Below are 115,343 nucleotides of genomic sequence, written 5' to 3'. Positions count from 1 at the left end.
CAATTGATATTTAATATTATTTAAATTTTATTATCCTTAAAAAACTCTTATCTCACCCATTAAATATCAATAACACTCAATTGGGCTTTTCATTCTAACAATAGCCCAAATTCATTATGACTATTAGCAATGATTGGTTAATCATTATCGAATCTATCTAAATATTAAATATCGATATAATTATTTATATTTCATATTAATACGAGATAAAACATAAGAGAAATATCTTTTAGTGTGTATATATTATATTTATTACTCGTAATTAGACTAAACTTAATCATGGTGCATTTACTCGTATTGAGTGTTAAATGCGCAGTTCTAGTTCAACTAGGAGGTAGCTCATGAAACGTTTATCCTTACTTGTAACTATGATTATTGTACTCATTTCTGGTTTATCTTTTGCTAATGCTGCCACAAACTATATAGGTGGCGGTACGATTACATTTGTTGGTTATATCGTTGAACCACAATGTAAAGTTCAAGTGTCCAATACCGAACGAGTTAACTTTGAGTGCTATCGTAATGGTAAAAATCTCACGAAAACAAGCTCGTTAAAAGAGGCAAAAAAACTTAGCTTAAGTTATGTAAAAGTAAAATATAGCCAATACAAAAATAAGCCAATGTTAAATATTACTTATAATTAAAATCATATTATCAATGTGAAAATGCGAAAGGGTTAGCCAAACTTTGGCTAACCCTTTCGGTTTTATTATAAGTATATCGGCTCCCAGCAGCTAATTCGCTTGTCACCTAACTACCTTTAAACTATTCAAAGTTATATGAAATCTATACCAATAAAATAAAAAATTAATTTTTATTTAGCATAAATGTCACTTTAGATCGAACAACCCCCGGAGCGATAGGCTCATTACCGTATGGGACAATCCGAGCAGATAGATTAACATCGACTGAAGATGTTGGTCCCCCTGACGCTGGAATCGGTAATGACTGCCAATTATTCACGCTCGAAATAACACCGCCGGTTGCAGGAAGATTCAACAGTGGTATTTTACTCTGAGCTGAATTCAAAATTTCAATAGCAACGCCCTTTGCTGTTGAGCCCATATTAGGGTCAAGTAATAATACATCAGTTACATTTTTACTTATATTTTCCATTCCAGGGGCAAGACCATATTGAATCCCCGTAGAGCCTGAGTCACATTTTACCGTAACAGAAAAATTAACTAGAGATGAAGGTAATGCATTTTGAGAATGTGTTCCTAATGATACGTTTGCATCATTCCTTTCTACATTACATGAGTTAATTGCAGTGGTACTCACGCCACGTAGCCCAACCCTGAAAAATGATCCAATGGTATGAGGCTCTCCATTTCCACCATTCGAAACCATAGTATTATTAACACCAGGGCCTCTAAAAAATATAAATCCTTTAAGCTGCTGAGGTATTACTGGATTAAAATTACTTGCGGTCACAGCTATACCAGAACGGATTTGACTATTCGTAAAACCAGAAAAATGTTTTCCTTTTATTATAATAAAGTTGGAATTCGTTGGGTCAACCTCATATGCCATTCTTTTTGTCCAATTCGGCTCATTACCAAATGCATTCCCCACATTAATACCGTTTCCTAAAAAGAATTCATAATCCACACCGGAAACAGGAGTTCGAGGAGAAACCGCACCCACGACCCAAATTGCCCAATAGGTAATTCCATTTACTATTTGAGCAGAAGCCAGATGTGCATTATCTGCTCTAAATAAATAATAACCTTCAAAAATTTGGTTAGCATCAGCAGCATTACAACGAAATAATACCGTTTCTGGATTCAGTCCGTTAGAGATAGACAGTTGTGTCCCAGACATATAAGAAAGACTTAATGGCGTTCCTTTTGGTTGAAATTGTAATCCATAGATAGCGATTGGATCAATAGGCCCAAGGTAAGTGACAGGGGCACGGTTAATTCCAGTACCAACAACAGAACATAGTGCATTAGCTAAGAATGATGAAAACATCAAACTTAGAAATATAGCTAGTTTGATTTTATGATTAATCAAAATTAATTCCTCAGTAAAAATAACACGTGGATTCTGAGATCGTATTGTTGTTAGTAAAATTATAATTAAACTTACAACGTTGATTATTTTCATCACCCCATTTAACAAAAACAGTACCGGCTTCAAGCTGTGATATAAAATGAACTAATCCACCTTGACCAACCAAGCCAATCTTATTATTACTTTCATCATAAATATCCGCACCAAATGGAACTGACTTTTTATCTTGTAGCATAATACGGTAGGTAATATTATTTCCTTTCTCTGTTTTAAATTTCACTAATACTGCAGAGCCAGCATAAGGAGCGACCTTAACCATATTATTAGCAATTTCAATATCTGAATTCATATTTTCAGAATCTAGATAAAGAGTATTATATTGATAAGGCATAAGTGAAGGAACAACTGCCTGACCATTTTTATTAAGAATAATATTATTCCAAGATGAAACTGAAGCACCCTCTACTTTATCGGCTTCAATAATCGCAAACGTGTCACTTAAGTAACGAGAAGGAATAATACCTCCTTCATAAATAACCAAAGCGCCATTTGCTCCAGCTGAAAGTGATTTAAAATCTCTCCCTTGAGAATAACCCCCATTAACAGAAGCCGATGAAAAATCTTTTTGAATATTTCCTGAGAAGCTACTTCTTGATTGCCCAATGTCACTGGCGGTTACGTTCCAAGATATAGAATTATCTTCCCCAAAAGAGCTACTGATACTGGTATTATTTGCCCATCGATTATCATTGTCAGAACGCGTAATGGAACTACTCATTACAGTATTTTGCTCTGGATACCATAATGAGAATGGAACTGACACATTAAACATATAATTATTGTCGCCATTTTGCTCACCATTACGGTACATTTTTATATAAGTAAAGCTATATCCAATACCTTTAAAACTATTCATATAACCCGATTGCAATTGCTTGGTATCAGGTAAATTATCGCGCCAAGTTTGTAATGACCCACTCGCATAAATCGTACCATAATCAGCTAAATTTTGATTGATGGTTAAAGTATATTGAGAACGCCTTGGATTAATTGAATCCCCGTTAAATAAATAATTATCACGGTAAGAACTTGCCTCATATAAATTTAAATAATTTTGCGACTCATAACGATATCCAGCTAGTGCAATATTAGTTCCTGTGGCATTAATGTCTTTATTCCACGTTACCCTTGCTCGAGTACCACTATAGGTTTTATCATTATTAAGCTCAGCTTTAGAACTTGCCATATCAAAACTAAATGCACCAATATCAGTATTTACCGCAAAACCTAATAACCCTGACTGATATTTATTTGAATATTGCAATCCCACAAAAGGTGTTACGATATTACTCAATCCATATTGCAATGTGGATTGAACAAAAAAATCTGAAGAGACATTATCTCCCCGAACTTTACCGCTCACAATACTGTAATCAATTTGTCCCGGTCGTAATAAACCAGGTATCGTTGCAAATGGTACAATAAATGAAGAAACACTACCGCTTGCTTCAGTGACCTCAACCGTTAAATCACCACCATACCCTGTTGCATAAAGATCATTAATAACAAATTCACCCGGTGAAACGTTAGTTTCATAAATAACAAAACCATTTTGTATCACCCGCACCCGCGCATTACTGTTTGCAACACCACGTACAGTTGGTGCAAACCCTTGCATAGATTGGGGACGCATACGATTATCAGTCGCTAACTCTGCACCAGTATAAGAAAAACTGTCGAAAAGATTCCCATTCGTAAACGATTGACCAAGTGTTAATTCACTTTCAATTTGAGGAATCGCTCTTTGAACATAAGTTCGAATGCTTTCATGCTCAAATTTATTATCTTGATTATATTGTAAGTTAGATTGATGACGAAAACGAAATAGCCCAAGATTAAGTCCAGCAGATATATTTCCATAAGCTGAATGAGTATTTTCACCATGACTACGACTACTATATCCATTAAGATAGTAATTCATAAAAAATGCTGGAATGCCTTCATTCAGAGCATTAATTGGTACCGATCCCCTAGCATAATGCTCTACCATTATTTGAGGAATTAAAATATCCAATCTTAATATATCTTGCTTTAAACTAATATCTACATCTTTTGATAAAGTATATAGATTTTCACATTCCCCACCAGATGTAATTAAACTCAAATACTCAGGTTTAATATTAAAACTAGCCACATCATCTTTTGTTAAACAAGGAACGACCTTTCCTTTATCATTTTTATAAAATTTTACTTCTCTATTGTAGATAAATTCATTATTTAAATACAAGTCTACAAACCAGTTACCTGGTGTAACTTGATCTTCACTTAAATTATCTATTGATATATCTTTAGCATTGCCGAGTAAAAAGCCTTCATTATAAGAGTATTTTTTTCATTTTGATTTTCTTCAACAGCGAATGATACTCTAGAATATGCTAACGATAAAGAAATGAGTATAAAAACCAATTTTATTTTCATAGTAATACCATTTATTATAGATTTGATTCAAATGAATCTAAACCACCATAATCATTAATTATTGAGTAGTTGATTTTCTTGGCATTAATAAAATCATTTGGTATTGCAGTACCATTATCTCGCATCAAGTAAATCTCAGAGAATGGTGCAACCATATTTTCTACTAAGTCTAACTTTTTATTGCCTAATGAAAGTTCTACATTCTGGAAAGTAATATACTAGGGAGAGTTATTTTTAACTAAAACCTCATTCCCCTTATTTGTTCTCTTTATTGAGAAAGACAATTTTTCATTTATTTGAGATGGCATTTTAATACCAATTGGTCTATACAATAATTTTATTCTTGAACGAATTGCAATTTGCATAGTGTTTTTATCCAAAGATACGGAGTCTTCACTCTCTGGTGGTATTTCCAATACATTTAAATAAAAAATAGATTCTTTATCTTTAGGTAAATTACTACCCAAATAGGTTATTCTTAAATTCTGACCAGAATCTGGAGACATTTTAAATATAGGAGGAGTGATAGAAAATGGTGTTTTAATATTTTCAGGAAGCTCACTTGGGTCACCATTATCTAACCAAACCTGAACTAATGCTGGCCATTTATTTTCATTAACCAACTGCACTGTTTTACTTTTTGAACTCTCATTGTAGATAACACGAGTTCCATTAATAATAACGCTGGCATAAAGTGACGTTGATATCATAAACAATGATGTAAATAGAACTATTTTATTGATTATAGGTATCCGAGTTATCATAGTGACCTAACCTTGTATTTATAGCAGTATTTGAATATTTTTATCGAATCTGTCAGAGGAATTGCTCCCTCTGACAGTCTTACTTATTATGGATACGTCAAGGTATAGTTAACTTGTGCAGTCACAAGACCCGGAGCGGTAACTGCATCTTTTGCATAATAGAATGCTTGATATGCTAATGTCGCAGCACCACCAACAATCGGTTGTCTACCGACTGGTGCACCATTAACCTTAGCCAAGTTACCTGCTTGGTCAGCCAAACCGATTTGTACGTTAGCTGGGGCAGTTGTTGGATTAAGATTACCAGTAACAGCATCTCCACTTGTTAAACTTTCGAAGTTTGCTGCCACATCTACGCCGCTAGCGGTACAGTTAGCTAACTCAATGACAAATGAGGTATTTCCTGCTGTAGCACCAGCACTAGCAAGTGCTGTCGTTGATACTGTTGGCAGAGTAACGGTGAAATCACCGTTCGTACCAGTTATCACATCACACGTTGTTGCAGTAATTTCACCATTAAACGTAATTGTCCCATCTGCTGCCAATACGGAAGCTGAAACTGAAGACGCCATTAATAAAACTAAAAGAGATTTTTTCATATTTGACCTTTGTAAGATAAAACAATTCCTATCCTTTATTATTAAAATAAGGATGATTAACTACATAAAAGAAGATTAAGTCCCTTTAATACTACTATCCTGAATTAGATAACTACTGTATTTGCAACAAATATACTTTTATCGTAGATGGTCTTATCATAATCCGATAATAAGACTACGATGCTCACATTAAATGCATTCGCAAATTTAGCTAATGATTCAACATCAATTCTATTTACTCCCCGTTCATATCGAGAGATTTGTTGCTGACTGATTCCTGTTACTTTTCCTAAAGCATCACCGCTCCAACCATTTTGTAGTCTGAGTGATTTAATTCTTTGACCTATTGACAATGAGTATTTATATCTTTCATTTTCCATATTGGGTACCTCTGAACTTATTATTCATACTTTGAATCAGAATAGTTCATGTTCAATATATTACGCACCTAGTATTTAAAAACAAATAAGCCCACTCATTCGCGAGTAGGAAAAACATTTAATTATATTGAGCGCACAATCAATAAGAATAAAAAAACAATTTCAATAAAAACATAATGTTATTAATGGCAAGTAAGATAGAATTAACCGCTAAATATGTAAATCATATAGTGATAAAGAAGATTATAAAACTGACTTAGATTGAAAAATCGACATTAACACCAAAAAAATCATTTTATACTTTAATATATATTATTTAATCTACATTTTTAGACTACCACTATTGAAATAAATATATCGAGTGATATTTTATAAAAACAATTCAGTCAAAAAATAACAATCATTTTTCGTCAAACAATATAAATAAAAAAATTAAATTAAACCTATAAGGTGTAAAAACAATAAATATACAAACAAAAATATACAAATATTGTTTTGATATACAATGATTCATCTGAAAACTTATTTAACACCGATAATAAAAAATCTATTTTGGATGATTATTTTGTGACGCCTTAAAGGTCAATTATCATTTAACCATTAAAAATAAAAGTTTAAAAAACAACATTTAACCTTAATTATTACTTTAATATTTACAATAATAATTACATTCGTTCTAAGTTTAAGCTTTCATTTATCTAAAAATAAAATTATTAATATTAAATCAATAATTAAATTGTCACTTTTAATTTTAAATTAATATAGTCTTTTGGGTTGTTTTTCTTTTAAATCAATTTAATAAATAGAAGAGTCAACATTATCAGTTTAAATTTACTTTACTCTTTATTGTGAATATAACTCAACAAATGCAGCTTATCCTATCCGCGGTGTCAGTAAATATCAGCATCTTACTTCATCAGTTGTGCTACAGGAGCCGTCTGATAATTGCTCGTCAGTGATCATTCAACTCTGTGCCATCAGCGTAAATTTGTTCCAGCCCAGCAGGGCTATTTTCTAATCCGAGTAAGTTTGTTTTCTCTAAAATGGTTTTTATAACATAGGAACTAAAATATCGGCGTAGCTAACCTACTGACTGAGAACACAAAAGGAATAACTAATAGAAGAATATCGATATGGGAAAGGAGAGCAAAAAAGCGAGGTGTATTTATCTGAAGCCTAGTTTTGAATTATCTCAAGAATCTGGCTATGTAGCATAAAAAAATCCGTAATCGTAGTAGATTACGGATCTTACACAGCGACCAAATTAGTCAATAACGCTTAACTGTTCAGAAGTGCTGTGCTTAGTTTTATTTCATAAGCGTATTCAATTAACGTGCGCTCGTTGCACACTCTTGAACAAATCCAATCATCGTTTGTTGGAATTCAGGCGCTGCACTTGCTGATTTTTGTAATTCACCATCTAAACGTTTGAATTCTGCTAAACCATATTTTTCAATTGTTTTATCATATGCACAACCACAAATTGCACTGACTGCTTTAGTGGTTTCTGCATCTGAATCGCCAGATGCCTTGGTACAAGTATTCACGAAGTTAGTTTTATATTCAGCAATTTCAGACTTTTCATCCGAACATGCAGACACTAATGCCATAACACCAGCCATACCTAATACTAATGCGATTTTTTTCATTTTAGACCTACTATCCCTTTCTAATATTTCAATCGATGGACTTCTTAATATTGATTAATCTTTCAATCATAGCCGCTTTAAGATGAAAAATCCTCAATCATTTCCTGACATTATTATTTAGAACTTCACAATACCTTATATTTTTTAGGTCGATGTTTTATTTTTTTCATCTCTAAGAAATATAATTTCATTGATAATCCAAAGACGATAAAAAACCGGAGTTTTATTCCGGTTTTTGATTGATGCTGATATTCAATGGCTAACTAAACTCATTACCAGTAACCAAGGAATTTCCACCAAATACTCCCTAAGCTGATCCAGATAATTAAGTTCACGACACTCATCACAAAGCCCGCTTTCCACCATTCACCCAATGTGGCATATCCGGACCCAAAGATAATAGGCGCGGTTCCTGTCCCATAGTGAGTTAATGACATCATTAAGGAAGAAGAGAATGCTAGGGTAAGTCCCAGCAGCATTGGCGGAGCACCAAGAGCCAAGCCAGCGGCAAAGAATGCGGCAAACATTGCGGTAATATGCGCGGTTGTACTAGCAAAGAAATAGTGGGAATAAACGTATATTAATACCAGAATTAAGGTTCCCCAGACCCAACTAATACCCATGCTGTCGATGGAGCTACCGACGGTGAGTGACATCCACTTGATTAAACCTAATTTACCCAAGAAGCTCGCCATCATCACCAGCGCCGAGAACCAAACAACCGTATCCCATGCGCCTTTATTCTTCAGAATATCATCCCAGTTAACCACTCCCGTTGCGAGCAACACACTTAAACCGATAAACGCAGCAGTAGTCGCATTTACACTAAAAGACGGTCCAAATAACATTTCAGGAACCCCTGCCCACATCACCAGCAAGAGTGCAAACACACCAAGGGTAATTTTTTCCGGCAACGAAATCGGGCCTAATTGTTGTAAGCGCTCCTTCGCGAAATTAGGTGCATCAGGTGTAGACGTGATTTCAGGTTTATACATAAAATAGATTACTAAAGGCATCAGGATCAGAGACACTATTGCCGGAACAAACGCGGCAACCGCCCACATTCCCCAGCTCAGTTCATTTCCTTTACCCGCCTCACTCACAATTAAACTAACAATCAATGGGTTTGGCGCCGTCGCAGTAATAAACATCGCAGACGTGATTGGGTTAATATTGTAGTTAACCAAAGAAAGGTAGCGTCCAATTTTTCCTGCGGTTCCATCTTCGGCTTTAGAGCCGAAGCTATCCGCGATTGAGCGCATAATCGGGTGAATAATTCCGCCACCTCGAGCCGTATTACTTGGCGTAACAGGCGCTAAAATAGTTTCGGCAATCGCCAAAGAGTAAGCAATCCCCAACGTTTTTTTACCAAACAGGGAAATAACGTAATAACCGATACGCGCACCTAATCCCGTTTTATTTAAACTCATTGATACCATAATGGATATACCAATCAACCAGATAAGGTCATTGGAAAAACCACTTAATGCATCAGCAATAGCCCCTTTTGTTGATTCTGGGTTAGTGACCCCAGTAACCGCTACCAAGGAAATCGCGACAATTGATACCCCACCAATTGGTAGAGCTTTACCTATGATTGCAGCTATGGTTCCGACAAATAATGCTAATAAATGCCAAGCATTTGGATTAACACCTTCAGGAACAGGAATAATGAACCAAATAATTAATGCTATGGCGACTGCGATTAATGTGGGTATCGGTTTTAACGGGGTCAGTTTATTCATAAGGGTATCCATACAAGTTTTAAGATGGAATGACAGAGAAAATGCAATAATATATTTTTATCTTTAGCTCGATGTTAGCAAATTATCATTATAAAAACTTGATCGTTATCATTTCGTTACTTATTTTTGCTGTATAATCAGTAAATTATGTAACATTTTATGATTTTAAATTACAATTGCTCATCGACTTGCGCATAATAAAAAAAGCAAGCCACACTAAAAACCAGTCATTATTTCACCTAACCACGCCACTTTCTCATCCATCAGATAAAAGCGAATAAATATTAATACTATTTTTAAAATCTCTATCAATATACAAAATTTCCGCTAAAAATTATATTTACTTATCTAAAACTGAATGCTGAATCGAATTAATAACAATTAGTTGAATATAGCAAGAATGCCCCTTGTAACTGGAGACTATTTAGTTTATTTGAAGCGCTATTATATTACTGGTATGTTTACTTACGAAACACATTTGCTCACCAAACGGGCAATTGTAAAGCAATGGTTAAAAAAACATTGCAGTTAGGTGAATTAGTTTCTGAGGATGATAATGGTGAAAATAATAATCAGCCATATATTAATATCACTATTTCCTATTTTAACCCTTGTCCATTAAGTTAATCTAAAATATGTATGGCAGTTTATCGAAATAAGACTATCACTCTAAAGGAAATTAAAATGACACTTAATGACACTCATTATAAAAACCCTCAGCAACCCTGTATTGTTCTCTGTACAACCAACACCCATGATAGCGCAATTAAAATTACCCAACATCTGTTAAATAATCGCCTTGCTGCCTGTGTTTCGTTATTACCCCAAGTAACATCCGTTTATCTATGGAAAGGAGCGGTGACTGAAGATAATGAAATTTTACTGCTAATCAAAAGTACCATCGCCAACCAACAAGCCCTATTTGACGCCATCAGAGAGATCCATCCTTATGAAACACCAGAATTAATTTGCTTAGATCCTAGCCAAGTAGAGGATAATTATTTGCAATGGTTAGTAAACTCGGTTCGTTAACAGGAAAAATTTACACATTAAATAAGCTTTATTTCAATATAACATAAAGTGAAAATCACGAATTTTCGATTGTTTGGTCGAGTTTGTTACGTTAATGTCTAGTGGTATATAGATATTCTCGCTTAATATTTATTTTCCTCCATAATTTGGAGGATTTTTTTATACAAATATCCATATCCATATTAAATAATGAAATACCTAATTTATAGGTAAAATACCAATAACATGTATCAATTTTAATTAAATATAAAGAATAATAAGGCATTAGATATTATTTCACATACATATCTTGCTTAATCAGAGTTAAATATTATATTTAAATACATAATGTAAATTAATATAAAATTTAATGGTGTATTCATGACTAAATTCAAACAGATTACCCAAGACCTTCTCTTGAATATAGACGAGCTTGCTAAAAATATTCCTGATGTTATCAATCAATTTTCAAGGCTACAGATAGCAAGTACAAATGATGGAGCATTAGATAAAAAAACCAAGGAATTGATTGCAATAGGGATTGCTGTTGCAAATCGCTGTGATGGTTGTATAGGTTTTCATACAAAAACATTGGTCGATTTAGGTGTTACAAAGCAAGAGCTAACCGAAGCTCTTGGTGTCGCTATTTTGATGGGGGGAGGCCCCTCTGTAATGTATGCCACTGAAACATTACGTGCCTATAATGAGTTTATAGATAAATAATTTCATTAAATCTATTCTTAACCAAGAGAGGGATATCCCCCCTCTTGCTCTTTAGACTTCACAAAGTTGTTATCATTTAATCTATTGATGGCTTGCTTGATAATACGGTGCTTTACTTGCAGGTAACGGTGTTCGCCCTCGAATTTTATCTGCCATTTTTTCGGCGATCATAATCGTGGTTGCATTTAAGTTCCCTGTAATAATCTGCGGCATCACCGAGGCATCAATGACTCGAAGATTTTCAACTCCATGCACACGCCCTGCGCCATCAACTACCGCCATTTCATCCAATCCCATCTTACAAGTACCACAAGGATGAAAAGCAGTTTCAGCATGTTCCCGCACGAACGTATCGATCTGCTCATCCGTTATGACCTGATTACCGGGGCTAATTTCTTCGCCGCGATAGGGCGCTAATGCAGGTTGCGCCATAATTTCTCGCGTGATCCGAATGGCTGCTCGAAATTCTTCCCAATCCTGCTCACAGGACATGTAATTAAAAACAATGCTGGGATGCTGACGAGGATCGAGAGATTTGATTCGTACACGTCCACGGCTCGGTGAGCGCATTGACCCAACATGTGCTTGGAAACCATGTTGGTTAACCGCATTGCTACCATTGTAATTAATTGCCACTGGTAAGAAATGAAATTGAATATTGGGCCACGCAAATTTTTCACTGCTACGAATAAAGCCACCGGCTTCAAATTGGTTACTTGAGCCAATTCCCGTTCCCTTAAAAAGCCATTCAGCCCCTATTTTAGGTTGGTTAAACCATTTTAATGCTGGATACAGTGAAACAGGCTGCTTGCACTCATATTGTAAATACATTTCTAAATGATCTTGAAGGTTTTCACCCACCCCTTCCAAGATATGTACTGGTGAAATATTAAACTCTTTTAGGATGGCTTCAGGACCGATACCTGAGCGTTGCAAAATCTGTGGAGAAGCAATCGCGCCAGCGCAAAGCAGTACCTCTTTACGTGCGGTGGCACCGGTAGGTTGTTGACTCTTTCCACGATAATATTTTACGCCCACCGCTTTTTTACCATCAAATTCGATAATATCGGTAGTAGCATGGGTCACAATGGTTAAATTACGCCGAGAACGTGCTTGATCTAAGTAACCTCGGGCGGTACTGGCTCGGCGTCCATGAGGGGTAACCGTGCGGTCCATTGGACCAAATCCCTCTTGCTGATAACCATTCAAATCATCAGTTCGGGGATATCCCGCTTGAACACCCGCCTCCACCATCGCGTGGAAAAGTACGTTATTTTTGGGTTTAGGCGTCGTCACGCTTACTGGGCCTTGGTCACCATGATAAGCATTGCCCCCAATATCTCGAGTTTCCGCCTTACGAAAATAAGGCAGACAATGACGGTAGTGCCAATCCTCTAAACCGGGCGCTTTTGCCCATTCATCAAAGTCCATGGCATTTCCACGGATATAACACATACCATTAATTAATGAAGAACCACCTAGCCCTTTACCTCGCCCACATTCCATGCGACGGTTATTCATATAGGGTTCAGGATCAGTTTCGTATGCCCAATTATAGCGACGCCCTTGTAACGGGTAAGCCAATGCCGCTGGCATTTGTGTGCGAAAATCGAACCGGTGATCCGGTCCTCCTGCTTCAAGGAGCAGCACAGTAACATCAGAATCTTCTGTCAGGCGGGTAGCTAGAACGTTACCGGCTGAACCAGCACCGATAATAATGTAGTCATAGACCATTGTTATCTCCTCTGTTTCAGTCAAAGTTAAAAGATGATTAGAAAACGGACGTAAATTCTCCTAGTTCAATTTGAATGGATTTTATTTGTGTATAATTTTGCAACGTGACCAACCCATTTTCACGGCCTACACCAGAGTGTTTATAGCCGCCAACAGGCATTTGTGCTGGAGATTCCCCCCACGTATTGACCCAACAAATTCCAGCTTCTAACTGATGAATAACACGATGGGCGCGGGTTAAATCTTGAGTCACGATTCCCGCTGCTAACCCATAGACACTGTGGTTAGCGCGCTCGATTACCTCATCTTCACTGTGGTAGCTTAAAATACTCATAACAGGCCCAAAAATTTCTTCTTGAGTAATTTGCATTTCATCAAGACAGTCCGTAAATACGGTCGGTGCCACATACGCCCCGTGAGCAAATTCACCGTCCATCAAACGTTCACCACCGCACAGTAACCTCGCGCCTTGAGCCTTGCCGATTTCGATGTAACGCAACACATTTTCCATATGAGAGAAACTCACTAATGGACCAAAGTTCGTCTGCATATCGAGTGGAGAACCGACTTTAATGCGAGCAACACGCTCAGCAATTTTGGTTTCGAATATGGCCTTTAATGCCTCTGGTACAAATACACGTGTCCCATTCGTGCATACCTGCCCGGAACTATAAAAGTTTGCCATCATGGCGATATCGGCGGCTTTGTCTAAGTCAGCATCGTCAAAAATAATTAACGGGGATTTGCCGCCTAGCTCCATGGTGACTTCTTTTAAGCTAGAGGTTGAAGCATTCGCCATCACTTTTTTTCCTGTCGCGATACCCCCAGTAAAAGAGATTTTAGCAATATCAGGATGCTCCGTGAGCCATTGCCCGACTTCACTACCTAGCCCAGTGACCACATTAAATACTCCAGCAGGCAGCCCAGCTTCAGTATAAATTTCCGCCAGCTTCAATGCGGTTAATGAGGTCATTTCACTCGGTTTAAACACCATGGCATTTCCCGCAGCCAATGCAGGGGCAGATTTCCATAAGGCAATTTGGATAGGATAGTTCCATGCACCAATACCGGCAACGACACCGAGAGGCTCACGGCGGGTATACACGAATGAAGTATCACGTAGTGGAATTTGTTGCCCTTCTAAGGCAGGGATCAGCCCCGCATAATATTCCAAAACATCCGCCCCTGTGACAATATCCACAAAGCAGGTTTCAGATAACGGTTTGCCTGTATCGAGGGTTTCTAAATGGGCTAATTCGTCATTGCGTTCACGCAGAATATCCACGGCACGACGTAAAATGCGGGAGCGCTCTACTGCCGTCATGGATGCCCAAATTTTTTGTCCCTGTTTTGCACTTTCCACCGCCCAGTCAATGTCTTCTCTGGAAGCCGATTGCAGATGAGCAATCAACTCTCCATTAGCTGGGTTTATCGCTTCAAACTGCCCACACTCTGGCTGTGAACTGTCCACGTAGCCCCCATGGATATAGAGCTTGTGAATGGGTGGATTCTGCATAATTTCTCCTATGAATTGCTATTAGGTGGCTTTGTCCCCTGCTCGATTAAGTTGCATATCGATATACTCGTTGGTAATGCTCAACGCTTCTTCAACCGGAAAAACCTCTCGACTCAATGCACTGCGTAACCATAAGCCATCAATCAATGCGGCCAAACCTTTGGCAGCACGTCGGGCATCTGATTTATTCAATACACGCCCAAACTCATAGCTGAGATTGGAATATAAGCGGCGATCATTGACATGTTGTAAACGATTCAAATTAGGCTGATGCATACTGCTAGCCCAGAAGGCTAACCATGTTTTCATCGCAGCGTCACTGATTTGTATCGGATCAAAATTACCTTCAACAATCGCTTGAATACGGCGTTTTGGATCCTCACCCGTCAGCATTCTTAGGCGCATAGCGATACCAAATCCCAACTGGTATTGGATATGACGCATAGTCGCTTCCAATAAACCATTTTTGTCACGAAAGTAATGGCTGATGATTCCAGTAGAAACACCGGCTTTGCGTGCGATTAACACAAAACTGGCTTCCTGCATTCCTACTTCGTTAATGACCGCTAAAGTGGCTTGGATTAACTGCTGTTTACGTATCGATTGTATTCCAATTTTTGGCATGGCATGGGGACCTAAAAAAACCACTGAACCCATTTATTAAACGTTTTTTTAATTGAATGTTCAATCAATATTAACTATTGTTTATAACAATAAATTCACAAACACATCGAGGAGATACCCGTGAAATTTTAAATCTTCGCTAATAATTCAATACGTTAGAGAAGAAATAAACTTTAAATTTTCATATGGATAAAATTGTGGAACTGCCAATGACAAATTCAAAAAGTCCCAAGAATGAGCAGAAAGACAAACTTAATTCTGTTGTTTTTTTTACCTCCGCCGCGCTAATTTTAGCGTTTTCTTTTTTTACCATCCTAATGACTGATACCGCGAATCAGTGGATTGTGACTGCGCTAGGATGGGTCTCTAAAACCTTTGGTTGGTACTATTTATTAGCCGCCACTTTATACATCGTATTCGTGATTTTTATCGCCACGTCACGCTTTGGAAATATCAAGCTAGGGCCTGAGCAATCCAAACCAGAATTCAGCATGCTCAGTTGGTCTGCCATGTTATTCGCCGCAGGGATTGGTATTGATTTAATGTTTTTCTCCGTTGCGGAACCCGTAACTCAATATATGCTACCGCCAACTGGTGAAGGTGAAACCCTTGAAGCGGCTCGTCAGTCGATGGTGTGGACACTGTTTCACTATGGACTAACGGGCTGGTCAATGTATGCCTTGATGGGCATTGCACTGGGCTATTTTAGTTATCGTTATAATCTGCCACTCACCATTCGCTCAGCGTTGTATCCCATTTTTGGTAATCGGATTAATGGACCCATTGGTCATACCGTGGATATTGCCGCCGTATTAGGCACCATTTTTGGTATCGCCACGACGTTGGGAATTGGTGTGGTGCAACTCAATTATGGGTTAAAAGTTCTGTTCGACTTTCCTCAAGGACTCACGGTTCAGGGAGGCTTGATTTTCCTCTCGGTAGTGATGGCTGTGATTTCAGCTACCTCTGGCGTGAATAAAGGCATCCGTATTTTGTCTGAATTGAATGTATTACTGGCGCTAGGATTGATTTTATTTATCTTATTTGTCGGCGATACCGAATTCCTGCTTAATGCCTTAGTGCTGAATGTTGGGGATTATATTAATCGTTTTATGGGGATGACCCTGAACAGCTTTGCATTTGATCGCCCCACAGATTGGATGAATAGCTGGACACTGTTTTTCTGGGCGTGGTGGGTGGCATGGTCACCGTTTGTTGGGTTATTTTTGGCACGAATATCCCGAGGTCGCACCATTCGCCAGTTTGTGATTGGTACACTGATTATTCCTTTCGTATTCACTTTGCTGTGGCTGTCTATTTTCGGAAACAGCGCGTTATATGAAATTATTCACGGCAATGAAGCATTAGCGCAAACTGTATTAGAAGCGCCTGAAAAAGGATTTTATTCCCTATTAGCGTTATATCCCGGTTTTGGATTCACAGCTTCGGTCGCCACAATTACTGGGCTACTTTTCTATGTCACTTCAGCGGATTCAGGCTCGCTGGTGCTGGGGAATTTCACCTCAAAACTGAGCGATATAAACAGTGATTCACCTAATTGGCTGCGGGTTTTCTGGTCGGTTGCCATCGGTTTATTGACTCTAGGAATGTTAATGACTGATGGGGTTTCTGCCCTGCAAAATACCACAGTGATTATGGGGCTACCCTTTAGCTTTGTGATTTTCTTTGTGATGGCGGGGTTATATAAGTCACTGAGATTTGAGGATTTCCGTCGTGTTAGTGCGATTAATACCAACGCACCAGCTCCGCTGTATGGTAATGAGCCGATTAAATGGAAACAGCGCTTAGGTCGGGTGATGAATTTCCCCGGAACAACCTATACGCGGCGAATGTTGGATTTAGTGTGTATTCCTGCCATGCAAGATGTTGCCAAAGAGTTAGAGCTACGCGGTGCACAGGTGGAATTTACTATTCATCCACTTCCTGAAGACGAGCGACTTAATCATTTAGAGTTAGTGGTCGATCTGGCTGAGGAGCAGAGTTTTATCTATCAAATTTGGCCACGTCGTTACACTGTTCCAAGCTTCACTTACCGTGCGCGCTCGGGTAAATCTCATTATTACCGACTTGAAACCTATCTATGGGAAGGCACCCAAGCCAATGACTTAATGGATTACACCAAAGAGCAGGTGATCAGCGATATTCTCGACCAGTATGAAAAGCATTTGAATTTTATTCATTTAAGTCGTGAAGCACCGGGAGCGACTCTGACGTTCCCTGAAGGCGCATAATTTAATTCGTACAAAAAAATCAGGCGCTCAATGAGCGCCCTGATATCGACTAATTTCAATATTACTTATTCATTTTTGAGCTGTTGCTCTAGCATGGAGCGAATTTCTTTTGGGTCATTCATCCACGATAAATGCCCCGGGCACCCTGCTGCTGTAGGGTTAATATCACAAGGACGGATTTGATTAAAAATCGATTTTTGCTCTTCATCCCGCTGTTCTAATAAATATTGATAACTTTGATCTTTCTGTGCAATTTTCAATTTGGGGTCAAATTTAAATTTTTGTTCTTCTTGCAGTGTGTCGATGCCTTGGTAGTTTTCATTATATAGGCGATCAGCGGGTGACTTTTCTTTAAATGACAAGTCCGTGGTACAACCGAAAGAAGAAAAACCAAGAAAAAATACAAAAATAACCTTTTTAAACATATGGATACCTATCACGAAATATAATGCTGCATTATATTCCCCTAGAACCCATCGGCACATAATATCTATTTTTAATTTTATGTTACTTTATTTTTCAATTGGTTACATTTAACTAATTATAAAATCAATTGATTGAATTGCTACAGTCACCATAGTGACTATTTATACAAAATCATGTTCACTATTTAAATAACAAAATTCGTCAAAATAAACGTCATTGTGGCTATCTAATTTCAACAAAATAACCATGGAAATAGTTTGATGAACAACTCCCTTATTTCCTCCTATAAAAACACAGCGAAAAACAGGCAATTTTCTCAATTTCGAGCTAAACCTATATAAGCGATGTTTATTTTAGAGGGAATGTGATGGAGACGGCGAACAGTCAGATTATCTATAAAGTGAATCACTCCATTTCTGTGGATGATTTTCTAAATTTGATCAACCAATCTCCGCTGGATACGCTGGTTCCTTCGGATAATTTGGCACTGCTAGATTCGATGTTAAATAATGCAGATTTGTTGATTAGTGCATGGGTGGATGAGCAATTAGTGGGATTTGCCCGTGGGATCACGGATTTTAGTTTTTGCTGCTATATCTCTGAAATTGCGGTAGATACTGAGTATCTTCACCAAGGTGTTGGCAAGCATTTATTGCGCCTGACCGCTGAAGAACTCCCCCCAGAGTGCCAGATTATTTTTCGCTCCACCCCCGACTCACAAAACACCTACCCCAAGCTAGGCTTTACTCCCATCCCCCATATTTGGCATATTTCCGCCAAGCAGTTTATCGAAAAAGTAAAAAGCTAGTTTTTAAAGTGTTCAACTTCATTGTGTCACTTCATTATTGCGTCACTTCATTTATTTTTTGTTTTTTAATTTTTCTTTTAACCTTACCCAAGCATAGCTCTAAATAATTCGCGTTGTGGCAAGGCGGCGAATACGCTAATTCCAAGGAACGCAAAGTTAAAACTTAGATAATTTTGAATTTTTCTTTTTGGCCTTACCCAACCATAGCTCTAAATAATTCGAATCACGGCTAGGCGGCAAGCGAAGATATCCCGATGAGCATACATAAGTATGTGATTCGGGTAGCTGAGAGCAGCCAACAACGCTGTGGTTCGAAGTATGACGAGCTACGATTTCAACTTAGAGCGCAACCGCTTAATAGCCTGGCTGTGTAATTGACTAACCCTCGACTCCCCCACCTCCAAAACCGCCCCAATCTCTTTCAAGTTCAGTTCTTCTTGGTAATACAGCGTCAATACCAGCATTTCGCGTTCTGGTAGTTGCTCTATCGCTGCCATGATCTGGTCACGTAAACTCGATTCCATCAATAAACTCAGTGGGTTGCCCCCATCGCCTTCATCCATTGACGGCTCACAGCTTTCCCCATGGACCTCATGCCATTCATCGTAGGAAAACAGTTGGCTGTTATTGGTATCGAGGAGCACTTGACGGTATTCCGACAACTCAATATCTAATGACTGTGCAATCTCTGGCTCGCTAGCGCTACGCCCAAGCTTTTGCTCAAGTTCACCAATGGCTTTGGTCATTTCACGAGCTTGACGGCGCACGCTACGGGGAACCCAGTCGCGACTGCGTAATTCGTCCAGCATGGAGCCGCGAATACGCTGTACGGCATAAGTCGCAAAAGAGGCACCTAATGAAGCATCGAAACGTTCTAATGCATGAAGTAAACCGATGCCACCCGCTTGGATTAGGTCATCGATATCTACACTGGCAGGAAGTCGGACTTGCAGTTTCAGGGCTTCATGGCGTATTAGAGGGTAATAACGCTCCCATAGGCTATTTTTATTAATGACACCTTCGGCAGTATATAAATCACTCACAACCTGAATCACCCTTCAAGTTTTAACTAAAGGTAGTCATTATCTGTGTTACGCGTAATTTCAATCCGCAGAGTAAGACACTAAATTAGCCGTTATTCTCTTTATCCTAAATAAAATTAATGAATGCGTGCATTTTTTAATTTTTTGCCCTTGACCTTAACAATACCAAAGCACGCCCTAAATAATTCGTGTTGCAGCTAGGCGACGAAGGAGATTATCCCGATGAGCGTACATTGGTACGTGATTCGGGTGAGCGACTGAAGTCAACGACGTTGCAGCGCGAAGAATGACGGGCAAAAAAAAGACCAGCAAAGCTGGTCTTTCAATAAAAAGCTCAATCACGAATTAACGTAACAGGCTTAAAACACCCTGTGGAACCTGGTTAGCTTGCGCCAACACAGCAGTACCTGCTTGTTGCAGAATCTGGCCACGGCTCATGTTAGAAACTTCTGTCGCGAAGTCAGCATCTTGGATACGGCTACGTGCTGCACTCAGGTTGTTAACAGAGTTGTTCAGGTTGTTGATAGTAGATTGGAAACGGTTTTGAATCGCACCTAATTTAGAACGGCTTTCATCAACAGTGTTGATAGCTTTGTCTAAAGTTGCCAGAGCGTCGCCTTTAACATCTAAAGTTTTAACGTCTGTACCTGTAGATGTTGCATATGCAGTTGTCTGAGCACCTGCTTTCAATGCGATTTTGCCTGCGCCATTATCTTCTAAATCAGACTTATTAACGACTAATTGTTTATCCGCTGCATCAGTAATAACAACTTGAGTTGCTGAATCTGAGCCATCAACATTATAAGTTTTAGCTGATTTAATAGTTGTAGAGTCATATGCAGTACCAGAAACTAAAGTTGTAGGATCTGCAATAGCAGAACCATCAACAATTACACCTTTCTTAGCAGTAGTTTCAGTGAACAGTTTATCGCTAGAAACACCTAAAGTGTCGTTATCTGTTTTATCTAAGCTGAATTTGATAACTTCTTTATCGTTAGTACCCACTTGGATACTCATTTCAGTTTTTTCGCCGCTCAGAACTTTAACACCGTTAAACTGAGTTTGTTCTGAGATACGGTTGATTTCAGCTAAACGCTCAGTGACTTCGTTTTGGATTGAACTAATATCTGAATTAGAGTTAGAACCATTTTTTGCTTGAACAGTCAGCTCACGAATGCGTTGTAAGTTATCGTTGATTTCGTTCAACGCGCCTTCAGTTGTTTGCGCGATAGAAATACCGTCGTTTGCGTTACGTGAAGCTTGGCTTAAACCTTTGATGTTTGCTGTGAAACGGTTAGCAATTGCTTGACCCGCTGCATCATCTTTTGCGCTGTTGATACGTGAACCAGAAGATAAACGCTCAATTGCTGAACCTAATACGCCTTGTGAACGGTTTAAGTTGTTCTGAGTAGTCAGAGAAAGAATGTTAGTATTAATGACTTGTGCCATGATGTATTCCTATTTTTTTGTATGTTACACAGTGTTAATACTCTAAATAATTCGGGCTGTATCTAGGCGGCTAGCGAAGGTATCCCTAGGAGCATACTGAAGTATGTGACTAGGGTGACTGAGTGCAGCCAACTCCGATACAGCGTGAAGTATGACGAGTATTCTGTTAAATAATTTTTGTCAGCAAATACATTATCGGCGGCACCCAAAACCCCTTTAGCCATTTTTATGAAAATTTTTTATAAACATCAACGAAAGTGCATGGGAATCCGTTTTTTTACGGATTAAATTTTTATAAAATTCTTCACATTTGAATTATTTTGCAATCATTTTGATTCAATAAGCATAATTACCTGCTTTTTACGGTTTAACTCCCGCCATCATTATTTATCAGAATAGTCTAATATTTTTCCCCAATCCGCCGATAAGGAACTACATAAGGTTTTATTTTTAGGGTTTATATTCAGGAGAGATCATGGCAGGTATATCTACACTCGGCATCGGGGCTAATTTAGATTTAAACGTTCAAATGGATCAATTAGAGGCAATGGAAAGACGCCGTCTAGATCCATTAACCCAGCAAAAAGCCAGTTATGATGCGCAAATTAGTGCATTTGGTAAGATGCAATCTTCATTGGAAAAACTCAAAAAAGCGGCGGAAGATCTTAAAAAGTACGAAGATATTAGTACCACTAAAGTTAATGGTGAATATAAATCATTTGATGTCAAAACTGATGGTAAAGCCATTGCTGGCGTTCATGATGTTACCGTTACACAACTTGCTAAAGCACAAACGGTTGCGACCAAAGGCCACAGTGACAATAAAGAGTTACTCGGTAATAGTGCCAAAGAGCGCACTATAACGATAACTCAGCCTTCACAAAAAGAAGACAAAGATAAAATTGTCATCAAACTTGATGCTGGAAGTACCTCATTAATTGAGATTGCCGATGCGATCAATAAAACTGATAAAGGCGTTTCTGCCTCGGTTATTAAAGACAAAGATAACCAATACCATTTAGTAGTGACCTCTAAAAAAGCCGGAACCGATAGCCGTATAAGCATTAATGTTGAGGGTGATGATCAGCTAGCTAAAGTTTTAAATGTAGAATCAGTGATTGATGACAAGGGTAATGTCACCATCAAAGATAAAGATACCAGCGGTATGGAGCAAAAAGTCCCACCACAAAATGCTGAACTGATCATTGATGGTTTTGAATTAGAATCACAAACTAATGAAGCTAAAGATCTGTTTCCGGGTCTCACCTTATCCCTGAAAAAAGAGAGTGAAGAAGGAAAAGCAGACCATTTAATTATCTCTGAAGATATCGAACCCGCTAAGGTCAAAATCAAAGCGTGGGTTGATGCCTATAATGAATTCCAAAATCTCGCGAAAGAGTTAACCAAATATACACCAAATAAAAATGGAACTACTCCAGATAAAACTAATGGCCCATTAATTGGAGATTCAACCTTACGCGTAATACAAAGTACTTTACGTACCCATGTTCGCAGCCCACAAAATAGTGGTGAATTGAACCTATTAAACAAAATGGGTATCAAGCAAAAGCTTGATGGCACGTTAGAAATTGATAACAAGAAACTTGATGCCGCGCTAAAAGATAACCCATCCAGCGTCAAAACTTTCTTTGCTGGTGATGGAAAAGAAACGGGTTTTGCCACAGAAAACTTTAAATTTTTAAAAGAGACCTTAGATACGAAAGAAGGTACGTTGCATAACGCCACCGATGGTGTTCAACGTAAAAAGAAAAGCCTCGATAAACGTATTGAACAAACCAATAAACAAATTGAAAACACCATGGATATGCATCGTCGACAGTTCCAAAATCTCGACAAGATGATGAGTTCACTTAACAGCACCACTAATTCATTAGGCAGACTTTTAGGTTAAACATAATGTATCAACGTAAAGCCAACCAAGCCTATCAGCAGGTCAATTTGGAGAGTGAAATCACCAATGCGACCCCGTATCAACTGATCCAAATCCTGTTCAAAGGGGCATTAAGTGCCCTTAAGCGGGGAGAGATTTTTATGGAGCAGGGAAATGTGGCTGAAAAAGGTAAAGAAATCTCAAAAGCGATCGACATCATTGACACAGGCTTAAAACAATCGCTAAATTATGAGGCAGGTGGCGAGCTTGCTGAAAATTTAGCAAGTTTGTATGAATATATGACGATGCAGTTGCTTCGCGCCAATTTAGAAAACAACGTGGCTTATGTCCAAGAAGTTTATCAATTACTCTCCGATATCGCCTCTGCGTGGCAACAAATCGGTGCAAATGTGGATGAAAGATAACCAGGTGGACAATAAAAATCCTCTCTATTTACTTGAAGTATATCGCAATGTCTTAATTTTAAGTGAAAATTTAGTTGCCCTCGCTAAATCCGGGGAATGGGAGACGCTGATCTCCCGCGAAACAGACTATGTCCTTGCCGTTGAAAATCTCACTGCATTGACTCATGATTTCGAGCAGCACCAACCCATTACTGAAGACTTTATTCAGTTACTACACCAGATCATTGAAAATGAAAGAATAACAAAAGAATACTTACAAAATCATTTGAATTTTTTAAGTAAAGAAATGAAACATCTTGACCAACAAAAGGTATTAAATAATAGTTACGGCCAGTTCGATGAACCCGACACTCCACGGGTTATTAAGCCCCTTGAGTAGGATTTAAAGTGTCAGGAAATCTAACCTGACGCTTATCTGAGTATGATAAAAGAATGGGTTTAATACTTACTGTCAGTTAGCTCCCCGAATCACAGTTAATGCGTCTCGGGAAGCCTTCAAAGTAGATAGGATTAACCTGAGCTTACTGCTGTTTTAATCGCTGCTGCTTCTTCAATTTTTTCAGTAACATATTGCGTTTCAACGTCGATAAATGGTCGATAAAAACTTTACCATTCAAGTGGTCAATTTCATGTTGCATCACAATCGCTAAAAACTCATCGCTATCAACAATAAACTCATTGCCATCACGGTCAAATGCTTTGACTTTAACGCGTTGAAAACGGGGTACATCTGCATAAACATCAGGCACAGACAGACAGCCTTCTTGATAGCTTGTCTCCCCTTCACTCTCAATGATTTCCGGATTAATAAAAACCATTGGCTGATTACGCTCTTCAGAAATATCAATCACCATAATGGCTTTGGTTTCTGCGATCTGCGGCGCCGCCAGACCAATACCAGTGTCAGTGCTGTACATGGTTTCGATTAAATCATCGATTAATGTTTGTACTGCGGCGAAATCCGTGACTGGCGCGCATTTAATACGCAATCTTTCATCTGGAATTTCAATAATTTCTCTTACTGCCATCTCTAAAATCCTGTTAATTCAATTACTTTTATTCAAGCCTCTGTGAATTAGTATCGCTCTTTTTTTACACAGAAAAGATGCAAAAAATGGCAAAGTCGCTTGAATATGAAAAATTCACAGAAAAATAACATGATATTGTGAAAAATACATCAGAAATCATCAGAAAAATCACTGATGAGCGGGGTTTATGGAGGATTTATGAAATTAAATCCATCTAAATAGGATTGGCTATCTTAGATAGTGATTGTAAATACTCAACTTAATACAATTAGATTTATTGCAAAATATAAAACTAAAATTACCCTTAAATGTAGTATGAAAATAGATTTATTTTTCTTTATCGCTAGATAGAAATGTTACATTAAAATTACATTTGCTTTTATTATATTTATTGAACTTCAATACGTTTTTTATCATACACAAACACACAGAAACTGACTTTTTTAATAATTAGTCATAATTATTAACTTTGCTTTTTCTACCATTTCATTGAAGATGAGAATCTACTTAATTGTTATCTCATATCTCTAATTTTAATAAATGGGGTTCTTATGAAATTAAAACCGATTATTGCTGCCCTGATCGTCATGTCGACGACTACTGCATTTACCGCACACGCGAATTCTACGGCACCTGTTGAAAAATCAGCGATAAGTGCAAAGAAAAATAATGCTTATGAAGACATTATGATCAACAAAGTTTGGGTGACAACTGAAGCCGTAGATCAAGATAAAAAAGGGGTAGAAGCGACAAACAGTCAAGTCGCAAACTTCTTCGGGTTAGCTGAATATTACCCGGATGGTACATTTAAAATGCTAACCCTTGAAGGCGCACCTAAAATGCAAGGTGATTGGTCATTTAGTGAAGATGGTAAAAACCGTTCACTGACAGCAAAAAATGATAAGGGCGAAGTACTATTCACTCGTGTTGTTGAAAACGTGACTGTAACGCCAGAAGAATATACTTATCGCATCTACCCATCTCAGGATGATAAAACAAAGTATTTTGATATCGTGCATAAAGTGAAAAAATAATTCCCCCCTAGATGGATATTTATACCTGTTGGAATTTAAATATCCATCTAAAAATATAATCATAATTTAAATAAAAATCACACCATTGAAATAATAATAAAAATAGCCCACGCATAGAAATATTTATATTCCTCGAATCAATCCTATTGTATCAATAAGAATCAAACACGGTTTTTCCGAGTTGATTAAAACAAAAAACGGATTTTACCTAGCAAAATATTTTTTTTATTATTCGCTCTCCGCTTATAAATAGAGATTGATATTAATTATCTCTATATATTTTTTCACGTTATATGGAAATTTCGTTATGAAAAATAAAATATTATTATGTAATCTCAGCACAATCATCCTTACCTCTTTATTCTCTCAATCATTCGCTAGCAATGACTACAATATGAAAATCAATGCTCCTTATGATTATCCTGAACATAGGCATGAAGATAACAGTTATAATATTAAAATGGATGATAATGCTATATCATTAAATGATGACACTGTAAAAAAAAACACCCCAATCAATATAAGTACAATTCTTGATGATGCTATTACACTATTTATTGTTCAACCCCATTTACAAGAATTAGATAATAAAGAAGTTAATACCACATATACCGATAACACCCCTAACTTTCTTAATACTGATGATGAATCATGGGCTTTCATACACTCAATGCAAAGAATGATAGATGTAAATAAAGACCATACTAATAAAAATAAACAGTATATTGATAATATTAAAACCTCTGTAGAAGACTTAACTAATGACATTAACTCTAATAAGAGTAAACATGAGAAAAATGAAAATGATATTAATGAATTAATAGATTCCATATCAAAATTAACGCAAAACACTAAAGATAGTGAAAATAGAAGTCAAAGATATGCAGATAGAGAGATAGCTGATTACGAAGAATATACAAAAGAAGCCATTGAAATTTCGTATAGAAAAAATCATGATGAGATAGAAAAATTGAATACCGCTATCTTAGAGTTAAATACAGAAATAAAAAATACTGATGAATTAACTAGTCTATCAATCGATGAAGCAGAAAAAAATAGCAAAGCCCACGCTGATTTAATTTTGCGTAACCAACAAATGCTCAACATTGAGCGTTTTGATAAAATCGACAAGCAAAATAATCTCCATACTCGACAATTTAAGCAAATAAACACTAAATTCGACCATCTGGAAAGTAAAATCAATCAAACTGCTCGTGATGCGAATGCAGGTATTGCAGCTGTCGCAGCCATGACCAATATTCCATATACCTCAGGAACCCGTTTTAGTGCTGGTTTGGGTATGGGTAATTTTAAAAATGGAAAAGCCATTGCCGCCGGAGCACAATATCAGGTAAAACAAAATCTGAATCTGCGTAGTTCAATTTCATGGAATAACTCCGATAGCGCGGTTATTGGCGCTGGTGTCGCCTACGGCTGGTAATCTCTAGCTAACCGATATCTTTTTTTGCCATAGTCATTAGCATCGATGCAAGTCGGTGCTAATTTATTTAACGTTCAATTATCAATACCTCATATTCTTTATCTTTATTTTAAATAAATCTAATTTATGCAATTAATAGCACAATTAGTTCATTATATATGGATCCCTACCCTTTAATTATTCATCATATAATTGCAACCATTTCAGTGACTCTATACAATGCTCAGCTTTCCAAAATCTGTTGGCATAATTTTTTATTAAGTGATTACTGTGAAACTACTTTTTTCTCTTTCATTAACCACTGCGATTCTATCTGGTGTCTGGGCGTGGGTCGCCGACCTATTCGGTTTAATTAGCTGGGCGGGCTTCTTAGGCTGTACGGCATACTTTGCCTACCCAAAAGAAGGCGTCAAAGGATTATTGGTTACTTTATTTACTGCTCTTAGCGGTGTTGTATGGGGTTTAGCAATTATTCATAACGATAAACTCACCCATGACCTTCCTAATTTTGCTGGCTATTTGGTGACTACCATCGTTGCTTTTGTGATGTGTTTTCAAGCGCAGAAGTCTTGGCTGGCTTATATTCCGGGAACCTTTATTGGTGCCTGTGCGACCTTTGCCGCTCAAGGGAACTGGCAACTGACCATCCCGTCGCTGATTGTGGGTGTATTATTTGGTTATGCCATGAAGCAAAGTGGTCTTTGGTTAGTAAAAAGATTGGGATGACATTAGCCTCATTTTATATCACCAATTTTTCAAATAGATAACTCACTGCTTGCAGAAAGCCCTAAAAAATAGGGCTAAATATTTTTTATATTGTCTGGAACGATAAAATCAAAATGCACTATCCATAAACACAAATTTTGGTTCGGCTCGTATATATTGGTTAATCATAGGAACTAACCGTTGAAAATGCTCTGATGCACAATGTGTCTCTAATGCATCTCTATCCGGCCACTCTTCAATAAAGATAAAATGTCCCGGTTCCTTTTCATCCACATACAGGTCATATGAAATACACAGTGGCTCTTTTTTTGTGGCTTCCACTAACTCTTTATAAAAAGGGAGAACAATATCTATTGCTTCTGGTTTGATAAAATCTTCCGCGATTACTTTTAACATTGAATTTCCTTTTATATTTAATGTGTTAGCCATTTAATTTCATAAAGTAATTTTTATAACGTAATTCCTGAGCCTCTGCATGTTACAACGTTAACCTACCCTTGTCTTATCTAATTATGAAAATACACTCACTAAAAAATAGGAAAATCAAACATTCTAACTATAATAAGAAATTATTTTTATTTATAAGATATTGAAGCCCCTGCAACTTTATTTAACTCACAACGTGTTATTTTAATATTAGAATTTGATAAGTATGCCGTGTTCATCAGTTGAAACATTGATTTACCATAATCATTTCCAACTGATTCTAATATTGAAATTTCATCCGTAATTCCTTGATCATTACGTAAAGTTATTGTGAAAAATGCCCTTTTATTATCTACATCTTGATTACCTAATGTTATCGTAGCAATTCTTTTTTCCATATTAAGGTATGCAGTACAGTTATCTTTAAATGCTTTATTTATTTTAATTTCATTAGCCATTGAAAAATCTGAAGAAAACATACAAATCAATAAAATTAATTTAACTTTCATTATTAACTCTCTATTTAATAAAATTATTCATCAAATGTTTAACACAACCTGTTGAGTAAGAAAAAATAGTATGAACAGATAGATCAGGCAGGATAGCAATATAAACAAAACCATCATCATCAGAATTTAGATTACAAAGAAAAAAATCATTAGTTTTATATTTATATCCTGATGCAGTTTCTATCTCCACAGCCCAGTAATCAAAGTGGGATAGAAACCCCGTCTCATAGGGAAAAGAATGTCCTAGTTTAGTCGTGTTCATTTTTTTTAGATCACTGAAGTCGGCCGTGATATGCAACATAGTATGAGGATAGTCTGTAGTATGCGTAACAGTAACAAATTTAAGATCTTGTAAAGAGCAATTCATAACATAGAAGTACCCAGTATGATTAGATGAAAATGTTTTTTCTGTTATATTTCTCATTCTACCTCAGCTTTCTTTAAAAGATTAATTATAACAACCTCCTGAGTTCGAGAACCTTATATATAATTTGAAATTTTTAACTATATTAATAATAACTACACCATTATCCCAATATCGAATATTACAGGCTTGTTTTCTATGAGATATGGCTTTCCCAGTTGATATTCTAAAGTCAACATCCCAATAATCCGTATCACTCCATGCCATTATGCTATATATAAATTCACATCCAGAACCAGCCATTTCCAAATGCTCTAATTTATCAATTTTTTGAGTTATTTTCTCTCCTTTATCTCCGGAATAATAACTAACAACAATAGAGTTTATTGTTTCACCACTACTATTTAATATAAAAAATGAACCGTTCTTAAGTACACTTTCATATTCACTATTTTGACTGATATTTTTGAAAATATTATTTTCATTATCCATAACAACCTCACTATGATTAAAAACAATAAATAATTATTATTGTCTTTTATCTATCTAATCAAAGTTTAGTGAAAGGCGGTTATTCTTAAAAATAGCAAAGGATGATAATAATAAATTATCCGTGATAGTGGTTAGTAAATTAACACGTTGATATAGATTAAGAATCATAAAAAACGCAGGAGATACCTGCGTATAGAATCAATAATATTGAGATTAAAAATACCAATCATACCGGCATTGACATGATCTCTTGATAAGCCGCTACTAATTTATTTCTTACCTGAATTCCCATTTGTAGACTTAAACTGGCTTTCTGCATGTCGACCATCACATCATTCAATGATAAATCTGGCTTACCCATAGTGAAATCTTGCACATTTTGGGTTGATTTAGTACGGACTTCATTGATTTGATTAACGGAAGCGACTAAATGATCAGCAAAACCCACAGGCTCGATAACAGGCTTGGCATGGTTTGTCGCTTGAGTCGCAACCACATTTAATTGGGATACAACCCCTTCAATGGCTTGAATAGTCATCTTATTCTCGTGTATTGGTTGAGCAAAAATTTGCTGTCACTATTTTTAGTTTGCCTACCCTACCACACTGTTTTTTACTTGAAGCCGATAAATAACACCAAAATTATAGGCTGATTCCGTCATTAGATTCCCCAAAGGCATTAAATAATAGCAGCGTGAAAAAATGAGGTTACGAAGAGGGAAATCAGATTGTTTCACCAAACGTACATTCATCCGTTTAGTTTGCTTAGCAGGGAATATTTATGAGTACCGCATCTAAAGATACGGGGGAGGCCAAAAAAGGTTTTGCCTCTATGATCGAAAGTATCAAAGCCAACCCCAAAATACCGTTAATTATTGCCGGTGCTGCTGCGATAGCCATTATTGTCGCCCTACTTCTTTGGTTTCGCAGCCCTGACTATCGAGTCCTGCTGAGTAACCTTAGCGCAAAAGATGGTGGTGATATCGTGGGTCAGCTGACTCAGATGAACGTCCCTTATCAAATTGCAGATAATGGCAGCGCCATCCTCGTCCCTGCGGATAAGGTTCATGAATTACGCTTAAAACTGGCGCAATCGGGTTTACCTAAAGGGGGAAATACCGGATTTGAGTTGCTAGATAAGGAGCAATTCGGGATCAGCCAATTTAGCGAGCAAATTAACTACCAGCGTGCATTAGAAGGCGAATTATCGCGAACTATCGAATCACTCAGCCCTGTTCAAAGTGCTCGAGTGCATTTGGCCATTCCCAAACCAACACTGTTTGTTCGTGAGCAAAAACTTCCAACGGCCTCCGTTACTGTGGGGTTATTACCGGGAAGAGTTCTCGATGAAGGTCAAATTAGTGCCATCGTGCATATGGTATCGAGCAGCGTCACTGGCTTAACGGCAACAAACGTCATTATCGTTGACCAAACAGGTCGTTTACTGACTAACAATGATAATAGCCAGCAGTCGGCCAATAGCGCACAGATAAAAATGACCAAAGAGATGGAAACCCATCTTAAAGAACGTATTGAAGACATTCTTTCTCCACTGGTTGGGCGTGCAAATATCCATGCTCAGGTCACCGCTCAGATGGACTTTTCGAAAGTAGAACAAACCTCCGAAGAATATAAACCGAACCAAACACCGGATGCTGCCGCAATCCGCTCTCGCCAAAACAGCGAAAGCATGCAAAACAGCAATGGAGGTCCTGGGGGCGTACCGGGAGCATTATCCAACCAGCCAGTCAGTGCACCTAGCGCACCAATCGAGGCTGAAAATAAAGATAATACTGGGAAAAACAACCAAAACACGACAACAACGCGTAATGGTACCCTGAACTCACAACGGGATGAGACGACCAATTACGAAGTTGATCGCAAAATCAGTCATACCCAGCGTCAAATTGGTGTGGTAGACCGACTTTCTGTTGCTGTTATTGTTAACTACCAAGCTCAGGAGGGTGAGAAAGGCGTAGAAATGAAGCCATTACCACCTGAAATGATCAAGCAAATTGATGCATTAACCCGTGAAGCGATGGGCTATTCCACACAACGTGGCGACTCCCTCAATATCACTAACTCATTATTTACTAGCGATGCCCCAGCAATTGAAGAAACGTCATTACTGAACAGTCCTCAATTTGTTAGCCAAGCATTGGATTACGGCAAAATTATTCTTATCGCTATTATTGCGTGGTTCATGTGGCGCTTTGGTATCAAACCTCAATGGGTGAAATATCGTAAAGCGCAGCAAGCCCAAGCCGATGCTGAAACCTTTATCGCTACACAATCGACAACGCCGTTCGTCGTTGAAGAAGAAATTAATGAAGATATGGACGAAAAAACCCGTCGCCGTCTGACTCGTCAACGTGTAAGTGCTGAAATTCAAAGTCAGCGTATCCGTGAAATGGCAGAGAAAGATCCGCAAGTCGTGGCAATGGTTATCCGTCAGTGGTTAGGAAAATCCCAATGAGTTTAAGTGGAACAGAGAAAAGCGCCGTTATGTTAATGACTCTCGGCGAAGATCAGGCTGCGGAAGTGTTCAAGCACCTGAACCCAAAAGAAGTCCAGCAGCTGAGTATGGCCGTGTCCAACATGCGCCAAATCTCCAATAATGAGCTTGCTGAAGTGTTGACTGAGTTTGAAGAATCGGCAATTCAGTTTGCCGCTCTCAACATCAATACCAATGATTATCTGCGTTCTGTCTTGGTGAAAGCGCTTGGTGAAGAGCGAGCAGCCAGCCTATTAGAAGACATTTTCGAGAAGCAAGAGACAACCTCGGGCATCGAAAGCCTCAACTATATGGAACCACAAACTGTTGCCGATATTATCCGTGATGAGCATCCACAAATTATCGCCACCATTTTGGTTCACTTAAAACGCAACTTAGCTGCTGATGTCTTAGAACTGTTCGAAGAGCGTCAACGTAACGATATTATGCTACGTATTGCCACCTTTGGCGGTGTTCAGCCAGCCGCATTAGCGGAATTGACTGAAGTACTGAACAATCTTCTGGACGGTCAAAACCTCAAGCGCAGCAAAATGGGTGGCGTAAGAACCGCGGCAGAAATTATCAACTTGATGAAAAATCAGCAAGAAGAAAGCGTTATCGATGCAATGCGTGATTACGACGGTGAACTTGCACAGAAAATTATCGACGAAATGTTCCTGTTCGAAAATCTTATCGAGGTGGACAACCGCAGCATTCAACGCATCCTGCAAGACGTATCGACCGACTCGTTGGTTATTGCCCTCAAAGGCAGCAATCAAGCACTGCGCGACCATTTCCTCAACAACATGGCAGCCCGTGCAGCAGAAATCGTCCGCGACGATTTGGAATCCCGCGCACCAGTACGTATGTCACAAGTGGAAACCGAGCAGAAGGCCATTCTGATGGTTGTTCGCCGCTTAATCGAGAAAGGCGAAATCGCCATCGGTGGTGGAGACGACGTCTATGTCTAATTCGTCTAAAAAACATCTGCAATGGCAACCGTGGCAGCTACGGGAACTTAATCAGTGGGATTTAAATTCTTCAGCCATCCCATCATTAAGTGATGCCCCTGAGCCAACTGCCCCCAAAGTGCCTTGTTTAGAGCCTAAAGAGGTACTTGAGCAGATCAATTTGCTGGATAACATCAAAGAAGATGCCCAAAAAACCGGATTCCAGCAAGGTTTCGATAAAGGACAAAAAGACGGATATCAAGCCGGTTTTACGGAAGGGCTACGTGCAGGGGAGCAGCAAGGTCATGATCAAGCCCTTGCCCTGCAACAACCCGCTATTGAAACATGGCAGAAATTATTGTCTGAGTTTCATTATTCCCTCGATACTTTTGATACCGTGGTCACCACTAAATTACTGCAAATAGCCCTTTCTGCGGCGAAGCAAGTATTGGGGCAATCTACGGTATGTGATGGTACTGCACTGCTGGAAGAAATCAGTCGTTTACTTCAGCAGAAGCCGATTTTTGCCAGCCAACCTGAATTGCATGTTAACCCTAACCACGTGGCATTAATTGAGCAACATTTAGGTTCACTGCTGGATCTGAACGGCTGGCGTTTAGTCGCCGATCCGACGCTACATATCGGCGGATGTCGCGTCGTGGCAGAAGACGGGGAAATTGATATGACGGTGGCCACGCGTTGGCAAGAATTATGCCGTCTGTATGCACCGGAGAGCTTGTCATGACCGCCAGACTCGGTCGCTGGATGGCATCCCTTGATGACCTAGAGTCACGTATGAAAGGGGTTCCCATGGTACGCCGCTACGGGCGTCTGACCAAAATCACCGGATTAGTCATGGAAGCCGAAGGCATCAAAATGCCTTTAGGCGCCACATGCTATATCGAGCGCAACATTAATGGCGGCAGCGATGAGGTTGTCTGCGAAGTTGTCGGCTTTAACGGCGCTCGAATGTTACTGATGCCGCTATCAGACCTTGAAGGGATTTCGCCAGGCGCTCGCGTTTATGCTCAATCTACTGGGGATGATGGGCAAACCAGTCGCCTGCTACCTATCGGTAATGAATTACTGGGTCGCGTATTGGATGCTCAAGGAACCCCCCTCGATGGAAAGGGTCCCTTGGAAACCAAAGCTCGAGCACCATTGATTACCCCACCAATTAACCCATTAGAACGGACACCTATTCATAGTGTGCTTGATGTCGGTGTACGCGCCATAAACTCACTATTAACCGTTGGTCGCGGTCAACGCATGGGATTATTTGCAGGTTCAGGCGTCGGAAAAAGTGTCCTACTCGGTATGATGGCGCGCTTTACCCAAGCTGACATTATTGTGGTTGGGTTAATCGGTGAGCGTGGACGCGAAGTTAAAGATTTTATCGAGAATATCTTGGGTGCTGACGGCTTGAGACGCGCCGTCGTGGTCGCCGCACCCGCCGATGTTTCTCCCTTACTGCGGATGCAAGGTGCCTCTTACGCTACCCGTATCGCAGAATATTTTCGAGACCAAGGGAAAAGTGTCCTGCTGATTATGGATTCTCTCACTCGCTACAGTATGGCACAGCGTGAGATCGCGCTTGCCGTGGGTGAGCCACCAGCAACCAAAGGTTATCCACCTTCCGTTTTTGCGAAATTACCCGCGCTTGTTGAACGAGCAGGTAACGGAAAAAACGGAGGATCAATTACCGCATTTTATACCGTATTGACTGAAGGGGATGACCAGCAAGACCCCATCGCGGATTCTGCTCGTGCTATTTTGGATGGACACATTGTTCTGTCTCGATCTCTTGCTGAATCCGGTCACTACCCTGCGATTGATATTGAAGCCTCAATTAGCCGAGCAATGACTGACCTGATCGCTAAAGAACACTATCGCAAAATTCAACGATTTAAGCAGTTAACATCCAGTTACCAGCGTAACCGCGACCTAATCAATGTCGGCGCCTACGCCATGGGCAGCGATCCTATGTTGGATACTGCCATTCAGTATTACCCACGCATGTCGAAATTCTTACAACAAGATATTGATGAACGTTGTGATTATCAAACAGCTTGTGAGCAACTGGATCATGTTGTTCCAAATGAATAACGAGGGGTGCGATGTCCAATAGCCATGCATTAACGACATTATTGAGTTTAGCGGAAGACGCTTCTGAAGAGGCGGCTAAGGTCCTTGCTCAGGTGCGCCAAACACACACTCAAATGTCAGAGCAGTTAAATATGTTGGAAAACTATCAATCCGAATATCGGCAAAAGTTAAACCAAACACTGCACAGTGGTATGGACTCGGATAAATGGCAGAATTATCAACAATTTCTTGTCACCCTAGAACTCACTATTGAGCAGCAGCAACAACAGCTCAGTATGTGGAAACAACGTGTCGATGATGCTAACCGTCATTGGCAAGAAAAACAGCAACGCGTCAATGCGTTCGATACCTTAATTCAACGCGCCGAACATACTCAAAACCAACGTCAAAATCGCTTAGAACAAAAACAGATGGACGAATTTGCTCAACGCGCGACTTTACGGAGATCCCAATAAATGGACGTCAATGCCAATCTGTTGCCAGTTACCCCGACAAATAGCACCAAAACGGCCAATGAGCCGCAACGTGATAGTCAGATTGATGAAACTCAAGCACCCGCGGTGCCTTTTCAAGCGATTCTTGAGAACCAACAGCCACCAGCAAAGAGCACAGAAAATGACACGCCTCCGAAAACTGCGACTGATGAAGCTACGCTGAATCAACAAATCAGTGAACAGAAACAGGCTGAAATTACTGAACCGACGCCTGATAAGCCCGCTATTGGTAACGAAAAAGCAGAACATGCGCTGGCACAATTGAATTTTAGCCGTGATTTACGCGGTGATAGTGTCCAAACACCATTACAGCCTGAATTATTAACCGGTAAACTCACCGATGAAAAAGCGTTAGTCGACCAGCTAAAACAAATCACTAATGAGCGGATTCAAACCGCAGCCAATCCTCAAGCGGCACCAGAAAAACCCTCGACCACGCCATTTACTCAGTCATTGCAACAGATTAGTGATGTGGCACGAAATGCAGCCCCATTTGATGAAAAAGCGCTCGTAGGCTCCCAACTACAATTAGCAGGGGAAGAGCAAGACCCAACTCTGGGTCTAATGATGAAAAAAGAGGTCGGCGAACGTCGTGATCAATCGTTATTTGCGCTCGATCATCAGCGAGTGATCCCCACGAAAGATTTTGCTCAGGACTTTATGCCACTGAGTAAAAAATCGTTGAATACAGATTCCATTTCCCAGTGGGTCAATACCAATACAGAAAACAGCCAAAATTTGCAAAATAATGCCAAAGGCGCTTTTGCACTTCAAACTGAAACAGGGGCATTCACGACGTCGGCAAACTCTGCTACACCACATGTCGCAGGTATTATGCCAACTCAAGCCACTGCGCAAGCCGCGACCATTTCAGCACCGCTGGCCACACCAACAATGCATCTCCCAAGCCCATTAGGTAGCGAAGCCTGGCAGCAGCAACTTAGCCAGCACATGCTATTTTTCTCTCGCCAAGGGGTTTCCCAAGCACAAATTCGTTTACATCCCGAAGAGCTTGGTTCCTTGAATGTGCATTTGCGTATTGAGGATAACCAAGCCGTAATGCATTTTGTGTCTCCACATAGCCATGTACGGGCTGCAATGGAAAGCATGATGCCAATTCTACGTAACGCACTGCAAGAAAGTGGGATTCATTTAGCTCAAGGTTCTGTTGGGCAAGAGAATACCAGCAGTCAATCCGGTGCAGAACAACAATCCAATCAGCGAGATGGCCAGCCACATTCGACGCATCCATCCGTCGGAGTCGTGGGGATTAGTGAGGCAAATACAAGTACAAGCCACACCAAGTTACCGACTCGACAAGGTGGCATTAATACCTTTGCATAATGTCTTTCTGTAAGGCCTTTGCATAATAAATATGCGAATGGCGGTAATTTTAGTTCTAAAGCGTCGAGTTACCGCCTTTTTGCTTCGTTTTTCACTCCTTTAAATCATCCCAATCTAGGGATAATGCTAGAGATCATAAAGTATAAAACCCGTATGGGTTTGGCATCTAAAACAGGAATTCAGCCACATGTCGTCTTCACGCAATGAATCTAAACGTTCGAATAAAGGGTTAATTTTACTATTTGCCCTCATAGCCTTAGCCGGTGCGGGTTTTGGCGGTTATAGCTGGTGGACGACACAGCAACAGGCACAATCTGTAGATGGAGACGAAAAACGTCCAAATATGCCTCAACCTATTTTTATGGAATTAGAGCCATTTACCGTTAATCTTCCAGGATTAAATAATGCACCCGATCGCGTGCTCTACATCCACGTCACATTACGCCTTGCGAATGAAAAATCTCGCAAACAGCTTCACGAATATTTGCCAGAAGTTCGCAGTCGCCTCTTGTTATTGCTGTCCGAACAGCAATCTAAAAATATGGGCACCCACGAAGGTAAGCTGCAACTGATGAAGGATATTAAAGGGACATTAACCCCTACCCTGATCCCGGGGGATACCGATCAGGATATTTCTGACGTGTTATTTACTACTTTTATTCTGCGGTAATACCCATGAGCGATAATATTTTATCTCAGGCTGAAATTGATGCGCTGCTTAATGATGATGCGCCATCAACCGATCAGCCGATACCTGAAAACCAAGGCAAAGATAATGTTCGCCCATACAACCCGAATACCCAACGCCGGGTTTTTCGGGAACGTATGCAATCCTTGGAAATCATTAATGAGCGTTTTGCCCGTCAGTTCCGGATGGGGTTATTTAATATGTTACGCCGTAGTCCAGATATTACGGTTGGTGCAATTAAAGTTGAGCCTTATCATGAATTTGCACGTAACTTACCGGTTCCAACTAACCTCAATTTGATCCATATGCCACCTTTGCGTGGTACAGCGCTGTTCACTTTTGAACCCGCGCTGGTGTATATCGCCGTGGATAACCTGTTTGGGGGAGATGGACGCTTTCCTGTTCGCTCTGAAGGCAAAGAATTCACCAATACCGAACAACGTATTATCAATCGTATGCTGAAACTCGCACTTAACGCCTACCGCGATGCTTGGCGCCCAATTGCTGATGTTGAAGTGGAGTATGTGCGTTCCGAAATTCAGGTGAAGTTCACCAATATCACCACATCTCCCAACGATATCGTGGTAACTACCCCATTTTTGGTGGAAATCGGTAATACCGTCGGTGAATTCAGTATCTGTATTCCAATTGCCATGATTGAGCCGTTGCGTGAACGTTTAATCAACCCACCGACGGAGCAAGGACATCAAGAAAACGAAGCTTGGGTCACTAACTTAGTCACTCAAGTAAAACGTTCAGAATTAGAACTGGTTGCTAATCTGGTTGAGATCCCGCTGCGCATCTCTAGCTTGCTGCAACTACAAAAAGGGGATGTACTCCCTATTGATAAGCCAGACAGACTGATCGTCAATGTTGACGGTGTCCCGGTATTAACCAGTCAATACGGCACCCAAAACGGTCAATATGCACTGCGTGTAGAACATTTGATTAACCCTGTTTTAAACACTCTAGATGAGGAAAGTACCAATGAGTGAGGCGAAAAATTCTCTTGATGCATCAACCAACCACAACGATGAAGACTTGTGGGCTGAGGCGCTGGAACAACAAAAACAAGCGGAATCCGCCTCTGCTGGTATGCAGAATTTCGAAAATGTTGACGGACAGAATCCATTAAATCAATTTTCTGATGTTGACTTAATTATGGATATCCCTGTTCGCCTATCAGTGGAACTGGGACGCACCAAAATGACCATTAAAAAATTACTCAGCCTATCTCAGGGTTCCGTGGTTTCATTAGATGGCTTAGCGGGTGAACCCCTCGATATTCTGATCAACGGCTATTTAATTGCACAAGGTGAAGTCGTGGTCGTATCTGATAATTACGGTATTCGTATTACTGACATTATCACTCCATCTGAACGTATGCGCCGTTTGAGTCGCTAAAATGACCAATGTGACAGCGATAGAACCCCAAGTTCAACCCACAGTCATTGACACGGTGCCAACCCAAAAACCGTTTTTGGCAAGCACTGTGTCCCATGATAACGCTTCTGCTCCTGCCATCAATAACAATGATAGTTTGGCGCAAATTTCAGGGGCGCTAAGCGCCATTATTTTGCTGATCTTAGTCGGTGCGTGGCTGGTTAAAAAGTTTGGATTTGGGCGTAATACATTCACAAAGCAACAACTGGTGAATGTAAAAGGTCGCTGTACGATTGGGGGAAAAGAACGAATTGTTGTGGTTGAAGTAAACAACGAATACTTGGTTTTAGGGGTAACTGCACAGTCGGTGAACTTATTACACCAGTATCCCGCACCACAAGAAAACCCACTGAATTTTACCCAAGAACCGTTAACGTTTCAGTCGATATTCAAGAAAAAACAAGATGCCGCCAACCAAGCGGCCTTAGAAAAACAGTAACCGGAAGCGCCCATGTTACCTTTAAAATCCGTTGCCGCTATCAGCGCTCTGTTACTTGCTCTACCTCAATCAGCTTCAGCGGCACTGCCTGCGGTGATCAGCCATTCTCTGACTGATGGTGGGCAATCTTGGTCATTACCGGTCCAAACTTTACTGTTTTTGACCTTACTTGGCTTTATCCCCGCCATGCTCCTCATGATGACCAGCTTTACGCGGATTATCATCGTGCTCGGTTTGTTACGTAATGCCCTTGGAACCCCTTCAGCACCACCAAACCAAGTTCTATTGGGATTAGCGCTATTTCTCACTTTTTTCGTTATGTCTCCCGTTGCAGACCAAGTTTATCGTGAAGCTTATCAACCTTTTAGTGAAGATAAAATTAGCCTAGAAACGGCATTAGAAAAAGGCACCGCGCCACTGCGTACGTTTATGCTAGGGCAAACTCGGGAATCGGATCTTGCGCTCTTTGCACGTATCGCCAAAGTTGGTGAAATTCAAGAAGCCAAAGATGTACCAATGCGTATTTTAGTTCCTGCGTTTATTACTAGTGAACTGAAAACCGCGTTCCAAATTGGTTTTACTATCTTTATTCCGTTCTTGATCATTGACTTAGTGGTTGCCAGTGTTCTGATGGCGCTGGGAATGATGATGGTACCCCCAGCAACGGTTTCATTACCCTTCAAGTTAATGTTATTTGTCTTGGTTGATGGTTGGCAATTATTGCTGGGCTCTCTGTCTCAAAGCTTTTTTAATTAGGAACGATTATGACACCTGAATCGGTAATGGCGATGGGTACAGAAGCGATGAAAATCGCTTTAATGTTGGCAGCACCTTTATTACTGGCCGCACTGGCCGCGGGTTTGATTATTAGCCTGTTGCAAGCTGCAACCCAAGTCAATGAGATGACACTGTCCTTTATTCCTAAAATTTTATCCGTTATCTCCACGATTATTATTGCAGGTCCATGGATGCTTAACTTACTTACCGACTATATGCGCCAGTTATTCAGTAACCTGCCGTTTATTATTGGCTAGCAATGTTAACCATCACCAGTGAAACCTTAACGCTATGGCTGAGCCAAGGTTTTTATCCGTTTATACGCCTGTTAGCTTTATTCGGTACAGCGCCGTTTTTCAATGAAAAGCAATCTATCACCAAGGCTCGTATTGCCCTCGCCTTTTTTATCGTTCTGATTATTTCACCGCAGCTTCCCGTGGTGAATATCCCACTATTTTCAGCTATGGGTTTGTGGGTTATTGTGCAGCAAGTGGTGATTGGCACTGCGATGGGATTAACAATGCAGATGGCATTTGCTGCGGTGCGTCATGCTGGGGAAGTGATTGGTTTACAGATGGGATTATCATTCGCTACGTTCTTTGACCCGACCGGTGGCCCGAATATGCCCATTTTAGGGCGTATATTTAACTTGATTACCCTACTATTGTTTCTATCTTTCGATGGGCATTTGTGGCTAATTTACATTTTAACCAACTCATTTGAACTCATCCCTATTCAAACTACACCGCTCAACCGAGATGGCTTTTGGATATTTTTGCAATTCGCTAATACCATTTTTATTAATGGCTTAATGCTCGCTCTGCCATTTATTACACTGTTTTTGATTCTCAACCTTGCCCTCGGTATTCTTAACCGTATGACGCCGCAATTATCGGTTTTTGTGGTGGGATTCCCGCTCACACTCACCATCGGTATTAGCATGTTGGGACTGATTATTTCCATTCTTCCTCGCTATACCGAACGCTTGATCCATCAAGCGTTTGAGCAATTGTCGCTGATGTTTAATTTGTGGGTTTAAGTGGGTTCTATAATTTTTTCATTCTGAAGATGAAGGTCACAAAAAGGATCTTAATAATAATTTCGTAGCGCATTACATTCTCCAATACGTTATTTGCATATATTCTTTATCATCCGATAAATTCATAATTTAACCCGTTCTATTGTTCAGGTAGTCTCTACTCAAAGCTGCCTGTATGGCAGTATTCCTGACCCGTTCTATCGTTCATTTCTAAGCTATCTAATGACAGTGATCTATTCTGTTATTTCACAGGATAGTCCACTAAATGTAGTGCAAATTACTCGAAGCAATAAATATCAAAATATAATAGGTGAAGCTGATATTTTGACTACTTATACGACAATAAATAATCACATCATAAACAGCGATAATTTGGCGTTTTCTAAGCTATTTGTGTGGCTAATATCTATGATATTAAGACTTACAACGTAATAATTGGATTTTTAATCCCACATGCGGCGGCATACCTTGCAATGCTTTTGATACTGGCATTGTTCACATTACTTTCTAATCTTGTAATCGTTGATGGATTAACGCCAATAATTTCGGCCAGTTGACTCTTAGTCAAGCCTGCAGACTCCCGCCATTCTTTAAGCATAGCTTGTAATTTCTCGGTTCTAATTTCCGCCTCATAAGCAACTTGATATTCAGGGTCTTTCATCCATTCAATATGCAATTCTTTATGCGTTTTCATTATTTAATAACTCCTGCAAACGTTTTTTAGCTAAATCAAACTCAGACTTTGGGGTTTTCTGGGATTTTTTGATAAAAATCCTCAGCATAATAATTGTCCTGCCTTTATGGTATACCCATAAACCTCTAGCAATTTCACTTCCTACTGTTCTGAGCTCAAAAAGCCCGTTACCTAACGATTTTGTATCCGGTTCACGTAAGTAATTTGGGAATTGTTCAAGCTTTTGTATTATTCGGTCATACTTTACTTTTATTTTCAGGGGCAATGCATTGGCTTCTTTTTCAGCATCGAGATGATATTTTATTGTATACATGTTCCCTCTCAATAAATTGCATTATGATGCAAATTGCATTATTGTGCAATTTTGTTATTCCATTAAACGAAATTACTTTATATATGCTGCTTGTGTGGCAGTGAACATAAGACTTTTGACAGTTTTGAATTTCGACAGTTTCTAAGCAGCCTGTATGGCAGTGAACCCTGAGATATTTTCACCCCGAATTGATACTCGTTTCTAAGCTGCCTGTATGGCAGTGAACCCTTGTGAATTCAGCTTGAAATTTATATAGCGTTTCTAAGCTACCTGTATGGCAGTGAACCGTGAGCAACGGACTAACTGTTTTTCTATGAATTTCTAAGCTGCCTGTATGGCAGTGAACAATTAATGAAGGTGAAGTGATGGATAAATCAATTTCTAAGCTGCCTGTATGGCAGTGAACTTTGCTTACTGCACCATTTGGCTATTTGATGTTTTCTAAGCTGCCTGTATGGCAGTGAACACTTATTTTTTTGATATCGCTGAGGTTCAAGTTTTCTAAGCTGCCTGTATGGCAGTGAACGACCGGGCAGTGAGCAGCAAGAATATATTCAATTTCTAAGCTGCCTGATGGCAGTGAACAACTTCAATAATCGTATGTCGCGCCTTAAGTGTTTCTAAGCTGCCTGTATGGCAGTGAACATGGGATATAACGCGGGTCTAAATCACGATAATTTCTAAGCTGCCTGTATGGCAGTGAACAGGGCGACGGTGATTTTGCTCAAGTTTTTAGCTTTCTAAGCTGCCTGTATGGCAGTGAATCTCATCCCTTATGCATTAAAACTATCCGCTACTTTCTAAGCTGCCTGTATGGCAGTGAACATTCTTGCTGTGTGTATATTTGCTCAGATACATTTCTAAGCTGCCTGTATGGCAGTGAACCTTGCCAGTATGAAGCAACGCGATCAGATTAATTTCTAAGCTGCCTGTATGGCAGTGAACTAAACGTTGGATTTATGCCGGGGGTGTGAAATTTTCTAAGCTGCCTGTATGGCAGTGAACTGACTATGATCGCGATGATGAAATGTCGATGTTTTCTAAGCTGCCTGTATGGCAGTGAACGATCCAATCAAGCCATATCTGACCGATATTATTTTCTAAGCTGCCTGTATGGCAGTGAACTTTTCATAACTTATCCTTGTTTAAATCGTGGCTTTCTAAGCTGCCTGTATGGCAGTGAACTATAAAATATCAGACAAAAAATAAGTTACAACAATCAGTTAAGAGTATTTGTAATAAAATACCCTTAATTTTCACTGACTACTATAACTCATTGATTTTATACCTTGTTATTAAAGAGCGAAAAACAAAGGTCAAAAATGTGGGACTGTTGCAAATACTTGGCTGCCATTGTTTGATTGACTTAACCCATAACAATTAAATACGCCATCAATCACCTTATCTGCCCAAATACATTGAATGAATAGCGGGAATGGACGACTGCCTTGATGCTCACTTCTGCTATGTAAGCTTTCCACCCAAATAAATGGTAATCGACTTTGTTTTGTTGGCCGCAATTTTTCAAGATCAACTAAACATTGTTCTAATGATTGCCCCGATTTTTTTGCCCAAAGTGCCGCTTTTTTCTGCATATCCGATTCAATTCGAGCGGTTCCCTTAATTTGCTGACGAACATAGCTAACCGGCCGTGCATTTTCTGGAACCGCTTGTATCGACTTTACATGTACATAGTCTGACAGCCTTGAAAACCATTTAACCAAATCTAACTGCTGCAGGACTATCGAATCTTTACCTATCAAACGTACCTTTTTACCCAACCGAAAACCTGAACAACCATACTCAGGAAAGGCAATCGCGACAGAGCTACTCCCTTGTTCCTTTTTATTCTCCACCAATGCAATATGAATTTGCTGGTAAACCTTTTGCCAAAGAAAATCCAACGGTATGGTTGAATCAGGCAATAAAGTGACTTCTTGATAATAATTCATAGCTCACCTTATTTATCACTTTCACCAAATACACCACCTCGAACCAACACTGCCATGACATAATGTTCATCTTCAACTCGTGGTAAGCTTTCACCACGCGCCCATTTGTCAAAATGAGTATAAAAATCCTGATTCTCTTTTGGTGTGCGGTATGCAGTACCCAAATTAGTGACTGCGCCATATGGCTCAATCGCTATTGCACCGGCTCCATGATCAGATCCGTACGCAGGGTACCAAGTATCAATAGAGCGCAGTGCATTGCCTACTTTTTGAGAATGCATAGCCGCATACCCACCAACATGATACAGAATTTTACTTTTGTCCCCTTTGCCCTTATCCATCACCAACTCTTCACTTGGATACACTTCCTGTGCTTTAGCTAACTGGACATATGTTGTGATTTCAAGCAATAAAGCACCTTGAGGATTCGCCAGTGCTGCGGCAATTTTGTCACCTAATAGCGTCAATTTTTCGTCTTTTATATCAAACTGATGAATGCTGTACTGCGTTGCATCAAACACCCACTCGGCTTGCTGACCTTGGTTCAGTACTTTAACAACGACTTCAATTTGTTCAGCTCCCACTCTGTTACGCCATAAAAAACGCCCATTCGCAATATTTTGTGCATAACGATGACCTAATTCTCGGAAACCTTCTTTCTCAATATACGTTTTGGCAGCTTGGGCATAACTTTGCTTGAATAAGGCGTTATTACATGCCGATGGGATTTCAACCCCCCCCAATACTTTCAAGGTAAACTGGTGCATCAACGTATCTTGATTAATGCCTAATGCACACGCATCTACCTTTTGTAAGTTGGCTTTTTCCACCTCTGAATTTAACTTCAAGGGATCGTTTTTCACCGTACCTTTAAGGCGATTAGAAATCGTACCTCTTACGGATTTTTCTTGTAATGACAACGGGGTAAATTGGGTTTTATTATCCCAACAAGTTCCATAAAAATAGCCATCAGATGGAACCAGTTTTTTTTCGAATGCTAAAACAGATGCAACATCATTATTCTTCGCCATTACTTGCTCTCCGCAGATATAAAGTTTGATACCAGTTGTTGGCATAAATAAAGGTTTTGAGATTCAATAAATTCAAACCCCCATAAAATTTCATAAATACTATTGGCTCGGTTAGCTAATATAAATTCACCAAGAGTCACTACGCTTTCAGCAAATCGATGAGGCGTGTCTGGGTCTCTTTGGTTTTTAGCCTGCCCTAATGGGGAAATACCCTGATAACCCGTAGCAATAGGCACAATCCAACCGGATATTTTACGTTGAGCTCGCCACTCAAATTGGGCATTTTTTTCATTGCCATGCTCATTTGTCGGTATTTTTTCAATGCATTGATTGTCCACCACCACATAATCAAGTAAGGCATCCATCGCATCTTGCCCTTTATTCATGGCGACTTTCATTAAGTCTCGACGTTCGATCAAAGCATAACCGGGCATTACACTATTGAGTAAATTACGCCTGAATACTCCATCCGTATCTTTTTCTGGGATGATATACGTAGTCGGTTTACCTAAAGACAGAATATCTCCCCCCGCCAATTTCATGGTCATGACAAGATCATAAATAACTGCTAGAACAGGTGAGTTCTCAAGTAATGGTTCCACCTTTCCGTCATCATCAACTGCATATTTTATAAGCAACGAAGCCTCTAAATGGCAACGAGCCTCCTCAATAAATGCTGAGCGCGTACCATCACTGTTTAGCGGGTTTGCAGTACCGATAATTGAACTGACAAAATCATTAGGCCCACGGTATGTTTGTAAATCACACTCATGACTTATCACCGCAACAGAATCGAGAACAATATTGACTCCATATTCATGGAGCTTACGTTCTAGGGCATGCATAAAACCCAACCATGCCGTCATTGCAGGAAAACCAATGGTATAAGGGCTGGAAAGCGCATTTGCATTATGAATTTTCAGGTAAGGTAGCTTAATTATATAAATTGAACTCATCGTAAAAGCTCCTTATTATTTGCAATCTGCGCCTTAACAACTGCAAATTCATCATTTCCTAAAATGATAGCTTTTTTCCCCATAATTTTTTTGTAGTGCTGTATAAAATACTGAGCAACCGAGCCTACAATCAGTGATAGCCATTCATCTGAGCTATCCCGCTGCTGATTTGGAAATAACCAAATTTGTTGCTCTTTCAATAATCCTGTAGGCAACCTCGCATCCGCTTGCTCAAATGCCCGTCGAACTTCCCACATCGTCAGCATTATATAGTCCATATACTCTTGAATACGCTTATCTCTGTATTCGATAAACCGGCTATTGCGCAGCTCTTTTGGTAAAGAAATCAGCCCATGAAATGCGTCTAATGTTTCTTTCACTTGCCAAGGATTTAAAGTATCAGAGAAAAAATTACTGTTTGGTAAGCGCAATTTTCGTTGAATAATTCTTGGTGGTAATGATGATAATAAATACGCTTTGCCGGCATTTTGATTATTGAGAACTGAAATATTCTGAGGCTTAGTACCTCCATAGCCAATCGTCGTTATGTTATAAATTTCTTTATAACCAACCTTGCTATATTCCCCTTTTCGTTTTAAATCTCGCAATACTTTGGTTTGCTCAGAATAGCGGATGGCATCTATGCGCTGACGTAGTTCAAAAACTAACCCAGACGGAGTTAATGGAGACAGTAAGTGATATTCAATCTCTTCTAACCAAACAGGGAAATAGACCTGTTTTATTTTCGAACTTGTGATGACGGAATCATCCGTTGAAGCCATCTCTAAAAAACCATCTCTCAGCACTTGATAAGATTCATCACCTTGCGCTAATACAGATTTAGCTAGGTCGGTTTCATCTTGAATATGTGCTAGTAACGTTTTGTTATCTTGCAGTTTAAGCATCAAAAATTTGTATACATCCAATGCTGCAGCATTGCCTAATGCATCCGTTTCAACCGCGACATTCCCCGATCTCAGAAAGCCATCATTAGTGTGTTCTGTTTCCGCTAATATCGCCGTCACATAACCATTTTTATTCTTTCTCGAACTAGGATGGCTAAAGGTGCAAGGGTGAGTTGACAATGATATTTGACCTGCTCGTTTTGCTGCGTTGGGTAACCACCGTGCTAATGAAAATACGGCATCACACTCCTGTAGTAATTGCTGTAATTCACTTTCATTCATCAATGCTTTGACATTCTTTTTAAACCAACCTTCTTTACGCTCCACAAAAAAGGCATCTATTGCTGGATCTAACATGTTGAATGGTCCTTATGACTTAAATGCTTATTCCAAAATCTTAAAGGTGCTAATTCCCATTTGGTCATCGTAGTAATACGTGTCATTTTTACGCTTAATAACGCTAATTTCCCCGTATCGTTTAGAAAGTTGTCCTGCGGGATCATGTTCACTTTCTCGATTTTCCAGTGATTGTCGGTAATCTCGAACCAGCCATAACCTCTGTTTTATCTCCTCCGAGACTGATTGATGATGAATGCCAAGCTCCTTATCTATTTTCACCCAACCGCTATCTTCATCGTATTCACAGAAATTCAGTTTATTTTTGTCTGATAAAATCAGCGATAGCCGAATCGAAGGCAGGCTCTGTCTAAACTCGGCAAACTGTTGCGGAAGCGCCGTCATCCACCAAGTACCGCAGGTAAATCCCCAAAGTGTAATAGGTTTATTTTTTGCGATCGATGATATCCCTGTTGGTATTCGACTCCGTGTAATCAGCTTCGGCTGACTATCCGTCGAATATCCCATCAGCTGCTCTATTGCCGCATGCTCTAAACAGACTAAATTCGTTTTTTGTTGTCTTTTCCAATCGGGTATTTGCTGAATTCTAGGAATTGCATCAACGGATTTTAGAAGTTGCTGTTCATTCACAAGTTCACATAAATCATGAGAAGATAAATGAAGGTTTAGTTCTTTATTTTCATAGCCTGGTCGAGAAAACACATCCGCTATCTTGCGTTTATCATTTTCATCTTCGGTAAATCCGTTCCAGTTATATTGCAGCAAGGCCATATTTGGGCTTTCAATTTCACCTTCACGATGACGGCGAACGCGCCCTGCCATTTGAATTATTGACCGGTATGATGATGGCTCAATCACCGCCCAATCAAAATCATGGTCTCGCCCGACCTCTTCTACTGGCGTCGCCACCAAAATAAAAATCAGCTGTTTGGCTTTACCTTGTTGTTGGATATGACTCAAATGCTGTCGAATGACTGGGTTTTGAAACGCTTTTGGCTGTTCATCTACGTTTTCTTTGCGTTTTAACACGGCATCAAGATGTTTTTCTTGCTCATGGCGCAGTAATAAAACTTGTTGGCTGTGATAGGCCATAGTACGGATTTCAACGTCTTCAGCCCATTCACAGGATAAGAAATAGTGAGTTAAAGCGACACAAACGGGAATATTCGCGACACGCACCACACCAAATGAAACATTCAAATTGGTTTGCGCATCTTTGCAAGAATGAGCTTGATGTAAACCAAGAATAGCTTGCCGAATGTATTCGAAATATTGAGTTTGTGGGTCGCTACCTTGGCCTTTTCCTGTAGGCACAATAAAGGCTTTCCTACGGACAACTAATGACTGTAGTACTTTGATTCGTCTAGTAATAAATTTATCATGATACTGCTGGTAATGCTCAAGCGTTAATTCCTCATCCGCCGCATTAATCGTCGCTATTTGGCATGAACGGAAACATTTATCCTTTTTGGGGTCATATTCGCCTTCATCCACCCATACACAGCCTATCTGTAATGACTTTTGATGGCTAAGTGCGTGAATACGCCACCCCAGTTGGTAGGATTTAAAATAGAAAAGCGCTAAAGTTGGAGGAATAGTGGCAGATGAGATCATTACTTTACGACCTAATATTCCAGCAAGGTAGACCAGACGACCAATCGCAATGGAATCATCACCCGTAAAATCATCTATTTCATCAATCACTAAATCAGACGACATCAACCGTAAATACGGCAAAATATAACGTCCACCGCGAATGGTTTCCGTTGCACTCATGATGTGGTCAATTGTGCAGGCTAAAATAGGCGCATAGAGCAACGCTCTGTCTTTTGAGCGCGTTAATACTGTGGATAGCTCTTCTTCTGGCAAACTCCCTTGCCAACTCTCTTCTGACCAATTTAATTCGAGGTCTTCCTCACCAAACAGGCTCTCTTGTGACTCAGACCCGAGCTCCGCTAATTGAAGCTCTTTTTCCCTTTCCTTTTCGTGATCTTTTTCTTCTTGGTGCAGTGCTAAAACTGCTTTTGAACCTATCAAAACTGCGAGATTTTCTTCATCAATCCCCAAACGCTCACGATACTCATCCCCAGTTTGCAACGTCAATGTTCGAAGACCTAAAGCCAGAATAAATCGCAAACTTTGTTTATCTTCCGATAACGACTGCATAATTTTTGCGTTAGCCGTCGTTTTACCACAGCCTGTACTCGCAATATTAACAATAAAATAGCCTTCGGTTTTATCCTCTTGCTCATGTCGATACTGGTAAATGGTATTGACGACATCCTCTTGCCAACTGAATTTTCCCGTCACATTTTTGTTGTGTTTCAGCTCTGGAATATCATTCGCCATTGGCGGCTCTGATTCAAAAAATGGAAGGTATTCCGTCACATTGGCAGCAACATTTGCAACATTCACTAAGTGTTCATCTAGCTTTTGTTTATATTGCATCGCCCCATGCAGCCTTGCTGTATTCGCATACAGTGGTATATTTGATTCCCATGTCGGGTCGGCGTCTTTAGAAGAGTAATTGTGGTCCCCTAGCATCAAGCAAAGGCGCGCATGTTGAGCAACTAGCCGCCAGCAACCATTATCCATTGCTTCTTTAAAAAGAGGTAATTGATGTTTAAGATGTTCCGCCGCACAGCTGACCGCATGCAGCCATACCGGTGATTGACTTAATAAACCTTGAGGGAATTCAAAGCATTGATTAATCCTTTGATTATATTCACCTTCATCATAAAGGTTTTGATAGCCCCATTCCTTGTCTATTGTTTTAAGTAATTCAGGTAATGTATCTCGTGCTTTATCTGCCCATTCGTAGCGTTGTTGCCGATCCTCGATGAATGGCAGACGGTGGTGGGAAACAATTAACCAGACTAATAATGACGCCGCCTCTGGGAGTTCACTCAATGGCCTGCTGAGAGCATTATTCTCTTTTACCCACTTTTGTAACTGTTGCTCACTCCATGTGCCATTAACTAACGTTTCTATCCATCTTTCGTCATCTTTCGCTGTAGGACTGCTTTTAACTAATGCACTAAATAACAATGATGAAATCCATTCGTGACGAAGCGGATCCCCTTTAAATCTATTTTTTGATTTTGGGTTTAATTTTTCTTGGAACAGCAACGACGCTTTACCCCAATCATGCAGTAACGCAGCTAAACGAGTAAAGGCATTAATTAAGGGCAGATATTTCCAGTTATTTTCTACTTCACTTCCCAAAAGAGATTTTTCTGTTCGATTGACGGGGACATAACCTTGTTCGTTAAACTTGCTTTTTTTACCCACCACCCAAAGCAATTGGCTGCGAGAACGGGAACGTGTCCAATGGCAACTCACTGCGGTATTACGGCTGGCGCTTTTACGCAACATTTTTTGAACTGTTAATAACCCCTCTTGGGTTATTAAGGTTTGCCATGTGTTATCTCCAATCCTATTGGCAAAAGCATCTAAAACGCGTCGAGTTCTTTTTAATGCATTTTTTTCACACTGAGAAACAAATGTCACCATCATGACTTTGTTTTCTCCTGTGTGGCGATTTCCGGCTGAAGCGCTAACGCTTTCACCGTATCAAATATAAAATCTAATGCGTGGTGATCGACAAAAGACTGTAGGATTTGCTGGCGGAACTCTTGTTCCGTTGCATCTTCTTTTCCGCAAATAAATGCCCACGGAAGTACAATGGCATCCTAAATTAAATCTGCAATATCAAAAATTAATGCTCCCCGGCGGGTTTTACCATGCATTACAGCAAAGCCATGCGGGATCCCTAATACCCATAGACAACTTGCCGCTAGACCGTATGCCAAATAGTTACCATGATTTAAAAACGAGTTGGTCTTATCTAAAGATTGATGTTGGCGGGAAAATTTCTTGTGTTCTGTACTATTTGCCGCGTACTTATAAAGTACTTTCGTTAGCTGCGCTTCAGTTAACAATAATTCTTGCGCATTTTCTGCCGATTCAGTTCGGGAATTAAACGTTTTTAATGCAGATTGAATAACATCATGCTGATAAACAAAGCCCTCATTCTTCAATTCTCTAGAACCTTCCCACACTCCCTGTAAATATTGAATACGCGCCTTTTGAAGTTTTTTCGCAACAGATAATCTTTTGGTGTCATCAAACCAAAAACTAAGCCAACCTTGTAAATATTCAGTTGGACGATATTCGCTTTGAGGGGTAAACCACTCTACTTCAGTTGCCATATAGAGAGGCGTTCCCCCACCACCACAAAAACCGACTAATACCCCTGCTTGAGATAGCATTCGCATTGCAGCTTGAGTGACAGATGTCCCTGTACCTAGCAGTAAAACAGTGGTATTTGCTATAGGGATATTAAAATAGAGATTTTCATTTTTAGTCTCAGTGAAGTAGAGGACTCGGCCATCTTTTTGCATCACTCTGCAATGTTCTAAGTAATACATATTCGCACGTTTAGAATGCAGTATTGCTTTTAGATCCGATGGAGAAAAATCATCCATATCAACTTTCCTTTCCCTAACATAGTAATTTTTTTAATAAATTCACTCCATTTAAGTCTGTCTTCTATATCAATACAAGCTTTAAAACGCGAGAACATTCAATCTGCGAGAAGCTTCGCAAAACCTTGAAGAACAGGCAGCCTCGAGTTGCTACCACCTAAAAGATCATGGTTAATAGTTTAAGAAAAATAATCATAGTTGCCTTGTTGGCAACAGCAAAGAGCAGTGATATATTATTAACCGTTAGGAAATGCGAGGGGCATAATGCACGTAATCTCAAGGGAACCCTTTGTCCATGCATCGGAAAGAAATCCTAAGCATGCCAAAGCATTATTAGATGTTTATAAAACACTAAAACAAGGATCGTACTCATCACCTGATGAGCTAAAAAATATTTTCCCAAGCTTAGATAGAATGAAGTACCGCGAAAAGTGGTGGGTTATTGATGTCGGTGGTAATGCTTTAAGGATTTTATTTTTTGCTGATTTTAAAAAAAGTAAAATTTTCATAAAACATATATCTACACACGCTGAATATAATAAGCTAATGAATTATTATCGGAGAACATAAAATATGATTTTTAGTGAAGCCATTCAAACTGCTAATCATTTAATTCATCTCATTCCTATTCTCGGCAAAAATCACTCTCGCCGCGACTATGAAGATGCCATTAAATTAGTCGAGTATCTGGTGGAATATGATCCTGATAATCCGCTGGTCGAAATTTTATGTGAAAAAATTGATCACTATGAAGACAATGCCCCCGAATTTGCAGATTTTAATCGCAAATTAAAGCAGTGTGATGACGCTGTTGCGGTGTTACGTACATTGATGGATCAGTACAATCTAAATACCACTGATTTTGCTAATGAAATAGGCTCTCGCTCTTACGTTAGCCGCATTTTAAACGGTGAACGCAACTTATCTCTTGAGCATATGAAAAAGCTGGCAGAGCGATTTAAACTCCCCGTGACGATATTTATTAAATAAAAATTTAAGCGGCCTATACAGCAATGGGCGATTTAAAATATCAGGGATAAACAAGCCATAACAATCAAATAGGAAAGTAAAATCAACAACGCAGAAAATAGAAAAAATAAGCGAGAAACCCGCACCCTAGTTTACATACCACTGCTCATAAGGTGCGGTAAAAATCAATTAACGTCCGCCAAATAATGACATGCTGTTAAGATCTTTGAAAATATCTTGAGAAGCTTGGAACATGGCTTTCTCTTTATAATAATCCGTGGTGGTTCCCGTCCAGTTAGTCTCTAGCAGCTCACTTTTACGAGCTTCATTCTGGATAGTGCGGGTATTGGCTAGAAAATCTAATTTATCAATTTCCTGTAACTGCAAGCCTTGCTTGGCTTCAATATTGGAAATTTGATCCAACGCCGCTTTAATACCACGGTTAGCTTCATCCATTCCCGCTTGAGCAGCATCTAAATCTGATTGCGGTGCATCCTGTTGAGGAATAGATAACGCTTTAATTCCCACGTTTAGCGCTTTGAAAACATTGACCATACCTGCGCCATCAGTTTCAAATACCTGAGCTCCCGTAAAATAGGTGGTCATCTCACGGTCACTAGCAACATTTTGCATGATTGGCTTGTCACCACCTTTATACAAAACCTCACCATTCGTATCGATTTCAAAAGGGGCTTTGTCAGATTTAAACCCTGCAAAAATATAACGTCCGTTACCATCCGTGGTATTACCCAGCCCAACTAACTGCTCTTTCAAACCTGTTAATTGTTCCGCCAATGAAGTGCGGTCTTTATCACTCAACGCACCTTGGTTAGAAGCTTGGATAATCGTAGTATCAATTTGAGTGGTGACTTCCGTCATCTGACTCAAAATGCTCATTTGTAGTGTCATACCCGTTTTTGCAAAACCACGGCTTGTGACATATTGCTGGTTACGACTTTCAGATTGGTTAATTCGCACAGCTTGGGATGATGCTTGCGGGTCATCCGATGGCTTGTTAACACGCTTACCTGACGCTAATTGGCTGCCCGCATCCATCCATCGAGATTGCGCACCGTTCATATCTTGTAAGCGTTGATGGAAAATCATATTGGTACTTAAACGCATCGCTTAAATCCTTATTAAATTATTCTGAAACCCTGTGAGTTCAATGAATTAGAACGCACGCATCAACGCATTAAACAGATCGTCCACCGTTTTCAATACCTGTGCATTGGCATTAAAAAATTGCTGAATTTTTTGCATCTGAATGCTTTCTTCATTCATGTTAACACCAGAAATTTCTTGCTCTTGGCGATAGAAACTTTCTGTCATTTTATTCTGGGTTTCAGAATCAATTTGCGCCTGTTTAGTACGACTACCGACATCATTAATTAACGTGGCATAGAAATCGGAGAACGTAGAACCGCCATCCACTACTTTTTGATCTTGTAATTTAACCAATTCTTTGATGTTTTCGTTATCGCCTGGGCCACCATCTTTACTTCCAGCACCTGCAAATCCAGAGGCTTCCGTCACCAACGTTTCCATATTGTTGATTACGCCGTTCATCGGCTTCACCACAAAGGTATCACCCGCAGCGGGGGTATTTGTCGTCATCTTGAGCTCTAAGCCTTCGAATTTCAACGTGTCTGCGGTGGATGATGGATCAACAGTAATTTTCACCCCGTCAGGTAAACGGGTGACATTCCAGTTGGTTCCGTCATAACGCATTTCATAGTTATTACCGGTGACTTTAGAAACATCGCTGTAGCTTAAGTCAAAGTCCGTTTTGCCTGTGTTATGGGTGTTACTAACAACGGTACCTTTACCTAAAGCAAAAAAATCTTTTCCAGTATTCCCATTGGAATCAAAACCTTTGCTATGAATTTCATTAAATTTCGTTGCAAAAACTAAGGCCAATTTATTGATTTTTTGATAGGCAGGGTCGATAACTTCTTGGCGAGAGCGCAGTACACCGCTCAGCTCTCCGCCTTTAAACGCTTCATCAGGAATTTCACGGACTTGACCGTTTGATCCCACAAACCCAATGCTAAAGCGGCTGTCATCTTTAGAAGAAGGAACGGCTTCAAGGCGATTCGCTTTTTCACCTGTCACCAGCGGTAATCCGTTAGCAAACGTCACATTGTAGTTGCCGTTTTGCTCAATAACTTTCACGCCAATCACTGAGTTAACTTCATTGACAAGGCGGTCACGCACATCCAGCAAGTCATTAGGCTCTGAGCCACTCACTGAACGGATACGGGCGATTTGTTGGTTTAATCCAGCGATTTTATCCGCATAGATATTGATATCTTTCACCTTATTTTCGATTTGGTGATTAATATCGCGTTCCATTTCTTGTAATCGTCTATCTGCTTCTTTGAATTGAGATACCAGCGCATTCGATTGACCTAAGAAAACATCAATCAAGGTTTTGTCGCTAGCATCACTGCTTGCAGTATCCAGTGCAGTGAAGAAGCTTCCGATACTACTCGATAGGTCTTCAACATCATTAGTCAGCAAGTCATCGACTTTATTACAGTTTTTCACGTAAGCTTCGTAATCGCCACTACGAGCCCGTGATTGGCTGTATTGCGCATTGACAAATTCATCAAACTCACGGCGAACATGGCTGAAATAAGTGCCGTTACCAAAATAACCATTAGGTGTCATCGTACCGGGATTCTCCCCGAACACAGCACTTTGGCGGTGATAGTAACCTACACCAGCGTTAGCTAAGTTATTAGAAATAACACTTAACCCACCCTGCGCAGCATTCACACCACTTAGCGCGTTATTCATTACATTGTTCAGCATAAGCTTTTCCTATTCTTGGGACTGAGCGCTTTGATTGGCTGACTCAATTTCAGCGCTAGTCACTCAAAATTTTCACTTATTCAGTTATCGGAAAGTTGGCGTAAATATTTAGCGCAAACTTTGATTTATTAAGACTTTTTAGAAGATATCTTTTAAGTCGATGTTATAAGCCTGAATAGCTTTCACAGTGGCATTATTGACAGTTGAATCCGAGCCACGTATTTGACTAATCAAGGTAATTAATTTGTCAGAGTAACCAGGGTCAGTTGCATAACCTGCTTGGTGCAATCGACGAGCTGCAATTTCAGGGGTTGGCGCATGTTTAACCTCTTTATAACGAGGATTTTGAGTTAATAACCCGATATAGTCTGAAATAGCTTCTTCATAGGAGCCATAAACACGGAAATCATCGCGCATTTTGATACTTTCGCCATTGATGACCTCCGTGGTCATGATATTAGTGACCGGACCTTTCCAGCTCTTACCCGCTTTAATACCAAACAAGTTGTGACTGCTTTTGCCTTCCGCTGTTAAAATTTCACGTTTTCCCCAACCGCTTTCTAATGCGGCTTGAGCGAGGATTAAAAAGTGAGAAATGCCACTTTTTTCACTGGCATTCTTAGCGGGTTCCAATAAGCGATTAATAAAATTGCTGCTATTGAGTGATAACGATTTAATTTTCTGGAATGGTGCCGCCAGAGCATCACCCATTGGTGCAAAACGGCGCATCATCTGTTCCATGGCGAACGGCGGTAATGACTGAAGCTCCTGCTCATTCAATGGCATAAATGCACTTTGGGTCGGCAAATTAGAGGATTGGTCACGAGTCAATTGCTGATACATCATTTCGCCAAAACCGAGTCCTTTCTGTGAAAGGTCTTGGGCAATTTGCTGGTCATACATGCTGGTCATCAAGCGAGTTTGATCATTAGAAAGCATTCCGTCTTGCGGTAATGCTGAACGCATGCTTTTTAACATCATTTGCACAAAAGTCGCTTCGAGTTGCTGCGTCACTTGACGCAGCCCCTGTTCTGGCGATTTATTTAACTCACCTTTTAAGCCCGTTAACGACTGGACATCATACGCAGCTCCTTGTAATAACTGCATATCGCTCATTAGATGATCTCCAATTTCGCACGTAAGCAACCTGCACTTTCCATGGCTTGCAAAATGGACATTAAATCTGTTGGTGTTGCGCCTAGTGTATTGAGAGCTTGGATAACTTGGTTTAGCTGTACGCTCGCATTGACTTTTTGCAGTGCGCCACCTTGTTCTCGCATGCCCACATTGGTATTACGCGTGACAACGGTCTGTCCACCCGCAAATGGGGTATCCGGCTGATTCACTTGAGTTTGTCTTTCGACTGTTACCGCCAAACTGCCGTGAGCAACGGCACAACTTTCGAGTGTCACACTACGGTTAATCACCACAGAGCCGGTCCGTGAATTCAGGATCACTTTCGCTTCCGTCATTGGTGTACGAACATTGAGCTCTTGAACTCGCGAAAGAAAACGCACTTGCTCACTGTTATTTGCAGGCACTAAAAGTTGAACCGTCCGCGAATCTAGCGCTCTGGCCGTTCCCATTCCCCCCATCCGGTTAATTGCATCGGTAATATCTTGCGCTAAAGCAAAGCTGTCTTCATTCAGCTGTAAATTGATCGCGCCACTTTGTCCAAAACTGCTGGGTAACTCACGCTCAATCGTTGCTCCATCAGTAATTCGCCCACCATTGAGTTGGTTGACTTTAATGCTACTACCGCCAGCACTGGCTCCTGCACCACCAACCAAAACGTTACCCTGAGCCATGGCATAGATTTGCCCATCCACCCCTTTTAATGGGGTCATTAATAGCGTTCCGCCACGTAAACTTTTGGCGTTACCCATGGAAGAAACTACGATATCTACCGACTGCCCTGAACGACCAAACGGCGGCATTTTAGCGGTAACCATTACCGCCGCGACGTTTTTTAGCTGCATATTGGTGCCCGGAGGAACCGTGATCCCCATTTGGGAAAGCATATTGTTCAAGCTTTGAGTGGTGAATGGGGTTTGCATAGTTTGGTCCCCTGTACCATCCAGCCCTACCACTAGACCATAACCAATTAATGGGTTATCTCTTACCCCTTGGACAGTGGTGAGATCTTTAACGCGCTCACTATAAGCGGGAGCAACAAATAGGCTCCCTAACAGGCAACATAGTGAAAATAGAACGAACACTTTATTTTTCATGGATTCTTCTCGGCTACTTGATGGCGAATGTTCATTTAGTAAGGGGAAACATTTAAGAAAAAGCGTTGTAACCACCCCATTGTTTGGGATTCGTTGATGTAGCCATCACCAACATATTCAATACGCGCATCAGCCACTTGAGTTGAACTCACGTTATTGTCTGCACCAATAGTTCGTGGATTAACAACCCCAGAAAAACGAATAGATTCGGTTCCCTGATTAATCGCGATACGTTTTTCACCAACAACATGTAAATTGCCATTGGCTAATAATTGGTCAACCGTCACCGTGATAGTGCCTTTAAAAGTATTATTCGCGTTTGCGCCACCTTTACCGGTAAAGTCGCTGTTACCTTTCACATCAATCTCGGTATTGCTGCCGCCTAACCAACCCTGCATGAACCCAGGAAGGATCGCCGCGAGGAAACCTGTTTTTCCGCTACGATTTGCATTCGCTGATGAATTTTTGCTCGCGCTCACGTTCTCTTGCAGATTGATAGTCAAAATATCCCCAACGTTACGAGGTCGTCTATCTTCAAATAGCGGTTGGTAACCATAATAGGCAGGCTGTGCACTCTGAAAAATCGCGCCATTTGGCGCAGGTGCAGTCGGTGCAGTTGGCGTAGCCGTGGTTTGAGAATCCACGAGAGGACGAGGTTTAATATGGGCGCAACCGCTGATAATAACGATGGCGGCCAAGCATACCACTCTCGAAATCTGTAAAACCGTTTTACGCTGTTTAGGAACAATGCCGTTTTCAATCATCATGCGACTCTTTTGCTGCGAAATACCTTTTGTCATTACTAGGGGCAGTTCACTCGCTAATGACGCGAACTGCCATCCTCACTTACAGTTGGGTCAGACGCTGGAGCATTTGATCCGATGCCGAGACCGCTTTACTGTTAATTTCGTAAGCGCGTTGAGTTTGGATCATATTTACCAATTCTTCTGCCACGTTCACGTTTGAAGTCTCTAACATGCCTTGATACAGCAAACCCGCCCCGTTAGTCCCCGGAGCACTTTCATTTGGCGCCCCTGAGCTTGCGGTTTCCATGTACAGGTTTTCACCCATACTTTCTAAACCCGCATCATTGATAAACGTGGTTAAGGTAATTTGACCAATTTGCTGAGGCTGGTTATCACCGTATACCGTGACAGAAACGGTACCATCACGCGCAATACTTAGGCTGTTCGCATTTTCAGGGATCATAATCGCAGGAACGACTTGATAGCCACTTGACGTCACTAATTGACCATCTTGGTTGGCTGCAATGCACCATCACGAGTATAGGCATCAGTACCATCTGGCATCTGAACATGCAGAAAGCCTTGTCCCTTGATGGCGATATCGGTTGTGGTACCTGTTTTGTTTAAATTACCTTGGCTGTGGATACGCATTGTTGCTACTGGACGCGCACCCGTACCCATTTGTAAACCTGAAGGTAATGAAGTTTGATCTGAACTCATCGCACCCGGCTGGCGGATGTTTTGATAAAGTAAATCTTCAAAAACAGCACGTTGACGTTTAAAACCGTTAGTGCTGACGTTTGCCAAGTTGTTGGAAATGACGTCAAGGTTTGTTTGTTGGGCATCAAGCCCTGTTTTTGCAATCCATAAAGAACGGATCATAGTAATTCCTTACTAACAATTAGCTGACAGTGAGTAGTTGATTAGCACGCTGTGCATTTTCATCCGCGCTATGGATCACTTTCATTTGCATTTCAAAATGTCGAGCATTCGCAATCATTGACACCATGGCTTCAGCTGCATTGACATTACTGCCTTCAATAACACCTGACGTCACAATGGCTCGGCCACTTTGTTGCAAGCCATTACCGTTTGCCGCTTGTGCCTGCGCCGATAAATGGAATAATCCATCTTCACCACGAATCAGCTCATTCGGCTGTGCTTCAACGACTTTTAATCGACCAATCTGCCCTAGCATCGTCGGTGGGTCTGTGGCTAATAGCGCCGTGATCGTTCCATCAGCCCCAATAGTCAGATCGGCATTCGGTGGAACATCAATAGGACCACCATCACCTTGCAGAAGATTCCCACCAATCATTAATTCACCATCAGGGGATACTTGAATGTTCCCGTTACGGGTATACGCCTCTGAGCCATCTGCTAATGCGACCGCCAAAAAGTGTTTATCATTCAATGCCACGTCCGTGGCTTTTCCTGTGTAGTTCAGTGGTCCTTGGCTCATATCCGCACCGGGCGTTGAAGCCACTACCATCGTCCGAGTCTGCTCGCTATCCCCATGAATAGGCACTGCACGCATCGCAGAAAGTTGAGCTTTAAAACCCGCCGTGGAAACGTTGGCAATGTTATTAGAAACAATCCCTTGATTTTCAAGCGCATGACGCGCCCCGCCCATTGCGGTATAAATGACATGATCCATGGACAACCTCTACCCTTAACGTAAGTTAACCAATGTTTGTAGCATTTGGTCTTGAGTCTTGATGGTTTGTGCGTTGGATTGATAGTTACGCTGCATCACGATCATGCTAATCAGCTCTTGGCTCATATCCACGTTTGAGGACTCTAATGCACCGCTGGTTAATTTACCGAACTGACCCACACCCGGTACGCCATCCATCGGGTTACCCGACGCATTTGAAGATGCCCAGACGTTACCCCCTTGGGAAACTAAACCATTTGGGTTAGCAAATGCAGATAAGGCTATTTGACCAACAACACGTTTTTGTTGGTTAGAATAGTTAGCCACAACCAGACCGTTATCTTCGATCTTGAAGGTGGTGTATTCACCTGCGGGATAGCCATTAACATCGATGGCACTGACTGAAGATTCACTGACTTTTTGTTGACGGGTTTTACCAAGATCAACTTTCAACGTGCCGCCATCAGCGCCATTTAACCCATTGTAAGCAAAATCAAAAATAGCATTTTCAGCATCTTTCAACTTACCATTGCCATCAAACTCTAAATCACCTAATTTTTTAGCGTCTGTTTCACTGGCATCTTTAGCGTATGCCGTCCATTTATTATCATCATTCTTAACAAAATAGACTGAAATTTCATGAGTATTCCCTTGGCTATCATAGGAAGTCATCGTGGTACTAAAGTTATAGGTCGCAATATCGTCCGGTTTTGTTAAATCGAACGCTTTGTCTTTCTTTTTATCTTCTGAATTTAGGTTAATGGTTAACTTGGCTAGTTCAGATTTTTTTGCATCCATCATATCCGTTGGGATATTCATGCCCGCAGGTACGCCACCACTTTGAATTGACACATTGCCTTTAGCATCAACGCTAGCGGGATACCCCGTCACAACCATGCCTTGGTTATTCACTAAATTACCGCTTTTATCGCGCTGAAATTGCCCATCACGGCTATAAAAAACATCGCCATTTTGGTCTTCAACACGGAAAAAACCGTTGCCCGAAATCGCTACATCGGTCGCTCTATCAGTTCGGGTAATAGGACCATCTTTAAAGTTTTGGGTAACCGCAGCAACGTTAACCCCTAACCCAACACCTGAGCCGGCAAACATATCAGCGAACGATGTCGTTGCCCCTTTAAAACCATTGGTTGCGGAGTTGGCAATATTGTTACCAATTGAATCTAGCCCCGCTGATGCTGCATTTAAGCCGCTAACTGCTTGTGAAAAAGACATATTTTCTCCATAAATATTTGGGGAATAAAATTAAGATGCGGGATACACTTTGAAGATGCTGCTTAGTGGCACACTTTGCCCTATGCCGACATCCAATAACGGTGCATCTGAGCCGGGTGTTACACCATTGACACGGGTATAGCCGAGTTTGGTGACCTCAATTTCAGACCCCATCCTGACGGCTTTCACATCAAAGAAATATTTACCTTTCGGGTCAGCAACCAAATTGCCGTTGTTATCACGCCCATCCCATGCCATATCGTAAATATCGGGTTTAACTTCTGAGTCATAGCTAATGGTGCGGATAACTGTGCGGTTTTTGTCACGAATGGTAATTTCAACGGTATCGGCTAACTTCGGTAAGAAGAAACCAAATGGCGATGAAATATAATCGGTTTGTGGCTCTTCAGAGCCCTCATCACCTTCATTAGCCCCTAGATTACTGAGACCAAAATTCGATGGGCTGTTCGCGCTGATCACCTCATCTGGCAATGGATTTGCTGGTTTGGTCACGGTACTATTTTCACCGTTACTCTCTTTTTTCAGTGGCGCTAAAATGATTTCATTACGCGGGATCAGGACCCCTTTTCCAACTAATTGCGTCGCCTGTAATGATTGTCCAGAACCAATTTGCTGAGAAATGCCACTCACGCTATCGCTCAACTTATTCATGCTCTCGAGGGTGGCTATTTGCGCTAATTGCCCCGTCAAATCGGCATTATCCATCGGTTTTGTTGGGTCTTGGTTTTGCATTTGCGTCACAATCATGGTTAGAAATGTGTCACGCATATCATCACTTTGACTTTTCTTTGGTACATTACTTGCCGCAGCCGCTGGGCCTGCAACAGAGTTATCCAAAGAATCATTCATTGAGGCAGAAATCCCCATTTCGCGTCTCCGTTACTGACCTAGCGTTAAGGTTTTCTGTAGCAATGTTTTAGCGGTATTCATCACTTCTAAGTTAGCTTGATAGCTACGTGATGCCGATATGGTGTTGATCATCTCACCAACCGTGTCGACATTCGGCATCTGGACATAACCTTTTTCATCAGCAAGAGGATGTCCCGGTTTATACTCCATGCGCGGTGGAGAAGGATCTTCAATCAGTTCACTGACTCGCACGCCCCCCACTTGATGACGACCTTGCGGAGCCATTTGGAAAACGACCTGTTTTGCACGGTAAGGTTGTCCATCGGGACCCGCCACACTTTCCGCGTTCGCCATGTTACTGGCACTCACGTTCAGGCGTTGAGATTGCGCAGTTAATGCGGAAGCGGAGATATCAAAAATACTCAATAGAGCCATGACAATTACCCTTGCTGTAGAACGGCCAACATACTTTTGACTTGGCTATTAATAAATGTAAGATCGGCTTGATATTTCAACGTGTTGTCAGCAAATTGACTACGTTCTATATCCATATCAACGGTATTTCCGTCCATTGATGTTTGGTAAGGTACTCGGTATTTCAGATCCATTGCCGCAGGCTGCATATCATGCCCTTCAATGTGCCCTTTCGCCGTCACAGCCAGTGAAATTCCCTTACCTTTAACAACTCCTTTATCCATCGCTTGCTGCAATTGACGATTAAAATCAATGTCACGAGCTTGATAGCCTGGGGTATCCGAGTTGGCGATGTTAGATGCCAAAACGGTCTGTCTTGCTTCTCTTATGGACAAAGCCCGCTGTTGAAAAGCAAAAGTGGCATCTAATTTATCAATCATGGTTACCCTCAATGGATTTCAGTCAATTCCTAACTTTTTAATCAGTAAATTAGGAATTTTTTGGTTGCAGATTTCATCAATACAAAAATTCGATGCTCATATTAGCTGGCAGATAAAAAATCTAATGGCGAGATAAAGGCAAAATTATTGACCTATTTGCCTCATTCATTATTGAGGATGTCGGTAAACTTCAGCGGAATAAAAGTGAGATACTGAAAAGGAGATGGTGTAATGAGACGTGTTTATTTAGTTAAATATATTTTATATATCAGTCTATTAAATCTAATTCCTTTATCTGTTCAAGCTTCACTACCCCAAGATATTGATCAGTATTTTCGCCATATTCACGGTAAACAAAATACTGTCTCTATTGAAATAAAAACGCCGATAGATAAATGGCCAAAATGTGATAAGCCCCAAATTAGCCCACCAAGCGGGGGCAGAAATATGGGCAATGTCTCCTTACCCGTACAGTGCGACAAAAAAAAACAATATATTCAATTAGTCGTCAATGTGACCGGTCAATATTATGTGGCAACCCGTAATATCAATCGTGGTGAGACAATTGAATTTGTAGATATCGGCACAAAAAAAGGGTTAATCCATCAATTACCGTCTGGAGCAGCAACAGAAAAAATAGCATTACGTGGAACCATTGCTCTACGTAATATCACTGCGGGACAAACATTAACCAACTCAATGGTAAGACGTCCTTGGGCAATCAAATCAGGTCAAACCGTACATGTGTTCGCGACTGGAAATAATTTTTCGGTGAAATACGAAGGAAGAGCGATTAACAACGCTGTCATCGGCGAGAATATTCGAGTCCGGTTAATTAATGGGCAAGTTGTGAATGGTGAGGCTCAAGAAAATGGCAGTGTTCAGGTTGCATTGAATTAATTGAAAGCGAAATATAATCATTAACTTAGCGGATGATAATTTTCTGTTTTTCATGGGAATTGCAGGTATAATTTTTACAATTCGTCCGACATAGTAAAAAATAAAAAAAGTGGCATAGCGGCAACTTGAAATATAACGGAATATTAAAGGTTCATTAATATCTGCCGATAACTGACTATATGAAAAATATCGGGAACAGGAAAAAACACTATGGCTATTGAGCAAACATCTGCAATTTCTGCGCTGACTCAGGTTACGACTCGCGATCCACAAGATGCGACAGCCCCGATGCGCGATAAAAAAATTTCAGCTAATGAAGCAGTTAAAGAAAGTTCTTTCGCACCCAGCGAATTACAAAAGAAATTACTCCAGCCTCAAGCAACCGATATTGATACTGCAAAAGTCGAGAAGATCAAGCAAGCTATCAAAGACGGCACTTTAACGATGGATGCAGGTAAAATTGCTGATGGCATTTTGCGTGACGCCCATGAATGTATGCTTTCCATGAAATAAATTGAATTACTATGAACGACGAATTATTGCTATTACTAGAACAACAATTGGGTCATTTGCAATCACTGGAAATTGTGATGAAAAATGAAGAGTTATTATTAGGTTATCATCGCGTTCCACCGTCACCTTTTCAGGAAACGACTGAGCAAAAACGCTTTTTGGTCGCCGCTATTAGTCACGGCGAAAATCACCGTTTGCAGCTAGAAGAGCAAGCGCAGATTGCAGCGCCTTACGATGACAACCTTGTACTGAGTAATATTTGGGAATCGATTAAAGCCCTGACCACTTCATTAAAAGAGCTAAATTATCGTAATCACCAAATGCTACAACTGCATATTGAACTGAACTCACAGCGCCTTAATTTTGTGAAAAAACACAATAATCAATCCACATATGGTGCCGATGGTTTAGAGTCGAAACGCCCTGCATTAGGAAAGAAAATCTCGATTTAGATTTCTGACTCTCTCCCTGTTATCTATCTCTATCTGGTTAAATAATCAGAGTCTTTTGCTCGATTAGATTTAGTAATCTCAACGCTGCGCCGTTAGGTTTGATTTCATCACGTTCCCACTTAGACACACTTTCTTTTGTCATATTTAATATGAGCGCTAAAGATGATTGAGAAATATTATTCTCTTCGCGAATACGTTTAATATCCTCACCCGTCATTGGCTTAAGAGCACTAAATTTCTCCTTTAACTCTCTCGCCTTAATTCTTGCTTCAATACGTCGAGAGGCAATATCATCAGTCACTCCAATCTTTTCCAATCCTTGAGCAAATTCAAGTAACTCTTTCATCGTATTAGACATTTTTCACCTCAATTAAATAACCAGTTTTAAGCATATGTGCAATTTTTATTGGATCAGAGTTTAGTAATATTCGAGCAATATCTTTATAGGATTCAAGGTCATCATCCTCAATTTCTTTTCTTCCTTTTGAGGCTAATCGTGATTTGGACCAACCATCAGCAAAAAATAGATGAGAACCTTGTTTATAAAAAATAATCGTTCGTATTCCAGCTCTTTTCCCAAAGCCTTGAATAGCCAGACGCTTTTTAATCACACCGCCACCCAAATCCGCTTCATAACAGCCGGATAAAACCTGCTTAGCCGCTAACAATACGTCAATTTCATCCAGTTCTAGCTTTTTTAGCTTACTCTTAAAAATCTTAGTTTTATAAATTGCCATCCTTAGCCCACCAATTAAACCATAGTAATCCTTACTACAGTTGTCATCAATAAAAAACAGGCGAAAAACAAGATTTCATCAAGAAAACCCCATTAAATCGCCTGCTACCTGTCTGTATTAAACAATAAATTAATCGTTTGTTTATGACCCGCTAATCATCGACGTCATTCTAATCTTACGGTGATCCGTCATCTCTAAATTCGACATCACGACCAACTGTGGCAAGCTACGACGCAAGAAACGAGACAATATCAATCGTAAACTGTGATTCACCAATAATACCGTTGGTGCCCCCATGGCTTCTTGATGAGAAATCGCTTCTTCCGCTTGAGATTGAATAAATTGCGCAAGATTTGGTTCTAAACCGCCACCATTTTTAGCCGCTTGTAACAGAATTTGTTCTAACTTAGCATCGAGACCAATGACTTGGATTTCTTCTGCATTACCAAACCACTGTTGGGTAATTGCCCGTCCAAGCGCGATCCGTACCTGAGAAGTCAGATAGTCGGTATCTTTTTGTTCACCATTTTCCCCTGACATTTCAGCTAAGGTTTCAATAATGGTGCGCATATCGCGGATCACGACATCTTCCATCAATAAGTTTTGCAGAACGCGATGTAAAATTGTCAAAGATATAGTATCTGGGATCAGGTCATCCGCCAGTTTTGGCATCTCTTTTTTCACTCGGTCATACAACATTTGGGCTTCTTGACGCCCAAACAATGTACTTGAATATTGCAGTAAAATTTGATTGAAGTGTGTTGCTACTGCGGTACTGGCAGAAACAACCGTATAGCCTTGGATTTGTGCTTGTTCACGGAAATCATCATCAATCCAAACCGCAGGTAAACCGAACGCTGGCTCTTTCGTCACATCCCCTTGCAATGAACCAGCGGCATTTCCCGGATCAATCGCTAGGCTACGACCAGGTTGTGCTTCGCCGCGCCCGACCTCTGCGCCTTTAATAAGAATACGATACTCACATGGCGACAATTCTAAGTTATCGCAGATATGCACCACGGGTGGTAAGTACCCGACTTCTTGAGCAAATTTTTTCCGTAATCCACGTAAACGGCCTAATAATTCCCCTTGCTGGTCATTATCGACGAGTGGAATTAAGCGATAGCCCACTTCCATCGCTAATAAGTCCTCTAACTGAACATCCTCCCAAGTCGCTTCCACTACTTTATTGGCTTCTTGAAAGTGTTGTGCTTGACCGTCATCAGAAACTTTCTCTGGGCTTTGGGATTTACGAACGAGATACCAACCTAATGCAGCTAGCGCCGCAGTAAATAAGAGAAACACAAAATTTGGCATGCCAGGAATCAGACCAATCAGCCCTAAAACTCCCGCACTTAGCCACATAACTCTAGGATTATTAAATAGTTGAGTGACCATCTGCTCACCGACATCTTCATCGGTTGCAACACGGGTAACAATTACCCCTGCGGCGGTAGAGATAATCAATGCTGGGATCTGAGCGACAAGTCCATCACCAATAGTTAATAGGGTATATGTACTGGTGGCATCACCTAAGGTCATATTGTGTTGAGCAACACCAATGATTAAACCACCAATCACGTTGATGACCATGATCATAATACCGGCGACAGCATCACCACGGACAAACTTACTCGCACCATCCATCGAACCGTAAAAATCTGCTTCTTGAGTTACTTCTGAGCGGCGTTTTTTGGCTTCATCATCATTAATAATTCCTGCGTTTAAGTCCGCATCGATTGCCATTTGCTTACCAGGCATACCATCAAGAACAAAACGAGCGCCCACTTCAGCAATACGCCCCGCACCTTTGGTAATGACCATAAAGTTAATCAAGACGAGAATAATAAATACCACGATACCAATGGCAAAATTACCACCTACCAAGAAATGACCAAAAGCTTCAACTACCCGTCCTGCGGCATCAGGTCCGGTGTGACCATCTAATAAAATAATTCGAGTAGAGGCGATATTGAGCGATAAACGCAGTAATGTGGCAAATAATAAAATCGTTGGGAAAGCCGCAAAATCCAATGTCCGTTTAGTGAACATCGCCACTAACAACACCATGATGGAGAGCGCAATATTAAAGGTAAACAGCAGGTCGAGCAAAAATGCCGGTAATGGTAAAACCATCATCGACAAGATCAGCAAAATCAGTACGGGCCCAGCGAGAATTTGCCACTGAGTTCCCTGTAAGTTCTTCGGCAATTTTAAAAGTGTAGCCAAATTAGCCATCGCGATTGTCATCTCCAGCAAAATCCAGCGTCGGTGGCACTGGTAAATTTTTCGGTTTTTTGGGTTTCAGGCCACCTTCTCGACGCCAACGGCGTAATTGGTAAACCCATGCTAAAACTTCTGCTACTGCTGCATACAGCGCAACAGGAATACTTTGTCCAATCTCAGCGTGTCGATATAACGCACGCGCTAACGGAGGAGCTTCAAGTTGTAAAATTCGATTCTCTTCGCCAATTTCTTTTATGCGTTGAGCGATAACTCCCGCCCCTTTTGCCAATACCTTTGGAGCCCCCATTTTTTTATCATCATATTTGAGTGCTACCGCATAGTGTGTTGGGTTAGTGACGATAACATCTGCACTGGGAACATCGGCCATCATTCGGTTGCGAGCAATCGCACGCTGTTGTTGACGAATTTTGGCTTTAATATGCGGGTCACCCTCTTGCTGCTTGAATTCATCTTTAATTTCTTGGCGGCTCATTCGTAATTTTTTTAAATGCGAACGAAATTGGTAAAACACATCAAATGCCACCATCGGAATCAACATAAAAACAATCAAGTAACCGGCAAAAATGACTTTTTCTAGCGCATTTCCTAATGCCGTGACAGGGGGCTCCATCACCAAATGCAGTAATGATGGCCAACTTTGCCAAAGAAAAATCCATGTCCCCAGTCCCACAAATAAAGATTTCAAGATCGCCTTAAATAGCTCGGATAAGGCATTCATTGAAAAAATTCGTTTCAATCCTTTAATCGGATCTAATTTTTTAGGATCAAATTTAATCAGCTTACTGTTGAATAGCAGTCCTCCCACCAATGAGGATGCTGAAATTCCAACTAGCGCCAACCCACCAATCACGGGTAATAATGCAAATAGTGCTTCACTCACTACCGAGCCTAAATAATTGAGCATCAACTTTGTGTTCTGTAGGTAGTGGCCATCAAAAATAAACCCTTGGCGCATGATTTGACGTAATTGTGCGGCAAGGTGCCCACCACTTAGCCACAGTAAACTGACCCCAGCTAACATCATCATCAGGGAGCTCAGTTCTTTTGATCGAACGATTTGCCCATCATCTTTGGCTTTTTGCTTTTTATGGGGCGTGGGTTCTTCTGTTTTTTCTACATCACTTTCGTCAGACACATCGCTTCCAAAAATTCAGCCTATACGTATAGTCGCTATAGCATGACAGAGTGTAAAAAATTCAATGGTGGAAATTAGATGCACTTCGCAGGGGTTTTTGGGCAATTGAGTAATATGACATCAACTTTGGGAAGCGTTTCGCAATAAGATATGAAACCTGCAAAAAAGAGATAATTTAAAAATTTATTTCCTATAATACCCATGATGTAAAATGCGGTATATTGATAGCAGAAATGCAAAACCATCTATTGATAACAGGTACTATTTATTATGGCTCTGATCCCAAAAAACTACACTCGGTTGGAAAGTGGCTACCGTGAGAAAGCACTAAAAATCTATCCGTGGGTATGTGGACGCTGTACACGGGAGTTTGTTTATTCAAATCTACGCGAATTAACAGTTCACCATATTGATCACGACCATACCAATAACCCAGAGGATGGCAGTAACTGGGAGTTATTGTGTCTATTTTGTCATGACCATGAACACTCAAAATATACTGAAGCGGATCAATACGGAACAACGGTTGTGGCTGGGGAAGATGCACAAAAAGATGTTGGTGAAGCGACCTATAATCCGTTCGCTGATTTAAAGTCGATGCTCAATAAGAAAAAATAATCTTAGCAAGATTCACTTTAAGCAAAGTCTCAGTTTAAATGTGAACAAGTGCCATTTAATACGTTTTTCTGACAGATAAATCAAAGTAGTTTGAGTCATAGCTAAGAGCAACCAACAATGCTATGACTCAAAATATGGCAGAAAGCGAAAATTAAAAACCTAGTTCATCTAAAAGATCATCCACCTGTGACTGCGATGCCATCACATTCACACCCTCTTTATTAATCTGCGGTCCATTTAGCAGACTTTCACTTTGGGTTTTTGCACGCATTTCTGGCGGTGTATTTTCCATTAATAAAGCTAGCAGTTGTTTTTCCGCTTCTTCAACGACTTCCATCATTTTTTTGACGACTTGACCCGTTAAATCTTGGAAGTCTTGAGCCATCATGATTTCCATAAGTTCCGCTTTAGTCACTTCACTATCTTGAATCACGGTTCCCAAAAAATCTTGAGTCGATTCACGTAGCTCGGCGGGAACATCATTTGATGCAACCGCTTGCCACTGTTGTTGCAGCGCTATCGCATTTTTGTTCATGTTCACTTGTAGCGGCTTAATGACATCGATGCCATTCAGGGTTTTTTCTGCCGCTTGTGCCGTCATTTGAGCGATATAACGTAAACGATCTTTACCATCTGGAATACTGGCCACGGCTTGTTGAACACTTTTTTCAAGACCAAGCTCACGCATGCTCTCTCTCAGTGTTCGCATCAAAGTACCAATACGTGTAATGACCTGTTTTAAATCTTCATTTCCAGTACCTGTGCGGCTGCCGTTCATTGTTACTTGTTCAATCATCACTGTCTCCTTTAGCAAGCGCGATTATTGCAGCCCCATTTTTTCAAACACTTTGTTCAATTTTTCTTCAAGAATTGCCGCCGTAAACGGTTTCACAACATAACCGCTAGCACCTGCTTGAGCTGCCGCAATGATGTTTTCTTTCTTCGCTTCAGCCGTCACCATCAGTACAGGAATATGTTTAAGTGCTTCATCTCCACGGATAGTTTTCAGCAATTCTAAGCCATCCATATTGGGCATATTCCAGTCAGCAACCACAAAATCGATATTTCCAGCACGGATTTTTTCCAGTGCATCAACCCCATCCTCGGCTTCATCGATTTTATTAAAACCAAGTTCTTTTAATAAGTTGCGAACGATTCTGCGCATCGTGGAGAAATCATCAACAACCAGAAAACTGAGATCTTTAGCGGCCATAACCACTCCTTCAAAAAATACAATGATGAATAACTGCCATCACTAAATGGTGACAGACGAAAGTTTTGTTAACAAACTCGGGGCAATTTTAAGGATATCGAGCACCTCATCAGCAGCATTCATTTCGATCGCTGCACGAGGCATACCAAATACCACACAACTGCTTTCATTCTGGGCATAGGTTATTGCGCCCTGTTGGTGCAAATTCAGTAAACCTTTCGCGCCATCCATTCCCATTCCGGTCAATAACACCCCAATACATTTACGACCGACATGTTTCGCCACAGAATCGAACATCACATCCACCGAAGGGCGATGACGGTTCACGGGTTCACTTTGTTCTAAAATAATTTGGTAGCCTTTGCCTTTATCCGTAATGAGCATATGAGAATCTCCGGGGGCAATATAAGCGCAGCCTTTTTGCAGCAATTCGTTGTGCTCAGCTTCTTTAACCGTTAATGAGCACAGCTTGTTAAGCCGCTCGGCAAAAGAGCGCGTAAAACCCGCAGGCATATGCTGAGTGATCACTACCGGAGGACATTCTCTTGGTAGCATCTCTAAGAATTGACGAATAGCTTCCGTCCCCCCTGTCGATGCCCCTACCGCTATCACTCGGCTATTGCACGCATATGGCGAAAGTGGTTTAGCTAATGTCACAGGCTCCGGCACTTTTTTCTCTGTACGAGCAAAACGGCTGCGTTGTGACATTTTAGACATCGCAGCGGCGCGGATTTTTTCACCTATTAACTCGCGATAGCTCATCATGGTTTCGCGGATACCAATCTGTGGCTTAGTCACAAAGTCCACCGCGCCCAGCTCCAATGCTTTTAATGTCACCTCAGAGCCTTTAGATGTTAACGTCGACACCATAACAACCGGAATTGGGTGTAATCGCATTAATTTTTCTAAAAAATCAATACCATCCATTCTTGGCATTTCAACATCAAGGGTCACAACGTCAGGTTCTAGCTGTTTAATCAGATCCCGAGCTACATAGGGATCTGGTGCCGTATCGACGACTTCCATATCGTGGTGGCTATTAATGATTTCACGCATCAATTGGCGCATCAGCGCGGAGTCATCAACACACAATACTTTGATTTTTTTCATTATTCTCTCCTCACTGATTGCAAGCTATAGACGGTTTGTCCGTTGATCACAAACTGTTTGGATAGTTGAGAAATATTTTCAGAGTGACCGATAAACAATAAGCCGTCTGGCTTTAATAATGGCGCAAAGCGCTCTAGTAGTTTTATCTGCATTTCTTTATCAAAATAAATCATGACGTTACGGCAAAAGATTGCATCAAATCGATGCTGTATTTGCCAATCACTGTCACTTAAATTTAAGTGACGAAATTCAATCATATTGCTCAGCGCGGGTTTTACACGGGCAAAACCTTCATATTCCCCCACCCCTTTCATGAAATAACGTTGGCGCTGTAATGCGCTGAGGTTTTTCAACTCTTCGACTCGATAAATCCCTTGTTTCGCTTTTTCTAAAACTTCCGTATCGATATCGCTTGCCATCACCTTTGCGGTTGCTGCACTAGAACCCAAAACATCGCTCACTGTCATCGCGATTGAGTAAGGTTCTTCCCCCGTAGAAGATGCCGCACACCATATGTTAATGTTGGTATTACGTCGGCTTCTCAGGAAATCAGTCAAGGTTTCGAAGTGATGAGGCTCTCGGAAAAATGCTGTTAAATTCGTCGTTAATGCGTTAACAAATGCTTGCCATTCTGGATTCATTGGCTCACGTTCTAGCATCCGTAAGTAGTCAGAAAAATTGTCGATATTAGAGTCCCTTAACCGCTTTAACAGTCGGTTATAGACCATGTTTTTTTTATTCATCGTAAGGACGATCCCAGACTTTTTATGAATGAATCGACAAACTCGACCAAATTCATCGTCAGTCAAAGGTTCTATTTGTGGTACTAAAAGCATCGTACTTGTCGTCCTATTCAATAAAAACCGGTGAGGCAGCCAGTAATATGGCTGCCAAATTGTCGAACATGTAACGAGCTAGGAAGAGATCCTAATCAGCGTCTCATTCGTCCTGATTGCTCAGGTAATTCAAAAAATGCCACGGTTTCAACCAAGTTATTCGCCTGATCTTCTAAGGCGGCGGTTGCACTGGTTGATTGCTCAACAAGAGCGGCGTTTTGTTGGGTCACTGAGTCCATTTGACTTACAGCAACGGCTACTTGTTCGATACCACGACTCTGCTCATTGGAAGCGGATGCAATATTTCCCATTAATTCAGTAACTTGATTTACTGCTGCTACCAATTCGTTCATGGTTTGCCCAGCTTCATTGACCAATACAGAACCTTGGCTAACACGTCCAACTGATTCATCGATCAGCGCTTTGATCTCTTTTGCTGCTTCAGCGCTACGTTGTGCTAATGCGCGAACTTCACCCGCTACCACAGAGAATCCACGACCTTGTTCACCCGCTCGTGCCGCTTCAACCGCCGCATTCAGTGCTAAAATATTGGTTTGGAATGCAATACCATCAATAACACTAATAATGGCGCTGATTTTTTGTGAGCTATTAGAAATCGAAGTCATTGTGTCAATGACCTCTTCCGTAATTTCGCCACCTTTGGTTGCTGTTCTTGATGCAGTCACGGCTAATTCACTCGCTTGACGTGCATTATCCGCGTTTTGTTTTACCGTCGCGGTCAACTCTTCCATACTTGCTGCCGTTTCTTCTAATGATGCAGCTTGCTGTTCAGTTCTTGAGGATAAGTTATTATTGCCTAGAGCAATCTCGCGAATACCGGTAGACATTTGGTCTGTATTCACTCGAATAGATGTCACTGTTTTTGCCAGTGAATGCTGCATCAATTTCAATTTTTCGAAGACATCGCCAATTTCATCACGGAATGAAATTTCAATATTCTGATTCAGTTTTCCTTCCGCAACCTGCATGAAATGTTCACTCATGCTGTTTAACGGGGAAATAACTTTGCGTTTGAGCCACAGGTGCACAACACCAATGACCAAAAAGATAATGACAACGACGCTGAAGAATGAGGTCCATGCAAATTGGTTATAGAATCTTGCATCTGCAATGGAGGCATTGCTTTCATCATTTAAAACAGAAAGATAACTGTTAATAACCTTAATTAATTCATCTTGGTTTTTTTGAGCGGGTAATGCGATATACGCCGCGACATCATTGTTATCAAGGTGAGTATTCAAGGCATTTAACGTGACAATAAAAGAGTTAAATTTCTCTTCTAATGCAGAGAGATTTTCTTTTTCACTCAACACAGGTTGGGCTTTAAATTCGGCGTAATCGTTATTTGCTTCGACTAAGTAATCATCAAAAATCTTGCGGGTTTCTTCGATTAAATCGTTGTGGCCGCCTTCTTTCAGTAATAAAGCAATTTGTGTCAGGCTATTGCGTGCCTGCATTAAGTGCTTGCTGGTCTCTTCAAGTAATGCACGCTTTTTAGATCCCAAATCAATATTTTCTAAGGATTTCAGTTCACTATTGACGATACCTACAGAAATCCCACTTGAGGCTAACTGCATGCCACAAAATAGGATTAGGAGTAAGTATAAGCTCACTGAAATTTTGATATTTTTTCCTAACATATTTAATCCCCTACTTATGACAGCCAAATAATTGGCTCTTTTTAATTATCGAGCTTAAACATATAAAAACGCTGCGGGATAAACTCCCACAGCGCTAGATTGGATTTACTCTTTAGAAGGTTTCCCAATTATCATCATCTTTGTGATTTTTCGAAGAAATCTTAGATAAATCCGGTGTTTTAACAATATTAGAGACTGTTCTTGGTGCAGGTTGAGCATTGCGTACTTTGCCATGATCCAGTGCAGGTAAACGGAAAATGGAAATTAATTGAGAGAGCTTAGCAACTTGCTCTTCCAGTACGTTAGCAGCCACTGCCGATTGCTCGACAAGTGAGGCATTTTGTTGAGTCACTTTATCCATCTCAGCCACTGCGATGCTGACTTGAGAAATCCCTTTGCTTTGCTCATCTGACGCTGTAGCGATGTGCGTCATGATGTCGGTAACACGAGTGACAGAATCAACAATTTTGGTCATAGTTTCGCCAGCATCTTCTGCTTGACGAGCCCCAACATCCGTTCTAGAAACAGAGTCTTCGATCAGCGTTTTGATCTCTTTCGCTGCATCCGCACTGCGTTGAGCTAGGTTACGAACTTCGTCAGCAACAACAGCAAATCCACGACCATGTTCACCGGCACGTGCAGCTTCTACGGCAGCATTAAGCGCTAAGATGTTGGTTTGGAATGCGATGCTATCGATGACCGCAGTAATGTCAGAGATTTTTTGGGAGCTATCCGCAATATTGCGCATGGTGTGAACCACATTAGAGACGACTTTGCCGCCTTCTTTTGCAATCACTGAGGCTTGGCTCGCGAACTCACTCGCTTGATGAGCATATTCAGTATTCTGTTTAACGGTCGCCGTTAACTCGCTCATGCTCGCTGAAGTTTCTTCTAAACAAGCTACCTGCTGTTCAGTACGCGATGACAAATCATTATTACCGGCTGCAATTTCTGTGGTTCCTTGATAGATAGTTTCACTACCATCTAGAACACCACGCACCGTATTGATCAGCTCTTGTTGCATATGCTGAACACCACCGGCTAGCTCACCAATTTCATTGTGTGCTGAGGTATCAATTTTGGGTGTTAAGTCCCCTGCTGCAAATACTTTGATGCGTTCAATCAGTGTATTTAATGGCTCAGTAATTCCTTTACGCACATAGCGATAACTGAAGAAACCAATCAGTGCTAACAAGATTGATAAAACCACCAGCATATATAAAGATTCACGGTAGTTTCCTTCTGCATTATCAATTTCAGCTTGGAAATCAGCTGCAATATCAGCAAAATAAGCACTGAATTGCTCTTCAAATTTAGCTTGTAGTCCCGATGTTCTATGAGCATAGAAACCGTTTAAGTCACCTTTTTCCGCATATTCAGCGAGTTTTGTTAATGCCACACGATAGTCTTCATAAGACTTGAGTAATCTATCAAACTGGTCTTTATCAATGGAGGTATTTTCCATCATCTTTCTGTATCGACCGTAAGCGTCATCAGCGGCTGTAAATTTATCATGTGCCGATTTGATTAAGTCACCAGCTGATGCATCATCCTTAATGTTGAGTTCTTCCAACAAATAAGCATTGATCGAGCGGTTTAAATCAGAGCGAGCCTGTAATAAATTAACCCAACTTTCAGTAAGAACTTGTCTTTGGCGTTGAAGAGAATTCAAATAATTAATGCTGTCGCTGTTATCGCCTAGTTTGGTAAACATCAAACCACTTGAAACCAGCTGCAATAAAATAAAAAGAAAAATAACGGACAAAAGTCCTGAAACGATTTTAATTCGACTGTACATGGCGTTTTACTAACATAATGTTGTTGTAATTTGGATATCGGTCATCTGCTCAAAAACTTTAGTGAGTGCCTCTGGCATTTTTGAGCAAATTGACAGCAGAAACGAGGTGATCAGCGGATGATCACTCCGCAATATGGTCGATTAGTGCCATTTCTTCACTGGTCAATAATTTTTCAATATCGACGAGAATTAACATCCTTTCACCCATCGTACCCAGCCCAGTTAAATACTGAGTAGATAGCGTGACAGCAAAATCTGGTGGTGGAGCGATTTGATCTTCGTTCAGCACCAACACATCCGATACGCCATCAACCACAATCCCGACAACGCGGTCTTTCAGGTTAACCACAATGACGACCGTATTATCGTTGTACACCACATTTTCATGGGAAAATTTAATCCGCAGATCGATGATAGGAATTATCACTCCACGCAGATTAGTAACGCCTTTAATAAAATGAGGCGTGTTCGCTATACGCGTTACTTGCTCGTAACCACGAATTTCCTGTACTTTTAAAATTTCAATTCCGTACTCTTCTTCACCAAGCGTAAAAACGAGGTAGCCTTCGCCATTTTTTTCTTCTTCGAGCTTGTTTAAATCATCATCTAACATAGACATGGTGTTTAGCCTCTATTTAGTGCATTACGGGTTGAGAAACAGGCTGTTTCTTATTAATCAAAATGTGGTTGTTCATTCGTTGTAATTCTGCAACATCTAAAATTAGGGAGACTGAGCCATCGCCCATGATGGTTGCGGCGGAAATACCCGGAACTTTGCGGTAATTACTGGCAATATTTTTCACCACGACTTGCTGCTGACCAACTAACTTATCGACTAATAAAGCAAAACGATGCCCCGCATTTTGAATAATTAACGCAATGCTATTTGCTAAATTAGGTTCGGCATTTTCGATAGAAAAGACTTGGTGGAGTTCGACGAGTGGTAAATATTCGCCTCGAACTAAAAGCATTTTTTCTTCTCCCGCGAGACGATAAATATCTTCAGGGCGAGGTTGTAGCGTACTAATAATCGCACTAAGCGGCACAATGAAAACGTCATCTGCAACTTTTACTGACATTCCATCCAGAATAGCCAATGTTAGTGGCAGTAAAATACGAATAATGGTGCCTTTTCCTTCGGTAAAACCAATTTGAATTCGTCCACCCATGTCTTGGATATTACGTTTCACTACGTCCATACCCACGCCACGACCTGATACATCAGTAATCACTTCGGCTGTCGAAAATCCTGGCGCCATAATCAGCATCGCGACTTCGTCATTGGTCATCGCATCATGAATATTCATGCCTTGAGAGCGGGCTTTGGCAAGAATTCGTTCACGGTTCAATCCTGCTCCATCATCACGAACTTCAATACAGATATTGCCACTCTGATGTGCAGCAGAAAGCGTTAACGTACCCGCTTCAGATTTACCATTAGCAAGACGAACTTCTGGTTTTTCAATTCCATGGTCGAGGCTGTTACGTACAAGGTGGTTCAATGGATCAACGATACGTTCAATCAAGCTCTTATCTAACTCTGTCGAGCTACCTTCCACCTTAAGCTCTATTTTCTTGCCCAGTTTTGAGGCAATATCACGAACCATTCTAGGGAAACGGCTAAATACATAATCCATCGGCATCATGCGAATGGACATAACGGATTCTTGGAGCGCGCGAGAATTTCGTTCTAGTTGCACGATGGAACTGAGTAAATCTGAATATTCGTTTTGATCAACTTGCTGGCTATGTTGGGTCAACATCGATTGAATAATGACAAGTTCACCCACTAAATTAATCAGTTGGTCAACCTTCTCAACAGCGACACGGATACTGCTCGAATCGCCTTTTGGCTTCGCAGCGGCAGCTTTTTTTGCTGAAGAAGAGGACGATACAGCAGATGCAGGCGTTACCACCGGAGCAATCACTTTAGTGGTTTCAATCTGCCCTACCGGTTTTTCAACCATTGCGGCTAATTCTTCTACCGTTGCAGCCAGTTCATCGAGAGTCGCTTCTACATCCACAACTTTATTTGGTTCGCCACCACCTAGGATAAAGCCTTGGCACGCTTCATAATTTGTTGCACAGTGCTCAATCTGGGATTCATCCACGACGAAACACAATACACCGCAAATGTCATCGATATCCGTGTTGGTTCCCAGCCATGCTTTTAGGCTAGATTCACTTTTTTCTGTACCGAATAAACGACCAAATAGACCTAATTCATCTGCTAAAACATCAACTTCGGTTGATTTCAGTGAATTCAATGTAATGATAAAATAGTGAGAAAATTCATCATTCGTAAGCGCAGTGTTGGTTTGAATTGCAGATTCTGAAACGGTATCAGTAACCGTTTCCATTGCTGCAATAGACTCCTCATCAAAATTCACTTCTCCAACACCGTGCTCCACACTTTTTAGTACATCGCAGATATGTTGGAAAGTTTCATCATCAGGTAATGAATCATTTTTATAGGCATCCAACTGTGATGCCATTACATCCTTAGCATCTAAGAAAACATCAATAATATCCGGTGTTAGTGTTAGCTCGTCATGCCGAGCTTTATCGAGTAAATTTTCTAAGGTGTGAGTTGTATTTTGTAGGTGCGTGAAACCAAAAGTTGCCGCCCCCCCCTTAATCGAGTGGGCACTACGGAATATGGCATTGAGTTGCTCGCTATCTGGGTCGACAGGATCAAGCTCAAGTAAATGCTGTTCCATATCCCTGAGCAGTTCATCAGCTTCATCGAAAAACGTTTGATAAAACTCGGTAATATCCATGCTTTTTATCCAATTTCGCTTAAGTTTCACTTAATGCTCACTGCTAAAAACTCTAGCAGTGAATATTTTGATTAATTATCGATATAAGTCATTGTTAATTTGTGAATTTATTTTCCCACTTTAACGGTTACGACTTCGTTAGTTGCCTGAATCGGCACATCTTGTTGTGGCTTTTTAAGCACATCATGAATCGGTGTTGCTCCATCGTATTCATGCAAAATTTGATTAGTTTCATCTTCATTTAATACGATGATGCTGATCCGCCGGTTTATTGGCGCTAAGCCATTTTCTTTGTCCAAGTGGATAGATGACGCCATCCCAACAACACGTAAAATCTTTTGCTCTTCCATGCCACCCATGATCAGTTCACGGCGAGAAGCATTCGCACGGTCTGATGACAGTTCCCAGTTGCTGTAATAGGCTTCGCTGGCATAAGGTAAATCGTCCGTGTGTCCCGAAATGCTAATACGATTTGGTACGTCGTTCAGTAATGGTGCAATGGCACGTAAAATATCGCGCATATAGGGCTCGACTATCGCGGAACCCACTTTGAACATCGGTCTATTGGCACTATCAACGATTTGGATACGTAGACCATCGTTGATCATGTCGATAAGTAAATGAGGCTTTAATTCATTCAAACGGGGGTCTTGTAATATGGCTTGCTCAAGGTTTTCTTTTAGTTTTTCAAAACGATAATTAGCATCCCCTGAGATGATATTATTTGGCTCAGGCATCACATCACCATCACGAAATATCGGATCTTTACCGCCACCAGGTATGGGATTTGTCGCGTCCCCACTTTTTGAACCAGGATTAATCGCAACACTTAATGGAGTACGAAAATATTCAGCAATCTTAGTTAACTCTTGTGGGCTGGAAATAGAAATCAACCACATCACTAGAAAGAAGGCCATCATTGCAGTCATAAAATCTGCATAAGCAATTTTCCATGCACCTCCATGGCTACCTTGCTGATGACCACCACGTTTTTTGACACGAATAATTTGAGGATGATTGCCAGCCATGGTCAATTATTCCTCACTAGTTTCAGTTGTTCGGTTACCCACTTTCACTTCACGAACTTTGTCTTCCAGCTCGATAAAGGAAGGCCTATCTACGCTAAACAGCACCTTACGACCAAACTCGACTGCAATTTGCGGGGCATAACCTTGCAAAGAGGACAAAAAAGTGACCTTGATGCATTCCATTAACTTGAGCTGCTCAGTGCTGCGCTGACGAACCAAACTCGCTAACGGTAAAATAAATCCGTATGCGACTAAAATGCCAAGAAATGTTCCTACCATTGCATGAGCAATCAACGCTCCCAATTCACCCGCAGGACGATCTGCTGCACCGAGTGCATTGACAACACCTAATACCGCAGCAACAATCCCAAATGCAGGCATCGATTCACCCACCATATTCAAGCCAGTGGCCGGAACTTCATTTTCTTGACGAAAGGTTTCCAATTCCTCATCCATCAGCGCTTCAATTTCGTGACTTTGCAGGTTACTGGTCACCATAAGGCGTAGATAATCCACAATAAACATCATGGCTGTTGGATCTTTGAGTATGCGAGGATATTGCGTGAAAATTTCACTTTCCTGTGGATTTTCAATATCTTTTTCTAAGGCAAGCAGCCCTTGTTGGCGGGATTTATTCAGTAATTGAAATAGCAAAGCCATTAAATCCATGGACATGGCTTTGTTGTAGGCTGAACGTCGGAAAAGTCTTGGTAATACTTTGCACAATGCAACGATGGATTTACCGCTGTTACCAACTACAAATGCGCCGAGCCCAGCCCCTAGAATAATAACGAATTCAGCTGGTTGGTACAGCGCGCCAAGATGACCACCGACCATGACATAGCCGCCAATAACTGCAGCTGTAACAATGATATATCCGATGAGTATTAACACAGTATTCCCTTTCACTCCGTTGGTTAACAGATGGCAGTCAAAGGGAATATGAGGAAGGACAGGCAATCTACTTGCCTGTTTACCAAATCAATCCAATTACATTACCGCTTTCGTAATGCCATCCTGTCGATACTCCGTAATATCGGCGAGATGCTCGGAAAGTTTACGTTTTTTTATTGCTCTTGATGGCGGTTGGCACAAGCTGCACGTAAAACTATTTTCAGGGATATGAGCGTAAGTGATAAATGAACCACTACAGCAGTTACATCCAGACCGCTGCAACATGCCACTTTCAACAAATCTAACCAGAGTCCAAGCTCGAGTGAGTGCTAAAATTGGCTCTTTTCCTTCTTCAGGAATGCATTGTTCTAAGTAAAGTTTATACGCTTTCAAAATCGCATCTACCCCTTCACATTGACCGGACTGGAGTAGAAATTGGTAGGCGTTATAAAACATGGATGAATGAATATTTTGTTCCCATGTCATGAACCAATCGGTAGAAAAAGGCAGCATCCCTTTTGGTGGCGGGCAACCTCGTAACTCTTTGTATAAACGGACTAAACGTCCACGGCTGATTTGTGTTTCGCTTTCTAACATTTGAAGACGGGCGCCGAGGGAAATCAATTCCATGGCTAAACGAATATCATTAGCTTCCTTGACGATACTTTTTTCAGCTACGCTACTCATCTTTTTCTCACTATATCTGAATCGGACTCATTGTGCGTTTGCAATAATCGAGTCGAAAGAAGGATACCTGTATGAATTTGTTGAAGTTCATCAACTCGAGAATCGCGGGTTAATTTTTCAATCGTATCGCTGCTATCAAATCTAAATTGACAGATTAACTGGTTTGTTTCCGCTAATTTAACCAATTGAGGTAGAGAGAGTTCTGCTAAAGTGTTTGCCATCGAATCAGAGATACCGAGTCGAAACATCGCAGTGGCTTTTTCCTGGGAGATAAGCTTTTGAGCTAACAGCAAATATGAAAGATTAATATCGTATATATGCTTCAGAAAATCAGTGGTAGAGCTCATTTTTTTATACCTTTCGAATAATTATTAACATCTATGTGCAGAAAGAACAAATATCAATTTGAGCCTATTGTGTTAGCCAATGTTTTAAATATTAAGAATAATTAAATCTGGATAGCGTAGTCCGTTACTATCCCATGAGATCCGTTGAAATACCCAGTTTGGAGTATATAAACACAAAGATTCAAACCTAAATTAAATATATTTCCTGAATACCTACAAACAATAACGAGTGGTCAAAAAATTAGCAGATTCAGTAAAAGTCAGAATATACCGATTTCATTTTTAACCGTTAATTATTATGCACAACTAAATTAACTATTCAAGACACTTATGTTTCTTTTTATCCTATCGGCATAATTATCCATCTATATATTAACAATTCTTTATTACGACTATATCTTAATCCTACTTATCTAAAATATTTGCAACATTTCAATTTAACCTAAGTCAAATAGCAGAATTTTAATCAAACCATTACTCTAAAATAGGGAATTTATAAGCAATAAACCCCAAGCACATCACAGGAATCATAATATTGATCTAAATCAATCTTTTTTATTACCCTATAAAAGTGACTTTTATAAAACCCAATCAATATCGGTAAGTTAGGTAGAAAGATTAAACATTATTTTTCAATACCTTTAATCAAATTAATCACTATCATTCAAAATTATTCAATCATTTCCTTAGCAATATACATCTTAAATTTGTCATACATATTAATATTCACATATTACGTTTGATTAAATAAATTTAACTGTACCAATAATAACCAGTAAAAATAACATTAAAAAAATTAATTAAGTTTATCTTTTACTCTATCCGAATAGAGTGAATGTTAGATATCTGTAAATATAGATTTTTACCTCTATCTGCTATATTAATCACCGACTTTATTATTTTTGTATGACAAATATATTTTATATAAATTAACTTTTCAGGTATGTAATAAACATTTTTCGTTTTTATTCTAAAAACAAAAAACTCAAGCCACAGCATTAGTTATGCATGATGGCTTATTAATAAACGTCATATTCAAGATGATTTTAAATCACTGAAGAAGGTGGCAGTTCAAAAATCACTCTAAATTTTTTATTTACTATGTATATGTGTAAACGCATGAGCAAAAACTTGTAATATCACTTATGTTGGTAAGTAATTTAACTTAGCCAACCATTCCCTGCATATCTCTTTACTTAACGAATAGTAACAAAGCTAAATGATAACTCAATGTTACTATATACTTTTATTTTAACAAATCACTTCATGGGAAATACAAAATTAAGGGTATTTACTTATAGTAATTATGATGCAGACATATTATCAGTTGAATCATTTAAAAAATTATACGATGCCAAAAAAGTACAAAAAACAACCTCTGATTATTTGTATCTACAGATAAAATTTATTGCCAAAACTGAGAGTTGGCTCACAATTGTCATATTTTTTAGACAATACGTTTCGTTATGAAACGCTGTTTTTTAATCAAAATCACCTAGTAAAAAAAGAAAAAAAACACAGTCCGAGGATAATGACGCACCATTTTCATCTCATTAACACTTGTATCTTTGATTAATTGACAATGTTTTATACTATGGCTTTTAAATAAGATTAACGATGGGAGAGGAAAATGTTTGATTATTCAGCAGTGGTAGAATTTATTGAGGACGAAGGGGTATATGAAATTAATTTTTGTGATTTTCCTGATGTGCAAGGTGTAACTTATTTACAAGAAGATGTTGAATTAGAAGCAGAAGAAACTCTTACAGCAGCAATTGCCGAGCTTATTTCTTTACGAGCTCCTATTCCTCTCCCTGAAAATACCGCTCCTAATGCTTTTATTGTTCATTTACCGATTCTTTCCTGCTTAAAAATCGCTCTACATAATGCGATTTTAGAAACACAAACTCGCCGTGCAGATTTAGCCCGTAAGCTTAATATCAATGCTCAGCAAATTGAGAGGCTGCTCGATATTCAGCATGCATCTAAAATTGAAGCTTTGGAGCAAGCCTTATACTTAGTCGGCTATGAAACAAAAGTCTCCGTAAAAAAGCTAGCTATCTAACTCTTTCTTAAACTAGCTAAAACTATAAAAATAACCATCCAGCCCAAGGACGGGCTAGATTGAGATAATAAAGTTGAGTCACAACTATGCGGTCAATTTATAGCGCTAATCAATTTAGCGACGATTGCTAAGTCGTTTTCCAATAACTCTTCGCACTCGGCTTTTGTATAGATTTTTGTGAGAATAATATCAGGGTCTGTATGCTCATAAGTACCGTATTAGTACGGGGGCATATCCCTCAAAATTAGTCACCGTGACGACAGTTAAAACCGTGTATGGTCCCTATGAATCATAGTCAGTGTATGATTAAAATTCTGTGGCGGCGTATACAAAAAAAGCCACGCAATGCGCAGCCTTGAAGAATTTATATCATGGAGTATCTATATTGTTATGGCTTTACACTATAACGACTTGCTATAGCAATACGATTAAAAGCGCCTATCGTGATAGATATCCATTCAATGAGTGCTAGCTGATCCTCACTCCAATATTTTGCAGCGTTTTCGTAAATATCATTAGATATATGGCCATCATGGACCATGTTTACCGACTCCACTAACAAGAACGCTGCTTTTTCTTTCTCTGTAAAGTAATCAGCCTCCTTCCATACTGGAACCAATGCTATTTTATCAATACTGATTTGGCATTTTTGTGCATCTTGAGTGTGAAGTCTCACGCAGAAAGCACATCCATTAATTTGAGATACTCTCAACTTCAACAAATGAATAAATCCCTCTTCTAGGCCTACAGATACCGCTTGCTCATCAAGATGGTTGCTAATCTCAATTAATTTACTATATGCATTCGGGGACTTTTTAGATAATGAAACTCTGCTCATATAAACTCCAATTTACATTCAGATTCAGACTGAATACATATAATCAGTTTAAATAAACCTGATCTATCATGTTTGTGCGTTGGGTATATCGGATAAAAAAGGCCACACTCGGCGACCTCTATTCATTGATTGATCTAATTTATGAACAACGTTTAGTGGCTATGTCCCAAATGATATGTATAAGTAACGCAATTAACACGTAACTCATTAAAAACTTGGTGGGCTGTTGGGGGTTCGAACCCCAGACCGAGCGATTAAGAGTCGCCTACTCTACCAACTGAGCTAACAGCCCGAATAGAATTATTTAACGCCTCACATTTGGTACAGTCAATAATATTCTGCTATTTTTATTCTTTAGGTTAATTTTTAGTTATCAATGTTAAATTTAAGAGAATAATCGCTTTATTAACAATCATACTCCCGATTGTCAGTGAATTTTTTCTTACTCCAATTGAGATTTATGTCACAATATTTCACGCAAACACCGCCAAAAACTTAAAAAAATAGCATTGGCTAACATCATAATCACTATCGGATAAATAACAGTATGGAAGAAAATGCACCTACAAACACCTCTCGGCCCTCTACTGACCGAAACCAATTAAAACGTAGTCTCAGTAATCGTCATATCCAATTAATTGCGATTGGTGGAGCCATCGGAACAGGCCTTTTTATGGGCTCGGGTAAAACCATTTCCCTAGCAGGGCCGTCAATTATCTTTGTCTATATGATTATCGGCTTTGTGCTGTTTTTCGTTATGCGGGCAATGGGTGAGCTACTCCTATCCAACCTTGACTATAAATCTTTCAGCGATTTTTCGGCCGACTTGATTGGACCTTGGGCTGGATTTTTTGTTGGCTGGACTTACTGGTTCTGCTGGGTAATTACTGGAATAGCAGATATTATCGCGATAACCGCGTACGTCAGTTTCTGGGTTCCCAATTTTCCAGAATGGGTGACATCCTTTATCTGTGTCATCACCCTGCTGACACTGAATCTTGTTTCAGTCAGATTGTTTGGTGAGCTAGAGTTTTGGTTTGCCATGATAAAAATCATCGCTATTGTGGCATTAATTGCCGTTGGCGGTACATTGATTGCCATGAATTTCCAGTCCCCCACAGGGCATACTGCGTCATTAAGTAATATTTGGAATGATGGTGGGATGTTTCCAATGGGAATTAGTGGCTTTTTTGCTGGGTTCCAAATTGCCATATTTGCATTCGTGGGCATTGAATTAGTCGGAACTGCTGCTGCCGAAACCCGCGATCCTGAAAAATCCTTACCAAAAGCAATCAATGCGATTCCAATCCGCATTATCGCCTTCTATGTTTTATCATTAATCGTCATTATGGCAGTGACACCATGGAGAACCATTCTGGCGGATAAGAGTCCCTTTGTTGAAATGTTCGTCCTGATCAGTCTTCCAGCAGCGGCGAGTATTGTGAACTTTGTGGTTTTAACTTCTGCTGCTTCATCTGCAAATAGTGGCGTATTCTCCACCAGCCGCATGCTATTTGGGTTATCTAAAGAAGGGGATGCTCCAAAACAATTTAGTCAATTATCGAAAAAAGCGGTGCCTGCAACAGGGTTAATATTTACCTGTATTTGCCTCAGTTTCGGTATTGTACTTATCTACTTCATTCCCGATATCATGCATGCGTTTACCTTAGTCACAACAGTATCCGCCATCCTATTTATGTTTATCTGGAGCATGATCCTCATTAGCTATTTGAACTTTAGGAAAAACCGCCCAGAAAAGCATGAATCATCCCATTATAAAATGCCATTAGGTATCGTGATGTCATGGGTCAGTTTAGTCTTTTTTGCGTTTATGGTGATCTTACTGGCATTCCAGCATGACACTCGACAAGCTTTAATCGCGACTCCACTGTGGTTTATTATTCTGTTTATTGGATACCAAATTGTAAAGCGTCGTAAAATTCAATAACGCATACCTTACTCACTATATAAAGAAAAAGGCTGGAGGGAATATTTCCTTCCAGCCTTCTTTATTTTAGATTGTGACTTTCGTCAATTACTTCTGTTTATACTCAGCTTCCGCTTCTTCAAAACGAGCTTGTGCGGCTGCACTCGGTGCTTTCGTTATCAAGCTTACGACCGTAATAGCAATTGTTGCAAGGATGAAGCCAGGAATAATTTCATACAAATCAAACCATTTATATTTCATCCACACTAAAACGGTTACCGCACCGACGATCATTCCGGCCAGCGCACCCCAGCGAGTCATTCGCTTCCATGTTACCGACATCAAAACAACGGGACCAAATGCGGCTCCGAATCCGGCCCACGCATTACTCACCAAACTTAATACTTTATTATTTGGATCTTGTGCAATATAGATGGCGACAGCAGCCACTAATAACACCATCCCGCGACCAACCCATACTAACTCTTTTTGGCTAGCGGACTTACGGAAGAATGGTTTATATAAGTCCTCAGTCAAAGCACTTGCACAAACTAGTAGCTGACAACTCAACGTACTCATGACGGCAGCTAAAATCGCAGAAAGTAAAATTCCAGCAATCCATGGGTTAAATAAAAGACCCGCTAATTCCATGAAAATTCGCTCGTTATTTTTCATAACAGAACCCGCGAGCTGAGGGTTATTTTCAAAATAAGCGATACCAAAAAAGCCTACTGCAATCGTTCCACATAGACACAGCGCCATCCATGTCATGCTAATACGTCTTGCTGAACGGATCGTACGGTGAGAATCAGCGGCCATAAAGCGAGCTAAAATATGTGGCTGCCCAAAATAACCTAATCCCCATCCAAGTAAAGAAAGGATGGCAACAAAATTCATCCCTTTAAACATATCGAGATATTCAGGATTTTTAGCTTTAATCACTGCAATCGAGGTATCAAGCCCCCCCATAGACAGAATCACGACAACGGGAGTTAAAATCAGAGCAAAAATCATCAATGAAGCCTGCACTGTATCCGTCCAACTGACGGCAAGAAAGCCACCGAGGAAAGTATACGCGATAGTGGCTAATGCCCCCAACCACAGTGCTTTTTCATAGCTAATGTTAAAGGTGCTTTCAAATAATAATCCGCCAGCGACCACACCTGAAGCACAATAAATGGTGAAGAAAACTAAAATAACCACCGCTGAAATAATGCGTAGAATCTTACTGTTATCTTCAAAACGGCTCGTGAAATAATCCGGTAATGTTAGCGCATTATTGTTTTTTTCTGTTTGTACCCGTAAACGACCGGCAACAATCAACCAATTAAGATATGCGCCTAAGCACAAACCAATCGCAATCCAACTTTCTGAGATCCCTAAAAGAAAAATTGCGCCCGGTAAGCCCATTAAAAGCCAACCACTCATGTCAGAAGCGCCCGCAGATAATGCGGTAACTACACTGCCTAAACTTCGCCCCCCTAAGATATAATCATCAAAGTTTTTCGTTGAACGATAGGCTAAGTAGCCAATTAATAACATGCCGGTAATGTATACGATGAACATAATGATCATCGGAGTGCTTACAGTCATCCGTCGTCTCCATAGTACGTCTTAATTTTTAGTTATCTTTATAATTTTCTCTGATAACTTTCTGGTCTTAGGTGCTGCACTTAGTTGCACAAATTCAATTAATTGTGGCGCACACCCTGTAATATTGTGATTGTTTGCGTTGCAATAACTAAATAACCTTGCCACATCATGCTAGACAGACTCAGTTAAATTTAACAAGAAATTAACTATTTTTTATTCAATAAATAGAAGCCACATCACAAATGTTAAACTTTTAAGTTAAATATTCAATTAACTGATTAACTTCCAACACATTAAAGATTAAATACATCCCAATGATATATAAAGAAATTAATATATCCCCATTCCTCTTCGCTATTAATCCATCATAAAAACAAGCGTTGTTTCACATATTTTTCACATAGCACGCCAACAATGTTGCACAAAGTTGCAACATCATCATAATGGTGTGTAACTATTGATATTTAACATCAGTGAAACGGAAGGAATTAAGATGAGTAGCACAACAACTATGGGTGTGAGACTTGATGAAGAAACTCGCGACCGCATTAAAGCAGCCACTCAACGTCTTGATCGCACATCGCATTGGCTTATTAAACAAGCTATTTATAATTATTTAGAGCAACTCGATAACGACCAAATTATACCTGAATTATCAACAGTTTTGGATACAAAAGATAGCCAATCTGCTGATGAAATTTCGCAAAGTGAATCCAGTTTTCAGCCATTCCTTGAGTTCGCAGAGCATATTTTGCCTCAGTCAGTGAAACGCTCGGCAATTACCTCTGCCTATCGCACCCCTGAAACTCAAGCGGTACCGATGTTATTGCAACAAGCGGAATTACCGCCAGAGCAAGCAGAAGCAGCCCATAAGCTGGCTTATTCTATCGCTGAGAAATTACGCAATCAAAAAAATGGAATTGGGCGTTCTGGCTTAGTTCAAGGGTTATTACAAGAGTTCTCACTGTCATCTCAAGAAGGTGTGGCGCTGATGTGCCTCGCCGAAGCGTTATTACGTATCCCTGACAAAGCCACGCGTGATGCCTTAATTCGCGATAAAATCAGTACGGGTAACTGGCAATCCCACGTTGGTCAAAGCAGCTCTATGTTTGTGAATGCTGCAACTTGGGGGCTATTATTTACCGGTAAATTGGTTTCTACCCACAATGAAGCCAAGTTATCAACCTCGTTAAATCGCATCATTAGTAAAAGTGGTGAGCCGCTGGTGCGTAAAGGGGTTGATATGGCAATGCGCCTGATGGGCGAACAATTTGTTACGGGTGAAACCATCGCCCAAGCTCTCACCAATGCGCGTAAATTAGAAGATAAAGGATTCCGTTATTCCTATGACATGCTCGGCGAAGCGGCCTTGACTGAAAAAGATGCCCAAGATTATATGGTGTCTTACCAGCAAGCCATCCACGCCATAGGCAAAGCTTCTAACGGCCGCGGAATTTATGAAGGCCCAGGAATTTCAATTAAATTATCGGCACTACATCCTCGTTACAGCCGAGCGCAATATTCCCGTGTGATGGATGAACTCTACCCACGCTTGCTCTCATTAGTTTTACAAGCTCACCAATATGATATTGGAATTAATATTGATGCAGAAGAAGCCGACCGTTTAGAAATCTCTTTAGATCTACTAGAAAAACTGTGTTTTGAACCTAAATTAGCAGGCTGGAACGGAATTGGCTTTGTAATTCAGGCTTACCAAAAACGCTGTCCATTTGTTATCGACTCGATTATTAACTTAGCTGAGCGTAGCCAACGCCGACTGATGATCCGTTTAGTAAAAGGCGCTTATTGGGATAGTGAGATTAAACGTGCTCAGGTTGACGGCCTTGAAGGCTACCCTGTTTATACACGCAAGGTTTATACCGACGTCTCTTACCTAGCTTGTGCTCGCAAATTACTTTCTGTCCCTAATTTAATTTACCCACAATTTGCGACCCACAATGCGCACACTCTCTCTGCGATCTACCAATTAGCAGGTAAAAACTACTATCCAGGTCAATATGAGTTCCAATGTTTACATGGAATGGGTGAACCGCTGTATGAACAAGTGGTTGGAAAAGTCGCTGATGGCAAACTCAACCGCCCTTGCCGCATTTATGCACCAGTGGGAACCCATGAAACCCTGCTAGCTTACTTAGTGCGTCGACTCTTAGAAAATGGGGCTAATACCTCTTTTGTAAACCGAATTGCGGATGCCACAATTCCTTTAGATGAATTGGTTGCCGACCCAGTCAAAGATGTCCGTGAGCTTTCAAAAGTGGAAGGACAAATTGGTTTACCACATCCCAAAATTCCATTACCACGAGATTTGTACGGTTCTCGACGCGTCAACTCCATGGGGCTTGATTTGTCCAATGAGCATCGCCTAGCCTCTTTGTCGAGTGCCCTACTTAATTCGGCAGCACAAGATAAAACAGCAGAACCGCTACTCGGCGGTAACTTCACGAGTGAGCAACCGCTTCCAGATGCAATATCTGTAATTAACCCGGCATGTTCTCGCGATATTGTAGGTAAAGTACGAGAAGCAACAGAACAAGAAGCTGAGCATGCGTTGAATATGGCAACCGATGCTGGTGCAATTTGGTTTGCTACACCGCCGTCGGAACGTGCAGCTATTTTATTACGTGCAGCTGACATCATGGAGCAACAATTACAACCTTTATTAGATGTTCTCGTCCGTGAAGCAGGTAAGACTTATGCCAATGCCATTGCCGAAGTCAGAGAGGCTGTTGATTTCTTAAATTACTACGCAACACAAGTCCGCGAAGATTTCGATAATAATACCCATCGTCCCCTTGGTCCGGTTGTATGTATTAGCCCTTGGAACTTCCCTCTGGCCATTTTCTCAGGACAGATTGCGGCTGCACTGGCGGCAGGTAATACGGTCTTAGCTAAACCCGCAGAGCAAACACCACTGATTGGTGCAATTGCTGTCGCTATCATGCACCAAGCGGGGATCCCTCGAGAAGTTTTACAGTTTTTGCCGGGCAAAGGGGAAACTATCGGAGCAAAATTAGTCGGTGATCAGCGTGTTCGTGGGGTTATGTTCACGGGGTCAACGGAAGTTGCTGGTTTACTTCAACGTAATATTGCTGGGCGCTTAGATGCCCAAGGTCGCCCTACTCCATTAATTGCAGAGACGGGTGGCTTAAACGCCATGATCGTCGATTCTTCTGCATTAACAGAACAAGTCGTTACTGATGTTGTGGCTTCTGCATTTGATAGTGCTGGACAACGTTGTTCTGCCTTACGCATTTTATGCGTCCAAGAAGATGTTGCAGAACGTACCATTCGTATGCTTAAAGGTGCGATGGAAGAGTGTCGTATGGGCAATCCAGAGCATATTTTTACGGATATTGGTCCGGTCATTGATAGTGAAGCGAAAGAAAATATCGAGCAACACATCCAACAAATGCGCAGCAAAGGCAAGATGGTATTCCAAGCGGCGTTTGATAATAGCCAAGATCAGCAAGAGCAAGCTGAAGGAACCTATGTCAAGCCAACCCTAATTGAACTCGATAATATTGGCGAGTTAAAAAAAGAAATTTTTGGTCCTGTTCTGCATGTGGTTCGCTTTAAAAGAGATGAGCTAGGGCAGCTCGTTGATCAAATCAATGAAGCGGGCTATGGATTAACATTGGGTGTACATACTCGTATTGATGAAACCATCAATAAAGTCGTCGCTAAAGCCAAAGTAGGCAACCTGTATGTTAACCGTAATATGGTGGGTGCGGTTGTTGGTGTACAACCTTTTGGTGGTGAAGGCCTTTCTGGTACAGGACCCAAAGCGGGAGGCCCTCTATATTTATACCGTTTACTGAGTGAACGTCCAGAAAATGCTATCTGCAAAACACTAGAGCAACAAGATAATCATCTACCAATGGATGCGAGTGCTCGAACTGAGTTATTAGCACCATTTGAAGCATTCTCCGAATGGGTACAAAAACAGCAAATTGGGATTGATCAAGCTATCATTGAGCAATTTGCACGTTTAACTCAAGCTGGGACATCCCGCCTGTTACCGGGACCTACGGGAGAAAGGAACACTTATACCTTACGTCCTCGAGGCACCATATTATGCCTCAGTGATAACGAGCGAGATTGTTTAATTCAGCTTGCTGCTGTTCTTGCCAGTGGGTGCCAGACTCTGTGGTCTGATAGTGAATTACACCAGAAACTATTTAAGTCGCTGCCAGAAAAGGTTCGTAAAACTATCGCTTTCACAAAAGATTGGCAAAATTATGTTGAATCCATCGAGGGCGTTATTTACCACGGTGATTGTGATCAACTTAAACACGTCTGTGAAACTATTGCTAAACGGAAAGGGCCGATTATTTCCGTACAAGGCTTCGAACGCGGTGAAACAAACTTACTGATTGAGCGTTTAGTTCATGAACGCTCGCTGAGCGTAAATACCGCTGCGGCGGGAGGTAATGCAAGCCTGATGACTATCGGATAAAATGCAAAAAAGTCTGAGCTCAAGTTATCTTTGGGCTCAGACTTTTATTACATCTTTTCATTTTATGCTGCCATATTCCTTTTATTTATCAGCTTACCACTCAATTCACTACTATTTTTATTTTTCTATTTTTTATTATCTATAAAATTAATTTACTTACTTTATTTAATACTATTTAAGTATTTTTTATTCATCTATAACAGTTGAATAAAATTAAATCTATAATTGTATAATTTATATCTAATATACTTTATTCGCTACAAAAAATAATAGGTGCCTATTTGGGCACCTATTTCATTATCATCTGACTTAAACGTGTACGTATAAATAACTACACTTAATCGTCTTAGCTATTATTAGTTACTTGCAGACTGCCAGCTTAAGTATTGCTCATACTTACGCAGTGCAATATTGTAATTGCTAAATGCAGAATCAGTCATTTTATCACTTAACTGTTCTTGTACTTTACTTGCAGTAAAACCTTTCATAGAAAAGTTAGATGAAGAGAGTAGTTCATCTAAGCGGCGCAGGCGAACAACATACTCGCGAACAGTGCTATGACTCATCTCGGTTTGTAAGAATAGATACTGTTTGAAAGACATAATGTCGAAATAATCAGTATTGCTATTACAGTAAATTTCACTACAAAAACGGCAAAGTGCCGTAAATTTACCTTGTAGTTCATTCCATGTTGACTCATCAACCAATTCCGTCATTTCAGCAATAGCTTCTTTATTCAAGATAGCGTCGTTGAAAACTAAAGAGATTCGGTCCAGAGTTTTATTACAATGAGCACAATGCGTTTGGCTGTGTTTAAAATCTTTAATATAACGACTCAACGGCCGTTTCTTTACAATAGAAGCAGACATAATGGTAAAGCCCTGTGTGTAATTATAAAAATAAAAAGTAACAAGATAACTCAGGTTACATACATATCATGCCCATAGCATTATTGGTTTCTAGCTATGTTGCATATCAAGATACGAGTAATACCCATATCTCCTTTCCTTACTTTCCATTTAGGAGGTTAATCCATCTAGGAATGTCGTGTAAGAAAATTTATTTCCCTTTGTACGAAGCATTCTAACCTGTCTAAAACACTTTGGCGAATTTCTATGAAGAGTAATTTTTAGGGTAAATTTAGCATAGCGTCAACCTGATTAACCTAATTATTGTTAACTATAAAAGCAACTTTTTGTGGTCGAAAAACTAAATATATTACCCATGAAAGACTTAGAAGCAGAGACTTTACCTGATAACCCCTCTTTCATACAAAGGAAATTTAATTTAAAAATCAATATTATATAGATAAAAAGGTTTTATTGATAAATTTGTGACATGCCTCACCTTTCAATTCTATAATCGCAGTTTAAATGTACAGCCATTAATTCTACAAATATCTGATAAGCTAGTTTTATAATTGAGGTGTAAATTATTTTTTACAATGTCCGCTATTTTTAATTATTTACGTTGTATATGAAAAAAAGTTATTAACATCATTAGAAAAGTTATAACAATCTCTATCTTTGAATCTTCCATTAAAAAATTAGTCACTTTTACCTAACATAAGTATCCATAATGGCGTACTCAGGGTGTAGCATTTTATGCTGCATCCTGGTTAGATTTGTATCATTATCATTCAAAGGAATATGATTATTTACTTATTATTATTGCGATAAATATCTATTTTTATCCCCTTCATTTATTTTTTAGTATTAAATCAATTAATCTTATTCGGATTACCCATTATCTGAAGTGACATCCCCCTTAATAAGTAACCATATGAATTATTTGAATATTATACTTTTAGGATTTGTTACGTTTGATAATAAAATCTTCTCTTATATACTTAATTAGCTATATAAATAAAATATTCTATTAAGGTTAATTATGAAAAAAATAATTTTAGCTTGTGGTATGGGTCTATTGGCATTAACAATCACTGCATGTTCAGAAGAAGATAAAAAAGGCCAAGTTGCCGGTGCAACTGAAACCTGTAATGCTTACTTCGCTGAAGTTGATAGCTTAATTTCTAAAGCATCTGAAAACCCACAAGCCAAAGCGCAGTTAGATGCGATGAAAGGCCAGTTGGAAGAAGGAAAAAAACAAGTTGCAGCTTTACCTAAAGAGCAACAAGACCAAGCTTGCCAGCAAGGCATCGATGCAATGAAACAAATGAAAACAGCGATGGGCCTGCAATAATAGCCCCTTTTCTGTGATCTAAAAAGAGCCATTTATGGCTCTTTTTTTATTTCTAACGTAGTTATTTTCTTAAAATTCAATTTCCTACGTGTTTTTTGAAAGCACATTAAGTCCGTTTTTTTTATAGTCATAAAAAATACATTTAAAAAGGAAATTGAATGTTTACCTCAAGCATCAAAGCAACAAAACCAATTCAAATAACCTCAAAAGTTGAAATAAAAAAAGAATATGGTCAATTAAGCCAAAAATTATTGAATGTTTCTAATAAATTTATTTCATTTACCGTTAATAAACAGAGTATTTCAATAAATAAAGCAATACTTATGTCTGACGTACTGAAAGCCGTACAAAAATCAAATCCTAAAGATACTCAAGCTATCGCACACTGGAAAGAGCAAGAAAGAGTCGTACAGCTATCAGCAACATTTAACCAAGCATTTGATGCTGTAATAGACGCTTTTATTAGTTCAAACCAAGATATGAAGTTTCGATTAAGCCTTCAAGAAAAAACAAATATTTTTAATGAAATCAAAGGGAATTTACAATTTGGTGAATACCAGTTTAACAAAAATGCGGCACAAAAATCACTCGAACATGTGCTACGTAATAATTCTCGAATAAAAGAAATAACCACCCTATTGATTCAACAGAACAAAATATCTGACACCAAAAGTGTCAGATATGTAACTAACTATATAATCGAAGCTATCAACAACGAGTTATGCCAAACTTTATTTCCAGAACTACCATTAAGAGAAATCAGTGTTTTGGCAACCGAATTAACATCACTGCGACTATTTGACAAATCAATGGATCAGATGAAATATGACCACTGGAAAGCACACTACAAATTGCCATCCAGTGGTAAAACAATAATGCTCTAATCTCATCTATCAATGGGGCGTTCTACATCATAACGCCCTATTTTATATTACAACCACGTACCAAAACGTTTAATGTAATATTGCTTCATTAGCTGAGCAACCACACAGTAACTCACCAGTGTTAAAACTAGCCATGGAAAATATTCAATAGGTAATGGCTGTAATCCTATCATTTCACCAAATGATGAAAATGGTATATATAAGCCTAACGCTATAATAATCCCCGTAGCCAGTAATACCGGTAATGCAGCAGTACTCTGAATAAATGGAATTTTTTGTGTCCGTAACATATGAACAACGAGTGTTTGTGATAATAGTCCTTCAACAAACCACCCCGACTGGAAGAGTGCCTCATGAGCAACGCTATTTGCTTGGAAAACATACCACATCAATGCAAACGTCGTGATGTCAAAAATAGAGGATGTTGGCCCTATCCAGATCATAAAGCGTCGAATATTTTGTGCATCCCATTTGCGCGGGCGTTTCAAAAATTCCTTATCCATTTTATCCCAAGGTAATGCTAACTGGGACATATCGTACAACAGATTTTGAACTAACAAATGGATAGCAAGCATAGGTAAAAATGGAATAAATGCGCTAGCAACTAAGACTGAAAATACATTTCCAAAATTAGAGCTTGCTGTCATATTCAAATACTTAATAATATTTCCAAAGGTTTCCCTTCCCTTAATCACTCCTTGCTCAAGTACCATTAAATCCTTTTCTAACAAAATAATATCCGCAGATTCTTTAGCAATATCAGTGCCGGTATCCACGGAAATACCCACATCAGCATCACGTAATGCTGGTGCATCATTAATGCCATCCCCTAAAAAGCCAACGGTATGTCCATTACCTTGTAATTGCTTAAGAATGCGTGATTTTTGTAACGGAGTTAACTTGCAGAATACAGAAACCTGTTCAACTTTTTGTTTCAGTTCATCATCACTCATAGCTTCAACTTCAAGCCCTGTCATGATTTCATCAACATTGAGTCCAACATCATGGCAAATTTTTTCAGTGATTACCGCATTGTCACCAGTTAACACTTTAACCGTAACGCCATTTTCTCTTAGAGCCGCAATTGCAGAAATTGCACTCTCCTTTGCGGGATCTAAAAAAGTAAGAATACCTTGTAATTCAAGTTGTTGTTCTGCTTGAGCGGATAAAGGCAAGCATGCTTCTGCCTGATTTAAATATCGAGTCGCCAAGAGTAATACACGGAAACCTTGTCTGTTATAATCACTAACAAGTTCACTAATCTTTGCTCTAGCATTGTCATCCAACAAAATTGTTTTTCCATCTTGCTGGTAATGTTGGCACGCGGACAACATCTCCTCAGCCGCACCTTTACAAATTAATAGCGCATTACCTTCCGGGGTTTTTACTGTGACCGATAATTTTCGACGAATAAAATCAAAAGGTAGCTCATCAATTTTTTGATAGGCTTTCAATTGTTCAATTTTGTCATTACCACGCCCCCGCCGAATAATAGCTTGATCCATCATATTTTTGGCGCCACTCTGATGGAAGCTATTCAACCAAGCTAATTGGAGGATTTTACTATCTTTCAGCCCATGACTATCAAGATAGTGTTCAAGAATAATTTTATCTTGAGTCAATGTTCCTGTCTTGTCGGTACACAGCACATCCATAGCGCCAAAATTTTGGATAGCATTTAATCTTTTTACTATGACTTTATGTTTGGACATTGCTATCGCCCCTTTTGCAAGGTTCGAACTCACAATCATCGGTAACATTTCTGGCGTTAGCCCCACAGCAACCGCAAGAGAGAAAAGTGTTGCTTCAAACCAATCTCCTTTAGTAAATCCATTAATTAATAAAACAATGGGTACCATAACAACCATAAAACGGATCAGCAGCCAACTCACACTATTAACACCGCGGTCAAATGACGTTTGTGCCCGAGTTCCAACAATAGATTTAGCGAGTGATCCCAAATAAGTTTTTCCTCCGGTAGCAACGACAATTCCTCTTGCGGTTCCACTCGTCACATTGGTTCCCATTAAACAGATATTTGAGATTTCCAATAACTCATTTTCTGTTGGGGATACTGGCTCTAAACTTTTTGCGGAGATATTTGCTAATGTGTCATATTTTTCAACAGGAATGGATTCCCCCGTCAAAATAGCTTGGCTAATAAATAAGTCTCTAGATTCAACCAGTTTTAGGTCTGCAGGAACCATATCTCCAGCGGATAATAGAACAATATCTCCCGGAACTAGGCATTTGATAGGAATTTCTTTGCGTACTGAGCGTCCCGTTTTGCTATCTCTACGGAAAACGGTTGCGGTGGTTCGCACTAAAGATTTCAGTGCTTCAGCGGCTTTATTAGTTCGATATTCTTGCCAAAAACGAAGTAATCCACTTAATAAAACCATGGTGACAATAATAATGACACCCGTTAAGTCCGTTTCCTCTCCTTGTCGTTCAGGTATCAAATAGTCAGTGAAAAAACTGACGATGGCTAATATGATGAGCACGAAAATAAAGGGATTTTTGAACGAGGCTACTAACTGTTTCCATGCAGGAGGTGCCTTTTCATGGGCAACTTCATTCTCCCCCTCATACACTAAACGATCCAATGCTTCACTTTCGGATAAACCTAATAGGTTAGTTTGGTATTCGTTTAAAACCTGTTCGATATTTTTATTGGCTTGTTCACCAACAATGAATTTTTGACGCGCGGAAGTTTTTACGCTTTTGCGCTGTTGCCTTATTTCAGTCATAACGTTATCTCTAATTCAGCATTAAAGTGCTTTATTAACGCTATCTGACTGAAAAATAATTATTTTAGCCAGATAGCTCTCGTTTATATCTCCATGACGGAGGGTGGTCGTCCATTTTGGCTCCTCTGATTAATTAATTTTCGGCAGTTAAGCTGGTAGCTCTGATGCCACTTTCCAATTGATGGCACTGACGCTTTGCTCAAGGCTAATGCGGCAAACCAATGCTTCGATTTCTTTTTGTTCGGCGGGTGTCGCCAAAAATTCTGCACACACTTCAAGCTGTTCTGTCTTCAGGGTATCTGCACTACTGAGTGATTGAAGGCGAATATGTAACCCATTAATGGCTTGTAAAATAAGGGTTCTTACCAGAATTTCATCCCCTTGATGGCACATAACTCGAATTTTATAGCGTTGTTCAACATCCAGAGCTTGTTGCTGGGGCTGACGATTAATTTTGGAAGCCGCTTCTCTTAGCAAAATATTGGCGCATAAGATCAATAATGTCGCGATTGTCGCTAGTTCATATTGCCCTAAGCCACATAACACACCGATTCCTGCAGAGCACCACAATGTTGCAGCGGTATTTAATCCACGGATATTCATGCCTTCCCGCATGATAACTCCAGCACCTAAAAATCCAATTCCCGATACCACTTGCGCTGCAATACGTCCAGGGCTATCCGGGGATGTTGTCACCGAACTTAAAATAAAGACTGCCGCCCCTGTTGCCACAAGTGCATTTGTACGTAAGCCAGCCATTCTTTGGCGCCATTGACGTTCGGCACCAATTAGTGCCCCTAAGCACATTGCTGCAACTAAATTTAAAATTTCAGGAATAAAAAGCATAATGATCCCTCCAAAAGATTTGGATAAAGGTAAATTTGCACTAAAAAAACACAACTAAAAATTGAATATAAAAATATTCAGGTGTTATTAACGATTACCTGGAGGGAATAGAGAGTAAATATAAACCAACATGATACACACTCACCGCAACAGCGAAATATTCATACAAAGATGAAATATGACTTTATCTAAAACTAAGGAGTATGTGTGATGAGATATCAGACACCGCCCGCCATGGTGGCAAGCAGTTAATGGAATAGACGATTAATTACTTGCCAATTAAATTAAGTTTTTAGTACAACTCTGGCTTTCCAAGTAATTATCTCCAAAATAAATGTGGCTTGAGTATAGGTGTGGCGAATTGTTAAGTAAAGCTCAAAATGTTAATTATTTATCTCTATTTTTCTGCTTTAGCTTCTCATACGAAAAAGCCCGTCATTAAATAATGACGGGCTTTAGAAAATCAGTTAAGCAATTAGCTTAGATTGCAGTTACGTTTGCAGCTGCTGGGCCTTTTGCACCGTTTTCAATGGTGAATTCAACTTGCTGGCCTTCTGCCAGAGTTTTGAAACCATTGCCCTGAATGGCAGAGAAGTGGACGAAAACGTCTTTGCTACCATCAGCTGGAGTAATGAAACCGAAGCCTTTAGACTCGTTGAACCACTTAACTTGACCTTTCATTTTGTCGGACATTTGACTTTTTCCTATATAACATCAAAAAACTTGCCTTTTGGCATATATGGGCCAGAGTCAGCTATTTAATCAGGGAAACACCAAGATGAAGCGTTAAGGTCAAAGGCTATCTAAGATAACTTTCTTCTTTAGAACACACTAACTTAGTAATCATACATCAAATAGGACTGCTAAACAGGCCGACTGTCATTAACTCATGACTTTGAAATAATAGCAACTATTTTATACGTCCAATATGTAAAATTTTGTCGTTTTTTAGACTAGGTCACTTTTGATGAATATAAGCCTAACAAATGAGCTGCACTTTATTGATAGTGTAAAGGTTTCTTTGTTGAAACGTGATTGTTTACTCATCAATATTTAGCAAACAAACTCGAAACAATGACAATCCAGTTAAATATTTTTTTTAACTGATATATAACAATTCATTCGCCGCGTGATACCCTCCTAGTATAGATATCTGACAGAGAGTCACTTACCATGGATATTATCAAAAAAATACTTATCGACGATTTAGATGCTATTAATCTACGCGAAGCTAGAGATGGAAAACCTCACTTTAATAGTCAATTTTTAGCTAATCACCCATATCTCTGTATAGGCATGATTGCCGCTTACTTACCACTGGCTATTATTCTTTGGTATGCCCCCTATTTTGGACCTTATTGGACGGCAGGGATCACTATCCTATTTATCGTGCTAGCCAGTGTTCTATTATTCGATGTTAAACCCGTTTATCATTTTGATGATATTGGTGTTCTCGACTTGCGGGTCTGTTATAACGGCGAATGGTTTGTCACAGAGCCTGTATCTGAAACTGCACTGAATCAGATCCTTGAATCAAAAGAAGTTCCAGCATCAATTAAGCAAGAAATCTCTCGTTTATTAGCATTAAAAGGAATGCTCTCTTTTTATGATATTTATCATATTGCATATCCAGAGATCCCAGCGCTAACAAGAACTGCTTTAGCTACTCAAAATTAATGCAATATCAAATATATAGCATAAATTCCAGTCAGAATGAGCAGTGAATGAGCAGTTGGTTTTTTTTTGTATTTTTATCGTTGACAGTTCGAGGTGATGTCGTTAATATTCGCCTCGTTCTCAGGAACGAGTCAATTCCTCCATAGTTCAGTCGGTAGAACGGCGGACTGTTAATCCGTATGTCGCTGGTTCGAGTCCAGCTGGAGGAGCCAAATTTAAGAAGCCCGCTTCAGGTAAAACCTAAGCGGGCTTTTTGTTTTTTAATATTATATCCTTGCTAATTCGCTCTTCTAGCTAACGCCCACTAAATCTCTTACCCATTATTGCTATCATTTTTTAAGTTGCTACCCTCTTAGTAACACCATAAAAATCCGACAGCTACTGGATTCAGGCATAAATAAACAGCAATTTGTTTAATTAACAACCTGTCGAGCATTTTTTTTCAATTTTATGCTTTACAAGTGAATACTGGCTGGGTAATATGCGCCTCGTTCTCAGGAACAAGTCAATTCCTCCATAGTTCAGTCGGTAGAACGGCGGACTGTTAATCCGTATGTCGCTGGTTCGAGTCCAGCTGGAGGAGCCAAATTTAAGAAGCCCGCTTCAGGTAAAACCTAAGCGGGCTTTTTGTTTTCTGTCTTCCCAGGCTTCTCAGCTTAACCATCTTTATTTTCCTAAAGATTTCATCCCTCGATTAAATTTTATTAAATATTTTTCCAATTACCGTTATTTTTTCTTTCAAACATAGGTAGTTAGAGCAAAAATTTTTCAATTCGCACAGATAACAGGCAAACGAACTCATTTTGCTATTTTCCCCTTTGACATTACTGATGGGGAAAGCTAATATCCTCTGCGTGTTAGGGAAGTTCCTCCATAGTTCAGTCGGTAGAACGGCGGACTGTTAATCCGTATGTCGCTGGTTCGAGTCCAGCTGGAGGAGCCAACTTAATACTACTTTTCCGTTTTTCTCTGTATTATTCCCCCCTTATTTTTCCCTATTGTTTTTTTAAAACCCCTAGATTTATTGTGTCAATATTTGCTATTTATCATAGCTATTTTATTTTTTTCGATTTATCATTCTATCCCGGCTTGAGCACTTGCTCATCTCTCATCCCCCCTTTATGGAGCCGGTTTAATGACAACAGTAACAACTCTAACGATCCGCCGCCCTGATGATTGGCATGTTCATTTTCGCGATGATGAAATGTTAAAAACAGTCGTACCGTTTACTAGTCAGTTTTTTGGTCGCGCCATTGTCATGCCAAACCTTGTCCCACCGATTACTACCGTAGAAGCCGCGAAAGCATATCGTGAACGAATCAAAAAAGCCGTTCCCAATGGACATAAATTTACCCCATTAATGACCTGTTATTTAACAGACACCACTGATGCTCAAGAGTTAATCCGTGGCTTTAATGAAGGCGTATTTACAGCTTGTAAATTATATCCTGCAAATGCGACCACTAACTCTAGCCATGGCGTTTCCGATATTAAGAAAATTTATCCCGTTCTTGCTGCAATGGAACAAGCTGGGATGCCATTACTGATTCACGGAGAAGTTACTGCCAGTCATATTGATATATTTGACCGTGAAGCTTTATTTATAGAACAAGTCATGTTGCCGCTGAGAGCACAGTTTCCACAATTAAAAGTAGTCTTTGAGCACATTACAACGAAGGAAGCTGCGCAATATGTACTGGATGCCAATGAATTCACCGCAGCCACATTAACGCCTCAGCATTTGATGTTTAATCGTAACCATATGCTAGTCGGTGGTGTTCGTCCGCACTTATATTGCTTACCTATATTAAAACGCAATGTACACCAAGATGCTTTACGTGCAGCTGTCGCTTCTGGTTGTGATCGCTTCTTCTTAGGAACTGATACAGCACCACATATTCAATCTCGTAAAGAGACTTCATGTGGATGTGCGGGAGTCTTTAATGCACCAACGGCATTAGCCGCCTATGCGACTGTTTTTGAAGAACTCGGAGCCCTAAAACACTTTGAGGCATTCTGCTCCCTGAATGGACCCAAGTTTTATGGACTGCCCGTAAATGAAGGTCATATCACGCTAACTAAAGCACAAAATATCATCTGCGATTCTATCGAATGCGCTAATGATAAGCTTGTTCCATTCTTAGCTGGCGAAGATTCAGGCTGGACTATTGCCGTAAGCCAATAAACTATATATGGGAAGGTACTCGCCTTCCCATAACTCTTTTTTAGTAGAAATCACTTACATATTTTTATAACAATCATAAAATTATGTAAAAAAATGCTGCAACCACTACCATATTTTCAAAATATTCATATACTACATATAGCTCGTCCTGAGTTACCTGCTCTTAGTCATTGATACGCTATTATCACCATGTTTGATTTATCACCATGTTTGATTAGGAGGTCTAAATGAATAGAAAAAATGATGTCATCCAAACCCACCCTGTTGTTGGTTGGGATATCAGCACTGTTGACGCTTATGACGCAATGATGCTTCGTTTACATTACCTCCCAGAGCAAAATAAGAGTTTAGACAGTGCCGTCGTGGATAAAACCATGTGGTTAACAACTGATGTTGCTAGGCAGCTGATTGATATTCTTCAGGCTGGAATTGATAAAATTGAGTCTGGCGAATATGTAGAAGCTAACTTCAAGACTCATTAGCAAGTAACAGATAAAGGATGGATATTTGTACTGTTGCAAATATCCATTACCAATCTATTTATTATCCAAACCAACCCCTCCATTGAATAGTAATAAATAAAATTATAAATTTATTTATTAATTGCAAATACAACGGTTAATTTATTGTTTTTATTATTACTTGATTGACTTTCATATCAATTCCAATTTATTGTAATGCTCTTTTCGGACAAGGATGTTCCCTATGAGAATATTAGTCATTGATGAGTGTTATTATACCCGCCTTGGTATTACTGAATATTTATCTTCTAATAAAAAATTAGAATTCATTAGTACAGGGTGCATTAAAGATGGTATTGAATTTGTAAAAAATAATTCACCCAGTATTGTTCTGGTTAATTTAACCTATTACTGTCACTACTCTAGCTATTGCCCATTACTTAAAGCACTATTAAATGCATCGAGTAGTATTAGATTTTATATTTATATTAATGCCACTTATCCATTAACAGATAACCCTCTGTTACTTAAGGATAATTTTTTTATAATGTCAAAGAAGATAATAGCCAAAACACTTGATAAAGTTATTAATGATTCAGAACAAATAGAAAAAATTACTAAGCTCGCTAATAATAATGATTCATCTATTTTTACTATAAAAGAACAGAATATAATTAACAACTGGATGAATGAAACACCAAATCATATTATATCCAGGAAACTCGGGATAAGTAATAGCACCGTATACTCACAAAAACGGCATATTACGTCTAAAGTTTTTGTTAAGAACAGAATTGAGTTATTTTTTATTTATAATGTTTTTAAATATCTTTATTAAAAAAAGCCCTTTTGAGGGCTTTTTTATTAATCAAAAAATTACTTATGGCTATTTAATAATCCATCTGATAAGCGGTGACGCGACTTATTAAATATTTTATTACTGACTTCACGTCCAGCACGACGAGAGCGTTGTTCATCTTCAGGGAGTTTCATTTCTTCCGTACATTCAACGCTACAGCACCCTTCATATTTTTCAGCACAACTTGGGCACTGGATAAATAGCAGATGGCAACCATCATTTTTGCAATTCGTATGTGTGTCGCAAAGCTCACCACATTGATGGCAGTGCGCGAGTGTATCATCAGTAATGCGCTCTCCCATCCGATTATCAAAAACAAAGTTTTTACCTTTAAAGCGCAGCGGTAATCCCTGTTCTTTTGCTTTACGGGCGTATTCGATAACGCCACCTTCAACATGATAAACATTCTGGAAACCATTATGCAGCATGTAAGCGCTCGCTTTTTCACAACGAATACCGCCCGTGCAATACATCACCACGTTTTTATCTTTTTGATCCTGTAGCATTTCAACAGCCATTGGCAATTGCTCTCTAAAAGTATCTGACGGCACTTCTAGCGCATTCTCAAAATGCCCTACTTCATACTCATAGTGATTACGCATATCAACGAAAATCGTATTTGGATCGTCGATCATCTCATTCACTTCGTGCGCTTTCAGGTATTGCCCTGTATTCTCAGGATTAAATGTTTCATCCTCAATCCCATCAGCAACAACGCGATCGCGCACTTTCATCCGTAAAACCCAAAACGATTTACCGTCATCATCAATAGCAATATTTAAGCGTAAATTATCTAATCGTGGGTCTGTACTGTAGATCAATTCGCGCAAGGCATCCACATTAGAGGCAGGAACACTAATTTGAGCATTAATGCCCTCTTTCGCAATATATACGCGACCAAAAACATTCAATGCTTGGAACTGTTGATACCATTGATGACGAAAAGCAACAGGGTCTTGAATATTAAAATACTTATAAAAAGATATTGTCGTGCGCGGCTCTGTTTCTGCCAACATACGTTCTTTCAGAACTTTGTTTGAGACTTGGTTATGTAACACTGGCATGGTGTTCGTTTTCCCTTTGTAACGCATTGATATTAAATTTGAGTTTTCATTCATCGCGTGTTGGCGAGTAAATTGTGATTATTATCACCTTTATTATGTTAATAAAAAACCTTTTATTTGGAGGGGTATTGTTTAGAGAACGTATCGAAATGATAATTTGATGTGATTAAAATATGAGAAATATAAAAAAGGGAGGGCTCCCCCTCCCAGGCACTTGCCGAAGTTACGATGGTTAGCTACATCGTATATGCGCAATGTCAACTGCTTACAACAGAGAAAGCGTTCCCTATCCCGCTATGCAGAACGGGATAGGTTTGCAATCTCTTTACTGCACTTACTACTTTTATTGCATACCAACTTACTACTTCACTAAATAAAACTTGGATTAGCTAATTCGCTCAATGCGTGCGGGTAAACCTTGTCTCACCGATGCACCTGATACCCAGTCAAGCCATGTATTGGCAACTTCACGAGTTGGGTCAGCAAAACCTAAATCGTTTAAGTTAATCCCTGAACCATTTGCCGCATTCATTGGCATAGGTTCGCCATTCAAATAATGTTGTTTGGCGCCCATTTCGGTATGACCATAACCATGCTCAACAGCCAGAACCCCTGGCATTACACCATCAAGTACACTAACTTGAGCTTCACCATGACCACCTGGCGTAGTTATCTTGATCCAATCTCCGTGCTTAACCCCCATTTTCGCCGCATCATCTGGGTGGATAGCGACTAAATTTGTTGGTTTTACATGACGTAAACGCTCAATCATCGTGGTCGAACTACTCATGACATGGGATTTAAACGACATCATTTTCAATGGCCATTCTTTCACTGGGAAGACCACATTCACATCTTCTCCATTTGCCATACGTGGTGGATAGTAGGTTGGACATCCACTATAACGCTCCCCTGTAATGGCATGACGGTTAATTGCGACCGTTGGGTTCCAGATCTGTAATCCTTTTTTCCATTGTGGACCCGTTGCATCTCCATCCCATGATTTCTCATACGGCGCAAAACGACCACCACGCGTAAAGATATAAGCGACTCGGCGTACTTCTTCCGGTTTCAGGACTCGAGTAATTTCAGGCATGATTCGAGCTACACCGCTAATTTGAATATCTTCTGTCGCAGCTTCAGGAACTGGCTTTTCACCTAGCCATGCCATGTTTGCCGCTACGCGTAGATAATAATCTTCTGCGGTATTTAATGGATACATGTTGCCATCCATATCGGCAATCACATTATCACCAAAGCCCGGTAGATTAAGCTGCTTAGCAACCGCGATACAAAATGCTTCCATTGAAATCGGCTGCCCATCTGCTGTTTTCGCTGTACGTGAACTCACAATCGGCCAACGAGCCGTACTGGCTTTCACCTGCACACCAGACCATGGGGCGCTAAATCCCCAACTTTCAAAGTTATGGGTATCTGGCACGATGTAATCCGCCAATGCGGTGGTTTCATTCATAAAGGCATCGATACCAATAATCAGTGGCAGATGTTTTGGATCTTTCAGTTTCTCTTCCATGACCTGACGAATACCCGCAATACCATAGACAGGGTTGGTCATGTTAGTGATCCAAGCTTTCAATGGATACGGATATCCCAGTAAAGCTGAGGCTAACTGCTCAGTTAATTGGCCTTTAGCAAACGGATACCAAGGGGCTTTGGCTGGATACGGTTTTTCACCTGCAGCAATTCTAGCTTTAAATTCATCTGATTTTTCATAGACTTCATTACTGCGAGATAACACAACACCTTTAGGTTTTACCTTCCCTTTGTAGCCAGAAATATTGTAACGAGGACCATCATTTTCCCCATTAAATTTACCACCACCAACGGAAACGCCCCCTTTCAGGTTCAGGTTACCAATTAATGCATTCAACATAATGACGGACCAAGCGGTATAAAAGCCGTTACCACTCATCATGCCGCCATGAGAAATAACCGCCGCTTTTCTATCATAAGACGTTAATGCCTTACCCAGTGATTGAATCGTTTTAACGGGTACTTGGCAACGCTGGCTATACTCTTCGAGAGTCATGCGGTCAGCAGCTTCTTTCAAGCATTGGAAGCTGGATTTTACCGTCACTTCACTGCCATCATGTAAAGTCACTTGGCGTGTGACAAATAACTCAGCGTTTGTCACCTCATCCGCCAGCTTCAGCTCACCAGAAGTATCTTGCACCAGATAAAATTTCTTCTCTTCATCTTCACTTGGAACACCCGTGAGATGAGTCTGTTGCAATAAATTTCCTGCTAATGGATGTTCATCATCCGTAATCACTAAATGGGTCGCATTCGTCCAGCTTTTCTCGCCAGCGGCTTCCATGGACTTTTCACTAGGAACACTGAGATAAGCTGCGTTATAGCGCTTATTTTCAATAATCCAGCGGATCATTCCCATCACTAATGCCGCATCCGTTCCCGGTTGCACAGGCACCCAGTGACCGTGGTCATTCGCCAATGTCGTTGTTAACGGCAGAGCAGGTGATACCACCACGTAGTTAAAAGAGTCACGTAACCGCGCACTCGCTAACTGACGACCTTGACGTTTGAATGGATTGCCTGACTGAGCTGGCGATGTGCCTAAAAACAGTGCAAAACGGGTATTATCCCAATCGGGTTTGACGTGGGCATTCTTGTCCAAGTCATCCATCAATGCTCCAGAACCCGCTCGGTATGCAAGACCGCAGTAAGAACCGTGAGCCCCAAAGTTTTTACTACCAAACGCATTTTGAGCGAAACGACGGATAAAGCCGTCACGCCCGTCATCACCCGCATTAGTCACTAATAATTGGTTTGCTTTTGGGCCTAATTTAGGTTGAGAAGGATCTAACGGTGTTTCGAGGTCACGAATCGCTCTTAAGCCATCAACATGCCCTTCACCAAATAAATCCCCCCCCTCAGTAACTTCTTTAATGAGCTGTTCGAAGCTTATACGTTCCCATTTACCTTCCCCACGCTTACCAACACGCTTCATTGGCTCAAGAATACGTAATGGGCTGGTTAAGCCTTCCATTAGCGTTGCACCTCGAGCACAGGCTGTTGAGCGATTCTCTAATCCACTTTCACCACTCATTTTTTCAAACGCGGTGGTTAGTGGCATACCATATGGGAAATGCTTTTCTTGGGATAACGGATGATACGGGTTGCCTGCAATTCGTAAGACTTCATTTTTTGCCGTATCGACACGAGCACGGATACCACACTGAGTCCAACAACCAAAACATTGAGTCATCGCCACAACTTGGTCAGGATTTTCTTTCCAGCCACCAATCGCATTTCCTTCAGGAATGAGCGAGTTACCGTTAATTGGGCTAAGTGTCACTTTACCGGAGGTGCCATCCACTAAACCATCGACCGCACGTTTAGCCACTTCACGATAGCTTGCACCGAACAGAGCCAGACCACCGACAACTAAACCACCTTTAAGCCATTGACGTCTTGAGAATTTAGCCATGTTGCACTCTCCCCGCAAACCAGCGAACACCTTCGCGAATAATAATTGTTAAAGCAATCCACAATCCAAATGTACCGATTATCGCCAGTAACCCATCATCGCCTAATGGGAAATGGTATGGATTAGTGATGATGTTATATTTTGGCACCGCTTGAACTTCCATCAGGAAAATCCAACGTAGCGTCCACGCTAATGCCATAGAAACCACGGCTAAAATAGTAATGTAAGCCACTGAACGTCTGATTTTTAAGTTACTCGCAGCCATCACAAACGTGATAACCCATAGCGCACAAACGCCCATCAACATCCACCAGCCTGGGCTAGCAACATCAAGCTGCTGACGAACCGCAATCCCTGACGTGGTATCACCGGATAACCACAGTGCAAAACAAACCGCAAATAGCAACAATGTGATCGCTTGGAAACGAGCTAATCGATTTTGATACTGAGGTTCGCGACGTGCCCCCAGAGCAACTAATGCTGGCAATACTTGCATCGCACTCAAGAACATTAATACCGGGATCCACCAGCTAAACCAAATTGGACGAGCAATAAGAACAGATGCCTCACGACCGGTATACAGCAATAATCCCAGTGCTGATAATGCACTTAAGAGTGCAACCCAACGTGTCGCTTTATACTCTTTTTTCCAAATCAGCTTGACTAGCAACGCTACAAAATAGAGCCCCACAAATGCGGTAAATAATGGCAATAATACCGATCCCCACCACATCCAAGACCAGACGGTTGGATGTGCATAGAAATGCCAAACACGTGCGGTTTGGTGCAAATCAGCGGTTAACGCTAGCGGCGCAGTGATCCCCATCGTGATAGCAATAAACACCGAGATCATTTCTAAACGTCCGTTTTCGCTTTTGTTCTGCCAATGCAAATAACAAGCGTAGAGCACAGCGCAAGCCGCAATACCAATAAAGAAGAAATACTGTACCGCCCAAGGAAGCCAGAAAAATTCTTGCGGTTGAGCCATAATTTCTGAAATATAAGTCACTTGCTCGCTCATCAGAATACCTCCTGCCATAACGCCGGTTGCCCTTTACCTTGTAAAGGTTCCACAAACGCATCATCTAGACCGAGATAAAACACCTGTGGTAACGTGCCGCTTTCTGGTTTTAAGACTTTAATTTGTGCTTCATGCTCGCTGAGCATCTTGCGAATAGTGCTATTCGGATCTTTTAAATCACCGATAATACGTGCCCCACCGACACAAGATTCAACGCAAGCCGGTAATAATCCAACTTCTAAGCGGTGAGCGCAGAAAGTACATTTATCCGCAGTTTGTGTGGAATGGTTAATAAAGCGCGCATCGTATGGGCAAGCTTGTACACAATAGGCACAACCTACGCAGCGTTCATTATCCACAACGACAATGCCATCTTCACGTTGATAGGTCGCTTGAACTGGACAGACAGGCACACAAGGTGGGTTATCACAATGGTTACATAACCGCGGGAGCAGAACGTTGGTATAGCCCTCATTCCCTTTTAATGAAACCTGATATTGGCTAACAGTAGTCCTAAATTCACCCTGCGGAGTTTGGTTCTCAACGGAACAACTAACTGTACAGGATTGGCAACCTACGCAACGGCGCAGATCAATCAGCATTCCGTAGCGTTTCTCTGGGTTACCTTCTCGGCGAGTTGGGGAGAAGCTTAGACCCGCTTCGGCGATCGGGATCAAGGATGCGCCGGCAGTCACTGCCCCTATTTGTTGTAGGAATTTTCGTTTACTCAGATCCATAATTGGCTCCAGCATTGACATTGCTTATGCGAAAATAAAAGTTAATAATCAATATGTTATTGGTTTTTCAGACTTTATTGGCAACTTACTGCTGCCTATATTTGGTCACTGCAAAATTCTTATTTCTCTTTAAAATCGCTGTGTTATCTTGTACTTCACTGAAGCCAGTGTAAGAAGAAAACCGCTGCGCCCCTATTGTGGTTTACCACATACCCGAGGCGATATTGATCTAACGCAACGAATAAACCCTATATGTTAAAAAAATCGTCTATGCCGTTGTATCACATACTTTTAATGACACTGCTGATATGGTGTATACCAGCGAGTGCCGCACAATGGACAATCGGCGTACTTGCTCTTCGTGGCCCCAGTTTTACGCAATTACACTGGCAACCCTTAATTGATACGTTAAACGAATCCATCCCCGGGGAAAGCTTCACTCTCCAGCCGCTAAACCTTGAAGAGATGAAAGACGCTATCTTCAATCGCAAAATCGATTTTCTTCTGACTAATCCTGCACAATTTATTCAGTTAGATAACCGCTACCACTTACGTTGGTTGCTCTCATTACGTTCAGATGTTGAACCCAACAGTACAACTCGCAATGTCATTGGCAGCCTGATATTGGTACGCAAAGACAGCGATATTCATACGGCGGATCAACTCATAGGTAAAAAGGTGGGCGCTATTTCACCCGATGCGTTTGGTGGGTATTTGTTGGGTTATAAAGTTCTGCGCGATATGGGATATGACACTGAAAAAGATTTTCGGATGCAATTTTTAGGCTTCCCTGCTGACGCCTTGTTGTATGCCCTGCGGGATAATTCACTCTCTGCGACCATTGTGCCTGTTTGCTTATTGGAAAATATGGACAGCGAAGGGCTGATTGATAAAAATCAGTTTCGTCCATTACTGCAAAAAGAGAGCTCCCTGCCATGTTTGACAAGTACCGAGCTATATCCCAATTGGTCATTTGCTGCATTAAGTGAAGTGCCTGATAATTTAGTGGATAAAGTCACGAAGACCTTACTTTCCGACGATAATTCGAATATGCGTTGGGGGGCTCCAGCCTCGATGACTCAAGTCGAAAATTTATTACGGGACGTCAATCAGCATCCCCAGCAACGGGAAATTTGGCAAGATGTGGTGAGCTGGGTTATCCAACACCAAATCACCATTGGCATTATTGCATTGGTCTTTTTATTGCTTGGTATTAATCACGTTTGGATTGCCTTTCTGGTTCGGCGTCGTAGTCGGCAGCTCGAAGTGGCTCATAACCGATTACGCCAACAAGAAGCGAATCTACAAAAAGCCCAGCGACTGAATATATTAGGTGAAATGGCCTCTGGATTTGCTCATGAGCTTAACCAACCTTTGTCGGCCATTCGCAACTATGCTCAAGGCTCCATTTTACGATTGAAAAAAGAATCCGAAACGCATCCACTCATTGGGGCTATTGGTAAAATTGACGAACAAGCTCAACGTGGTGCCGATATCATTCGTAATCTACGTTTATGGGCTGGAAAGCCGGGACAAGAATCCACACTCAACTTTCGTCAACAATCTGTTAAACAAACTATTAATCATATATGGCAATTGTTGCAGGTCGAACAACATTATCCACAGGCTCAGTTATCCCTCCCCGAAACACCGGATGTTCAACTTAATCTTCCTGAAACCTTACTCGACCAACTGCTATCAAATTTGATCAGTAATAGTCTGCAAGCGGGAGCTCATCATTTACGCTTTAATTTTCACTTTGCAGAAAACCGTTTTTTATTAGTTTTACACGATGATGCTGGTGGGATGCCAATTGAGCAACTCAATCAAGGGATCACACCGTTTGCTACCACAAAGCAGGGGGGATTGGGGTTAGGATTAGTGATTTGCCAACGGTTAATTCAAAGCCAAGGTGGTGATATTCGTATTGAAAATCAGCTTAATGAAGATGGCGTCAATGGTTTGTACGTGACGTTAATTTTTAAATATCCGTAATAAGCGGAAATAGCGCATGTTTTGCCACACAAATGATAACATTCCCAATAACTATATGTGACAATGCTATGCGAACAATTAATATGTATATTAAACAAGCCTCGAGGTATGGTTGATGCCCGTTATTCACCTTGTCGATGATGACACTGATGTCACTGATTCCTGTCAATTTTTACTCGAAACATTAGGCTATACTGTCACGGTATGGAATGACAGCGAACAATTCATCCACCATGCCCCTCTCCATGAGGAAGGCGTTGTATTGCTAGATATGCGGATGCCGAAATTAGATGGTCGTCAAGTCCATCAATATCTCAAGGAACAACAAAGTACACTCTCTGTTATTTTTCTTTCTGGTCATGGAGATATTCCAATGGCCGTGGAGCAAGTCAAATTTGGTGCTATTGATTTCTTACAGAAACCCATTGATAGCCAACAACTTGCCCAAACCCTTGAACAAGCGCGTATACGCACCATTAAAGCCACTGAAGATTATTTAGTGAAACAGCGATATAACACACTGACGCCTAAAGAAAGAGATGTTTGTCGCTACGTGCTTCAGGGATTGATCAACCGGGAAATTGCAGATGTTGCGTGTGTGTCTGTACGCACTGTAGAAGTTCATCGTTCCCGCGTGATGGAAAAAATGGCGGTCAGAAATCTTGCTGAATTGATGAGCACTTTGCAATCAGCTCAGTTATTCAATGAATAATTTGGTATAATTACCCTCAATAAGAGTTTATTTTCCTATTGAATACAACTAGGTAGAAATATAAAACAATGATACAAGCACCAAAATTTAACAAAAGCTTATTGCACCCTCGTTACTGGCTAATTTGGCTAGGCATTGGCATTTTATATGTTCTTGTTCTGCTGCCTTATCCCGTTATTTATTGGATCGGTATTCGTTTAGGGCGTTTCTCTAAACGATTCTTAAAAGAACGCGTACAAATTGCGGATCGTAATCTGCAATTATGCTTTCCGGATATGAGCTTGCAACAGCGCCAAGAATACATCGATAAGAACTTTGAATCTGTGGGTATGGGCGTTTTTGAAACAGCAATGGCCTGGTTCTGGCCTGATTGGCGTATCCGCCGTTGGTTCAAAATCATCGGATTAGAAAATATGCGTGCCGCTCAAGCTACAGGTCGTGGGGTCATTGTACTTGGCGTACATTTTTTGACCTTGGAGATTGCAGGACGTGCCTTTGGTATGCATAACCCAGGAATTGGTGTTTACCGTCCAAATGACAATAAGTTGATGGATTGGCTGCAAACCCGCGGGCGTTTGAAATCCAATAAATATATGATTGGTCGCCGCGATGTCAAAAGCATGATTAGGGTACTGACTGAAGGCGAAGTCCTCTGGTACGCCCCTGATCATGATTATGGCCCACGAAATAGTTCATTTGTCCCCTTGTTTGCCGTAAAACACGCTGCAACCACCAATGGTTCTGCCATGTTAATTAAACACGGAAATGCTTTAGTCGTTCCATTTGCAGCCCATCGCTTACCTGATGGAAAAGGTTATGAATTACATATTCAACCCGCAATCGATGATTTCCCTGTTGATGATAATGTTGCAACCGCAGCAATGATGAACAAGGTCATTGAGCAAGAGATTTTACGTGCTCCTGAACAATATATGTGGCTCCACCGCCGGTTTAAAACTCGCCCTAAAGGGGAACCCTCTTTATATGGCGATTTAGATAAAATTCATCACCGTTAGGCTGTTACACGAAAACAAAGTAAAAATTTCCCCAAAATAATTCGTGTTGCAGCTAGGCGGCTAGCAAGATAAGACCTAGGAGCATACAAAAGTATGTGACTAGGATTAGATTGTGCAGCCAACAACGCTGCAGCGCGAAGTCTCTACGGGTACTCCCAAAATAATTCGTGGTGCAGCTAAGCGGCTAGCAAGATAAGACCTAGGAGCA

104 protein-coding genes, 4 tRNA genes, 2 pseudogenes and 2 CRISPR repeat arrays are annotated in these 115,343 nt (G+C 40.3%); of the genes and pseudogenes, 45 read left to right on the top strand and 65 right to left on the bottom strand.

What is annotated here, in order from left to right; genetic code table 11:
* Positions 1 to 341: 341 nt before the first annotated feature.
* Entirely contained in the window at positions 342 to 644 is a 303-nt protein-coding gene (locus PR761_RS05835) for a hypothetical protein (RefSeq protein WP_039854219.1), read from the top strand.
* A gap of 163 nt (positions 645 to 807) precedes the next feature.
* On the opposite strand, the gene PR761_RS05830 is transcribed toward PR761_RS05835, so the two are convergent.
* From PR761_RS05830 to PR761_RS05795, 8 genes are all read right to left on the bottom strand, one after another.
* Entirely contained in the window at positions 808 to 2,016 is a 1,209-nt protein-coding gene (locus tag PR761_RS05830; protein ID WP_195848292.1) for a fimbrial protein, read from the bottom strand.
* 10 nt (positions 2,017 to 2,026) lie between these two features.
* Positions 2,027 to 4,354, bottom strand: coding sequence for a fimbria/pilus outer membrane usher protein (locus tag PR761_RS05825; RefSeq protein WP_272519342.1), 2,328 nt, complete (start codon positions 4,352 to 4,354; stop codon positions 2,027 to 2,029).
* Between the two features lie 154 nt (positions 4,355 to 4,508).
* Positions 4,509 to 4,709 carry a hypothetical protein gene (locus PR761_RS05820; RefSeq protein WP_272519341.1) on the bottom strand — a complete coding sequence of 67 codons (201 nt, stop codon included), beginning with the start codon at positions 4,707 to 4,709 and terminating at the stop codon, positions 4,509 to 4,511.
* A gap of 3 nt (positions 4,710 to 4,712) precedes the next feature.
* Complete coding sequence (locus PR761_RS05815; protein ID WP_230083588.1) at positions 4,713 to 5,258, bottom strand: fimbrial biogenesis chaperone; 546 nt, start codon at positions 5,256 to 5,258, stop codon at positions 4,713 to 4,715.
* An 86-nt stretch (positions 5,259 to 5,344) separates the two neighbouring features.
* Positions 5,345 to 5,857 (bottom strand): fimbrial protein, encoded by a 513-nt coding sequence (locus tag PR761_RS05810; protein ID WP_006813373.1) that lies wholly within the window; start codon positions 5,855 to 5,857, stop codon positions 5,345 to 5,347.
* 104 nt (positions 5,858 to 5,961) lie between these two features.
* Positions 5,962 to 6,237 carry a helix-turn-helix domain-containing protein gene (locus PR761_RS05805; protein WP_006813374.1) on the bottom strand — a complete coding sequence of 92 codons (276 nt, stop codon included), beginning with the start codon at positions 6,235 to 6,237 and terminating at the stop codon, positions 5,962 to 5,964.
* A gap of 1,328 nt (positions 6,238 to 7,565) precedes the next feature.
* Positions 7,566 to 7,886, bottom strand: coding sequence for a hypothetical protein (locus tag PR761_RS05800; protein WP_006813375.1), 321 nt, complete (start codon positions 7,884 to 7,886; stop codon positions 7,566 to 7,568).
* Positions 7,887 to 8,158: 272 nt separating this feature from the next.
* Complete coding sequence (locus PR761_RS05795) at positions 8,159 to 9,631, bottom strand: DASS family sodium-coupled anion symporter (RefSeq protein WP_126436720.1); 1,473 nt, start codon at positions 9,629 to 9,631, stop codon at positions 8,159 to 8,161.
* Between the two features lie 684 nt (positions 9,632 to 10,315).
* On the opposite strand from PR761_RS05795, the gene cutA reads away from it, so the two are divergent.
* Both cutA and PR761_RS05785 read left to right on the top strand, forming a co-directional pair.
* Positions 10,316 to 10,663: a divalent-cation tolerance protein CutA gene (gene cutA, locus PR761_RS05790; RefSeq protein ID WP_039854229.1), complete on the top strand. Its 348-nt coding sequence runs from the start codon at positions 10,316 to 10,318 to the stop codon at positions 10,661 to 10,663.
* Positions 10,664 to 11,023: 360 nt separating this feature from the next.
* On the top strand, positions 11,024 to 11,365 hold the full coding sequence (locus PR761_RS05785; RefSeq protein WP_126436718.1) for a carboxymuconolactone decarboxylase family protein: 342 nt from the start codon (positions 11,024 to 11,026) through the stop codon (positions 11,363 to 11,365).
* An 81-nt stretch (positions 11,366 to 11,446) separates the two neighbouring features.
* Here the strand turns inward: PR761_RS05785 and betA are convergent, their stop codons facing one another.
* Genes betA through betI form a run of 3 tightly spaced genes read right to left on the bottom strand, consistent with a single transcriptional unit; the run spans position 11,447 to position 15,239 of the window.
* A complete protein-coding gene (betA, locus tag PR761_RS05780) occupies positions 11,447 to 13,099 on the bottom strand; it encodes a choline dehydrogenase (RefSeq protein WP_154611036.1) in 1,653 nt (550 codons plus the stop codon).
* A 37-nt stretch (positions 13,100 to 13,136) separates the two neighbouring features.
* On the bottom strand, positions 13,137 to 14,615 hold the full coding sequence (gene betB / locus PR761_RS05775; protein WP_006813381.1) for a betaine-aldehyde dehydrogenase: 1,479 nt from the start codon (positions 14,613 to 14,615) through the stop codon (positions 13,137 to 13,139).
* Positions 14,616 to 14,636: 21 nt separating this feature from the next.
* Positions 14,637 to 15,239, bottom strand: coding sequence for a transcriptional regulator BetI (betI, locus tag PR761_RS05770; protein ID WP_112837543.1), 603 nt, complete (start codon positions 15,237 to 15,239; stop codon positions 14,637 to 14,639).
* 209 nt (positions 15,240 to 15,448) lie between these two features.
* Between betI and PR761_RS05765 the strand changes: the two genes are divergently transcribed.
* Entirely contained in the window at positions 15,449 to 17,491 is a 2,043-nt protein-coding gene (locus PR761_RS05765; RefSeq protein WP_115164863.1) for a choline transporter, read from the top strand.
* Positions 17,492 to 17,556: 65 nt separating this feature from the next.
* Here PR761_RS05765 and PR761_RS05760 read toward each other — a convergent pair whose 3' ends face one another.
* On the bottom strand, positions 17,557 to 17,916 hold the full coding sequence (locus PR761_RS05760) for a hypothetical protein (protein WP_039854231.1): 360 nt from the start codon (positions 17,914 to 17,916) through the stop codon (positions 17,557 to 17,559).
* A 368-nt stretch (positions 17,917 to 18,284) separates the two neighbouring features.
* Here PR761_RS05760 and PR761_RS05755 point away from each other — a divergent pair, with 368 nt between their 5' ends.
* Positions 18,285 to 18,725: a GNAT family N-acetyltransferase gene (locus PR761_RS05755; protein ID WP_006813386.1), complete on the top strand. Its 441-nt coding sequence runs from the start codon at positions 18,285 to 18,287 to the stop codon at positions 18,723 to 18,725.
* Positions 18,726 to 19,051: 326 nt separating this feature from the next.
* Here PR761_RS05755 and PR761_RS05750 read toward each other — a convergent pair whose 3' ends face one another.
* Entirely contained in the window at positions 19,052 to 19,768 is a 717-nt protein-coding gene (locus PR761_RS05750) for an RNA polymerase sigma factor FliA (RefSeq protein WP_272519340.1), read from the bottom strand.
* 345 nt (positions 19,769 to 20,113) lie between these two features.
* Complete coding sequence (locus PR761_RS05745; protein ID WP_154611035.1) at positions 20,114 to 21,217, bottom strand: FliC/FljB family flagellin; 1,104 nt, start codon at positions 21,215 to 21,217, stop codon at positions 20,114 to 20,116.
* Positions 21,218 to 21,692: 475 nt separating this feature from the next.
* Here PR761_RS05745 and fliD point away from each other — a divergent pair, with 475 nt between their 5' ends.
* The 3 genes from fliD to fliT are packed head-to-tail and all read left to right on the top strand — an operon-like array spanning position 21,693 to position 23,912.
* Positions 21,693 to 23,129, top strand: coding sequence for a flagellar filament capping protein FliD (fliD, locus tag PR761_RS05740; protein WP_006813389.1), 1,437 nt, complete (start codon positions 21,693 to 21,695; stop codon positions 23,127 to 23,129).
* Positions 23,130 to 23,134: 5 nt separating this feature from the next.
* Positions 23,135 to 23,533 (top strand): flagellar export chaperone FliS, encoded by a 399-nt coding sequence (fliS, locus tag PR761_RS05735; protein WP_006813390.1) that lies wholly within the window; start codon positions 23,135 to 23,137, stop codon positions 23,531 to 23,533.
* Entirely contained in the window at positions 23,523 to 23,912 is a 390-nt protein-coding gene (gene fliT / locus PR761_RS05730; RefSeq protein WP_006813391.1) for a flagellar protein FliT, read from the top strand. Before fliS ends, fliT begins: the two co-directional genes overlap by 11 nt.
* A 142-nt stretch (positions 23,913 to 24,054) precedes the next feature.
* Here fliT and def read toward each other — a convergent pair whose 3' ends face one another.
* Positions 24,055 to 24,561, bottom strand: a complete 507-nt coding sequence (gene def, locus PR761_RS05725; protein WP_006813392.1) for a peptide deformylase — start codon at positions 24,559 to 24,561, stop codon at positions 24,055 to 24,057.
* 551 nt (positions 24,562 to 25,112) lie between these two features.
* On the opposite strand from def, the gene PR761_RS05720 reads away from it, so the two are divergent.
* The 3 genes from PR761_RS05720 (at position 25,113) to PR761_RS05710 (ending at position 27,762) form a co-directional block, all read left to right on the top strand.
* Positions 25,113 to 25,595 (top strand): DUF4822 domain-containing protein, encoded by a 483-nt coding sequence (locus PR761_RS05720; RefSeq protein ID WP_006813393.1) that lies wholly within the window; start codon positions 25,113 to 25,115, stop codon positions 25,593 to 25,595.
* A 307-nt stretch (positions 25,596 to 25,902) separates the two neighbouring features.
* Positions 25,903 to 27,036: a YadA C-terminal domain-containing protein gene (locus PR761_RS05715; protein WP_230083587.1), complete on the top strand. Its 1,134-nt coding sequence runs from the start codon at positions 25,903 to 25,905 to the stop codon at positions 27,034 to 27,036.
* A gap of 270 nt (positions 27,037 to 27,306) precedes the next feature.
* Positions 27,307 to 27,762, top strand: coding sequence for a DUF1097 domain-containing protein (locus PR761_RS05710; protein ID WP_272519339.1), 456 nt, complete (start codon positions 27,307 to 27,309; stop codon positions 27,760 to 27,762).
* Positions 27,763 to 27,870: 108 nt separating this feature from the next.
* Here the strand turns inward: PR761_RS05710 and PR761_RS05705 are convergent, their stop codons facing one another.
* The 4 genes from PR761_RS05705 to fliE form a co-directional block, all read right to left on the bottom strand.
* Positions 27,871 to 28,158, bottom strand: a complete 288-nt coding sequence (locus PR761_RS05705; RefSeq protein ID WP_039854236.1) for a putative quinol monooxygenase — start codon at positions 28,156 to 28,158, stop codon at positions 27,871 to 27,873.
* A gap of 179 nt (positions 28,159 to 28,337) precedes the next feature.
* Complete coding sequence (locus PR761_RS05700; RefSeq protein WP_006813397.1) at positions 28,338 to 28,697, bottom strand: hypothetical protein; 360 nt, start codon at positions 28,695 to 28,697, stop codon at positions 28,338 to 28,340.
* A gap of 448 nt (positions 28,698 to 29,145) precedes the next feature.
* Complete coding sequence (locus tag PR761_RS05695) at positions 29,146 to 29,553, bottom strand: hypothetical protein (RefSeq protein WP_112836549.1); 408 nt, start codon at positions 29,551 to 29,553, stop codon at positions 29,146 to 29,148.
* 226 nt (positions 29,554 to 29,779) lie between these two features.
* Positions 29,780 to 30,106, bottom strand: coding sequence for a flagellar hook-basal body complex protein FliE (gene fliE / locus PR761_RS05690; RefSeq protein WP_255312722.1), 327 nt, complete (start codon positions 30,104 to 30,106; stop codon positions 29,780 to 29,782).
* 227 nt (positions 30,107 to 30,333) lie between these two features.
* On the opposite strand from fliE, the gene fliF reads away from it, so the two are divergent.
* The 13 genes from fliF to fliR all read left to right on the top strand — a co-directional run bounded on the left by fliF (position 30,334) and on the right by fliR (position 41,326).
* Positions 30,334 to 32,028, top strand: a complete 1,695-nt coding sequence (gene fliF / locus PR761_RS05685) for a flagellar basal-body MS-ring/collar protein FliF (RefSeq protein WP_154611034.1) — start codon at positions 30,334 to 30,336, stop codon at positions 32,026 to 32,028.
* Positions 32,025 to 33,017: a flagellar motor switch protein FliG gene (gene fliG, locus PR761_RS05680; protein ID WP_006813403.1), complete on the top strand. Its 993-nt coding sequence runs from the start codon at positions 32,025 to 32,027 to the stop codon at positions 33,015 to 33,017. The genes fliF and fliG overlap by 4 nt, the downstream gene beginning before the upstream one ends.
* Positions 33,010 to 33,741 (top strand): flagellar assembly protein FliH, encoded by a 732-nt coding sequence (gene fliH, locus PR761_RS05675; protein WP_006813404.1) that lies wholly within the window; start codon positions 33,010 to 33,012, stop codon positions 33,739 to 33,741. The genes fliG and fliH overlap by 8 nt, the downstream gene beginning before the upstream one ends.
* On the top strand, positions 33,738 to 35,102 hold the full coding sequence (gene fliI, locus PR761_RS05670) for a flagellar protein export ATPase FliI (RefSeq protein WP_006813405.1): 1,365 nt from the start codon (positions 33,738 to 33,740) through the stop codon (positions 35,100 to 35,102). The genes fliH and fliI overlap by 4 nt, the downstream gene beginning before the upstream one ends.
* 11 nt (positions 35,103 to 35,113) lie before the next feature.
* Entirely contained in the window at positions 35,114 to 35,557 is a 444-nt protein-coding gene (fliJ, locus tag PR761_RS05665) for a flagellar export protein FliJ (RefSeq protein ID WP_006813406.1), read from the top strand.
* A complete protein-coding gene (locus PR761_RS05660; RefSeq protein WP_126436703.1) occupies positions 35,558 to 36,940 on the top strand; it encodes a flagellar hook-length control protein FliK in 1,383 nt (460 codons plus the stop codon). It abuts the gene before it with no gap.
* A 187-nt stretch (positions 36,941 to 37,127) separates the two neighbouring features.
* A complete protein-coding gene (gene fliL / locus PR761_RS05655; protein WP_006813408.1) occupies positions 37,128 to 37,610 on the top strand; it encodes a flagellar basal body-associated protein FliL in 483 nt (160 codons plus the stop codon).
* Positions 37,611 to 37,615: 5 nt separating this feature from the next.
* Positions 37,616 to 38,623 (top strand): flagellar motor switch protein FliM, encoded by a 1,008-nt coding sequence (fliM, locus tag PR761_RS05650; protein ID WP_115164172.1) that lies wholly within the window; start codon positions 37,616 to 37,618, stop codon positions 38,621 to 38,623.
* The gene (fliN, locus tag PR761_RS05645; RefSeq protein WP_006813410.1) at positions 38,616 to 39,032 is read left to right on the top strand and encodes a flagellar motor switch protein FliN; all 417 of its coding nucleotides are present in this window, start codon (positions 38,616 to 38,618) and stop codon (positions 39,030 to 39,032) included. Before fliM ends, fliN begins: the two co-directional genes overlap by 8 nt.
* Position 39,033: 1 nt before the next feature.
* The gene (fliO, locus tag PR761_RS05640; RefSeq protein WP_006813411.1) at positions 39,034 to 39,510 is read left to right on the top strand and encodes a flagellar biosynthetic protein FliO; all 477 of its coding nucleotides are present in this window, start codon (positions 39,034 to 39,036) and stop codon (positions 39,508 to 39,510) included.
* A 12-nt stretch (positions 39,511 to 39,522) separates the two neighbouring features.
* The gene (gene fliP, locus PR761_RS05635; RefSeq protein ID WP_006813412.1) at positions 39,523 to 40,266 is read left to right on the top strand and encodes a flagellar type III secretion system pore protein FliP; all 744 of its coding nucleotides are present in this window, start codon (positions 39,523 to 39,525) and stop codon (positions 40,264 to 40,266) included.
* Between the two features lie 8 nt (positions 40,267 to 40,274).
* Positions 40,275 to 40,544: a flagellar biosynthesis protein FliQ gene (fliQ, locus tag PR761_RS05630; RefSeq protein ID WP_006813413.1), complete on the top strand. Its 270-nt coding sequence runs from the start codon at positions 40,275 to 40,277 to the stop codon at positions 40,542 to 40,544.
* A gap of 2 nt (positions 40,545 to 40,546) precedes the next feature.
* Positions 40,547 to 41,326, top strand: coding sequence for a flagellar biosynthetic protein FliR (gene fliR, locus PR761_RS05625; protein ID WP_006813414.1), 780 nt, complete (start codon positions 40,547 to 40,549; stop codon positions 41,324 to 41,326).
* A 421-nt stretch (positions 41,327 to 41,747) separates the two neighbouring features.
* Here fliR and PR761_RS05620 read toward each other — a convergent pair whose 3' ends face one another.
* From PR761_RS05620 to cas1f, 8 genes and pseudogenes are all read right to left on the bottom strand, one after another.
* The gene (locus tag PR761_RS05620) at positions 41,748 to 42,020 is read right to left on the bottom strand and encodes a helix-turn-helix domain-containing protein (RefSeq protein WP_181875007.1); all 273 of its coding nucleotides are present in this window, start codon (positions 42,018 to 42,020) and stop codon (positions 41,748 to 41,750) included.
* Positions 42,007 to 42,333: a type II toxin-antitoxin system RelE/ParE family toxin gene (locus PR761_RS05615; protein WP_115164169.1), complete on the bottom strand. Its 327-nt coding sequence runs from the start codon at positions 42,331 to 42,333 to the stop codon at positions 42,007 to 42,009. The genes PR761_RS05620 and PR761_RS05615 overlap by 14 nt, the downstream gene beginning before the upstream one ends.
* A gap of 78 nt (positions 42,334 to 42,411) precedes the next feature.
* Positions 42,412 to 42,859: direct repeats of the CRISPR family, unit length 28 nt; unit sequence TTTCTAAGCTGCCTGTATGGCAGTGAAC.
* A 90-nt stretch (positions 42,860 to 42,949) separates the two neighbouring features.
* A CRISPR array of direct repeats spans positions 42,950 to 43,518; the repeat unit is 28 nt; unit sequence TTTCTAAGCTGCCTGTATGGCAGTGAAC.
* Positions 43,519 to 43,649: 131 nt separating this feature from the next.
* Positions 43,650 to 44,285 (bottom strand): type I-F CRISPR-associated endoribonuclease Cas6/Csy4, encoded by a 636-nt coding sequence (gene cas6f, locus PR761_RS05610; RefSeq protein ID WP_115164168.1) that lies wholly within the window; start codon positions 44,283 to 44,285, stop codon positions 43,650 to 43,652.
* A gap of 8 nt (positions 44,286 to 44,293) precedes the next feature.
* Entirely contained in the window at positions 44,294 to 45,316 is a 1,023-nt protein-coding gene (csy3, locus tag PR761_RS05605; RefSeq protein WP_154611033.1) for a type I-F CRISPR-associated protein Csy3, read from the bottom strand.
* Positions 45,316 to 46,272 (bottom strand): type I-F CRISPR-associated protein Csy2, encoded by a 957-nt coding sequence (csy2, locus tag PR761_RS05600; RefSeq protein ID WP_115164166.1) that lies wholly within the window; start codon positions 46,270 to 46,272, stop codon positions 45,316 to 45,318. The genes csy3 and csy2 overlap by 1 nt, the downstream gene beginning before the upstream one ends.
* Positions 46,269 to 47,534, bottom strand: a complete 1,266-nt coding sequence (gene csy1, locus PR761_RS05595) for a type I-F CRISPR-associated protein Csy1 (protein ID WP_154611032.1) — start codon at positions 47,532 to 47,534, stop codon at positions 46,269 to 46,271. The genes csy2 and csy1 overlap by 4 nt, the downstream gene beginning before the upstream one ends.
* A gap of 27 nt (positions 47,535 to 47,561) precedes the next feature.
* Positions 47,562 to 51,050, bottom strand: a complete 3,489-nt coding sequence (cas3f, locus tag PR761_RS05590) for a type I-F CRISPR-associated helicase Cas3f (RefSeq protein WP_154611031.1) — start codon at positions 51,048 to 51,050, stop codon at positions 47,562 to 47,564.
* Positions 51,047 to 52,021 (bottom strand): annotated as a pseudogene (gene cas1f, locus PR761_RS05585) (type I-F CRISPR-associated endonuclease Cas1f). The gene cas3f and the pseudogene cas1f overlap by 4 nt, the downstream one beginning before the upstream one ends.
* 264 nt (positions 52,022 to 52,285) lie before the next feature.
* On the opposite strand from cas1f, the gene PR761_RS05580 reads away from it, so the two are divergent.
* On the top strand, positions 52,286 to 52,591 hold the full coding sequence (locus PR761_RS05580; protein ID WP_115164162.1) for a type II toxin-antitoxin system HigB family toxin: 306 nt from the start codon (positions 52,286 to 52,288) through the stop codon (positions 52,589 to 52,591).
* A gap of 3 nt (positions 52,592 to 52,594) precedes the next feature.
* A complete protein-coding gene (locus tag PR761_RS05575) occupies positions 52,595 to 53,011 on the top strand; it encodes a helix-turn-helix domain-containing protein (protein WP_006813416.1) in 417 nt (138 codons plus the stop codon).
* Positions 53,012 to 53,179: 168 nt separating this feature from the next.
* Here the strand turns inward: PR761_RS05575 and flgL are convergent, their stop codons facing one another.
* From flgL to flgB, 11 genes and pseudogenes are all read right to left on the bottom strand, one after another.
* Positions 53,180 to 54,115: a flagellar hook-associated protein FlgL gene (gene flgL / locus PR761_RS05570; protein ID WP_039854240.1), complete on the bottom strand. Its 936-nt coding sequence runs from the start codon at positions 54,113 to 54,115 to the stop codon at positions 53,180 to 53,182.
* Between the two features lie 48 nt (positions 54,116 to 54,163).
* Positions 54,164 to 55,807, bottom strand: coding sequence for a flagellar hook-associated protein FlgK (gene flgK, locus PR761_RS05565; protein WP_006813418.1), 1,644 nt, complete (start codon positions 55,805 to 55,807; stop codon positions 54,164 to 54,166).
* 138 nt (positions 55,808 to 55,945) lie between these two features.
* Positions 55,946 to 56,923 carry a flagellar assembly peptidoglycan hydrolase FlgJ gene (gene flgJ / locus PR761_RS05560; RefSeq protein WP_006813419.1) on the bottom strand — a complete coding sequence of 326 codons (978 nt, stop codon included), beginning with the start codon at positions 56,921 to 56,923 and terminating at the stop codon, positions 55,946 to 55,948.
* Entirely contained in the window at positions 56,923 to 58,038 is a 1,116-nt protein-coding gene (locus PR761_RS05555; protein ID WP_006813420.1) for a flagellar basal body P-ring protein FlgI, read from the bottom strand. The genes flgJ and PR761_RS05555 overlap by 1 nt, the downstream gene beginning before the upstream one ends.
* Positions 58,039 to 58,073: 35 nt before the next feature.
* Positions 58,074 to 58,805: a flagellar basal body L-ring protein FlgH gene (locus tag PR761_RS05550; protein ID WP_407901434.1), complete on the bottom strand. Its 732-nt coding sequence runs from the start codon at positions 58,803 to 58,805 to the stop codon at positions 58,074 to 58,076.
* Between the two features lie 79 nt (positions 58,806 to 58,884).
* Positions 58,885 to 59,666 (bottom strand): annotated as a pseudogene (flgG, locus tag PR761_RS05545) (flagellar basal-body rod protein FlgG).
* Positions 59,667 to 59,685: 19 nt separating this feature from the next.
* Positions 59,686 to 60,441, bottom strand: coding sequence for a flagellar basal body rod protein FlgF (locus PR761_RS05540; protein ID WP_006813423.1), 756 nt, complete (start codon positions 60,439 to 60,441; stop codon positions 59,686 to 59,688).
* 15 nt (positions 60,442 to 60,456) lie between these two features.
* Positions 60,457 to 61,677, bottom strand: coding sequence for a flagellar hook protein FlgE (gene flgE, locus PR761_RS05535; RefSeq protein ID WP_126459611.1), 1,221 nt, complete (start codon positions 61,675 to 61,677; stop codon positions 60,457 to 60,459).
* A 30-nt stretch (positions 61,678 to 61,707) separates the two neighbouring features.
* On the bottom strand, positions 61,708 to 62,565 hold the full coding sequence (locus tag PR761_RS05530) for a flagellar hook assembly protein FlgD (RefSeq protein ID WP_115164158.1): 858 nt from the start codon (positions 62,563 to 62,565) through the stop codon (positions 61,708 to 61,710).
* A gap of 12 nt (positions 62,566 to 62,577) precedes the next feature.
* Complete coding sequence (gene flgC, locus PR761_RS05525; RefSeq protein ID WP_006813426.1) at positions 62,578 to 62,982, bottom strand: flagellar basal body rod protein FlgC; 405 nt, start codon at positions 62,980 to 62,982, stop codon at positions 62,578 to 62,580.
* A gap of 5 nt (positions 62,983 to 62,987) precedes the next feature.
* Positions 62,988 to 63,401, bottom strand: coding sequence for a flagellar basal body rod protein FlgB (gene flgB, locus PR761_RS05520; protein ID WP_126436701.1), 414 nt, complete (start codon positions 63,399 to 63,401; stop codon positions 62,988 to 62,990).
* 231 nt (positions 63,402 to 63,632) lie between these two features.
* Here flgB and flgA point away from each other — a divergent pair, with 231 nt between their 5' ends.
* The 3 genes from flgA to PR761_RS05505 all read left to right on the top strand — a co-directional run bounded on the left by flgA (position 63,633) and on the right by PR761_RS05505 (position 65,266).
* Positions 63,633 to 64,301, top strand: coding sequence for a flagellar basal body P-ring formation chaperone FlgA (flgA, locus tag PR761_RS05515; protein WP_154611030.1), 669 nt, complete (start codon positions 63,633 to 63,635; stop codon positions 64,299 to 64,301).
* Between the two features lie 210 nt (positions 64,302 to 64,511).
* Positions 64,512 to 64,814, top strand: a complete 303-nt coding sequence (gene flgM, locus PR761_RS05510) for a flagellar biosynthesis anti-sigma factor FlgM (RefSeq protein WP_006813431.1) — start codon at positions 64,512 to 64,514, stop codon at positions 64,812 to 64,814.
* Between the two features lie 11 nt (positions 64,815 to 64,825).
* Positions 64,826 to 65,266 (top strand): flagella synthesis protein FlgN, encoded by a 441-nt coding sequence (locus tag PR761_RS05505; protein ID WP_006813432.1) that lies wholly within the window; start codon positions 64,826 to 64,828, stop codon positions 65,264 to 65,266.
* Positions 65,267 to 65,303: 37 nt separating this feature from the next.
* On the opposite strand, the gene PR761_RS05500 is transcribed toward PR761_RS05505, so the two are convergent.
* From PR761_RS05500 to flhB, 4 genes are all read right to left on the bottom strand, one after another.
* Positions 65,304 to 65,624, bottom strand: a complete 321-nt coding sequence (locus PR761_RS05500; protein WP_006813433.1) for a helix-turn-helix domain-containing protein — start codon at positions 65,622 to 65,624, stop codon at positions 65,304 to 65,306.
* Positions 65,617 to 66,003, bottom strand: coding sequence for a type II toxin-antitoxin system RelE/ParE family toxin (locus tag PR761_RS05495; RefSeq protein ID WP_112836535.1), 387 nt, complete (start codon positions 66,001 to 66,003; stop codon positions 65,617 to 65,619). Before PR761_RS05495 ends, PR761_RS05500 begins: the two co-directional genes overlap by 8 nt.
* Before the next feature lie 141 nt (positions 66,004 to 66,144).
* On the bottom strand, positions 66,145 to 68,241 hold the full coding sequence (flhA, locus tag PR761_RS05490; protein WP_006813435.1) for a flagellar biosynthesis protein FlhA: 2,097 nt from the start codon (positions 68,239 to 68,241) through the stop codon (positions 66,145 to 66,147).
* Positions 68,234 to 69,385, bottom strand: coding sequence for a flagellar biosynthesis protein FlhB (gene flhB, locus PR761_RS05485; protein ID WP_006813436.1), 1,152 nt, complete (start codon positions 69,383 to 69,385; stop codon positions 68,234 to 68,236). The genes flhA and flhB overlap by 8 nt, the downstream gene beginning before the upstream one ends.
* A gap of 270 nt (positions 69,386 to 69,655) precedes the next feature.
* On the opposite strand from flhB, the gene yajD reads away from it, so the two are divergent.
* Entirely contained in the window at positions 69,656 to 70,003 is a 348-nt protein-coding gene (gene yajD, locus PR761_RS05480; protein WP_006813437.1) for an HNH nuclease YajD, read from the top strand.
* Positions 70,004 to 70,154: 151 nt separating this feature from the next.
* On the opposite strand, the gene PR761_RS05475 is transcribed toward yajD, so the two are convergent.
* From PR761_RS05475 to flhD, 12 genes are all read right to left on the bottom strand, one after another.
* Complete coding sequence (locus PR761_RS05475; RefSeq protein WP_115164155.1) at positions 70,155 to 70,799, bottom strand: protein phosphatase CheZ; 645 nt, start codon at positions 70,797 to 70,799, stop codon at positions 70,155 to 70,157.
* Positions 70,800 to 70,823: 24 nt separating this feature from the next.
* Entirely contained in the window at positions 70,824 to 71,216 is a 393-nt protein-coding gene (gene cheY, locus PR761_RS05470; protein WP_006813440.1) for a chemotaxis response regulator CheY, read from the bottom strand.
* 42 nt (positions 71,217 to 71,258) lie between these two features.
* Positions 71,259 to 72,326: a protein-glutamate methylesterase/protein-glutamine glutaminase gene (locus PR761_RS05465; protein ID WP_006813441.1), complete on the bottom strand. Its 1,068-nt coding sequence runs from the start codon at positions 72,324 to 72,326 to the stop codon at positions 71,259 to 71,261.
* Entirely contained in the window at positions 72,326 to 73,162 is an 837-nt protein-coding gene (locus tag PR761_RS05460) for a chemotaxis protein-glutamate O-methyltransferase (RefSeq protein ID WP_006813442.1), read from the bottom strand. Before PR761_RS05460 ends, PR761_RS05465 begins: the two co-directional genes overlap by 1 nt.
* A 95-nt stretch (positions 73,163 to 73,257) precedes the next feature.
* Positions 73,258 to 74,823 carry a methyl-accepting chemotaxis protein gene (locus tag PR761_RS05455; protein ID WP_006813443.1) on the bottom strand — a complete coding sequence of 522 codons (1,566 nt, stop codon included), beginning with the start codon at positions 74,821 to 74,823 and terminating at the stop codon, positions 73,258 to 73,260.
* A gap of 112 nt (positions 74,824 to 74,935) precedes the next feature.
* Complete coding sequence (locus PR761_RS05450) at positions 74,936 to 76,621, bottom strand: methyl-accepting chemotaxis protein (RefSeq protein ID WP_006813444.1); 1,686 nt, start codon at positions 76,619 to 76,621, stop codon at positions 74,936 to 74,938.
* A 121-nt stretch (positions 76,622 to 76,742) separates the two neighbouring features.
* A complete protein-coding gene (gene cheW / locus PR761_RS05445) occupies positions 76,743 to 77,240 on the bottom strand; it encodes a chemotaxis protein CheW (protein ID WP_039854244.1) in 498 nt (165 codons plus the stop codon).
* A 16-nt stretch (positions 77,241 to 77,256) separates the two neighbouring features.
* On the bottom strand, positions 77,257 to 79,401 hold the full coding sequence (gene cheA / locus PR761_RS05440; RefSeq protein ID WP_006813447.1) for a chemotaxis protein CheA: 2,145 nt from the start codon (positions 79,399 to 79,401) through the stop codon (positions 77,257 to 77,259).
* A 107-nt stretch (positions 79,402 to 79,508) separates the two neighbouring features.
* The gene (motB, locus tag PR761_RS05435; protein WP_006813448.1) at positions 79,509 to 80,429 is read right to left on the bottom strand and encodes a flagellar motor protein MotB; all 921 of its coding nucleotides are present in this window, start codon (positions 80,427 to 80,429) and stop codon (positions 79,509 to 79,511) included.
* Positions 80,430 to 80,435: 6 nt separating this feature from the next.
* Complete coding sequence (motA, locus tag PR761_RS05430) at positions 80,436 to 81,323, bottom strand: flagellar motor stator protein MotA (protein WP_039854245.1); 888 nt, start codon at positions 81,321 to 81,323, stop codon at positions 80,436 to 80,438.
* 96 nt (positions 81,324 to 81,419) lie between these two features.
* Positions 81,420 to 82,010, bottom strand: a complete 591-nt coding sequence (gene flhC, locus PR761_RS05425; protein ID WP_006813450.1) for a flagellar transcriptional regulator FlhC — start codon at positions 82,008 to 82,010, stop codon at positions 81,420 to 81,422.
* Complete coding sequence (flhD, locus tag PR761_RS05420) at positions 82,007 to 82,357, bottom strand: flagellar transcriptional regulator FlhD (RefSeq protein ID WP_154611029.1); 351 nt, start codon at positions 82,355 to 82,357, stop codon at positions 82,007 to 82,009. Before flhD ends, flhC begins: the two co-directional genes overlap by 4 nt.
* Before the next feature lie 1,630 nt (positions 82,358 to 83,987).
* Here flhD and PR761_RS05415 point away from each other — a divergent pair.
* Positions 83,988 to 84,422: a hypothetical protein gene (locus PR761_RS05415; protein ID WP_006813453.1), complete on the top strand. Its 435-nt coding sequence runs from the start codon at positions 83,988 to 83,990 to the stop codon at positions 84,420 to 84,422.
* A 388-nt stretch (positions 84,423 to 84,810) separates the two neighbouring features.
* Here PR761_RS05415 and PR761_RS05410 read toward each other — a convergent pair whose 3' ends face one another.
* Positions 84,811 to 85,260 (bottom strand): carboxymuconolactone decarboxylase family protein, encoded by a 450-nt coding sequence (locus PR761_RS05410; RefSeq protein ID WP_006813454.1) that lies wholly within the window; start codon positions 85,258 to 85,260, stop codon positions 84,811 to 84,813.
* A 216-nt stretch (positions 85,261 to 85,476) separates the two neighbouring features.
* Positions 85,477 to 85,552 (bottom strand) — tRNA-Lys (locus PR761_RS05405).
* 255 nt (positions 85,553 to 85,807) lie between these two features.
* Here PR761_RS05405 and cycA point away from each other — a divergent pair.
* Positions 85,808 to 87,208, top strand: a complete 1,401-nt coding sequence (gene cycA, locus PR761_RS05400) for a D-serine/D-alanine/glycine transporter (protein ID WP_154611028.1) — start codon at positions 85,808 to 85,810, stop codon at positions 87,206 to 87,208.
* An 87-nt stretch (positions 87,209 to 87,295) separates the two neighbouring features.
* Here the strand turns inward: cycA and putP are convergent, their stop codons facing one another.
* Entirely contained in the window at positions 87,296 to 88,780 is a 1,485-nt protein-coding gene (putP, locus tag PR761_RS05395; protein ID WP_006813494.1) for a sodium/proline symporter PutP, read from the bottom strand.
* Positions 88,781 to 89,273: 493 nt separating this feature from the next.
* Here putP and putA point away from each other — a divergent pair, with 493 nt between their 5' ends.
* The gene (gene putA, locus PR761_RS05390) at positions 89,274 to 93,257 is read left to right on the top strand and encodes a trifunctional transcriptional regulator/proline dehydrogenase/L-glutamate gamma-semialdehyde dehydrogenase (RefSeq protein ID WP_154611027.1); all 3,984 of its coding nucleotides are present in this window, start codon (positions 89,274 to 89,276) and stop codon (positions 93,255 to 93,257) included.
* A gap of 356 nt (positions 93,258 to 93,613) precedes the next feature.
* Here putA and fliZ read toward each other — a convergent pair whose 3' ends face one another.
* Positions 93,614 to 94,126 (bottom strand): flagella biosynthesis regulatory protein FliZ, encoded by a 513-nt coding sequence (fliZ, locus tag PR761_RS05385; protein WP_006813497.1) that lies wholly within the window; start codon positions 94,124 to 94,126, stop codon positions 93,614 to 93,616.
* 1,021 nt (positions 94,127 to 95,147) lie between these two features.
* Between fliZ and PR761_RS05380 the strand changes: the two genes are divergently transcribed.
* Positions 95,148 to 95,459 (top strand): DUF5339 domain-containing protein, encoded by a 312-nt coding sequence (locus PR761_RS05380; RefSeq protein ID WP_006813498.1) that lies wholly within the window; start codon positions 95,148 to 95,150, stop codon positions 95,457 to 95,459.
* 158 nt (positions 95,460 to 95,617) lie between these two features.
* Positions 95,618 to 96,343, top strand: a complete 726-nt coding sequence (locus PR761_RS05375) for an IpaB/EvcA family protein (RefSeq protein ID WP_154611026.1) — start codon at positions 95,618 to 95,620, stop codon at positions 96,341 to 96,343.
* Positions 96,344 to 96,390: 47 nt separating this feature from the next.
* Here the strand turns inward: PR761_RS05375 and mgtA are convergent, their stop codons facing one another.
* The 3 genes from mgtA to cspE form a co-directional block, all read right to left on the bottom strand.
* Positions 96,391 to 99,093 carry a magnesium-translocating P-type ATPase gene (gene mgtA / locus PR761_RS05370; RefSeq protein WP_154611025.1) on the bottom strand — a complete coding sequence of 901 codons (2,703 nt, stop codon included), beginning with the start codon at positions 99,091 to 99,093 and terminating at the stop codon, positions 96,391 to 96,393.
* Positions 99,094 to 99,240: 147 nt separating this feature from the next.
* Entirely contained in the window at positions 99,241 to 99,939 is a 699-nt protein-coding gene (locus PR761_RS05365) for an MgtC family protein (protein WP_006813501.1), read from the bottom strand.
* A 480-nt stretch (positions 99,940 to 100,419) separates the two neighbouring features.
* Positions 100,420 to 100,632: a transcription antiterminator/RNA stability regulator CspE gene (gene cspE / locus PR761_RS05360; RefSeq protein WP_004909801.1), complete on the bottom strand. Its 213-nt coding sequence runs from the start codon at positions 100,630 to 100,632 to the stop codon at positions 100,420 to 100,422.
* Positions 100,633 to 101,112: 480 nt separating this feature from the next.
* On the opposite strand from cspE, the gene PR761_RS05355 reads away from it, so the two are divergent.
* From PR761_RS05355 to PR761_RS05325, 7 genes are all read left to right on the top strand, one after another.
* The gene (locus tag PR761_RS05355; protein ID WP_006813502.1) at positions 101,113 to 101,616 is read left to right on the top strand and encodes a YlaC family protein; all 504 of its coding nucleotides are present in this window, start codon (positions 101,113 to 101,115) and stop codon (positions 101,614 to 101,616) included.
* Between the two features lie 136 nt (positions 101,617 to 101,752).
* A tRNA-Asn gene (locus tag PR761_RS05350) sits at positions 101,753 to 101,828 on the top strand.
* Positions 101,829 to 102,126: 298 nt separating this feature from the next.
* A tRNA-Asn gene (locus PR761_RS05345) sits at positions 102,127 to 102,202 on the top strand.
* A 281-nt stretch (positions 102,203 to 102,483) separates the two neighbouring features.
* Positions 102,484 to 102,559, top strand: a tRNA-Asn gene (locus tag PR761_RS05340).
* A gap of 192 nt (positions 102,560 to 102,751) precedes the next feature.
* Positions 102,752 to 103,801: a dihydroorotase gene (gene pyrC, locus PR761_RS05335; RefSeq protein ID WP_154611243.1), complete on the top strand. Its 1,050-nt coding sequence runs from the start codon at positions 102,752 to 102,754 to the stop codon at positions 103,799 to 103,801.
* Between the two features lie 227 nt (positions 103,802 to 104,028).
* Positions 104,029 to 104,283: a biofilm formation regulator BssS gene (gene bssS, locus PR761_RS05330; protein ID WP_006813504.1), complete on the top strand. Its 255-nt coding sequence runs from the start codon at positions 104,029 to 104,031 to the stop codon at positions 104,281 to 104,283.
* 223 nt (positions 104,284 to 104,506) lie between these two features.
* Entirely contained in the window at positions 104,507 to 105,100 is a 594-nt protein-coding gene (locus PR761_RS05325; protein WP_230083626.1) for a LuxR C-terminal-related transcriptional regulator, read from the top strand.
* A 38-nt stretch (positions 105,101 to 105,138) separates the two neighbouring features.
* Here PR761_RS05325 and trhO read toward each other — a convergent pair whose 3' ends face one another.
* From trhO to ttrB, 4 genes are all read right to left on the bottom strand, one after another.
* Positions 105,139 to 106,185: an oxygen-dependent tRNA uridine(34) hydroxylase TrhO gene (gene trhO, locus PR761_RS05320; protein ID WP_039854447.1), complete on the bottom strand. Its 1,047-nt coding sequence runs from the start codon at positions 106,183 to 106,185 to the stop codon at positions 105,139 to 105,141.
* Between the two features lie 385 nt (positions 106,186 to 106,570).
* Positions 106,571 to 109,654: a tetrathionate reductase subunit TtrA gene (gene ttrA, locus PR761_RS05315; protein WP_115164149.1), complete on the bottom strand. Its 3,084-nt coding sequence runs from the start codon at positions 109,652 to 109,654 to the stop codon at positions 106,571 to 106,573.
* Positions 109,647 to 110,693, bottom strand: a complete 1,047-nt coding sequence (gene ttrC / locus PR761_RS05310; RefSeq protein ID WP_006813509.1) for a tetrathionate reductase subunit TtrC — start codon at positions 110,691 to 110,693, stop codon at positions 109,647 to 109,649. The genes ttrA and ttrC overlap by 8 nt, the downstream gene beginning before the upstream one ends.
* Positions 110,675 to 111,412, bottom strand: a complete 738-nt coding sequence (gene ttrB / locus PR761_RS05305; RefSeq protein WP_039854287.1) for a tetrathionate reductase subunit TtrB — start codon at positions 111,410 to 111,412, stop codon at positions 110,675 to 110,677. Before ttrB ends, ttrC begins: the two co-directional genes overlap by 19 nt.
* A 252-nt stretch (positions 111,413 to 111,664) precedes the next feature.
* Here ttrB and ttrS point away from each other — a divergent pair, with 252 nt between their 5' ends.
* The 3 genes from ttrS to PR761_RS05290 all read left to right on the top strand — a co-directional run bounded on the left by ttrS (position 111,665) and on the right by PR761_RS05290 (position 115,135).
* Positions 111,665 to 113,407, top strand: coding sequence for a tetrathionate respiration histidine kinase TtrS (gene ttrS, locus PR761_RS05300; protein WP_039854289.1), 1,743 nt, complete (start codon positions 111,665 to 111,667; stop codon positions 113,405 to 113,407).
* A 115-nt stretch (positions 113,408 to 113,522) separates the two neighbouring features.
* Entirely contained in the window at positions 113,523 to 114,119 is a 597-nt protein-coding gene (gene ttrR, locus PR761_RS05295; RefSeq protein WP_006813513.1) for a tetrathionate respiration response regulator TtrR, read from the top strand.
* Between the two features lie 68 nt (positions 114,120 to 114,187).
* On the top strand, positions 114,188 to 115,135 hold the full coding sequence (locus PR761_RS05290; protein ID WP_112836529.1) for a Kdo(2)-lipid IV(A) acyltransferase: 948 nt from the start codon (positions 114,188 to 114,190) through the stop codon (positions 115,133 to 115,135).
* Positions 115,136 to 115,343: the final 208 nt, after the last annotated feature.

This window comes from Providencia sp. PROV210 (genome assembly GCF_028479445.1).
Classification (GTDB): Bacteria; Pseudomonadota; Gammaproteobacteria; order Enterobacterales; family Enterobacteriaceae; genus Providencia; species Providencia rustigianii.
This window is presented reverse-complemented; position numbering and strand designations above follow the sequence as displayed.

Bases quoted from the DNA above. Each gene is read 5' to 3' on its own strand.
- PR761_RS05835 (WP_039854219.1), top strand. From the start codon at position 342: ATGAAACGTTTATCCTTACTTGTAACTATGATTATTGTACTCATTTCT.
- PR761_RS05815 (WP_230083588.1), bottom strand. From the start codon at position 5,258: ATGATAACTCGGATACCTATAATCAATAAAATAGTTCTATTTACATCA.
- PR761_RS05810 (WP_006813373.1), bottom strand. From the start codon at position 5,857: ATGAAAAAATCTCTTTTAGTTTTATTAATGGCGTCTTCAGTTTCAGCT.
- PR761_RS05805 (WP_006813374.1), bottom strand. From the start codon at position 6,237: ATGGAAAATGAAAGATATAAATACTCATTGTCAATAGGTCAAAGAATT.
- PR761_RS05800 (WP_006813375.1), bottom strand. From the start codon at position 7,886: ATGAAAAAAATCGCATTAGTATTAGGTATGGCTGGTGTTATGGCATTA.
- PR761_RS05795 (WP_126436720.1), bottom strand. From the start codon at position 9,631: ATGAATAAACTGACCCCGTTAAAACCGATACCCACATTAATCGCAGTC.
- cutA (WP_039854229.1), top strand. From the start codon at position 10,316: ATGACACTTAATGACACTCATTATAAAAACCCTCAGCAACCCTGTATT.
- PR761_RS05785 (WP_126436718.1), top strand. From the start codon at position 11,024: ATGACTAAATTCAAACAGATTACCCAAGACCTTCTCTTGAATATAGAC.
- betA (WP_154611036.1), bottom strand. From the start codon at position 13,099: ATGGTCTATGACTACATTATTATCGGTGCTGGTTCAGCCGGTAACGTT.
- betB (WP_006813381.1), bottom strand. From the start codon at position 14,615: ATGCAGAATCCACCCATTCACAAGCTCTATATCCATGGGGGCTACGTG.
- betI (WP_112837543.1), bottom strand. From the start codon at position 15,239: ATGCCAAAAATTGGAATACAATCGATACGTAAACAGCAGTTAATCCAA.
- PR761_RS05765 (WP_115164863.1), top strand. From the start codon at position 15,449: ATGACAAATTCAAAAAGTCCCAAGAATGAGCAGAAAGACAAACTTAAT.
- PR761_RS05760 (WP_039854231.1), bottom strand. From the start codon at position 17,916: ATGTTTAAAAAGGTTATTTTTGTATTTTTTCTTGGTTTTTCTTCTTTC.
- PR761_RS05755 (WP_006813386.1), top strand. From the start codon at position 18,285: ATGGAGACGGCGAACAGTCAGATTATCTATAAAGTGAATCACTCCATT.
- PR761_RS05745 (WP_154611035.1), bottom strand. From the start codon at position 21,217: ATGGCACAAGTCATTAATACTAACATTCTTTCTCTGACTACTCAGAAC.
- fliD (WP_006813389.1), top strand. From the start codon at position 21,693: ATGGCAGGTATATCTACACTCGGCATCGGGGCTAATTTAGATTTAAAC.
- fliS (WP_006813390.1), top strand. From the start codon at position 23,135: ATGTATCAACGTAAAGCCAACCAAGCCTATCAGCAGGTCAATTTGGAG.
- fliT (WP_006813391.1), top strand. From the start codon at position 23,523: ATGAAAGATAACCAGGTGGACAATAAAAATCCTCTCTATTTACTTGAA.
- def (WP_006813392.1), bottom strand. From the start codon at position 24,561: ATGGCAGTAAGAGAAATTATTGAAATTCCAGATGAAAGATTGCGTATT.
- PR761_RS05720 (WP_006813393.1), top strand. From the start codon at position 25,113: ATGAAATTAAAACCGATTATTGCTGCCCTGATCGTCATGTCGACGACT.
- PR761_RS05715 (WP_230083587.1), top strand. From the start codon at position 25,903: ATGAAAAATAAAATATTATTATGTAATCTCAGCACAATCATCCTTACC.
- PR761_RS05705 (WP_039854236.1), bottom strand. From the start codon at position 28,158: ATGTTAAAAGTAATCGCGGAAGATTTTATCAAACCAGAAGCAATAGAT.
- PR761_RS05700 (WP_006813397.1), bottom strand. From the start codon at position 28,697: ATGAAAGTTAAATTAATTTTATTGATTTGTATGTTTTCTTCAGATTTT.
- PR761_RS05695 (WP_112836549.1), bottom strand. From the start codon at position 29,553: ATGGATAATGAAAATAATATTTTCAAAAATATCAGTCAAAATAGTGAA.
- fliF (WP_154611034.1), top strand. From the start codon at position 30,334: ATGAGTACCGCATCTAAAGATACGGGGGAGGCCAAAAAAGGTTTTGCC.
- fliG (WP_006813403.1), top strand. From the start codon at position 32,025: ATGAGTTTAAGTGGAACAGAGAAAAGCGCCGTTATGTTAATGACTCTC.
- fliH (WP_006813404.1), top strand. From the start codon at position 33,010: ATGTCTAATTCGTCTAAAAAACATCTGCAATGGCAACCGTGGCAGCTA.
- fliI (WP_006813405.1), top strand. From the start codon at position 33,738: ATGACCGCCAGACTCGGTCGCTGGATGGCATCCCTTGATGACCTAGAG.
- fliJ (WP_006813406.1), top strand. From the start codon at position 35,114: ATGTCCAATAGCCATGCATTAACGACATTATTGAGTTTAGCGGAAGAC.
- PR761_RS05660 (WP_126436703.1), top strand. From the start codon at position 35,558: ATGGACGTCAATGCCAATCTGTTGCCAGTTACCCCGACAAATAGCACC.
- fliL (WP_006813408.1), top strand. From the start codon at position 37,128: ATGTCGTCTTCACGCAATGAATCTAAACGTTCGAATAAAGGGTTAATT.
- fliM (WP_115164172.1), top strand. From the start codon at position 37,616: ATGAGCGATAATATTTTATCTCAGGCTGAAATTGATGCGCTGCTTAAT.
- fliN (WP_006813410.1), top strand. From the start codon at position 38,616: ATGAGTGAGGCGAAAAATTCTCTTGATGCATCAACCAACCACAACGAT.
- fliO (WP_006813411.1), top strand. From the start codon at position 39,034: ATGACCAATGTGACAGCGATAGAACCCCAAGTTCAACCCACAGTCATT.
- fliP (WP_006813412.1), top strand. From the start codon at position 39,523: ATGTTACCTTTAAAATCCGTTGCCGCTATCAGCGCTCTGTTACTTGCT.
- fliQ (WP_006813413.1), top strand. From the start codon at position 40,275: ATGACACCTGAATCGGTAATGGCGATGGGTACAGAAGCGATGAAAATC.
- fliR (WP_006813414.1), top strand. From the start codon at position 40,547: ATGTTAACCATCACCAGTGAAACCTTAACGCTATGGCTGAGCCAAGGT.
- PR761_RS05620 (WP_181875007.1), bottom strand. From the start codon at position 42,020: ATGAAAACGCATAAAGAATTGCATATTGAATGGATGAAAGACCCTGAA.
- PR761_RS05615 (WP_115164169.1), bottom strand. From the start codon at position 42,333: ATGTATACAATAAAATATCATCTCGATGCTGAAAAAGAAGCCAATGCA.
- cas6f (WP_115164168.1), bottom strand. From the start codon at position 44,285: ATGAATTATTATCAAGAAGTCACTTTATTGCCTGATTCAACCATACCG.
- csy3 (WP_154611033.1), bottom strand. From the start codon at position 45,316: ATGGCGAAGAATAATGATGTTGCATCTGTTTTAGCATTCGAAAAAAAA.
- csy2 (WP_115164166.1), bottom strand. From the start codon at position 46,272: ATGAGTTCAATTTATATAATTAAGCTACCTTACCTGAAAATTCATAAT.
- csy1 (WP_154611032.1), bottom strand. From the start codon at position 47,534: ATGTTAGATCCAGCAATAGATGCCTTTTTTGTGGAGCGTAAAGAAGGT.
- cas3f (WP_154611031.1), bottom strand. From the start codon at position 51,050: ATGATGGTGACATTTGTTTCTCAGTGTGAAAAAAATGCATTAAAAAGA.
- PR761_RS05580 (WP_115164162.1), top strand. From the start codon at position 52,286: ATGCACGTAATCTCAAGGGAACCCTTTGTCCATGCATCGGAAAGAAAT.
- PR761_RS05575 (WP_006813416.1), top strand. From the start codon at position 52,595: ATGATTTTTAGTGAAGCCATTCAAACTGCTAATCATTTAATTCATCTC.
- flgL (WP_039854240.1), bottom strand. From the start codon at position 54,115: ATGCGTTTAAGTACCAATATGATTTTCCATCAACGCTTACAAGATATG.
- flgK (WP_006813418.1), bottom strand. From the start codon at position 55,807: ATGCTGAACAATGTAATGAATAACGCGCTAAGTGGTGTGAATGCTGCG.
- flgJ (WP_006813419.1), bottom strand. From the start codon at position 56,923: ATGAGCGATATGCAGTTATTACAAGGAGCTGCGTATGATGTCCAGTCG.
- PR761_RS05555 (WP_006813420.1), bottom strand. From the start codon at position 58,038: ATGAAAAATAAAGTGTTCGTTCTATTTTCACTATGTTGCCTGTTAGGG.
- PR761_RS05550 (WP_407901434.1), bottom strand. From the start codon at position 58,805: ATGATGATTGAAAACGGCATTGTTCCTAAACAGCGTAAAACGGTTTTA.
- PR761_RS05540 (WP_006813423.1), bottom strand. From the start codon at position 60,441: ATGGATCATGTCATTTATACCGCAATGGGCGGGGCGCGTCATGCGCTT.
- flgE (WP_126459611.1), bottom strand. From the start codon at position 61,677: ATGTCTTTTTCACAAGCAGTTAGCGGCTTAAATGCAGCATCAGCGGGG.
- PR761_RS05530 (WP_115164158.1), bottom strand. From the start codon at position 62,565: ATGGGGATTTCTGCCTCAATGAATGATTCTTTGGATAACTCTGTTGCA.
- flgC (WP_006813426.1), bottom strand. From the start codon at position 62,982: ATGGCTCTATTGAGTATTTTTGATATCTCCGCTTCCGCATTAACTGCG.
- flgB (WP_126436701.1), bottom strand. From the start codon at position 63,401: ATGATTGATAAATTAGATGCCACTTTTGCTTTTCAACAGCGGGCTTTG.
- flgA (WP_154611030.1), top strand. From the start codon at position 63,633: ATGAGACGTGTTTATTTAGTTAAATATATTTTATATATCAGTCTATTA.
- flgM (WP_006813431.1), top strand. From the start codon at position 64,512: ATGGCTATTGAGCAAACATCTGCAATTTCTGCGCTGACTCAGGTTACG.
- PR761_RS05505 (WP_006813432.1), top strand. From the start codon at position 64,826: ATGAACGACGAATTATTGCTATTACTAGAACAACAATTGGGTCATTTG.
- PR761_RS05500 (WP_006813433.1), bottom strand. From the start codon at position 65,624: ATGTCTAATACGATGAAAGAGTTACTTGAATTTGCTCAAGGATTGGAA.
- PR761_RS05495 (WP_112836535.1), bottom strand. From the start codon at position 66,003: ATGGCAATTTATAAAACTAAGATTTTTAAGAGTAAGCTAAAAAAGCTA.
- flhA (WP_006813435.1), bottom strand. From the start codon at position 68,241: ATGGCTAATTTGGCTACACTTTTAAAATTGCCGAAGAACTTACAGGGA.
- yajD (WP_006813437.1), top strand. From the start codon at position 69,656: ATGGCTCTGATCCCAAAAAACTACACTCGGTTGGAAAGTGGCTACCGT.
- PR761_RS05475 (WP_115164155.1), bottom strand. From the start codon at position 70,799: ATGATTGAACAAGTAACAATGAACGGCAGCCGCACAGGTACTGGAAAT.
- cheY (WP_006813440.1), bottom strand. From the start codon at position 71,216: ATGGCCGCTAAAGATCTCAGTTTTCTGGTTGTTGATGATTTCTCCACG.
- PR761_RS05465 (WP_006813441.1), bottom strand. From the start codon at position 72,326: ATGAAAAAAATCAAAGTATTGTGTGTTGATGACTCCGCGCTGATGCGC.
- PR761_RS05460 (WP_006813442.1), bottom strand. From the start codon at position 73,162: ATGCTTTTAGTACCACAAATAGAACCTTTGACTGACGATGAATTTGGT.
- PR761_RS05455 (WP_006813443.1), bottom strand. From the start codon at position 74,823: ATGTTAGGAAAAAATATCAAAATTTCAGTGAGCTTATACTTACTCCTA.
- PR761_RS05450 (WP_006813444.1), bottom strand. From the start codon at position 76,621: ATGTACAGTCGAATTAAAATCGTTTCAGGACTTTTGTCCGTTATTTTT.
- cheW (WP_039854244.1), bottom strand. From the start codon at position 77,240: ATGTCTATGTTAGATGATGATTTAAACAAGCTCGAAGAAGAAAAAAAT.
- cheA (WP_006813447.1), bottom strand. From the start codon at position 79,401: ATGGATATTACCGAGTTTTATCAAACGTTTTTCGATGAAGCTGATGAA.
- motB (WP_006813448.1), bottom strand. From the start codon at position 80,429: ATGGCTGGCAATCATCCTCAAATTATTCGTGTCAAAAAACGTGGTGGT.
- flhC (WP_006813450.1), bottom strand. From the start codon at position 82,010: ATGAGTAGCGTAGCTGAAAAAAGTATCGTCAAGGAAGCTAATGATATT.
- flhD (WP_154611029.1), bottom strand. From the start codon at position 82,357: ATGAGCTCTACCACTGATTTTCTGAAGCATATATACGATATTAATCTT.
- PR761_RS05415 (WP_006813453.1), top strand. From the start codon at position 83,988: ATGTTTGATTATTCAGCAGTGGTAGAATTTATTGAGGACGAAGGGGTA.
- PR761_RS05410 (WP_006813454.1), bottom strand. From the start codon at position 85,260: ATGAGCAGAGTTTCATTATCTAAAAAGTCCCCGAATGCATATAGTAAA.
- cycA (WP_154611028.1), top strand. From the start codon at position 85,808: ATGGAAGAAAATGCACCTACAAACACCTCTCGGCCCTCTACTGACCGA.
- putP (WP_006813494.1), bottom strand. From the start codon at position 88,780: ATGACTGTAAGCACTCCGATGATCATTATGTTCATCGTATACATTACC.
- putA (WP_154611027.1), top strand. From the start codon at position 89,274: ATGAGTAGCACAACAACTATGGGTGTGAGACTTGATGAAGAAACTCGC.
- fliZ (WP_006813497.1), bottom strand. From the start codon at position 94,126: ATGTCTGCTTCTATTGTAAAGAAACGGCCGTTGAGTCGTTATATTAAA.
- PR761_RS05380 (WP_006813498.1), top strand. From the start codon at position 95,148: ATGAAAAAAATAATTTTAGCTTGTGGTATGGGTCTATTGGCATTAACA.
- PR761_RS05375 (WP_154611026.1), top strand. From the start codon at position 95,618: ATGTTTACCTCAAGCATCAAAGCAACAAAACCAATTCAAATAACCTCA.
- mgtA (WP_154611025.1), bottom strand. From the start codon at position 99,093: ATGACTGAAATAAGGCAACAGCGCAAAAGCGTAAAAACTTCCGCGCGT.
- PR761_RS05365 (WP_006813501.1), bottom strand. From the start codon at position 99,939: ATGCTTTTTATTCCTGAAATTTTAAATTTAGTTGCAGCAATGTGCTTA.
- cspE (WP_004909801.1), bottom strand. From the start codon at position 100,632: ATGTCCGACAAAATGAAAGGTCAAGTTAAGTGGTTCAACGAGTCTAAA.
- PR761_RS05355 (WP_006813502.1), top strand. From the start codon at position 101,113: ATGGATATTATCAAAAAAATACTTATCGACGATTTAGATGCTATTAAT.
- pyrC (WP_154611243.1), top strand. From the start codon at position 102,752: ATGACAACAGTAACAACTCTAACGATCCGCCGCCCTGATGATTGGCAT.
- bssS (WP_006813504.1), top strand. From the start codon at position 104,029: ATGAATAGAAAAAATGATGTCATCCAAACCCACCCTGTTGTTGGTTGG.
- PR761_RS05325 (WP_230083626.1), top strand. From the start codon at position 104,507: ATGAGAATATTAGTCATTGATGAGTGTTATTATACCCGCCTTGGTATT.
- trhO (WP_039854447.1), bottom strand. From the start codon at position 106,185: ATGCCAGTGTTACATAACCAAGTCTCAAACAAAGTTCTGAAAGAACGT.
- ttrA (WP_115164149.1), bottom strand. From the start codon at position 109,654: ATGGCTAAATTCTCAAGACGTCAATGGCTTAAAGGTGGTTTAGTTGTC.
- ttrC (WP_006813509.1), bottom strand. From the start codon at position 110,693: ATGGCAGGAGGTATTCTGATGAGCGAGCAAGTGACTTATATTTCAGAA.
- ttrB (WP_039854287.1), bottom strand. From the start codon at position 111,412: ATGGATCTGAGTAAACGAAAATTCCTACAACAAATAGGGGCAGTGACT.
- ttrS (WP_039854289.1), top strand. From the start codon at position 111,665: ATGTTAAAAAAATCGTCTATGCCGTTGTATCACATACTTTTAATGACA.
- ttrR (WP_006813513.1), top strand. From the start codon at position 113,523: ATGCCCGTTATTCACCTTGTCGATGATGACACTGATGTCACTGATTCC.
- PR761_RS05290 (WP_112836529.1), top strand. From the start codon at position 114,188: ATGATACAAGCACCAAAATTTAACAAAAGCTTATTGCACCCTCGTTAC.